General features: G+C 42.3%; 65 protein-coding genes, 1 other RNA gene and 2 pseudogenes. 41 read left to right on the plus strand and 27 right to left on the minus strand.

The genetic code is table 11. The features are described from left to right. Window positions 1-336: 336 nt before the first annotated feature. From argC to argH, 5 genes are all read left to right on the plus strand, one after another. A complete protein-coding gene (argC, locus tag BCU91_RS02250) occupies window positions 337-1,317 on the plus strand; it encodes an N-acetyl-gamma-glutamyl-phosphate reductase (protein ID WP_102519748.1) in 981 nt (326 codons plus the stop codon). A gap of 14 nt (window positions 1,318-1,331) precedes the next feature. Next, window positions 1,332-2,114: an acetylglutamate kinase gene (gene argB, locus BCU91_RS02255; protein WP_102440346.1), complete on the plus strand. Its 783-nt coding sequence runs from the start codon at window positions 1,332-1,334 to the stop codon at window positions 2,112-2,114. An 11-nt stretch (window positions 2,115-2,125) separates the two neighbouring features. Next, the gene (locus tag BCU91_RS02260) at window positions 2,126-3,031 is read left to right on the plus strand and encodes an ornithine carbamoyltransferase (protein ID WP_102530808.1); all 906 of its coding nucleotides are present in this window, start codon (window positions 2,126-2,128) and stop codon (window positions 3,029-3,031) included. Window positions 3,032-3,097: 66 nt separating this feature from the next. Then, window positions 3,098-4,318: an argininosuccinate synthase gene (locus tag BCU91_RS02265; protein ID WP_102530809.1), complete on the plus strand. Its 1,221-nt coding sequence runs from the start codon at window positions 3,098-3,100 to the stop codon at window positions 4,316-4,318. Window positions 4,319-4,393: 75 nt separating this feature from the next. Then, the gene (gene argH, locus BCU91_RS02270) at window positions 4,394-5,764 is read left to right on the plus strand and encodes an argininosuccinate lyase (protein ID WP_102440344.1); all 1,371 of its coding nucleotides are present in this window, start codon (window positions 4,394-4,396) and stop codon (window positions 5,762-5,764) included. Window positions 5,765-5,899: 135 nt separating this feature from the next. Here argH and BCU91_RS02275 read toward each other — a convergent pair whose 3' ends face one another. Beyond that, window positions 5,900-8,521, minus strand: a complete 2,622-nt coding sequence (locus BCU91_RS02275; RefSeq protein WP_198590418.1) for a PBP1A family penicillin-binding protein — start codon at window positions 8,519-8,521, stop codon at window positions 5,900-5,902. A 188-nt stretch (window positions 8,522-8,709) separates the two neighbouring features. Between BCU91_RS02275 and BCU91_RS02280 the strand changes: the two genes are divergently transcribed. From BCU91_RS02280 to BCU91_RS02320, 9 genes are all read left to right on the plus strand, one after another. After that, window positions 8,710-9,789 carry a pilus assembly protein PilM gene (locus BCU91_RS02280; RefSeq protein ID WP_102440342.1) on the plus strand — a complete coding sequence of 360 codons (1,080 nt, stop codon included), beginning with the start codon at window positions 8,710-8,712 and terminating at the stop codon, window positions 9,787-9,789. Next, window positions 9,777-10,355: a PilN domain-containing protein gene (locus BCU91_RS02285; protein WP_102440341.1), complete on the plus strand. Its 579-nt coding sequence runs from the start codon at window positions 9,777-9,779 to the stop codon at window positions 10,353-10,355. The genes BCU91_RS02280 and BCU91_RS02285 overlap by 13 nt, the downstream gene beginning before the upstream one ends. After that, window positions 10,352-10,966, plus strand: coding sequence for a type 4a pilus biogenesis protein PilO (locus BCU91_RS02290; RefSeq protein WP_076541990.1), 615 nt, complete (start codon window positions 10,352-10,354; stop codon window positions 10,964-10,966). The genes BCU91_RS02285 and BCU91_RS02290 overlap by 4 nt, the downstream gene beginning before the upstream one ends. After that, complete coding sequence (locus BCU91_RS02295) at window positions 10,966-11,481, plus strand: pilus assembly protein PilP (RefSeq protein ID WP_102440340.1); 516 nt, start codon at window positions 10,966-10,968, stop codon at window positions 11,479-11,481. The genes BCU91_RS02290 and BCU91_RS02295 overlap by 1 nt, the downstream gene beginning before the upstream one ends. 19 nt (window positions 11,482-11,500) lie before the next feature. Then, the gene (locus BCU91_RS02300; RefSeq protein WP_102440339.1) at window positions 11,501-13,549 is read left to right on the plus strand and encodes a type IV pilus secretin PilQ family protein; all 2,049 of its coding nucleotides are present in this window, start codon (window positions 11,501-11,503) and stop codon (window positions 13,547-13,549) included. A gap of 296 nt (window positions 13,550-13,845) precedes the next feature. Then, complete coding sequence (aroK, locus tag BCU91_RS02305; RefSeq protein ID WP_076541984.1) at window positions 13,846-14,361, plus strand: shikimate kinase AroK; 516 nt, start codon at window positions 13,846-13,848, stop codon at window positions 14,359-14,361. Window positions 14,362-14,369: 8 nt separating this feature from the next. Further along, complete coding sequence (aroB, locus tag BCU91_RS02310; protein WP_102440338.1) at window positions 14,370-15,446, plus strand: 3-dehydroquinate synthase; 1,077 nt, start codon at window positions 14,370-14,372, stop codon at window positions 15,444-15,446. Window positions 15,447-15,470: 24 nt separating this feature from the next. Next, complete coding sequence (locus BCU91_RS02315; protein WP_102530811.1) at window positions 15,471-16,964, plus strand: ATP-binding protein; 1,494 nt, start codon at window positions 15,471-15,473, stop codon at window positions 16,962-16,964. 86 nt (window positions 16,965-17,050) lie between these two features. Next, window positions 17,051-17,890, plus strand: a complete 840-nt coding sequence (locus BCU91_RS02320) for a Dam family site-specific DNA-(adenine-N6)-methyltransferase (protein ID WP_102530812.1) — start codon at window positions 17,051-17,053, stop codon at window positions 17,888-17,890. A 39-nt stretch (window positions 17,891-17,929) separates the two neighbouring features. Here the strand turns inward: BCU91_RS02320 and BCU91_RS02325 are convergent, their stop codons facing one another. Next, a complete protein-coding gene (locus BCU91_RS02325) occupies window positions 17,930-18,112 on the minus strand; it encodes a DUF2970 domain-containing protein (protein WP_076541979.1) in 183 nt (60 codons plus the stop codon). After that, window positions 18,112-18,480, minus strand: a complete 369-nt coding sequence (locus BCU91_RS02330) for a hypothetical protein (protein ID WP_102440336.1) — start codon at window positions 18,478-18,480, stop codon at window positions 18,112-18,114. The genes BCU91_RS02325 and BCU91_RS02330 overlap by 1 nt, the downstream gene beginning before the upstream one ends. A gap of 300 nt (window positions 18,481-18,780) precedes the next feature. Here BCU91_RS02330 and rpe point away from each other — a divergent pair, with 300 nt between their 5' ends. The 4 genes and pseudogenes from rpe to BCU91_RS20485 form a co-directional block, all read left to right on the plus strand. Further along, entirely contained in the window at window positions 18,781-19,455 is a 675-nt protein-coding gene (rpe, locus tag BCU91_RS02335; protein WP_102440335.1) for a ribulose-phosphate 3-epimerase, read from the plus strand. A gap of 2 nt (window positions 19,456-19,457) precedes the next feature. Next, window positions 19,458-20,180: a phosphoglycolate phosphatase gene (locus tag BCU91_RS02340; RefSeq protein ID WP_102440334.1), complete on the plus strand. Its 723-nt coding sequence runs from the start codon at window positions 19,458-19,460 to the stop codon at window positions 20,178-20,180. A 4-nt stretch (window positions 20,181-20,184) separates the two neighbouring features. Next, the gene (gene trpS / locus BCU91_RS02345; protein ID WP_102530813.1) at window positions 20,185-21,186 is read left to right on the plus strand and encodes a tryptophan--tRNA ligase; all 1,002 of its coding nucleotides are present in this window, start codon (window positions 20,185-20,187) and stop codon (window positions 21,184-21,186) included. A gap of 75 nt (window positions 21,187-21,261) precedes the next feature. Next, window positions 21,262-21,459: pseudogene (locus BCU91_RS20485) on the plus strand (EamA/RhaT family transporter); the annotation flags it as partial. A gap of 83 nt (window positions 21,460-21,542) precedes the next feature. Here BCU91_RS20485 and BCU91_RS02355 read toward each other — a convergent pair. The 4 genes from BCU91_RS02355 to BCU91_RS02370 form a co-directional block, all read right to left on the minus strand. After that, entirely contained in the window at window positions 21,543-22,118 is a 576-nt protein-coding gene (locus tag BCU91_RS02355) for a BON domain-containing protein (protein WP_102440332.1), read from the minus strand. After that, entirely contained in the window at window positions 22,115-22,708 is a 594-nt protein-coding gene (locus BCU91_RS02360; protein ID WP_076541969.1) for a phosphoheptose isomerase, read from the minus strand. The genes BCU91_RS02355 and BCU91_RS02360 overlap by 4 nt, the downstream gene beginning before the upstream one ends. Before the next feature lie 81 nt (window positions 22,709-22,789). Further along, on the minus strand, window positions 22,790-23,116 hold the full coding sequence (locus BCU91_RS02365) for a YraN family protein (protein ID WP_102440355.1): 327 nt from the start codon (window positions 23,114-23,116) through the stop codon (window positions 22,790-22,792). An 11-nt stretch (window positions 23,117-23,127) separates the two neighbouring features. Next, the gene (locus tag BCU91_RS02370) at window positions 23,128-24,951 is read right to left on the minus strand and encodes a penicillin-binding protein activator (protein WP_102530814.1); all 1,824 of its coding nucleotides are present in this window, start codon (window positions 24,949-24,951) and stop codon (window positions 23,128-23,130) included. Window positions 24,952-25,040: 89 nt separating this feature from the next. On the opposite strand from BCU91_RS02370, the gene rsmI reads away from it, so the two are divergent. Further along, complete coding sequence (gene rsmI, locus BCU91_RS02375) at window positions 25,041-25,883, plus strand: 16S rRNA (cytidine(1402)-2'-O)-methyltransferase (RefSeq protein ID WP_102440330.1); 843 nt, start codon at window positions 25,041-25,043, stop codon at window positions 25,881-25,883. Between the two features lie 113 nt (window positions 25,884-25,996). Continuing rightward, an RNA gene (gene rnpB, locus BCU91_RS02380) (RNase P RNA component class A) lies at window positions 25,997-26,340 on the plus strand. A gap of 417 nt (window positions 26,341-26,757) precedes the next feature. On the opposite strand, the gene BCU91_RS02385 is transcribed toward rnpB, so the two are convergent. The 3 genes from BCU91_RS02385 to BCU91_RS02395 all read right to left on the minus strand — a co-directional run bounded on the left by BCU91_RS02385 (window position 26,758) and on the right by BCU91_RS02395 (window position 31,092). Next, a complete protein-coding gene (locus BCU91_RS02385; protein WP_102530815.1) occupies window positions 26,758-27,981 on the minus strand; it encodes a glycosyltransferase family 4 protein in 1,224 nt (407 codons plus the stop codon). Between the two features lie 443 nt (window positions 27,982-28,424). After that, the gene (locus BCU91_RS02390; protein WP_102530816.1) at window positions 28,425-29,696 is read right to left on the minus strand and encodes a YeeE/YedE family protein; all 1,272 of its coding nucleotides are present in this window, start codon (window positions 29,694-29,696) and stop codon (window positions 28,425-28,427) included. Window positions 29,697-30,159: 463 nt separating this feature from the next. Continuing rightward, entirely contained in the window at window positions 30,160-31,092 is a 933-nt protein-coding gene (locus BCU91_RS02395; RefSeq protein ID WP_102530817.1) for a LysR family transcriptional regulator, read from the minus strand. Window positions 31,093-31,180: 88 nt separating this feature from the next. On the opposite strand from BCU91_RS02395, the gene BCU91_RS02400 reads away from it, so the two are divergent. The 9 genes from BCU91_RS02400 (at window position 31,181) to BCU91_RS02440 (ending at window position 45,809) form a co-directional block, all read left to right on the plus strand. Next, window positions 31,181-31,987 carry a class II aldolase/adducin family protein gene (locus BCU91_RS02400; protein ID WP_102530818.1) on the plus strand — a complete coding sequence of 269 codons (807 nt, stop codon included), beginning with the start codon at window positions 31,181-31,183 and terminating at the stop codon, window positions 31,985-31,987. A 96-nt stretch (window positions 31,988-32,083) separates the two neighbouring features. Continuing rightward, the gene (locus BCU91_RS02405; protein ID WP_102440326.1) at window positions 32,084-32,974 is read left to right on the plus strand and encodes a bile acid:sodium symporter family protein; all 891 of its coding nucleotides are present in this window, start codon (window positions 32,084-32,086) and stop codon (window positions 32,972-32,974) included. Window positions 32,975-33,261: 287 nt separating this feature from the next. After that, a complete protein-coding gene (locus BCU91_RS02410; protein ID WP_102530819.1) occupies window positions 33,262-36,342 on the plus strand; it encodes a chemotaxis protein CheB in 3,081 nt (1,026 codons plus the stop codon). 50 nt (window positions 36,343-36,392) lie between these two features. Beyond that, entirely contained in the window at window positions 36,393-38,657 is a 2,265-nt protein-coding gene (locus tag BCU91_RS02415) for a GGDEF and EAL domain-containing protein (protein ID WP_102530820.1), read from the plus strand. 279 nt (window positions 38,658-38,936) lie between these two features. Beyond that, the gene (locus tag BCU91_RS02420; RefSeq protein WP_102530842.1) at window positions 38,937-39,668 is read left to right on the plus strand and encodes a histidine phosphatase family protein; all 732 of its coding nucleotides are present in this window, start codon (window positions 38,937-38,939) and stop codon (window positions 39,666-39,668) included. An 89-nt stretch (window positions 39,669-39,757) separates the two neighbouring features. Then, a complete protein-coding gene (locus BCU91_RS02425) occupies window positions 39,758-40,504 on the plus strand; it encodes an SDR family oxidoreductase (RefSeq protein WP_102530821.1) in 747 nt (248 codons plus the stop codon). A 257-nt stretch (window positions 40,505-40,761) separates the two neighbouring features. Then, window positions 40,762-41,937, plus strand: a complete 1,176-nt coding sequence (locus BCU91_RS02430) for a BamA/TamA family outer membrane protein (RefSeq protein ID WP_102440321.1) — start codon at window positions 40,762-40,764, stop codon at window positions 41,935-41,937. A 1,188-nt stretch (window positions 41,938-43,125) separates the two neighbouring features. Continuing rightward, window positions 43,126-45,258 (plus strand): bifunctional 2',3'-cyclic-nucleotide 2'-phosphodiesterase/3'-nucleotidase, encoded by a 2,133-nt coding sequence (locus BCU91_RS02435; protein WP_102530822.1) that lies wholly within the window; start codon window positions 43,126-43,128, stop codon window positions 45,256-45,258. A 251-nt stretch (window positions 45,259-45,509) separates the two neighbouring features. After that, window positions 45,510-45,809 (plus strand): DUF3144 domain-containing protein, encoded by a 300-nt coding sequence (locus BCU91_RS02440; RefSeq protein ID WP_102530823.1) that lies wholly within the window; start codon window positions 45,510-45,512, stop codon window positions 45,807-45,809. Window positions 45,810-46,122: 313 nt separating this feature from the next. On the opposite strand, the gene BCU91_RS02445 is transcribed toward BCU91_RS02440, so the two are convergent. The 5 genes from BCU91_RS02445 to BCU91_RS02465 all read right to left on the minus strand — a co-directional run bounded on the left by BCU91_RS02445 (window position 46,123) and on the right by BCU91_RS02465 (window position 52,017). Further along, window positions 46,123-47,301, minus strand: a complete 1,179-nt coding sequence (locus tag BCU91_RS02445; protein WP_102530824.1) for a winged helix-turn-helix domain-containing protein — start codon at window positions 47,299-47,301, stop codon at window positions 46,123-46,125. Between the two features lie 142 nt (window positions 47,302-47,443). After that, window positions 47,444-49,678 carry an OmcA/MtrC family decaheme c-type cytochrome gene (locus BCU91_RS02450; protein WP_241904020.1) on the minus strand — a complete coding sequence of 745 codons (2,235 nt, stop codon included), beginning with the start codon at window positions 49,676-49,678 and terminating at the stop codon, window positions 47,444-47,446. A 378-nt stretch (window positions 49,679-50,056) separates the two neighbouring features. Beyond that, window positions 50,057-50,713, minus strand: coding sequence for a hypothetical protein (locus tag BCU91_RS02455; RefSeq protein WP_198590419.1), 657 nt, complete (start codon window positions 50,711-50,713; stop codon window positions 50,057-50,059). Window positions 50,714-50,761: 48 nt separating this feature from the next. Further along, window positions 50,762-51,457: a HupE/UreJ family protein gene (locus BCU91_RS02460; RefSeq protein ID WP_102530825.1), complete on the minus strand. Its 696-nt coding sequence runs from the start codon at window positions 51,455-51,457 to the stop codon at window positions 50,762-50,764. A 161-nt stretch (window positions 51,458-51,618) separates the two neighbouring features. Then, window positions 51,619-52,017 (minus strand): hypothetical protein, encoded by a 399-nt coding sequence (locus tag BCU91_RS02465; RefSeq protein WP_102519723.1) that lies wholly within the window; start codon window positions 52,015-52,017, stop codon window positions 51,619-51,621. A gap of 242 nt (window positions 52,018-52,259) precedes the next feature. On the opposite strand from BCU91_RS02465, the gene BCU91_RS02470 reads away from it, so the two are divergent. Both BCU91_RS02470 and BCU91_RS02475 read left to right on the plus strand, forming a co-directional pair. Continuing rightward, on the plus strand, window positions 52,260-52,856 hold the full coding sequence (locus tag BCU91_RS02470; protein WP_102440316.1) for a TetR/AcrR family transcriptional regulator: 597 nt from the start codon (window positions 52,260-52,262) through the stop codon (window positions 52,854-52,856). Window positions 52,857-52,953: 97 nt separating this feature from the next. Further along, the gene (locus tag BCU91_RS02475; protein ID WP_102530826.1) at window positions 52,954-53,643 is read left to right on the plus strand and encodes a haloacid dehalogenase type II; all 690 of its coding nucleotides are present in this window, start codon (window positions 52,954-52,956) and stop codon (window positions 53,641-53,643) included. A 173-nt stretch (window positions 53,644-53,816) separates the two neighbouring features. Here the strand turns inward: BCU91_RS02475 and BCU91_RS02480 are convergent, their stop codons facing one another. Together BCU91_RS02480 and BCU91_RS02485 are read right to left on the minus strand one after the other, a co-directional pair. Beyond that, window positions 53,817-54,473, minus strand: a complete 657-nt coding sequence (locus BCU91_RS02480) for a DsbA family oxidoreductase (protein ID WP_102530827.1) — start codon at window positions 54,471-54,473, stop codon at window positions 53,817-53,819. 184 nt (window positions 54,474-54,657) lie between these two features. Next, complete coding sequence (locus BCU91_RS02485) at window positions 54,658-55,206, minus strand: carboxymuconolactone decarboxylase family protein (RefSeq protein ID WP_102519720.1); 549 nt, start codon at window positions 55,204-55,206, stop codon at window positions 54,658-54,660. Window positions 55,207-55,665: 459 nt separating this feature from the next. Between BCU91_RS02485 and BCU91_RS02490 the strand changes: the two genes are divergently transcribed. Together BCU91_RS02490 and BCU91_RS02495 are read left to right on the plus strand one after the other, a co-directional pair. Further along, on the plus strand, window positions 55,666-56,616 hold the full coding sequence (locus tag BCU91_RS02490) for a LysR family transcriptional regulator (RefSeq protein ID WP_102530828.1): 951 nt from the start codon (window positions 55,666-55,668) through the stop codon (window positions 56,614-56,616). Window positions 56,617-56,728: 112 nt separating this feature from the next. Beyond that, window positions 56,729-57,154 (plus strand): DUF6491 family protein, encoded by a 426-nt coding sequence (locus tag BCU91_RS02495; RefSeq protein ID WP_102440311.1) that lies wholly within the window; start codon window positions 56,729-56,731, stop codon window positions 57,152-57,154. A 48-nt stretch (window positions 57,155-57,202) separates the two neighbouring features. Here the strand turns inward: BCU91_RS02495 and BCU91_RS02500 are convergent, their stop codons facing one another. The 4 genes from BCU91_RS02500 to BCU91_RS02515 all read right to left on the minus strand — a co-directional run bounded on the left by BCU91_RS02500 (window position 57,203) and on the right by BCU91_RS02515 (window position 63,626). Continuing rightward, window positions 57,203-58,753 (minus strand): ShlB/FhaC/HecB family hemolysin secretion/activation protein, encoded by a 1,551-nt coding sequence (locus BCU91_RS02500; RefSeq protein ID WP_102440352.1) that lies wholly within the window; start codon window positions 58,751-58,753, stop codon window positions 57,203-57,205. Window positions 58,754-59,150: 397 nt separating this feature from the next. After that, a complete protein-coding gene (locus BCU91_RS02505; RefSeq protein WP_102440310.1) occupies window positions 59,151-60,371 on the minus strand; it encodes a threonine/serine exporter family protein in 1,221 nt (406 codons plus the stop codon). A gap of 336 nt (window positions 60,372-60,707) precedes the next feature. Beyond that, window positions 60,708-62,042, minus strand: a complete 1,335-nt coding sequence (locus BCU91_RS02510; RefSeq protein WP_102530829.1) for an MFS transporter — start codon at window positions 62,040-62,042, stop codon at window positions 60,708-60,710. A 36-nt stretch (window positions 62,043-62,078) separates the two neighbouring features. Further along, the gene (locus BCU91_RS02515) at window positions 62,079-63,626 is read right to left on the minus strand and encodes a M81 family metallopeptidase (RefSeq protein ID WP_102475797.1); all 1,548 of its coding nucleotides are present in this window, start codon (window positions 63,624-63,626) and stop codon (window positions 62,079-62,081) included. Window positions 63,627-63,956: 330 nt separating this feature from the next. Between BCU91_RS02515 and BCU91_RS02520 the strand changes: the two genes are divergently transcribed. After that, a complete protein-coding gene (locus BCU91_RS02520) occupies window positions 63,957-66,137 on the plus strand; it encodes a TonB-dependent receptor (RefSeq protein ID WP_102530830.1) in 2,181 nt (726 codons plus the stop codon). 194 nt (window positions 66,138-66,331) lie between these two features. Here the strand turns inward: BCU91_RS02520 and BCU91_RS02525 are convergent, their stop codons facing one another. Next, a complete protein-coding gene (locus BCU91_RS02525; RefSeq protein WP_102530831.1) occupies window positions 66,332-67,051 on the minus strand; it encodes a Crp/Fnr family transcriptional regulator in 720 nt (239 codons plus the stop codon). A 308-nt stretch (window positions 67,052-67,359) separates the two neighbouring features. Between BCU91_RS02525 and BCU91_RS02530 the strand changes: the two genes are divergently transcribed. Together BCU91_RS02530 and BCU91_RS02535 are read left to right on the plus strand one after the other, a co-directional pair. Then, complete coding sequence (locus BCU91_RS02530) at window positions 67,360-67,731, plus strand: RidA family protein (RefSeq protein ID WP_102475793.1); 372 nt, start codon at window positions 67,360-67,362, stop codon at window positions 67,729-67,731. A 35-nt stretch (window positions 67,732-67,766) separates the two neighbouring features. Continuing rightward, window positions 67,767-69,023, plus strand: a complete 1,257-nt coding sequence (locus BCU91_RS02535) for a D-amino acid dehydrogenase (RefSeq protein ID WP_102530832.1) — start codon at window positions 67,767-67,769, stop codon at window positions 69,021-69,023. A 71-nt stretch (window positions 69,024-69,094) separates the two neighbouring features. Here BCU91_RS02535 and BCU91_RS02540 read toward each other — a convergent pair whose 3' ends face one another. Together BCU91_RS02540 and BCU91_RS02545 are read right to left on the minus strand one after the other, a co-directional pair. After that, complete coding sequence (locus BCU91_RS02540; RefSeq protein ID WP_102440302.1) at window positions 69,095-70,474, minus strand: FAD-binding oxidoreductase; 1,380 nt, start codon at window positions 70,472-70,474, stop codon at window positions 69,095-69,097. A gap of 22 nt (window positions 70,475-70,496) precedes the next feature. Further along, the gene (locus tag BCU91_RS02545) at window positions 70,497-73,985 is read right to left on the minus strand and encodes an indolepyruvate ferredoxin oxidoreductase family protein (RefSeq protein ID WP_102530833.1); all 3,489 of its coding nucleotides are present in this window, start codon (window positions 73,983-73,985) and stop codon (window positions 70,497-70,499) included. Between the two features lie 219 nt (window positions 73,986-74,204). On the opposite strand from BCU91_RS02545, the gene BCU91_RS02550 reads away from it, so the two are divergent. From BCU91_RS02550 to BCU91_RS02565, 4 genes are all read left to right on the plus strand, one after another. Next, a complete protein-coding gene (locus BCU91_RS02550) occupies window positions 74,205-74,600 on the plus strand; it encodes an MAPEG family protein (protein ID WP_102440300.1) in 396 nt (131 codons plus the stop codon). Between the two features lie 177 nt (window positions 74,601-74,777). Beyond that, complete coding sequence (locus BCU91_RS02555) at window positions 74,778-77,126, plus strand: YgiQ family radical SAM protein (RefSeq protein WP_102440299.1); 2,349 nt, start codon at window positions 74,778-74,780, stop codon at window positions 77,124-77,126. Between the two features lie 229 nt (window positions 77,127-77,355). After that, window positions 77,356-77,910: a hypothetical protein gene (locus BCU91_RS02560; RefSeq protein ID WP_241901006.1), complete on the plus strand. Its 555-nt coding sequence runs from the start codon at window positions 77,356-77,358 to the stop codon at window positions 77,908-77,910. Between the two features lie 392 nt (window positions 77,911-78,302). Then, a complete protein-coding gene (locus BCU91_RS02565; protein ID WP_102530834.1) occupies window positions 78,303-78,509 on the plus strand; it encodes a hypothetical protein in 207 nt (68 codons plus the stop codon). Window positions 78,510-80,057: 1,548 nt separating this feature from the next. Here the strand turns inward: BCU91_RS02565 and BCU91_RS02580 are convergent. From BCU91_RS02580 to BCU91_RS02590, 3 genes are all read right to left on the minus strand, one after another. Further along, the gene (locus tag BCU91_RS02580) at window positions 80,058-80,630 is read right to left on the minus strand and encodes a lipid-binding SYLF domain-containing protein (protein ID WP_102475788.1); all 573 of its coding nucleotides are present in this window, start codon (window positions 80,628-80,630) and stop codon (window positions 80,058-80,060) included. A 263-nt stretch (window positions 80,631-80,893) separates the two neighbouring features. Continuing rightward, window positions 80,894-81,739 (minus strand): hypothetical protein, encoded by an 846-nt coding sequence (locus BCU91_RS02585; RefSeq protein ID WP_133126568.1) that lies wholly within the window; start codon window positions 81,737-81,739, stop codon window positions 80,894-80,896. 114 nt (window positions 81,740-81,853) lie between these two features. Continuing rightward, on the minus strand, window positions 81,854-82,270 hold the full coding sequence (locus BCU91_RS02590) for a nitrous oxide-stimulated promoter family protein (RefSeq protein WP_102440295.1): 417 nt from the start codon (window positions 82,268-82,270) through the stop codon (window positions 81,854-81,856). 315 nt (window positions 82,271-82,585) lie between these two features. Here BCU91_RS02590 and BCU91_RS20330 point away from each other — a divergent pair. Beyond that, window positions 82,586-82,928: pseudogene (locus tag BCU91_RS20330) on the plus strand (hypothetical protein); the annotation flags it as partial.

Genomic DNA, 82,928 nt, shown 5'->3' on the forward strand with positions numbered 1-82,928 from the left:
TACTTCTAAGGCACTGATTGAAGGTAGTGCAATCAACTGTTTAAAAGCATCTTTTAATTCTGGTAGTGAGTTCATAAGGGCCTTTTATAAATATTTAATTAAATAATCATTCATAATTATTGCATAAGTAATGTTTTGTGTTAGTCTAGCAAACAGCTAAGGAATTCACCATAACTTGATAAATATTTAAGAACTATAGATATGTATGTAATTGCGATTCAATTCACTGTAACAGATCCCAAAGTAAACTATTCTCGACGATAGTTTTAATCTCGAGCACCCTGCTCATATTTCAAATAAAAATTAATAGTTTACTGACTTAAAGATGACAACATAATGAAAAAAATCGCAATAATTGGTGCTAGTGGTTATACCGGAGCACAAATCACCGCTCTTATTGATGCGCAAGCGTCACTATCGATCCAAGGCTTATATGTTTCTGAAAACAGCCTAGATAAAGGCCGGTTATTAGCAGATCTATACCCGAGTTATCAACACATTCAAATTCCTCTGTCACCGTTATCGGCTGATGCTAAACAAGCCATCGTTGATCAAGCTGACGCTGTTGTATTAGCAACAGAGCATTCAGTTAGTTTGGAATTGGCCGCATTCTTTTATAACCAAGGTTTAGCTGTATTTGATTTAAGTGGCGCATATCGGTTTGCTGATACCGCTCAATATCCTAAATGGTATGGTTTTGAACATACTCAAGCAGCAGTGCTTGCTGATGCGGTTTACGGCCTAGCAGAATGGAACGCGCAAGCCATTGCTAATAGCAAAATGATTGCTGTGCCAGGTTGCTATCCAACTGCATCACTCACAGCGCTAAAACCATTAAAACCATTGTTAACTGATGCTTACCCTGTAATTAACGCAGTCAGTGGTGTGACCGGTGCAGGCAGAAAAGCCCAATTGCATACCAGTTTTTGTGAAGTCAGCTTAACCCCCTATGGTGTATTAGGGCATAGACATCAACCAGAAATCGCCACCCAGCTGGGTCAAGAAGTTATCTTTACCCCGCATTTAGGTAATTTTAAGCGTGGAATTTTAGCCACCATTACTGTGCAACTTAAAGCGGGTACTACAGAAGCTGACATTGCTAAAGCTTATGGCGTATATGATGACTCGCCACTGGTGAGCGTAAAGCATAACCAATTTCCTAAAGTCGATGATGTGGTGCTAACACCCAATTGTATCGTGGGCTGGAAGTTTGACCCGCAAAGCAATTACCTAGTGGTCGCTAGCGCCATTGATAATTTAATGAAAGGCGCTGCAAGCCAAGGTCTGCAGTGCATTAATATTCACTTCGGTCTATAACAGGAGCCTTGATTATGTCTAATACCAACCCTGTTATCGTACTTAAAGTGGGTGGCGCGCTGTTGCAATCAGAGCCTGGCATGGCAGAGTTGATGTCAGTAGTTGCTGAAATGATGCAGCAAGGGCAGAAAGTGATTTTTGTTCACGGCGGTGGTTGCTTGGTCGATGAACAGCTCGAAGCTAATGGCAAGCAAACGATTAAGCTTGAGGGGCTGCGTGTTACCCCTGCTGATCAGATCCCGATTGTTGTTGGCGCTTTGGCAGGCACATCGAATAAAATTTTACAGGCCGCGGCAATTAAAGCTGGCATCGTCAGTGTGGGCATGAGCTTGGCTGATGGCAATATCGTCAATGCCAAAATTAAACATGAAAAGTTAGGTTTGGTGGGGGAAGTATCACCGAATGATCCGAGTTATTTAACTTATTTATTGTCGCAAAACTGGTTACCTATTTGCAGTTCAATCGCGATTTCACCAGCGGGCGATATGCTGAATGTCAATGCCGATCAAGCCGCTACCGCATTAGCTAAACTCGTTGCCGGTCAGCTGGTGTTATTGTCAGACGTACCCGGTGTACTTGATGCTAAAGGTGAGTTAATTGCCCAATTAGATCAACAACAAATTAGCTCGCTTGTGGAGCAAGGTGTGATTGAAAAAGGCATGAAAGTAAAAGTTGAAGCGGCATTAGAGGTCGCTCAATGGATGGGCAAAGCCGTACAGGTCGCCTCATGGAAACAACCCCAACAATTAATAGCATTAACTAACGGACAATCCGTTGGCACTCAAATTCAGCCTTAGGAGCAAAGCTAATGGAACACTTATTATCACTTAAAGACTTGTCGCAAACCCAGCTATTAGACTTACTGGCTTTGGCGAAAAAAATTAAAGCAAACCCAGCTGATTATAATCAAGCGCTGGCAGGCAAAAGTGTGGTGATGTTATTTGAAAAGCCATCACTGCGTACTCGAGTAAGTTTTGATATCGGTATTAACAAGCTAGGTGGTCATTCAGTTTATCTTGATCAACAAAATGGTGCATTAGGCAAACGTGAGCCAGTATCTGATTTTGCGACTAACATTTCGTGCTGGGCAGATGCGATTGTAGCAAGAACTTTTTCGCATACAACTATTGCAGGTCTTGCTGAACATGCGTCAGTTCCGGTGATTAATGCGCTATGTAATTTGTACCACCCTTGCCAAGGCTTAGCAGACTTTTTGACCTTATCAGAGAATTTTGATGATGTAAGTAAAGTGAAATTAGCTTACCTAGGTGATGGTAACAATGTGACACACTCTTTGATGTATGGCGCTGCTATCTTAGGTGCGACCATGACTGTAGTTTGCCCGCCAGGCCACTTCCCTGACGGCAATATTGTCTGTGAAGTACAAGCTTTGGCTGCCAAGCATGGTGGCAAGCTTATCTTGACCTCGGATGTGAGTGAAATGGGCCCGCAAGATGCCATATACACAGATACGTGGATCTCAATGGGCGACAATACTTCAATGGCAGAAATTGAAGCGAAATTTAAGCCTTATCAAGTTAATAGTGAATTAATGAATAAGGTAGGTGCCAATTACTTTATGCATTGTTTGCCAGCTTACCGTGAAGTTGAAGCAACAGCAGAAGTAGTGGATGGTGAAGGTTCACTTATCCTCCAGCAAGCAGAAAACAGAATGCATGCACAAAACGCCGTATTGGTTACTTTGTTAGGTTAATAAATCATATTTTCATCAGCTGGCGTTAGCGAGCTTTTATAAAACAAATTTACGTTAGGAATTACCATGTCAATTGCAGCACAACCAAATATTAAAAAAGTCGTATTAGCTTACTCGGGTGGATTAGACACCTCAGCGATTATCCCATGGCTAAAAGAAACCTATGATAATTGTGAAATTGTCGCCTTTTGTGCTGATGTTGGTCAAGGTGCAGAAGAACTTGAAGGTTTATATGAAAAAGCCATCGCATCAGGTGCTTCAGAGTGTTATATCGTCGATTTAAAAGAAGAGCTGGTGGCTGATTATATTTATCCGACTATTGCCACAGGTGCTATCTATGAAGGTACGTACTTACTGGGTACCTCAATGGCGCGTCCAATTATTGCTAAGGCGCAAGTAGAAGTCGCCCGTAAAGTTGGCGCTGATGCGGTATGTCATGGTTGTACCGGTAAAGGTAATGACCAAGTACGTTTCGAGGGTTGTTTTGCCGCACTTGCACCAGAGTTAACCGTTATTGCGCCTTGGCGTGAATGGTCAATGGTCAGCCGTGAAGATTTGCTTGATTACCTTGCTGAAAGAAACATCGAAACTACAGCATCAGCGACTAAGATTTATAGCCGTGATGCCAACGCATGGCATATCTCTCACGAAGGCGGTGAGTTAGAAGATCCGTGGAATGAGCCAAGCAAAGAAGTATGGACCATGACAGTGGCACCAGAAGATGCCCCAAATACCCCTGAGTATGTTGGGCTAACCATCGGCAATGGTCGTGTTACTCATGTTGATGATGTTGCGCTATCTCCATATGACGCACTAATGAAGCTAAATGAATTAGCTGCAGCACACGGTGTTGGTCGTATCGACATTACCGAAAACCGTTTAGTGGGCATGAAGTCTCGTGGCTGTTATGAAACCCCTGGTGGAACAGTGATGTTTGCAGGCCTACGCGCAATCGAAGAGCTAGTGCTCGATAAAACAAGCCGTGAGTGGCGTGAGCAAGTCGGCGCACAAATGGCTCATCTTGTATATGATGGACGTTGGTTTACGCCATTGTGTAATTCATTGATTGCCGCGTCAGAATCTTTAGCTGAATTAGTTAACGGCGAAGTGGTCGTCAAACTTTATAAAGGCCAAGCAAGTGTGGTGAAAAAGCGCTCTCCAAACAGCTTATATTCAGAAGAGTTCGCGACCTTTGGTGACGACAATGTTTATGACCAAAAAGATGCAGCAGGCTTTATCCGCCTTTACTCTTTATCAAGCCGTATTAGAGCATTAAATACCAAGTAATTTCCTGTTATTTAAGATTGATACGGGGCTCATATAGCCCCGTTTTTATAGAATAAGTTAAAAGAGGGTATCGACATGGCGTTATGGGGCGGAAGATTCAGTCAAGAAAGCAGTGCATTATTTAAATTATTTAATGACTCATTACCAGTAGATTATCGTTTAATTGAAGAAGATATTATTGGCTCAATTGCATGGGCTTCAGCAATCACTTCAGTGGGCATTTTAACCCAAGCAGAATGTGAGCAATTGCATGGTGCGCTAAATGAGCTACTTAGCGAAGTTGCTGACAAACCAGAATTGATTATTGCTTCTGGCGCAGAAGATATTCACAGTTTTGTGGAGCAGTCTTTAATTGCCAAAGTAGGCGACCTAGGTAAAAAGCTGCATACAGGGCGTTCGCGTAATGACCAAGTAGCCACAGATTTAAAACTATGGTGTAAAAAAGAAGGTCAGCACTCACTTACATTACTGAAAAAGCTCTCTGCTGAACTTGTTAAGCTTGCTGAGCGTGAAATTGATGCTGTGATGCCTGGCTATACCCATCTGCAAAGAGCTCAGCCAGTCTTATTTGGCCATTGGTGTTTAGCTTACGTAGAAATGTTTGAACGTGACATTAGCCGTTTAGAAGATGCACTAAAGCGTGCTGATACTTGTCCATTAGGCACTGGCGCCCTTGCGGGAACAGCTTATCCAATGGACAGGCATCAAATTGCACAATCATTAGGCTTTGCTGCGCCAACCTTAAATAGCTTAGATTCAGTGTCAGATCGTGATCATGTTGTTGAGTTATGTAGCGACGCTTCAATAAGCATGATGCATTTAAGCCGTATGGCTGAAGATTTAATTTTCTTTAACAGTGGTGAAGCAGGTTTTATTGAGCTTGATGACGAAGTGACATCTGGTTCATCTTTAATGCCACAAAAGAAAAACCCTGACGCCTTAGAGTTAATTCGAGGCAAAACGGGCCGTGTCTATGGCAGCTTAATGGGTATTCTTACTACCATGAAAGCATTGCCACTGGCTTATAACAAAGATATGCAAGAAGACAAAGAAGGCTTATTTGATGTCATGGATAGCTGGTCTATTTGTCTTGAAATGGCAGCATTAGTATTAAGTGGCTTGCAAGTTAACCGTGAAAGAACTTTAGTAGCAGCTCAGCAAGGTTATGCTAATTCTACCGAGCTTGCAGATTATCTGGTCGCTAAAGGTATGCCATTTAGAGAAGCGCACCATGTTGTTGGTGAGGTGGTCGTGGCTGCCATTGCCAAACAAACTCCATTAGAAGATTTTGTTATTTCAGAGCTACAGCAATTTAGTCCAATTATCAGTGATGATGTTTATGAGTGCTTAACGATTGAGTCATGCTTAGCAAAACGTGAAGCTTTAGGCGGTACCTCGTTAGCGCAAGTAAAATATGCATTAGCGCAGAAACAAGCTAATAGCTAAACAATATGTAAGCCTTATTAGTTTATATTTGTTTCTTTTAGGCTTAAATGAAAAGTCCGCAGTGATTAATCATTGCGGACTTTTTAATGCATTAACACCAGACTAATTTTTAAAAATAACTGCTGGTGGATTTATTTACTGAAATAAATCATCTGCCGGATTCTCTATAAACAGATCATCTTCGATAACTTCTTCTGTGGCATATTCAGTCGGCTCAGTGCCTTCGATAAAATATTCAAATGAAGTGGTGTAATCTGTTTTACGGGTTAATTTGCCACTAGCTAAGTCAATACGCGCCGAAATAATCCCTTTAGGTGGAATGCTCGCAACTTCTTCGGTACCAGTGAGCGCTTGGTTCATAAAATCATTCCAACCAGGCCCTGCTGTTTTTGCCCCAGCTTCAGCCCCTGATATTTGATTTTCAGGACCATCGGCAACCCAGCTGGTTCTGCCTAGTTTACGGCTGTGATCGTCAAAACCAACCCAGAATGTCGAGGTGAGAGTGGGGTTAAAGCCACTAAACCAAGTATCGCGGGATTCATTGGTGGTACCGGTTTTACCTGCAATGTCACGACGCTTTATCAAGCGTGATGCTCGCCAAGCGGTACCATTCCAGCCTGTGCCTTTACTCCAATTGCCGCCACCCCAGATTACACTTTTGAGGGCTTCAGTAATTAAGAAGGCGGTTTGCTCAGAAATGATCCTAGGAGCGTAGCGCGCGTTTTCATCTCCACAAGCAGCAATACCAGTATCACTAATATTAGAACTAGTCTCAGCACTAGCAAGTGTATTGTCTAAGCTGTTTTCAGTTTCAACTGGCGCTTGCTGTGAGCTAACAAACTCATTAGCCATTGCTGCAAAAGGGTCATCAATGCTGTTGGTTGTCTTATTAGTCGCATCATCAACCTCATTGACATCTGGGGTGCAGGCCAGTGCAGGCGACGCTTTTTCAATGACATTGTCATATGAGTCAGTAACCTTACTAATATAATAAGGTTCAACTAAATAGCCGCCATTAGTAAAGACATTAAAGGCGGTGGCGACTTGCAGTGGTGTTACTGAAGGGGACCCTAAAGCGACAGATTCATTTCGTGGTAAATCAGCAGGGTCAAATCCAAAGTCAACTAAGGTATCTATGGTGTTATCTAAGCCAATATGACGCATGGTACGAACGGACATTACGTTGATAGACTGAGCTAAGCCAATGCGTAAACGTGTTGGACCGCCATAAATGTCAGGTGAATTTTTTGGTCGCCATGCCGTACCTTGACGAGTATCAGGCTTATTAATCGGCGCATTATTGATTAATGTTGCAAGGGTGTAGTCTTTTTCAAGCGCGGCAGCATAAATAAACGGTTTGATATTAGAGCCTAATTGACGCTTGGCCTGGGTAACACGGTTATACTGGCTTTGACTAAAGCTAAAACCGCCCACCAAAGTGCGAATAGCGCCATCGCTTGGTTCTAATGAAACCGTTGCACTTGAAACCTGTGGAATTTGAGATAATTGCCAAAACTCGCCATTATCTCTAATCCATACCTTTTCACCGACAGTTAAAATATCCGCTGCTGTTTTAGGTGGCTTACCTTGACGGCGATCGTTAATAAATTTGCGAGCCCATTTCAGGCCATTCCACTGGATGACAACTTCTTCACCTTTAGTATTCAGTAAAGTTGCTTGTTGCTCACTAACCGACATGACAGCTGCTGGAATAATACCTTGTACTGCAGAGGTCGTTTTAAGGTTTTCTATAATGTCGCTGGTGGCCAGAGGTGTATCTGTCCACAAGGTGCTAATTGCTCCACGGTAGCCATGACGCTGATCATAAGCAAACACATTATCGCGTAGGGCGCTTTGAGCTTTTAATTGCAGATCTGAAGAAATGGTAGTGTAAACGTTATAACCATTAGTATAGGCGTCTTCTTCACCATACTTATTTACCATATAATCACGTGCCATTTCAGAAACGTAAGGTGCATATAGATCTATTTCTGCGCCATGATATTTCGCGGTTATAGGGGCATTTATGGCTTCTTGGTATTGTGTCTCGGTGATATTGCGTTTTTCCAACATGCGGCCTAAAACCCAGTTACGGCGTGTCATGGCTCGATTCGGATTACGAATTGGATTAGCTGCAGAAGGCGCTTGGGGTAAGCCGGCAATCATGGCCATTTCTGGCAGAGAAAGTTGGGCTAAATCTTTGCCATAATACACTTGAGCTGCAGCGCCGACACCATAGGCACGGTTACCTAAAAATGAGCGGTTTAAATATAATGTGAGGATTTCTTCTTTAGATAATGCTTTTTCAATTTTTAGCGCAAGAAAAATTTCTTTCGTTTTACGAATATAGGTTTTTTCACGGGATAAGAAAAAGCCTCGAGCCACTTGCTGAGTAATGGTGCTGGCGCCTTGGCTTTTTTTGCCTGTAGTAACCAAAATAACGGCTGCGCGAATAATACCAATAGGATCGATACCCTGGTGTTCAAAGAAACGTGCATCCTCGGTATCTAATACCGCATTAATTAATTGCTGAGGCACATCTTCATATTCAACCGGTACTCGTCGTTTTTCACCAAATTGAGAAATTAATAAACCATCTTGACTATAAATTCTTAAAGGTGTCTGTAGTTTGACCGTTTTAAGCGAGTTTACATCCGGTAATTCTGGTAAAACGTAGAAATAAGCAGCGACAATGGTGCCGACGCCCAATAAAGTTAAGCTAAAAATAGCAATAAGTATTCGTTTAAACCACTTCACCAAAATAATCCAAAGTTCGACAATATGGCTTCTAGTATATAAGCGGGAGGGTTTTTGGTGAAGTAAAAACATGAAAACAAAAAAAAACTAGTTGTAAAATGTAGAAACATTTTATACAAATACTTATAACGAGTTGATTTTGTGCTAATCTATTTTAAAATATAAAATAATAAATGCGATGATGGAATATGCTTTCTAAATTTTGGAAGCGTCAAGCTCCGCAAATGGTGGGGATCGATATTGGATCCCATGAAATAAAGGCCATATTGCTGGGTAAGACTGCTGATGGATATAAAATTCAAAATTATATATCAGCTCCTTTACGAAAAGGAGCTGTAGTTGATCATGAAATTCGTGATTCTGAAGCTGTTATTGAATCATTAAGGCACATAAAGCGTGGACTACCGAAAGGTATTAAATCTGCCGCAGTGTCTGTTTCTGGTTCTGCTGTGATGACAAAAGTGATTTACATGGACGCTTCATTAAATGAAGAAGAAATGGAAGCGCAAATTGAAATTGAAGCAGATAATCTTATCCCTTATTCACTTGATGAAGTGAGTATCGACTTTGAAACTCTTAATCCCAACACTACCGACCCAACAAAGGTAGATGTGTTATTAAGTGCTTGCCGTACTGACAACATTGATTCAAGAATGGATTCACTTGATGCAATTGAGCTTGATACCAAAGTGGTTGACGTTGAAGCTTATGCTTTAGGGCGTTCAGCAGAACTTATTCTGGCTCAACTTCCTGAAGGGGCCAATGAAAAATCTGTTGTGCTAGTGGATGTTGGCGCCAATATGACGACATTTGCGGTTGTAGAAAATGGCGAAACGACATTTATTCGTGAGCAAGCATTTGGCGGTGAGTTATTTACCCAATCAATTCTATCGTTTTACGGTATGTCTTACGATGAAGCTGAAAATGCTAAAGTCACAGGTGATTTACCACGCAATTATATGTTTGAGGTGTTATCTCCATTTCAAACCCAATTATTACAACAAATAAAACGTACCTTACAAATTTACTGCACTGCCAACGGCAAAGATAAAGTTGACTATATTGTCTTAAGTGGTGGCACTGCAAAACTTGAAGGTATGACAACGTTATTGGCTAATGACTTAGGGGTGCATTCAATTGTTGCTAACCCTTTTCAAGGTTGTTTACATGCTGATGATGATATTAAAAACCAAATAGAACCTAGTATCAGTAAATATATGGTTGCATGTGGTTTAGCGCTTAGGAGTTACGCTCAATGGCGAACATAAACTTACTACCTTGGCGTGAAGAGGCCAGAGAAAAACACAAACGAGACTTTATTGGCATATTAGCGTTAGTGTTTTTAATGACCTGTTTAATTGTATTTCTGGCATTGAGTTTTATTGAAGTCGTTATCGACGATCAACGTGCTAGAAATTCATACTTACAGTCTGAAATATCATTATTAGACTCGCAAATTGCCGAAATTAGAAAAATTAAAGCGCGTAAAGATGATATTGAACGTCGCACTAAAATTATTCTAGACCTGCAGCAATCTCGTAATTTGCCAACACATGTATTAGATGAACTAGTTAGAATTGTGCCGCCAGGAATTTATCTTTCCAGTATTGAAAAGAAAGGTAGCTTGTTGTGGATTGAAGGTCGCAGTGAATCTAATAATAACGTCGCGAATATGATGAGAAAAGTTAAAACATCTCAATACCTCAATGATCCAAGCATGCAGTCAATTGTTAGTCATAATGAAAACTTACGACAATTGCAAAAGTTTAGATTAAGAGTGACTATTTTTGATGACCAAATCAGTACTGGCTCAAGCCAAGGAGGTCAGCAATGAATCTTGACTTAGAGCAGTTTAATGATATTGATTTTGAAAATATTGGCGCTTGGCCTGCATTAGTTAAAATTGTATTTGCTGCTTTTTTATCTATCTGTGTACTTGGCGCCAGTTATTATTTATTTATTTCCGATGCGATAGATGTCCTTAATGCTGAAGAAAGAAAAGAAATAACCCTAAAAGAAGACTTTCAAACTAAATATCGTTTGGCGGCAAACTTAAAACTGTATCGTGAGCAACTTGTGGTAATGGAAGCTCAGTTTGCAGAACTTTTAAAAATGTTACCATCTGAAAATGAAATGCCAGGTTTACTGGATGACACCACATTCGTAGCAACAGATGCTGGACTGCGAATTAATAGCTTAGATTGGGATACTGAAATTGAGCGTGATTTCTACTTAGAATTCCCGATAAAAATGTCAGTTGTAGGTGATTATCATAAATTAGGCAGCATGGTAAGCGGTGTCGCAAAATTGCCGCGGATTGTCAGCTTGCATGACTTTGTCATTAAGCGTGATGATTCAGGTAGTCTATCGATGGATATTTTAGCTAAAACCTATCGATTTAAAGAAGGTGCGAAAGTACCTGCGAATAAGAAGGGGAAGAAATAATGAAACTCTTACCCTTATTACTCATCATGCTATTGCTAACAGGTTGTATTGGTGACAGAAGTGATTTGGAGTTGTTTGTAACAACGACTAAATCCCAGCATGTTGCTCGCATTCCTCCGTTAAAAGAAACACCTAAGTTTGAGCATTTTGCCTATCAAGCAGAGCTTATGCGAAGTCCTTTTGTTCCACCTTCTCGAGAGCTCACAGAGGAAGTGATTGACACAAGTAGAGATTGTTTACAGCCAGATTTGAAACGTCGTAAAGGGCGCTTAGAAACGTATGCTATAGATAATTTAAAAATGCGCGGTACGTTAAGTGAAGATGGCACAGTTTGGGCCTTAGTTGAATCATCAGATACCAATGTTTATCGCTTAGGTGTCGGTGAGTATCTTGGACTTTACCATGGCAAAATAGCTGAAGTCACACCGCAATACATTGAAATTATAGAATTAATTCCTGATGGTTCAGGTTGCTGGGCTGAAAGAGCAAGCAACTTAGAACTTTCTGGCAAATAATGCGAAGGATGAGGGAATAATGAAATCTTCTGCCTCGATGCAAAAATCGACCACAAAAATATCACTGTTCAGAACCGTACTCGGTGCTGTGTTGTTGCTTGGTGCATTACCAAGCGCGTTAGCTGCGAATAAATTAGTGGATGTAAAGTATCATTCTATTGTTGATCACCAATTAGAATTAGAATTGGTGTTCGAATCTGACATTGTTCAGCCTGAAGTTGATTTGAAGGCGTCACCTGCTCAAATTCTATTAAGTTTTGACGATAGTATTTCAAGCCTCGATAAAGACGATATTACTATCGATAGAGTTGGGGTTGAGAGTTTAAAAACCTCTCAACAAAATGGCGCACTGAACATCGTTGTAGATTTAGCTGAGGTAAAACCTTATCAAGGCAAAGTGGTAGGTAATACTTACCGTTTAACGGTTAACGATACTGTATCTGGGCCTGATAGCGCTGATAACCCATTTGTAAATGGCATTGATACTATTGATTTTCGCCGCAATAAAAATGGTGGTGGCGATTTATTAATTCATTTAGATAATCGCTCTGTTGCTGCCAACGTAGCTCAGGTTGGCTCTAAATTAGAAGTGAAATTGTATAACACAGATATTAAAAGCGAGCTTTTATATGTGATGGATGTACAAGACTTTAATACACCAGTCACGAGCTTTGAGACCTTTAAAGAAGACTTAACTGCCCGTTTGATGGTCGATGTTGATGGCAACTATGATTACACATACAAGCAAGACGGTAATGTGTTCAAAGTGAGTATTAATAAAGTAGAACGTGCCATCGTTGCTAAGGATGACAAAAAATATAATGGCCGTTCTTTGTCGCTTAACTTCCAGAATATTTCTGTAAGAACAGTACTGCAAATTATTGCTGATTATAATGATTTCAATTTGGTCACCAGTGATACCGTAGAAGGCAATATCACTCTACGTTTAGATGATGTGCCTTGGGATCAAGCGCTAGATTTAATTCTCCAAACCAAAGGGTTGGATAAGCGTATTGAAGGCAATATCTTAATGGTTGCCCCAAGTGAAGAGCTGGCTATTCGAGAAAGGCAAGATTTGGCTAACAAGCAAGAAGTCAAAGAGTTAGCGCCGCTTTATTCTGAATATATTCAGGTAAACTATGCAAAAGCGGTCGATATTGCCGAGTTGATGAAAAGTGCTGATTCAAGCTTATTGTCAAATCGCGGTAGCGTTGCGGTTGATGAACGTACCAATACTTTATTAGTCAAAGATACCGCAGATACTTTAGAAACTATTCATCGTTTAGTTGAAGTACTGGATATCCCGATTAAGCAGGTATTAATTGAAGCCAGAATGGTGACGGTTAAGGATAACGTCTCTGAAGATTTAGGCATTCGTTGGGGAATTACTGATCAACAAGGTGAAAGGGGTACCTCTGGGTCACTAGAAGGCGCTAATGATATTGTTGCTGGGGTTATTCCTGCACTAAGTGACCGCTTAAATGTGAACTTGCCCTCTTCGGCCTCTAATGCTGCCAGTATTGCATTTAGTGTGGCGAAAATGGCTGATGGAACCGTACTTGATTTAGAGCTAAGCGCGTTAGAGCAAGAAAATAAAGGCGAAATTATTGCGAGTCCACGTATTACCACTTCAAACCAAAAAGCGGCCTATATCGAACAAGGTGTAGAGATCCCTTATGTGGAGTCTGCCTCAAGTGGTGCCACAACTGTGTCATTTAAAAAAGCAGTGTTGTCATTACGAGTAACCCCGCAAATTACCCCAGATGACCGTGTCATTCTTGATTTAGAAATTACTCAAGATACCCGTGGTGAAGTTGTTTCAACTGGTACGGGTGAAGCGGTTTCTATTGATACTCAGCGAATTGGTACTCAGGTGCTTGTTGATAATGGTGAAACCATTGTATTAGGCGGTATTTACCAGCAGAACTTAATCAGTCGAGTTAGTAAGGTGCCAGTATTAGGTGACATTCCTCTGGTTGGTTTCTTATTCAGAAACACATCAGATACAAATGAACGTCAAGAGTTATTGATATTCGTGACACCGAAAATCGTGACTGAAAAACTGTAAAGATAAAAAATATTAATGCCAGCTTAATTGCTGGCATTTTTTTGCCTTAAAATAATTAATTGCTTGATTATATTAAGGTCATTAAACATACCATCATTTTTTAAACTCGCTGAATCTAGGGTTAAATTATTTATTTTTAATAAACTCACTATAAATCGCTCACATCACTTGCAACAACTGGTGCATAACTGAGATAATCCTCCGTCAAGTCTCATTAGAGCAAGGTTAAATAATAGGTCGGCTTGAGTTTAAGTCGATAAGGCATACTTTTCATATAAGATTCAGACGTATATACAATGGCTGAAAAACGCAATATTTTTCTGGTAGGCCCTATGGGCGCAGGTAAAAGCACAATTGGTCGTCACTTAGCCCAACTGCTGCATTTAGATTTCCACGACTCAGATCACGAGATTGAGCAACGCACAGGTGCAGATATTGCATGGGTGTTTGACGTTGAAGGCGAAGAAGGTTTTCGTCGACGTGAAGCTCAAGTCATCGCCGACCTTTCGGAAAAGCAGGGCATTGTCCTAGCTACTGGCGGCGGATCTGTACAAAGCAAAGACATTCGTAATCATCTGTCGGCTCGCGGTATCGTTGTATACCTTGAGACAACAATTGATAAGCAAGTGGCTCGTACTCAACGTGATAAACGTCGACCTTTACTTCAGGTAGATGATCCACGTGAAGTGCTTGAAGATCTTGCTGACGTTCGTAATCCTTTGTATGAAGAGATTGCAGACGTAATAGTTAAGACTGATGAACAAAGCGCGAAGATTGTCGCAAATCAAATTATTGAGCAACTCGGTTTTTAGGTAGGTTTATGCAACAAGTTCAGGTTGAATTAGGTGTAAGAAGTTATCCCATTTATATTGGCCAGAATTTATTGCAACAAAACGCTTATCTCACCGATTACCTTTCCGGTAAAAAAGCACTTATTGTCACTAACGACACCATTGCTCCGCTGTACTTGAAACAAGCGCAGCAAGCTATGGCATCTTGTAGTGATATAGGTGTGGTTGTATTGCCGGATGGTGAACAATATAAAGATTTAACTCACTTAAATTTAATTTTTTCTGCACTGTTAGAAAATAATTATGCCCGTGATTGTGTAATTGTAGCACTAGGTGGCGGTGTCGTTGGTGACATGGCCGGCTTTGCTGCATCTTGCTATCAGCGGGGAGTTGAGTTTATTCAAATTCCAACCACCTTATTATCTCAAGTGGACTCTTCTGTTGGTGGTAAAACCGCAGTAAATCATCCGCTTGGTAAAAATATGATTGGGGCTTTTTATCAGCCACAACTGGTATTAATTGACACCGATTGTTTATCGACATTACCTGCAAAAGAGTTTGCTGCAGGAATGGCAGAAGTCATTAAATATGGCGTTATCTGGGATAGCGATTTTTTTAGCTGGTTAGAGCAAAATGTTGCTCCATTAAAAGCATTAAATACCGAAGCATTAAGCTACGCGATTGCTAAATGCTGCCAGATAAAAGCTGATGTCGTTACCCAAGATGAAACAGAGCGTGGTGTACGGGCACTGCTAAATTTAGGCCATACATTTGGTCATGCTATCGAAGCTGAAATGGGCTACGGTGTATGGTTACATGGTGAAGCTGTTGCTACCGGAACCATTATGGCGGCGGTAACATCGCAAAAGTTAGGTCTAATCGAGCAAAAAGATGTCGATAGAATTATTCGTTTGATGTTGGCGTTTGATTTACCGATAAGCTCTCCTGATTCAATGAACTTTGCTGACTTTATTAAGCATATGCAGCGAGATAAAAAAGTTCTCGCGGGTCAAATTCGATTGGTTTTACCCACCTCAATAGGCTCTGCTGATGTATTCTCTGATGTTGAAGAGTCTTTATTAGCTGACGTCATTAGCCAAGTTTAAGCTTTTTTGTCTAATGGTGGAGCTGTGGACATTCAACAAACGCTTTTATTACCTTCCCAAGAAGCTTTAGTTCAGCGGCTACAACATATTGCCAGCTATAGTGAGCAGCTAGTATTAGTCTGCGGCGCTAAAGGTTCAGGTAAAACCACCTTAGTTACAGCATTGGCGAGCGAGCTTGATAACTATAACTCTGCGTTGGTTATCTGCCCAATGCACGCTGATAGCGCTGAAATTCGGCGTAAAATACTGATCCAACTGATTTCATCACCAATTTTTGATGATACCTTACCGCTATCAGATACCTTAATTCGCATCCAATCTAGCTTAACAAAACCGCTGCATATCATTATTGATGATGCACATTTGCTGCCTAAAGAATTATGGGCAGAATGTATAGTGCTGACTCAAATCCGTTGTGCGGATAAACCGGTATCACTGACTTTTACGGTCACCACTGAATCATTTGCAGAGTTTAATGAATTAACTAAAACCATGAAGGATTTATTGCTTCATGTCGAGGTAGAGCCATTATCCTTAGCTGAACGTGAAGGCCTATATCGCACTTTATTAGTTAGAAGCAATAAAACGCCATTTATACCTCGCGAAATCATTCAATCACAAATTGAAAAACAAATGGGTACTCCTACCGAAGTGATTGAGTTACTTAAGCTTGCGCTTGAGGATAAGGTTGAAGAGCCAAAACGCTGGCCAAAATATTTTCCCTTAGGGGTGATCAGCTTGCTGCTGTGCTTAACCTTAGCGATTGTCGTTTTTTTTTATAATGAACCCGCAGCAGAATCTATTGAAGCAAACCAAGTTAACTTTATGGCTTACCAAGCGCCAGAATCTCCAGCGCAATGGGCAAACCATCATTATGGCCAAAGCTTATTATTGCCTTGGCTTCAATTACATTTGCCATCTCAGCAATCTTTAATAGCGGCTAATGAGCCAAGCGATCTTGTTTTACAGCTGCTTACTGAGCAGCAAATATTAACCAGCACTACAAAAAGTGGCGCAGTTGAAATCGAAGCAGCAAACACTCAACAGGATTACCAGAGCGTTCATACTGTGGCTGTTGAATTAGTGGCTGGTGAATTAATAGCAGCTGAGTTAGTGGTAAATGAAGATATTGATACCGCTGAAGTTGATGAGACATTGGTCATTATTGAAACAGATAAGCTACAGCTTACTGACAACAGTGCAGCGCTGAGCAATACTGACGATATTGCCACAGCCAATGAAGCGTTAGCCGAGCTGCAATATCGAGCGGGTTACACATTACAACTGGCGAGCGTTATCGAACCCAAATCACTTAACAGTATCTTGTTAAAATTAGATAATGAAACAGCTGTAATTCGTGCTAATTATAATAAACGTCATGTTGTCTTATTTGGGCAGTTTAATAACGCCAGCCAAGCACAAGATAAAGCGCTTAAATTACAAACCGAACTCGGTTTAAGTGCCCCTTGGGTTCGAAAATTCAGCGATCTTCAAGGTTATCAACTTAGTTCAAATTAATTAGTTAAAGCCCTTAAATCAGCAATGATTATTCTCAATAAAAAGAGTACAATCATCTGCTTTAATTTTGCTAGTAAATGGTATTCATGACTAAAAAGCATAGAGCCTTTCTTAAATGGGCGGGTGGAAAATTTAAACTCGTTGATGAGCTAGCAAAACATTTACCTCAAGGTGAAAGGCTAGTTGAGCCTTTTGTCGGTGCAGGATCAGTGTTTCTCAATACTGACTACGACTCATATCTGCTATGCGATATTAATCATGATCTAATTAATCTCTATAATATTGTTAAAAGTCAGCCTGAGAAATACATTGCAGCAGCAAAGGCCATGTTTGTTCCAGAGATGAACGTGAAAGAGCAGTATTACCGAGTGCGTGAAGAGTTTAACCAAACTCAAGATCCGTTTTTACGCTCCGTTTATTTCTTATATATGAATCGTCATGGTTTTAATGGTTTATGCCGTTATAACCGTAAAGGCGGCTTTAATGTCCCGTTTGGTTCTTACAAAAAACCTTATTTTCCTGAAAAAGAACTGCGTTATTTTTCTGAAAAAGCTCAAAAAGCGATTTTTGAGTGTGTGGGTTACGAGCAAGCATTTGATATGTCAAAAGCAGGTGATGTCATTTATTGTGATCCTCCTTATGCTCCGCTATCAACTACAGCAAGTTTTACGACCTATGCCGGCCCAGGTTTTAGTCTTGACGACCAAGCGCTATTAGCGAGAAAGTCTCGCCACACTGCACTTGCGCGTGATATCCCGGTACTGATCAGTAATCATGATATTCCACTGACTCGAGAGCTATATCGCGGCGCAAAAATGGCCTCGATAGACGTACAGCGCAATATTAGTCAAAAGGGTAATTCACGTAAGAAAGTAGCTGAAGTGATGGCGTTATATGATCATCATTATCAAGAAGTTATTGATTAAATCTTGAGTTAAGCAAAGGCTTAGCTGATAAATAGTGGCTTAGCTCAGTACCTGCTTAACAATCAATATTAGCGATAAAACCATCAGCACTGCCAGTGCAATGCCCATAAAGATGAAGGGTAAGGGTGATCGACTTTGCTTAAAATCACGTTGGCGATTATCTTCCGTTTGCACCCCAAAAAATGCGGCGATAGTACTGGTAAATACCTGCCAAATAGACATTAAAGTGCGTTAGGGTTATTCGTTGGCATATCACTTATTGGTCTATTGTGGTCATTACTATGCAGTAACTCCAATAAATCTAAAAAGTGAAACTGACTTGAGCGGCTATTGCCTGTTACCCAACTTCCCCAACTGACATTATCTGAATCAACTGCACAGCGGTTAGTCGGATGGCTACTGGGTAAACTCGCGTTATAGGCAACATTGTCAGAGCAATCACATTGCTGAGCTTGCAAGGCGGGCTCGCTTTCTGACATGAAAAAGTAGGCAACAAGCATTAATGCGCTAGTCGAAAATAAGCTAACAGCAGGTTTTAATGTTACTTTACCTGTTTGCTTAGTACTCATTTTTAGCTGACGGCACATCATAAGGGCTATCCTTGTCTTATACTTTCAGAAATTATTCAAAAGGGATTAATCATCTATCTACATTGGCACATACGCTGCCTAGCAGAAGATTGTTCACAATACACAGTGACATGTGTCGCATTATAGCAAGTTTGTTTAGATATTGAACAGTCATCATGTGTGATCTAGATCAACTTAATATCGACATAGCACTAAAATTTACATTTCTTGCTGTTGAAAAAGTTTTATTAGCGATTGAGACTAGAGCGATTTCTCTGCAAAGGGTAAAATACTGTCACTTATAACCGCCTCGAGAAGACTATGCGTCCATTTTTGATTGCCCCATCTATTTTATCTGCCGATTTCGCCCGTTTAGGTGATGATGTTAAAGCCGTTTTAGATGCCGGTGCTGACGTTGTTCATTTCGATGTTATGGATAATCATTATGTGCCTAATTTAACCATTGGCCCTATGGTATGCAAAGCGTTGCGGGACTACGGCATTACTGCTGATATTGATGTACATTTAATGGTTAAGCCTGTTGATAGTCTAATTCCTGATTTTGCTAAAGCAGGCGCATCAATTATAACTTTCCACCCAGAAGCCACAGAACATCTTGATCGCAGCCTACAGCTGATTAAAGAATCAGGCTGTAAGGCAGGCTTAGTGTTTAATCCTGGTACACCATTACATTACCTTGACCATGTGATGGACAAATTGGATGTGATTTTATTAATGTCAGTAAACCCAGGTTTTGGTGGCCAGTCATTTATCCCATCGACACTGGCTAAGCTTAAGCAAGTGCGTGACATTATTGATGCCAGCGGTTATGACATCCGTTTAGAAGTCGACGGTGGGGTAAAAGTAGATAATATTGCTGAAATCGCCGCTGCAGGCGCCGATATGTTTGTCGCAGGCTCTGCTATTTTCAATCAACCTGATTACAAAGTAGTTGTTGATCAAATGCGTGATGAACTAGCAAAAGTTGAAGGCTAATTATGACAGTATTTTCTAATATTAAAGCCATCGCTTTTGATTTAGATGGAACACTTATTGATAGCGTTCCTGATTTAGCTGCGGCAACTAATGCAACACTAACAGAGTTATCATTACCTAACGCACAAGAAGCGCAAGTTAGAAGCTGGGTTGGCAATGGTGCCAATATGTTAATGCGCCGCGCTTTAATGTTTGCTCAACCACAAGTGACTGATACGCAGGCTATTGACGCTCAATTAGAGCAAGTTATGCCAAGGTTTATGCACCACTATGGGCTTCATTTAGAAAAACACAGTAGCTTGTACCCTAACGTGTTAAGCACCTTGAAGCAGATAAAAGCTGCTGGCTATAACATGGCAATTGTGACTAACAAACCGTACAAATTTACCACACCGTTACTTGAGTCTTTTGGTATAAGTGCGTTTTTTGATCTTGTACTTGGTGGCGACTCGTTAGAAAAAATGAAACCCGACCCATTGCCATTAACGCATATTTTGCAGCAATGGCAACTTGAGCCAGCACAACTGCTTATGGTAGGTGACTCAAAGAATGACATACTCGCTGCGAAATCTGCCGGTCTAAGCTCAATTGGCTTGACCTATGGCTACAACTACGGTGAAGATATCGCCCTGAGCAGCCCAACGGCAGTATGTGAACAATTTAATGAAATTTTAGCGCTACTGAATTTATCCGCTGAAATGAATGCAACATCAATGGAGCAATAAACGAATGACTGCAAAACCTATCGTGTTTAGTGGTGCTCAACCATCAGGTGAGCTGAGTATTGGTAACTACATGGGCGCACTTCGTCAATGGGTTAACATGCAAGATAGCCACGACTGTATTTATTGCGTAGTTGATTTACATGCAATTACTGTAAGACAAGACCCTGCGAAACTACGTGAAGCCTGTTTAGATACCTTAGCTATTTACCTTGCATGCGGTATCGACCCTGAAAAAAGCACGGTATTTTTACAATCTCAAGTTCCGCAGCATACACAGCTGAGCTGGGCGTTAAACTGTTACACCCAAATGGGTGAGCTAAGCCGTATGACCCAGTTTAAAGATAAGTCGCAAAAGCATGCAAACAACATCAATGTTGGCTTGTTTGATTACCCTGTATTAATGGCTGCAGATATCTTGCTATATCAAGCTAACGAAGTACCTGTTGGTCAAGATCAAAAGCAGCACTTAGAGCTAACCCGTGATATCGCGACGCGCTTTAATAATGCCTATGGTGATACGTTTGTCGTGCCAGAGCCGTTTATTCCGCCAACGGGCGCAAAAGTCATGTCACTGCAAGAGCCGACTAAGAAAATGTCTAAGTCGGATGAAAACCGTAACAACGTTATTGGTTTACTTGATGATCCTAAAGCGATTATGAAGAAAGTGAAAAAAGCCATGACCGATAGCCAAGAGCCACCAGTGGTGCGTTTTGACGTTGAAGAAAAACCAGGCGTTTCAAACTTATTAAGCCTGATGTCAGGTTGTAATGGTCAGTCAATCGAGTCAATTGAAAAAGACTTTGAAGGCAAAATGTACGGTCACTTAAAAGTCGCTACCGGTGAAGCAGTTGTCGCTATGCTTGAGCCGCTGCAAGAGCGCTACCGTGAGATTAGAGCCGATGAAGATTATCTTAATGCCGTATTTAAAACCGGTGCTGAAAAGGCACAAGCTCGTGCAGAAGTGACGATCAAAAAGGTCTACGAGAAAATCGGTATGATTGTGTAGTATCTGTTTTTTTAAGACAAAAAAAGCCAGCATCAAGCTGGCTTTTTGTGAGCTGCCAATAAAGGCTAATGGTTTGAAATCGCCGTGGCTGAATACTCAGGATTACTATTTTGTGTCATGTTTGGATGGGTATGGTTTGGGGAATGGTTAGATGGGCTCGGTTGGCTGGGAGCTGGGTTGATTGTGCTGCCGACAACACTCGTTTCAATATGTGGAAAAGTCTTGATAGCCAAGCGTAAAGTATTGGCTAATAGGTTGGTCGAAACGCAATAATAGAAGGTTACTCATTAGCAACAGCCAATAAAAATAGTCTATACAAACTCTTTTTATTGGCAGTCTAATGATGAGTTATTGAGCTAGTCATCTTTATCGACGTACTCAAATACTTTGATTACCTTACGTACACCAGAAGTATTGCGGGCGATATCAACCGCAATATCCGCTTGTTCGCGATCGATTAACCCCAGTAAAAATACCTCGCCGTTTTCCGTGATCACTTTAACTCGGGTCACATCCAAAGACTTCTCATTTAGCATCCGCGTTTTAACCTTGGTTGTTACCCAAGTGTCGTTGCTGCGAGTGGTAAATGAGGTAGGGTTACCAATGCGAATTTGATTATGTAATTTGCCGCCAATTTCCAGCTCTTGTACCGTTTTAATGGCTTTATCCCGCAACATTGAGTTAGGAGATTGACCAATCATCAATACATTACTGTTTAACACCACACCGGTAATATTGGTCTGGTTATGAATATCTTCATGCTTAGACAGTGCGCTGGTAATTTCAAAGTCGGCATTGGTATCACTGATTTGTGTCGACATACTACGCTCATCATTGACCATTTTGGCCCCGCCAACAGCACCAACCATCACCACGCCAGCGCAGCCTTGAAGAAGGAAAAGTATTGCTATGACAAGAGCCGTTTTTATCATGCTTGCTCGTCCTGTGGGAACAGAGTGCGGTCAATATTGTCACATAAGCAGTGAATTGCTAATAAGTGAACTTCTTGAATACGCGCAGTGACATTGGATGGAACTCGTACTTCAACATCGCCAGCGCTCATCAAGCCCGCCATAGCGCCGCCGTCTTTACCGGTTAATGCCACAATAGTCATGTCACGGCTTAATGCAGCTTCCATGGCTTTAATGATGTTACCTGAGTTACCGCTGGTCGAAATTGCTAATAAAATATCACCTGGTTGACCCAGTGCCATGATTTGCTTTGAGTAAATTTCGTCATAGCTGTAATCGTTAGCAATAGCTGTAATGGTTGAAGTGTCACAACTTAACGCGATAGCAGGTAGCGGTGGACGCTCAATTTCATAGCGGTTTAATAACTCAGCTGAGAAATGCTGCGCGTCACCTGCACTGCCACCATTACCACAGGCTAGGATCTTGTTACCACTTAAAAGACATTGCACCATCATTTCAGCCGCTTTCTCAATCGACTCTGGTAATGCTTCAGCAGCATCAATCTTGGTTTGAATTGACTCTGTAAAGCTATCTTTAATACGTTCTAACATGGGTTAAATCCTTACAAGGTAAAGTGTTGCTAGCATGCTTTATTTCTTCAATTGAGCAGCATTATAGCTAAAAATGGCTGTTTAAAAACACCCCTGAAGCCATTGAATGTCGGTTGTGTTAATGGCAACCATATCAAAACGGCATGGGGCATTGATTTTATGGGTTTGTATATACTGTTGGGCTGCTTTTCTGATGCGAGAAATCTGTGCTGCAGACAGGGCGGTGAGTGCGCCGCCAAATTGGGTTGATGAGCGAAATTTTACTTCAACAAAGACCCAAGTTTGTTGGTCGCGCATGATTAAATCAATTTCACCAAAGCGGTAACGCTGATTTTGAGCCACAAACTTAAGGCCTTGCTGTTCAAGGTAAGTGCGCGCGGTTAATTCAGCCTGTTGGCCTTGACCCACAGTTGACGACATCATAATGGGCGCAGCTGGCCTCGTTGGTATTTACCCCAACTGAGTTTACGCTCAATGACGCCATTTTCATCCACCGATAATGCGCCACTACGGCCATTGAACTGGTAGCCAGGAAAGGCGCGCATTTGCGCTAAACGATTGACTAAATCAAGGGCGTCATAACCCATGATGTATAAACGCTTCTGGCTGTTATTCCAATTGCTCCAGAGTTTTTTGACCATGGTGGTTTCAGTATTCGTGCCCATTAACCAAGGGATATCACTGATCATCAGGTTGTTAAGCTCTTGAGCCGATTGAGTCGAGCTGCCACTTAAACGGCTGCGGCTGGTGGTATACAGGGCAACCGGATCGGCAAACACACTAAAATTGACGTCTAAAAAGGGCTTTAATAGCACTAAATCTTTTGCGGCTGAGATCATGTAAATAGCATCAATATCACGACGTGAGCGAAAATCAGCTTCAATATTGTTGCCAATCAGCTCTTTTATTCTAGCAATTCGCGCTTGGCTGTCTTTAACACCTAAGGCTTCTTGTACTGTTAGCTTCATCTGATCGCCGCGATCATAAAAGTGGACTTCAGCATTGTCTTCAGTGAGCTCAAGCCACTTTTTATTAAAGCTTTCTGCCATACGTTTACCCGTTGAGTCATTACTGACTAACAATAACGGTAGCGTGATGCCATCTTCATACAGTTTTTGCGCGGCATCACTGGCTTCTTGTGCTGGCGATAACGAAAAGTAAAACTGATCATTTTTTGGGGTAAAGCTGTCGGTTTGATTTAAATACAGCTGCGGCACAGTGAGTAAGCCTTGCTCATTGAGGGCTTGCAGCTCTTCAACTGCTGAAGGCAATAGCGGCCCAATCACAAATTCAGCACCTGCAGCAATAGCAGCTTGATAGGCCTGCTCAACCCCAAGGTTGGTGTCAAAAAAATTAAGCTCCACATTGTCTTCAATTGCGGCCATATAGCTGGCTAACAGACCTTGTCTAATAGGCTCAGCAACATCAGCGCGGCTGCCCGTAAGCGGTAATAGCACCGCAATATTTTGCGGTTTAAACGGCTTGGCATTTAAGGCTTGCTCTAAATCAGAAGGTAGCTTGCTCGCACCTGGGTGATTAGGATTGGTTTGTTGCCATTCGCCTAAGTAGCGAACTAGCTGTGATGGGTCAACCGCATAATGTTTGGCAATATAGGCTAACTGTAACCAGCCTGAAAAAGTGGGATTGCTGTTGTCACTCATAAAGCTTTTAATGGTTTCTTCATGCAGTGGCTGTAGCGTACGCCAAATAGTGTCATTCACTTCAAAGGCTTGCTGCTGCGGAAGATATAAACTGAGTAAACTTAATTGTCTAAGCTCATCAATAGGCTGCTTAGTTTGATTAAATAAGCGGGCTTTATATTGATGATAAGTGACTCTTTGCCACTGGGGTAATTTCCATTGGCTAGGATAGCGTAAAATTGCTAATGCATCGGCATCTGAGCTGGTGTTTTCAGCCACCCGCGCAGAAAGGTAAATATACTCAGCCTGAATGCTTGAATCACTTTGCAAATCAGCTTTCATCGAGGTCAAAAGCTTGTTTGCGGCAACAAAATTGCCATCATTGATATAAGCATGTGCGGCAAGTAGCAAATAGCGGTCGCGAATTTGCGGCTGTTTAGCATTGCCTGCTGCAGATAAATAAACATTAGCCGTTTGTTCAACGGATGCCATTGAGCTATCAATAGCCTGTTTATTTTCAGTAGGTTGAGTCGCACAACCAAATAACACGGCTGATAAAATGGCGGCGAAAACAAATTTAGTTGTATTCAGTCTTTTTAACACAGGGCTTCACTCTGGTAAGATGCTGACTCTAGTTTAACCTGCTCTTTCACTTGGCGAAAGTCTTGATGATAGTCAATACAGAGGTAGTTATGGACCTATCGGTCGCACTTTATATCGTTCCCACTCCTATAGGCAATTTAGGAGACATCAGCAGCCGTGCAATCGAGGTGCTTAATAACGTTAAACTTATTGCCTGTGAAGACACGCGTCATAGTGGTAAATTGCTCAGTCATTTTGGCATTGAAACCCGTAAGACGGCGTTGCATGATCATAATGAACGTGACAGAGCCCAGTGGATTATTCAAAAGCTGAGTAATGGTGAAGCTGTGGCACTTATTTCTGATGCGGGCACGCCGCTCATTTCAGATCCTGGCTACCACTTGGTCAAACAGGTGCGTGAAGCAGGTTACAATGTTATTCCGTTGCCGGGCCCTTGCGCAGCAATTACCGCCTTAAGTGCATCAGGATTACCTTCAGATCGTTTTTCATTTGAAGGCTTTTTACCTTCAAAAGAAAAAGGCCGTTTAGACAAATTATCAGCACTTAAAGAAGACTCAAGAACCTTAATCTTCTATGAATCACCACATCGCATAGTGCACAGTTTAGAGTCAATTGTGGCGGCATTAGGCGAAGACCGTGAAATTGTCATGGCCCGTGAAGTGACTAAAACCTTTGAGACCTTTTTATCTGGCGCAGCAGGCGCTGTACTGCAGCAAGTTAAAGATGACTTAAATCAGCAAAAAGGCGAAATCGTATTAATGATCCATGGTCACCGCAGTGACAGTGATTCAGAAATACCCACAGTGGTGATCAATACTTTAAAATTGCTATGTAAAGAACTGCCACTTAAAAAAGCCTCGGCATTGGCTGGCGAAATCTACGGCCTTAAAAAGAATGCGCTTTACAAATACGGTTTAGAAATCGGTCTATAGAGAATAGGTTGAGCTGAGTAGTTAGCTCAACCTGTTTACCTCAGCTTCATATGGTTTGCCATAAAGCCATATTTTAGTTGGTGTGTTGCAGTGGCTTAGGCTATAATCCGCGCCGAGTTGGCCAGACAGTTGCTGCGTTCGCAAGAACGGGGAGGAAAGTCCGGGCTTCAAAGAGCAGGATACCAGGTAACGCCTGGGCGGTGTAAACCGACGACAAGTGCAGCAGAGAGGAGACCGCCAACTTCGGTTGGTAAGGGTGAAAGGGTGCGGTAAGAGCGCACCGTGCGGCTAGTAATAGTTCGTAGCAAGGTAAACTCTATCCGAAGCAAGACCAAATAGGGTCCCGTATGGCGCTGCTCGCGTTGGGACCGGGTAGGTCGCTTGAGCCTGTGAGCGATTGCAGGCCTAGATGAATAACTGTCCAAGACAGGACCCGGCTTATCGGCCAGCTCAACCATTCTATTAGAAGGCCTCACAGCAATGTGAGGCCTTTTATGTTTCTGCCTGTGCGACAAACTGTGCGACTGATTCATTAAGCCACAATAACAAAGTGGGTCACAACCTGTGACACACAAGATCCCCTATAGCTTCCAGCTGACAGATCAATAGAGCAACAAAGAAGACTCTGATTACCAGTGAATAATACTCCTAACTGCTTTCACTGGTCGCTAGGGCGCAGACCCGGTGACCATCCTAGATTGACAGATCTAGGGCTGTAGAGGGTTAAGGCTATAGAGATTTAGACCTTTAGGGGTTTGTTCTTTCGAAACTGTCGATTTAAAACTGAAAGTGAACTCTGCAGAATAGCCTGCAGAGCCCAGTGTATTTCAAGAGCGCATTTTAAGAGTGCATTTCAAGAGTGTTAGCACTGATATCATTTAGCATTTTTAGCCGCTATCCATTGGGACATATATTTTGTGCTCGCCATGGTGTGGTGCTTTATCATGGCGCCGGTGAAATTATTGAGTCTATGCTGGTCAATATTTTTAAGCGTTTGAGTTAACTTTTTCATCCATTTTCGTCCCAGAGTTTGGCTATCATATCGCGCCGATAACAGGCTGGTGGCGTGGCTTTGCGCTTCAAGCCAACGTGATTCATCACGATACAAATCCACCGCTGCCTGGGCAAAGGCTGCCATATCGTCATTGATGACTCCCGGCCATGGTTCATCTTGTACCATGCCTTCACTGCCAACCGATGTGGTGACACTTGGGGTTTGCATGATCATGGCATCAAGTAATTTGCCTTTAATCCCGGCGCCAAATCGTATTGGCGCTAAGCAAACTCTGGATTGCTCCATGACGGCATAGGCATCTTCAGCCCACCCCTTGATTAACAAGCCCGTTTTGGGGTTATTCAGCGCCGTGGCTTTTGGTGGTGGATAAGACCCATAAATATGCAGCTCTGCCTGTGGCAGTTGCTTGCGAATTAACGGCCAGATTTTTTGCAGGTATAACACCGCATCCCAGTTTGGCGCATGGCGGAAGTTGCCTATGGTCATAAAGTGCTGGCGGTCAGCGAAGGCTTTTGTTTGTGTGGGGCACTTATCAAGGTCGACCATAAACGGCAAATGGTGCAGTAAGCTTGAATCGATTTTAAACTGGCTTTGTAATAGCGCCATCTCAAAACTAGAGATGATGAGTGAAATATCACAGCGAAGAATAGCAGCAATTTCGCGCTTAGCGATGTCACTGAACAGATCAGCTTGTGTGAGTGTGCGCTCACTTTTAACTGCTTGATGACGGGCATTACGCAAACATTGCAGGTCTTCAGTATCGAGAATTTTCAGTGCGTCAGGACAGTTTTTATCGACGCGCCAGCCAAACTGCTCCTCCATCATAAAGCGGTCAAACATGACGATATCAGGCTGATATTGTGAGATATAGACATCGAAACTGTCACAATTAAGGGCGATATTCTTGCTGGAGATCCCTTCAAGACTCAAATCAATCATATGATCCGATGGCTGAGCTGGAGTAGCGAACTCAACAGTCCAACCTTGCTGCTTGTAAAGCCTCAATAATGACATCATGTGTGTGCCCGCCGCCGATGAATTCGGCTCTGGCCATACATAGCCAATGACTAATACTTTTTTCATTATTGCTCACATAATCGCGATTTTAAGGGGAGGGTATTGTATACCAGCTAAAGGTTCAAGCTTGTCGGTTAACAAGTTGGTCAAATATCGATAGTGGGCTCATTGGGCTGGTTTGGTATTTGGTTGGTTTATTGAGTATCAAAGCGTCATTGGTGTTTATTGCTTGCGGCAGGTACTGTAAATAGACTTACCAATGTCACGGTCACAGGGATGTGAATGAGTGATCTAATGTGCAGATACCTTTGCTCGTCGCCACAAGTACATCTGACTGCCAAAAAAGTGTAGGGAATATTTGTGGGCCTACCACCAGCGTCCTCAACCGCATCGACACCTGATAATTTGTTTATCGGCTAACTCTCGTAAAAATAGTAAAAAGCCCGCTTATCGAAACATAAGCGGGCTTGTTGCTTTTTAGCGTATCAAATCTGTTTTTTTATTCTATTTTATTTCATTACCGCTTGTTGGAAACGGTTGCCTATAATGGCGCCGATGACAAGTACCAGTAAATACACCCAGCCAGATAATGAGAAATTAGCAATGGGGGTGAACAAGGCGCCGACATTACAGCCGTTAGCAAAGCGTGTACCAAAGCCCATTAACAGTCCACCTAAAGCAAACAATGCCAGCTGTTTTGTTGAGTGGTTTATGGCAAATGAGAATTTAAATTTACCCATAAATAACACCGCGATGAGCGTGCCTAAGAAAATCGCCAAGTTTTGTACTGATACCCCGTGTTCAAAAAAAGGCGTACTGAACATGGCTTCTGGTCGTTGGCTTATTTCGGTAATGGTGTTCATTTCAACCCCAAACAACATCAAACCTTTAGCAAACCAAATACCAAAGGGGGTCGATGCGCCCCAGCCTGAGCCAGTACTTGCCATCATGATGCCAAAAATAACGGCAATAACTAATGCTGTGGTGCGCATTTGCCACAGGCTGGCAAGCCAGTTTTGATATGTTTTACGGCTAAATAACGTGAACTGTGTGTCTGCATCACGGTTAACGCTTTGGGATTGAAGCTGTTGACGCTCAATTTCACCGGCGACACCTAAGTATGAGCCTTTACGGCGGCGATAGTTTTCATATTTTTTGGCAATAATCACCACGGTTAACGCTAAAACTATGGTCACTAAAATTGATATGAAGTAACCATTTAGCGGCGTGCCAGCAAACAAGTCGGGTAAAAATACCCCTTTACCTTGATAGCTTGCTGATGAAAACCAGCTATCCGTTATCCAGCTTTGGCTGCTTTGTAATGGAAAGCCAAAAAAGACTCCCGCGCCAAAAAACACTAAGGTAATTGCCGCTCTTGGCACATCACTGACAAACTCCACCATCATCCCCGTTGCGCAGCAGCTGGATAAGCTCATCCCTGCACCAAACATGATGCCGCCAATCAATAGCCCTGCATTAATGGGGTTAATCCATAAATCATAGTGCTGGCTATCAGCGTTAAGCAATAAACCGGCATTGATGATGGCAGTGATCACAAACATGAACATCAGGGTTTGCAATAATTGAGTAGAGCCGCGGCGGTAAGCGCGGTTAATACTGCCTGCAAAACCGATGGCGCCTTTGGCTAACGCAAAGCCTAAACTAAGGCCTAATAACAAGCGTAAAAACAGCCCGTCATTGGCTAATTGAGTCGCACCAACCACTAAGGTTAATAGCAAAATGGCAACGGCCATCACCGCTTGATTTTTATTTATTTCCACTAGACCAACCCACTACATTTGATAACAAATTCAAAACAGAAATTAAACAAATGACATTATTTTCAAGTGTTTAAGTGCATCTGCTATTTTTAGGGCGATTATGGTGAACCCGCTTGTTGCTGTCTATCGTCAACCGTTGTTTTAAATAGACTGCTTTGTCATAACTCATGCAATAAAGTGAATTATGATGATAATTATTTAATGTCTAAACCATGAAAGAGCTCAATTATCGATTCATTTATTAGCATATGGATCAAAATAACATGGCCGTTATGTTGGTTGGCTTTTCATTGGCTTGTTATTGGTTATGACTCAATATTTGAGGCGTTAGTCATTGGCTGTAATAGAGTATTGAGTGTCTAGACGATAATAAAATAGGCGCTATAGTGATTGTAAGTCAGCGTGTTATTACATCACAAAGCCCCCTTTTGGAGAATAAGGAGTGCGTGAGTTACGGGTTCTTTTATGGCTGCTTGTGCTCAACTCTTAAGTCTAACTCTTCCTTTGCGATTTTTAACAGTTTATCTCGCATCCAACCATTAAATGGGTCTTGCTCCGCTTGTTTATGCCAATACATATAGACAGGTAAATCGGGTACTTCAAAGGGCAGCTCTACCACACTCACGGGCATTTTATCTTTGAGTAGACTGGCGTAAGCATTTGGCATAGTCAGTAACATATCGCTGCGACTGATCACGCTGGTGGCGGCAAAATAATGCTCACATCGCAAGGCTATTTTTCTCGCAAGCCCGTGCATCGCTAACGCCATATCCACGAGGTCAACTTTGGAATCTTTTAAGGTGACCAAGGCGTGGGGGAAATTAACATAGTTGGCTAAGGTTAAGTCTTGCAATATCGGATGACCTTGGCGGCATATTAACGAAAACCGCTCATTACACACTAGTGTGTGGCGAATATCGTCATGGGTTGGCATTAATACATCAATGACAATATCTAAGTCTTGATGCATTAACGCGGGCTCCATTTCAACCTGTGTAACTTGACGGCTATTTACTGTGATATTAGGGGTATTTGTCAGTAAGTCAGTGACCAATACTGGGAAAAATATCGATTCTAAAATATCGCGAAAACCAAACTTAATCTCCCGCTGATGTTGACTGACATCAAAGGCTGTATTGTCTGACAGTGTTTGCTCTAACACTGCTAATCCGTCAATCACTTGGGGAATAATGTTCTGGCAAACGGATGAAGGCACCATTTTTCTGCCGTGGCGGATAAACAATGGGTCGTTAAATTTGTCTCGTAATCGTGCTAGTGCGTGGCTAACAGCTGGCTGGGTAAGATGCAGTTTAGTCGCAGCGGCGGTAATACTGCCTTCTTGATAGACAGCTTTGAGCACTAAGAACAAATTTAAATCAATCTTACTATGCATCATATTAATATTTCGCCATAAATTTATATCACTTTTATTTATCTTACGACTATTTACATTAGATTAACATGAGTTAAAAAAGGAACAGTTAATGAATAGTCATATGATGGAACAAGCGAAGCGCATGACCATAGGTAGTGAGAAATATAAGCTGCCAATGCCAGCGACATTTAGCGATCCACTACAGCAACGTGAATATGAAAAGCAGCGCTTAGCGGCAGGTTTTAGGGCGTTTGCCCTTAAAGGATTTGATGAAGGATTAGCAGGGCATATTACCTTGCGTGACTGCATTGAACCGGAGACTTTTTGGGTCAATCCTGTTGGGATGTATTTCGGCCACATTACAGTCTCTGACTTAGTTAGGGTTGATCACCAGGGTAATATTATTGAGGGGAACTCTGCCATTAATAATGCCGCTTTTGCCATTCATTCTAGGATCCATCATGCCAGACCGGATGTGAATGCCATTGCTCATGCGCATACCACTTATGGTCGCGCTTTTTCTGCCTCGGGTGAGTTATTAGCGCCAATTTCCCAAGATGCTTGTATGTTTTATCAAAATCACAGTGTGTTTAATGCGTTCACAGGAGTTGTCGCTGAATTAAGTGAAGGCGATATGATTGCTGAATCATTAGCTGATAATACCGCAGTTATTTTACAAAACCATGGGCTGTTAACCGTGGCTAAATCAGTAGATGCTGCGGTGGCTAACTTTGTGATGATGGACAGTTGTTGCCATAGTCAATTATTGGCACAAGCAGCGGGCAATATGCAGCTTATTAGCGATGAAATTGCCACTAAAACCCGTCAGTTTAATGGTTCTGACTTGGTGACATGGGGTAACTTTCAGCCCTTGTTCCAACAAGTGCTTGCTCAAGATAGTCGTTTTCTTGATTAAAGCGAGAGCAAACAGTGATTATAGGCGTCAGCAAAAAGTGCCAGTAGAAAGTACCTGCAGGGATAAATAACATCAATGGACATCAGGGGGGGATGTATGGAAGCGTCAATTTTTACTGAGGTGTTATTACCGCTGGCATTGGCCTTTATTATGCTTGGTATGGGGTTGAGTTTAACTCAGCAAGATTTTACGCGCTTATGGCGCACACCTAAACCCATTATAGTGGGTTTGCTTGGGCAAGTGATTCTGCTGCCTTTGTTGGCGCTAGGTATTTGTATCGCGTTAGACCTTAATGCTGCATTGGCGGTAGGTTTGATGATCCTTGCAGCTTGTCCCGGCGGCACTATGTCTAATGTCTTTAGTCATTTAGCTAAAGCAAATCTAGCACTATCAGTCAGTTTAACGGCGTTATCCACATTAATTTGTGTGTTTACCACGCCGTTTATTATTGGTTACTCGGTGCTGTTATTTGTAGGTGATCAAGCGACAGAGTTTTCAATTTTGGCAGCGGCCTTAGGGCTGGTGCTGATTACTTTACTGCCTGTATTGATAGGCATAGTGATTCGGCACCATTACGCATCTTGGGCACAAAAAGTGGCAGTGTATTTTAGGCGGTTTTCACTGTTTTTTATGCTCACTATGATTATTGCCCTGATAATCAAAGAGCGTGAGTTGTTACTCGAATCATTTGAACAAGTCTTTCTGGCGAGTATTTCACTGAATATATTATCGGTAATGATGGGGCTATTACTGGCTAGGTTGTGCTCATTATCCATTATTGATGGACTAACGTTAGGCATTGAAGTTGGTATGCAAAATGCGGCTTTGGCAATATTAATTGCGATCAGTTTTTTGCATGAACCTGAGTATGCTATTGCCGCAGGGGTATATGGTTTAACTATGTACATTGGCCCTAGTTTATTAGTGTATTGGGTTAAGCACTTTCGCGGCCGAAAAACACAGGTGCAGCAACCTGCTAATCGTTAATGATGAAGGCTATTGTTATCATGACTTTCAAACATTAACAATGGGTGGCACTTTATTTAATAATAACTAATGCGATAAGGTGAATATTAATGGCCACTATACAATAGCTAAATCATCCGTTATAGAGGTGCTTAGTGCTAACCTCTATGATTGAATCGTCTGTAATTACGACCAATATATGTATTAAAGCCCTTATTAATCAGTAATGAGGCTAAGTTTATTGAGTTTCTTGCTCATGGGGCGCATTATCTAAACTCGACTTCTTTAACATAAAATCACTTCAAATAATGAAAAAGCCCAATGCTGCTACCGCGCCGACTCCGCTGACAACTGATGTAAAAACGTCGGCGACAAAGGCTGACTTTCCTATTATTGGTATTGGTGCTTCTGCTGGCGGCCTTGAGGCCATTGAGCAGTTTTTAAGCCAGGCTAAAGCTGATTGCGGTATGGCTTTTGTGGTGGTGCAGCATCTAGACCCTCACCATAAAGGCATTATGTGTGAGCTGTTGCAGCGTGTAACCCCGCTTAAGGTGCTACAAATTAGCGATCGCATGATGGTTAAGCCCAATCATGTATATGTTATCCCGCCCGCTTATGACCTAACTCTTTTAAATGGGACATTACTGCTATTTCCTCGTGTTGAGCCCCATGGGTTACATTTACCGATAGATTATTTTCTTAAGTCTTTAGCGGCTGATAAACAGGCTCAAAGCATTGCGGTGATTCTGTCGGGAATGGGCTCAGACGGCACGCTTGGGTTACGGGCTATCAAAGAAAAATTTGGTGCAGTGTTTGTACAGCGCCCTGATACGGCCAAATTTGCCAGTATGCCTAAAAGTGCCATTGATACCGGACTAGTTGATGCTGTAGCACCCGCAGATGTGTTAATGGATAATGTGGTTAATTACCTCAACCACATGCCTATTCAGGTTGAAAATACTGAACAAGATCACCACGACATTAAAAAAGTCATCGCCTTGCTGCGATCCCATACAGGGCATGATTTTTCCCGTTACAAAAAAAGCACCATTTATAGACGTATTGAGCGGCGCATGGCTTTGCATAAGCTCACCTGCATTGCTGACTATGCTCAGTATTTACGCAGTAATGCCCAAGAAAATGAACTGCTTTTTAACGAGTTACTCATTGGTGTGACACACTTTTTCCGTGACAGTCAGGTTTGGCTGCAGCTTCAGGATGAGGTTATTCCAGCATTGCTGGCTAAACACCCAGAAGGCGGCACCTTGCGAGCTTGGGTACCTGCTTGCTCTAGCGGTGAAGAGGCTTATACATTGGCAATCGTGTTTCAAGAAGCCTTAAAGCAAGGGAGTTATCCCCAGCATTTTGAGTTGCAGATATTTGCCACCGATCTTGATAATGACGCGGTTAAAAAAGCCCGAGCTGGGATCTACCCGGCGAGTATTGCAGATGATATTGCTCAAACGCGATTAGATCATTATTTTGTGGCCAATAAGGCAGGTTACCGCATCGGTAAAGAAATACGGGAAATGGTTATTTTTGCCCAGCAAAATCTGGTCACCGATCCACCATTTACTAAGCTTGATTTAATCAGTTGTCGAAACTTGTTTATCTATTTAGAAGCGGATTTACAGCAAAAGCTGATCCCCTTATTTCATTACAGCTTAAATCCTGGTGGGGTGCTGGTGTTAGGCACCTCTGAAACCATAGGTAAAGACGACGTCCTGTTTAGTGCTGTGCATGAAAAACTGCGTATTTATCAGCGATGCGAGACAATTGAACCGATTAATTTAATGAGCTTTCCAAGCAGAACCTCAGGTGGCTATTCACCTGAGCAAATGTTTGAAAAACTGGTGCCCGCTAAAACCCAAGGAGTTGATGATTTGAACTTAGAAGACTTGACCCAATCGCTGTTGCAAGAGCACTTTGTGCCAGCGGCGTTGCTGACCACAGAGCAAGCGGATATCGTCTATATCAATGGTAAAACTGGCAATTATTTAGAGCCCGCAGCCGGTAAAGTAAATCACAATCTATTTGCAATGGCTCGTGAAGGTTTAACTGCGCCCATAAGTGAAGTGTTTAATCGGGCTGTGCGCCAAAAGAAGAAGGCTGAACTAAGAAATATTAGTGTGGGGACTAATGGCAATACAGTGCAAGTGGATGTGAGTGTGCAACCATTGCTGCAACCTGCAAGTCTGTGTGGCATGGTATTGGTGCTGTTTAGTGAATCATCAATGCAGACTTCGGCTTTAAGCACGCACAGTAGCGCTGATGGCGTTGATAGCGCTACTGATACTGATGAAATAGTTGCCTTAAACCAAGTCCTGCAACAGGCTCGGGATGATTTAAGGATCACCACCAATGAGATGCAGTTTGCACAAGAAAACCTCAAGTCGACTAATGAAGAATTACAAAGCACCAATGAAGAGCTGCAAAGTACTAACGAGGAGCTGACCACCTCTAAAGAAGAAATGCAGTCGATGAATGAGGAATTACAAACCGTCAATCATGAGCTAAACACTAAAGTTAATGAGTTGTCAGAAGCCAGTGATGACATGAAAAACCTGCTTAATAGCACCAATATTGCCACCTTGTTTTTAGATAGCGATCTTAAGGTGCGCCGTTATACCACTGAAACACGCAGTATTTTCAAACTCATTGCCAGTGATGTTGGTCGTCCGATCACTGATTTAGTTAGCTCGTTAATTTATCCCGCCTTGGCTGATGATGCCTGCGAAGTGCTGCGGAGCCTGATATTTCAGCAAACAGAGGTGCAAACCCATGATGGTCGCTGGTATATCGTGCGCATCATGCCTTATCGCACCCAAGAAAACCTCATCGATGGCGTAGTGATCACCTTTAGTGACAATACTGAAAACAGAATGGCGAGTATTGCCATGACGCAATCGGAATCGCGATTCCGATTATTATTTGAAAATTCCTCCCATGCAGTTGCCTATAAAAGAATCATTTTGAACAATGACAAAGCGGTAGACTTCAACTATCTTGAAGTAAACAACGCTTATGTTGGCATAACCGAACTACATGACGTAATTGGAAAAAATGGCAGTGAAGTCATTCCAAATATCCTCCAATCGAATAGTGACTTTATGGCTGCTTGTGGTCGCGTCGCTATGTCTGGCAAGCCAGAAAAAATTGAGTATTACGTAAAAGAAACTAAGCAATGGTTTGAATGTTCAATGTACTCACAACAACAAGGTCTGTTTGTTTGTGTGACTAAAAACATTACCGATAAAAAGCACAACTTAAAAACCTTAAATAATGTAAGGGAAATACTTAAGCGGGGGAATAACTCCTCTGAAGCAGAGCTTAGGAATTTATTGGTGGATGTACAAAATAATCTGGAGAAACTTTGCAAGATGGAATAGCAAAGTGATATCCAAAGGCAAAGGAAGATAGCCATGACCAAGTGCACGCAATGAACAAGGGTATAAAGCCAACTATTCAAAGCCTGAATTCATTGCGTAAGGATTCTATGCAGTGTCAGCATAAACATGATTGCAATGATTGCAATGAGTGCAATGAGCGCTGCTCACTAGCGGATGAGGTTGCAGCTGATCGATTACTACATGAGTTACAGGTGCATCAAATCGAATTAGAGATGCAGCAAAAAGAGCTAATAGTGGCCAGAGATATCGCCGAATCAGCCGCTGCAAACTATAAAGCATTATATGATTTAGCCCCAGTAGGTTATGTTTCGCTTAATCGCACTGGGCATATCACTCAGGCTAATTTTACCGCTGCAAGTATGTTAGGTATGCCCCGTAAAAATATACTGGGTAAACGCCTTGGAGCATACTTAACTGAAGACTCCCTACTGCAATATAACGCTCACCTTGGCAATACTTTTCAAGGCGTTGACTCTCCAGACAGTGAGATAAAACTTAACATCGATAATAAGCTAAGCACGGTACAGTTAAAGCTTACTATTAACGAAGATGGCCTTGAATGCCTTAGCGCACTGACAGATATTACCGCCACTAAAAAATCTGAAATAAAATTAAAACTTGCCGCCAGTGTTTTTAGTCATGCTCACGAAGGCATCATGATCACCGATTTAAAGGGCAATATCCTTGAAGTTAATGACACTTTCACTCAGATAACGGGCTTTAGCCGTCAAGAGGCCATTGGTAAAAACCCACGAATTTTCAGATCGGGTCGACAGTCTGCAGACTTTTACGACGGTATGTGGAGCACGCTGAAACAGCATAACTATTGGTGTGATGAAATATGGAATAAACGCAAAAACGGCGAAATTTATCCGCAAATGCAATCAATCAGTGCGGTGCGTGATGTGTATGGTAAGGTCATGCACTATGTCTCAATGTTTACTGACATAACCGATAAAAAAGCGCACCAGCAGCAACTAGAGCATACCGCCCATCACGATATGTTAACTGGTTTACCCAATAGAGCATTACTGGCCAATAAGTTAGCGCAGGCACTAAAACAGAGCCAGCGACGCGGTAAAAAGCTGGCACTGGCTTATCTTGATTTAGACGGCTTTAAAGCCATTAACGATACCCACGGCCATAGCACTGGCGATCAATTCTTAGTTTTAATTTCACAGGCGCTAAAAAGTGCGCTGCGTGCAGGAGACTTTTTAGCGCGTATTGGCGGTGATGAGTTTGTTGCAGTGCTGAGCGACCTAGAACAGGCCAGTGATTGTGAACCAGTATTACAGCGGATGCTGGTGGCTGCATCGCAAAGTATTATTTGCAATGAAGAAATACTGCAAGCTTCAACCAGTATTGGGGTAACACTGTACCCGCAAAATGGCACCGATCCAGACTTATTGCTAAGACAAGCTGATCATGCGCTGTATCAAGCGAAAGACGCAGGCAAAAGCTGTTATTTATTTTTTGATAAGGACTCTGCTGAAGCCTCGAAAACGAAACGAAAGAGCCTTGAGTGTATTATTCAGGCTTACGAAAACCAAGAGTTTGTTCTTTATTTTCAGCCTAAAGTAAATATGGATACTGGGAAAGTAGTGGGGGTTGAAGCATTGCTGCGCTGGCAGCATCCGCAACAAGGATTATTGCTGCCAGAAGTCTTTTTACCCATGATTGAAGACCACTTAATTAGCATTAAAATAGGTGAGTGGGTGCTTGATACCGTGCTTAAGCAGCTGAATTTGTGGCAAGAACAAGGCTTAACGATTCCCGTTAGTGTCAACATTGGTGCTAGCCAATTGCAAAGTAGTGACTTTGTCGCCAACTTAGCAGCAGCTTTAACCACTTACCCTAATATTTCTCCCGAGCTATTGGAAATGGAAATATTAGAAACCAGCGCCTTAGAAGATATGGACAAAGTCAGTCAGCGAATGAACGCCTGTTTACAAATGGGCGTTAAGTTTGCCTTAGATGATTTTGGTACTGGTTACTCATCACTTACCTACCTTAAAAGCTTGCCTGCTACGAAATTAAAAATTGATCAGAGCTTTATTCGGGATATGTTAACAGATACGTCTGATCTGGCCATTTTGAAGGCTATTATCGGTTTAGCTGATATTTTTGACCTTGGGGTCATAGCTGAAGGGGTAGAAAACAAGGCACAAGCTGACAAGCTGTTATCACTTCACTGCACTATAGCTCAAGGTTATGGTATTTCTAGACCTATGCCAGCAGCACAGGTGCCTAAGTGGGTGCAAGCTTGGCACTGCAATCCAACTTGGACTGCGTAATTCTTAATGCGAATAAAAGCGCTCTAATTCACTATCACTTACCCTCATAACTCAATTCTTTGCTTCCTAATCAAGTAACTAAAAAGGCTTCTTTTGTATCATGATTAAAGACTGTCGAATCCCCTTTAAAAATAGGCTATGTTAATGAAATAAACAGGTCGCTCTTACGGGCTTTAAATGCTGTTGAGCATGATTTAGCATTTGGATGTAAAAACGGTTTATGGGCATTATATAAGGCGCTTAACGCAGCAAATTCAGCATTTAGTGATGGGACTTACCATGAGTAAAATTTTTCTAATTCGTCACGGCCAAGCCAGTTCTCATGCCGATGATTATGATCAGTTATCTGATTTAGGCATTGAGCAGGCTAAGCTGGTGGGGCGATATATAGCCAATAAAACCATTACGCCAGATCTCGTGATAACAGGCTCAATGTTACGCCATCAGCAAACCGCGCAGCATAGCCTAGATACCTTTGGTTTGGCCGATGATGCACTGATAAGTTTAAGTGAGCAAGATGCTGGCTGGAATGAATATGACCATCAAAATATTCTCGGTGCGTATCATCCTGAGTTTACCAGCCCCAGTAAAATGCGCGCATTTTTAGCTCAAGAGCCCGATCCTCTCGCGGCTTTTCAGCAGCACTTTTTCGGCGCTATGGAGCAGTGGACACAGGCATCTGCAACGGCTAAGTTAAATGAAAACAACCTATATACAGAATCTTGGAGTGATTTTCAGCAACGGGTCATAGGTGTTTTTGAGCGCTTAACCAGCGAGCATCACGGTAAAACCATTTTGGTCTATTCATCGGGCGGACCAATTAGCGTGATTGCCAGTTTATTATTGGGATTGCCGCTAACACAGTTTGTCGATATTAATTGGTCATTAGTCAATGGCGGCGTGACCAAAGTGGTGGCCAGAGGTCAGGACAAGCAGTGGTCATTGTCGTCATTAAATGAGCACGATATATTCGAGCAACAAGGGGATAAAAGGATAATTACTTACACCTAAGTGCTTATTTTTGCTGTAACAGCGCCTAAAATGGGCTTAAATAGCCCATGTAAATAATAAAAATAACTCATCATAAAATGGATAATAAGATGCGAAAAAATATTTTGATCACCGGGGCAAGTTCGGGTTTAGGTCGAGGAATGGCCATTGAATTTGCAAAACAGGGATCTAACTTAGCACTGTGTGCGCGCCGAGTGGATAGATTGGTTGAGCTCAAGGCTGAGCTAGAACAAATTAACCCGCAAATTAACGTGCTGATAAAAGCCTTAGACGTGAATGATCATGAGGCTGTTTTTAGCGTTTTTGATCAATTTAACGCTGAAATGGGGCCGTTAGACCGCATTATTATTAATGCGGGCATGGGTAAAGGTGCTTCTATTGGTACTGGGTATTTTCATGCCAATAAGCAAACCGCAGAAACCAATTTTATTGCCGCACTTGCACAAGCTGAGGCGGCAATGGCTATCTTTAGGGCTCAAAATTCAGGGCATTTAGTCACCATATCATCAGTCAGTGCAGTACGTGGTTTTAGACGGGCAATGACAGTTTACGCAGCCACTAAAGCAGCGCTAACATCTCTTAGTGAAGGCATACGTATTGATGTAATGAATACGCCGATAAAAGTAAGCTGTATTCACCCTGGTTTTATTCAAAGTGAGATCAATGAAGGGGTTGAAAAAATCCCCTTTATTGTCGATACCGAAACCGGTTGTAAGGCGTTAGTAAAAGCGATTAATAAAGAAAAAGCCAACGCTTTTGTGCCAGGTTGGCCATGGGCAATATTGCATTGGGCATTACGGATTGCACCTGTGAGTGTTATCAGAAAAATGAGTTAAATCATTTGCTTAAATTAGAATTAGAATTGGCCTATTTATCCTGTGATAGATAGGCTTTTTTGTATTCACACTGCACTGAACCTTAGTTGTGATGGGATTGAATGGTTCGATCCTTCAACAGTGAGTCGAAAAACTGCTTTAATTAAGTCATAATTTTTATCGTTAATGCTGCTGAGTTTTATTGTGCTAACCCATATTGGTATTTTTGGGGACGGCCGATTCAGTACTGGTACTCTTTTTACTTGGTTAGGTACTTCATGTTTAAAAAAATCTCATTATGCATTTTAGCTATGGCTTCTTGGCAAGCATCTGCTGAGCAGTCTTATTTTTTTGACCAGCAAGATGGCCAATTTGATCTTGGCTATCACCTCGCTGAAAATGCCTATGGTTTTTTACCGGTTCCTATTTTAATTACTGAGCCTGCAGTTGGTGCTGGTGGTGGTTTGATGGGCTTGTTTTTGCACGAAACCGATGAAGAAAAAGAACTACGTAAACAAAAAGCCCTTGAGTCTATTGATGGCGGCGCCCAGTTAATTCCTGCAGCAATGACCTTGGTGGGCGGCGGCGCGACAGCCAATGGTACTTGGTTTGCTTTTGCGGGGCACCGTCATTCTTGGTTAAACGATAGTATTCGTTATACCGGCGGCGCAGGTGCTGCTAAGGCGAATTTAGATATTTATACTAATTTAGGTGGCTTACTACCTGAAGGGAAAAACCTCAAATTTGATACCACTACCGAAGCTTACTTTGCGATGCAAAAACTGCAGTTTAGAGTGGCTGATACGCCATTATTGTTGGGCTTAAAACAGCTATGGTCAGTGTCCAGTGTCTCATCATCAAACGCTGTAGTTGATTGGTTTTTGCAAACCGCACTGGGCGATAAACATACCACCTCAGGTCTTGGTTTGGTGGCCGAGTATGACACTAGAGATAATATGTTTTTCCCGAAAAAGGGTTACATTTTATCGGCTGAATACATGTTATATGATGAGGCGTTAGGTTCTGACAGTCATTACGGTACCTTAGATACCAGTGGCGAGTTTTATTTCCCTATTGCTAAAAAGTGGACCTTTGCGGTCGCTGCTAGTTATCAGGAATTGTATGAGAAAGACACCAGCCTTTCACCTACCACTAAGCCTTATGTTGATCTTCGTGGTGTATCAGCATTTCGATATCAAGGTGATCAAGTCGGCACCTTACAAGCGCAGTTGATGTATCACATAGATCACCGCTGGACGGTATCGACCTTTTACGGTTACGGCCAAACAGAGACAGAGACGGAATCAATACAAGACAGCAGCGACTCCGTTAATGCTTATGGTGTTGGCTTTCGCTATCAAATTGCCAGACGTTACGGCATTCATATGGGAGTGGATGTCGCCGCCAGTGAAGAGGAGCGGGCATTGTATTTTAACCTAGGCTCGGGCTTTTAATCGTCAATCAGACACTTAAGCACATATTAATTGGCAATCAGTTTATATGTGCTCTTACCTTTATAAGTACTATTGAATTCAGTAGTAGTCAATATCATCTACCAGGGACTTAGTTATAATTCTTACACTTTTAATTAAGCACTTTTCGATAATAAAATTATATTTAACTGATAATTGATTACACTGTTTAAATTGGGTAGTCTCTATGTCTGTATTTTACAAATAGTGTTGCTATTTTATCTTTGCTTATGTCTTTATTAACAATCTAATCATTTTGTAACTGCTGTGGGTTATTAATAATTAGGGTTTGAATAATTTAAGAAACTATTTTTATTAATTGCCATTTAATTTGTTGGTAATTTAAAGTGTCGCGGCGAGGCTTAAGATGTTTATTTGTTGTTGCTCAGGTGTTTGTTTGCGGCTTGATTGGTGTTTATTTTGTGAGAAACACTTGTTGCAGCCAGGTTTTTAATTTAAATTTTCAAAACTAATTTTATATTTATAATGTTATCAGTAGCAGTAGGCGAGTAGTACTGAATTGTTTTCTATTTTGGTCAGATTTGAAATTTATTGATCATTTCAAGAACAAGTGTCATTTCAATTGACTGGGACATAAGCTCTACCAATCATCACAATCATAAAAGCTAAGGTTTTGTAATTAAACATGGTGCCAAAGGCTAGAGTAAAATAGAGGTCTGAAATTTTGGTTTTATCTTATCTGTCTGTACTTTAATTATTTTATGTTTTTGATTGTGGCAGTGTCTTGCTGTCGAAACAATTCAGAGTGTTGTTTTTTATTCATATCTTGAGGGATATTTTTTATCCTAAGAGATACTTGTTGAATATATGTGCTGTTTTTATATTAACTGAAATATTTATGAGGGGTAAGTTAAGACTTAAGGTTTTTAGCCGTGAGTCTTAAGCTTTTTTTTCAAACTATATCTGTAATTTTTATTTTTACGTTTGTTGCTTGTTTTCTGCGTTGTTATTTTTTTTGACTTTAAATTCAAAGCTGTTTTTTTGTTTTTATTGTTGTTTGAAATAAAATCTTCACTTTACTTATTTGTATGTTTTATTTACTCCCGCCTTTACTGATGCTGAAATATTGCTTGAGATTAATTGACCAATCTTAATCTGTGGCAATAATTCGGCATACAGACATAAATAAAATAATTATCTGGAATAAATATGAAATTGAATGCTAAGAAACTTCTGCTTGCGACCAGTGTTGCAGCAGTACTTACAGGTTGTAATAGCTCATCAGACGATAAATCAATTAGCATGGAAGTCCGTTTGATGGAAACGACTGATATCCATACTAACGTTATGCCATACAATTACTTCGCGAGTGCAGAACACAACGAAAACAACCTGCCAGAATGGGGCTTAGCACGTACTTCCTTAGTCATTGCTGAAACGCGCGATGAAGTAACAAACAGCATGTTATTTGATAATGGCGATTTGATCCAAGGTAGCCCAATGGGCGACTACATGGCAGCGCTAGGTGCTGAGCATCTTAAAAATGAAAAGCATCCGGTTTACAAAGCGATGAACTATTTAGAATATGATGCGGCAAATTTAGGTAACCATGAGTTCAATTATGGCCTTGAATACCTAGATGAAGCGCTTAAAGGTTCAGATTTCCCTTACGTGAGTTCAAATGTGTGGAAGGCTGATAGCGAGCTTGAAAAAGTCAGCAATGCAGCAGATGAATGTGAAGTACGCATTACTGAAGATTTTTATGACACCGCTGAAAATATGTATAACCCATATGTCATTTTAGACCGTGAGTTTATTGCTGAAAATGGTGAATCATACAATGTTAGAGTCGGTGTAATTGGCTTTACACCGCCAGATATTATGGGCTGGGATGCTTCACACCTAGTGTGTAATGTTGTGGTTTCTGATATCAAGAAAACCGCCGAACATTATGTCCCTATCATGAAGGCTGAAGGCGCAGACGTTATTGTTGCTATCCCGCATTCAGGCCTCAATGACAATAATGATGAGTTTGCTGAAAACGCAACCTTACACCTTGCTTATGTAGACGGTGTTGATGCCATTATGTTTGGTCACGACCACCGTGAATTCCCGAATGCAAATAATGAATACGGCGAAATTCCAGGGGTTGATCCTGAGCTTGGTTTAATTAATGGTATTCCAGCCATCATGCCAGGTTTCTGGGGTGCTAAGTTGGGTGTTATTGACCTAAAACTTAAATCTAGCGATGACGGCGAGACATGGACTGTTGACCATTCTCACTCTACAACCGAGCTGCGCTCATTGGTGCCAAATGAGTCTGATGTCATCATCGAAGACTTAGTGGTTACTGAGCACGAAGGCACAGTTAAATACATGTCAAAAACGATTGCTGAAATCGATGTGAACATGAACAGCTTTTTCCCGCAAGTGGTACCAGATTTATCCATGCAAGTGGTTAACCAAGCACAGCTTCATCAACTGAATAAATGGAAAGCGGAAGGTGAGTTTGCTGATGCATCTGCAGACGCCATCTTCATGTCTGTGTCTGCACCATTTAAATCTGGTCGTAATGGCGGAGCTGATTACACCAACATTCAAACCGGTGAACTAACTAACGCTTCAGTTGCTGATATCTATGTATTTGATAACAATACCCCAGCGGTCTTAAAAATGACCGGTGCGGATATGAAAAACTGGATTGAGTGGGTTAACTCTAATGCTTACCGCAGCCTACCATTGGCAGAGGGTGAGACTTTCCTAGTTGAAGGCTTCCCTGGTTATAACTTCGATGCGTTCTATGCTGGCTTTAATGAATCTGGCGAAGGCATGCTTAAGTACACAATCAACGTTGAAAACCAATCAAAGTACACCAACATTAATGGTTTCAGCTACACAGAAACTGACAATGAGCAGTTGACTAGCCTGACCTATAACGGTACTGACATTGCTGATGACGCAGAAATCTATGTGATTACTAATAGCTACCGTGCATCAAATTCAGATATGCCAGGTGTTGATAACGCTGAGCTTGTTAAAGATGAAGCGGCATTTAACAACCGTGAATTGGTGCAGTCCTATTTGGCTGATCGTTTAGCAGAGCAAGAAGGTGATAGTAAATTAGCGTTCCCAAATGCTGAAGTGTTTGAGCTTATTGCGCCAAATACTACTAGCGTGTCATTTGCTTCTGCAAAGCTTGAAGAAGGCTTCCGTTGTGCGACCAATGAAATTACTGGTCTTTCAACTGAGCAGGAAGATGGGACTAAAGAAGGTACTGAAGGTTTCACTATTTACAACTTTAACTTCGATTACAGCGGTGAATTTAACTGTAAAGCGAAGTAAGTTTACAGTGCAATGAAATTTAGCTGCGGCTTATATTTCATATAACACTAAAATCCTACTTAGTAATAAGTAGGATTTTTCATGTGTTAAATTTGGTGAGTTATCGACAAATTGATGCTGCTCACAGTTACGGAGCATCATTATTGCAGAGTGTGAACCACCTTAAGGTTTACCAGCGTAAAAGCACGTAGGTTATTACCATTGCTATTTTACTTTGCCGCTACAGGCAACTTTCAGTACAAGGATCTATCATGTTTGATTCAAAACCAGATAAAGCTTTTTTCGATCGCGCTAGTCAGTTTATTAATGTTGCTAATGAGTTTAATCAAAATCCCAAGGTAAAAACGGGTGAGGTAAGCGCTTCATTCATGTATTCCTTAACCCGCTACAATGCTTGGTTTACTTCTACTGGTTTTGATAATGCCGAAGAGATGCAGCAGAAAAAAGCTGACATGGTGGCCTATTACACTGAAGAGTACCGCAAGCTGCTTGAAGGCAACATGGAAGATTACATCCAAAACTTTGACCATTACCGTAAAACGCAAAAGTAAATTTTTTGCTAAACGTGGCTCAAATATAGCTAACTAAAAATCCACTATCAGAGTATCGTTAAGATAATCGACAGTGGATTTTTTATCGTTAATTATCTTGGTGTTGACGATTAAGCCCTATCAAGTGTCTCATTTTATACTCCGAGTAATGTTAATTACCCCGGCAACAACGGCATCGCAGTTTTGTTTCTAATAGAAACGGGCAAGACAAGATGACCAAGTTCCTATATCGCGTTGTGCTTAGCCGTACTGAGTACTCTGCAACCTGCAATCATCAACACTCAACAATGTGAAATGGGCTCATCAATAGGTGCTATAGCGCTAATTGTTGCCGATGCAGCCATGCTACCGGATTGCCTAACAGTGGTAACTGCCATACACCATAATGCTCATCATCTTGTAGGCGGTAGTAGCGAATATCATTATCGAAAAATAGGCTGCGGCGCAACGAGCTGTAAAAAGTGAACAGTTCGCCTTGTTTTCCTAAATGTTGATCTGGAGTGAGGTGTTGATGGTCAACGGTCATGAAAAATACACTTATGTTGTGACCTTCTTGCTCTATTTGTTGCTCATTAAATTGATAACGAGCTTGAAACTGTATCGATGCCCCATCGCAATTTAACAGGCTAATACAGGCATCAACCGTCATAATACCTGCTTTGTCTTCGTTGTAGAGCAAGGCCATCCTAAAATCGACTCTTACGATGTCACCAGATTCAGTCGGATAATAAATATAATTATTATAATGTTGCTCGGTTAATTCAGTTGTTTGTACAGCCGCTTTGGGTAAGGTTAATTGATTTCTGGACGGCGTGGTGGTGAGCTGTATCTTTTGCGTCAGCTGCTGTAGTTGTACTGCAGATATTAAGGCGTTATGGCTAACGGTATTGAGCAAGCCCGTTTGAGCGCAATCACCTTCTGGGCACATTGCTAAACTGTAGTAATGATTGTGTTGTCCTAGCCATTGGGGCTGGGATGGATTAATTATGGGCAGCGGCAATGAATCACAGTGATCTTCTGAGGTCGCCTCAATTACTGCTGTTAATGGATGTTGTTGGCATAACGTAAAAGGCAGGTTTACTGAAGACGGTTGCCATTGTCTATACCCTATAACGGCGATAATGATACTCAAAAATATCAATATAACCATAGCTTTGATGGTTAGGGTTGTACGGGGATTTTTGTTTTGCTTTGTGGCCTGTGGCGCGTTTAATGCGTAACCATGACGCGGAATGGTTTTAAGCTCTATTGACTCATCGCTGGCAAGCTTTCGTCTTAAGGTACTGATGCATTGATTGAGAGATGCATCAGTCGCATTGCGGTTAGGCCAACCAGCTGATTGTAAATCGGTTTTAGTGGCGACACCTTCAGCCAGTATTAAATGTTTTAATACTGCATTTTCTGAAAACGATAATGAGTGCTGCTCACCTGTTCTAGCATCCGTCAGGGTTTGTTTGTCAGAATCGAATAGCAAGTTGGCCAGCAACAACATGAAAATTCCTGAGTGGTTAAGAAGAGATATAATATAGCGGAATGTGGTTGATGTTGATGTGAAAGTGGTCAAATAATTTGACCTTCCTCAAATAAAAAGGGGCATAAATGCCCCTTTGAGAGAGTGATGATGAATTTGGGGATTAATTCAATTTATGCTGTTGTTTGAGTTTGTCTAATTTATGGCAAGTCACACAGGATTCTGTTTCCAACTCATCCTTAGGGACACCAAAACGACCGCCATTTTGCTCCATATGCGCACGCACATGAGGCTTAATTACCATGGTATCGCTGTCTTCGTCATACCGCTTGGCATGGCATGAATAACAAGTTGCCGACACTGGGCTCACATAAGCATCGACGTTAACATCAGTGGCCGGATATGCTCTGCTATCAGGATCATAAGTCAGATCCAATGCTAAGGGTTTGCCTTCTTCAGTTAAACGCTCTGCACCAAAAGTGTCACCTTCATGACAACGGTAACAGTTGGCTTGGTTAGCGGGGTAATTTACTGAGCGGATCCAATTCGGTTGTTTCTGAGTTGCCCGCTGATTGTTATGTAATGAATGCATCCAGATTTTATGATCTGGGTGACTCACAACGAGTTGCTCAACAAAGTCTTTGTCACCTTGCACAGTATGACGTTCGCGAATGGCTTGGGTCGGCGGAGTATTGGGGTTATGACATGCGACACACGCATCAACGATATCAGCAGTTGAGGTGCCGTAGCCTTTACCACGAGGCTTCGTAGGCTTAAATGCAATAGCTTCTTCACCGTCATTACCGGAGAAACAGGTCGTATTCGCCAGCTCAAGGTTTGATTCAGTATTGCGAGAGTGACAACTGCGGCAATTTAGCTCGGTAGTATCCGTTTCTTCGTTGTAACCATGACAAGAACCGCAATTTTTGTTTGACACAATCGGGCGACGTTTAATTTCATCACGCAGACCATTGGCATCAAAGAACCAACGTTTGTTATAGGTAGCATTGCTCTTAACGCCTTCGGCACCACAGGTCGCTGCTTGACCTAAATCATCCGTACAGAAAAAGACTCGATTCGAGATAAAGCCATAATTGTCTGAGGTGTCACCTGCAAAGGTATCATTCATCTCAATTGGCCCGACACGGTAAACAAGGTTGCCATCAACTAATGCATGCACAGGCGTTAAGGGACGTAATCGGCTTTGCTCTGACGTCATTCGTTTGGTGGTTTTACCGTAAACAGTATAGCCGCGGCCTTGTCCCATGTGACCAGCAAGCCCTATACCGTCTTGTTGCCCTTGGGTGAAATTAACATCAATGCCCCAGTTTACGTACAACTCAAGCCCGGATAAATAATCCCAATCTTTTGCTTCTGTGCTAGTAAAAGGCAGCGCTTGGCCTTGTTGATCTTCAAGTCCAACCACGATTTCTGCAAATGATTCACCTTCAACATCAACAATCTTCGCATCGCTAATGTTGACATTCATTAGGCTGCGGCCAGCGATACCGGCATCGGCTTTGCCTCGGTGTTTATCATAGACATGCTCGGCACTATGGCAGCTTGAGCACTGGCTGTTATCACTCATACCGCTATGATCGATGTTGGCTTCTTCTAAGTCATGACAACTAGAGCAATTTTCACGAGTTGGCATAGTTTGCCAGTTTAGCGCTTCAGTGTGTTCGGTTGTTTCTTCATTGTTGTGACAAGCTAAACAGTTACCAACGGTCTCAGAGCTAACACCAATATGAACTTTATGGGCAAGGATAGGCCATGTTTTATCATCATCGACTCCGCCTGCTGAGTGGCAAGTGGCACAGTTTTCTAGGCTATCACCGCCATGTTTAATGCTGGCAATGTCTTCATGACAGCTTAAACATGTTTGACTATCGACAATATTACGGGTGAACGATAGCTCAGAACCATCGACCATGTAATCAGTGTTTTGATATGTGGTCGGCACTAACTCAGTGCCATTTACGCGGAGGATAACGCGTTGGGGTAAACTTGCATCATAGCCATTTGGAAAGTAACTGCTATCGGCTAGGTTGGTACCCATTGTGTATTGGTATTGGCCGTTAGCAAAGTCGGTTAGCTCTCCTGGGCACTCTTCATTGCAGGTTTCGTTGAACAGGTATTGCCAAGCAGAGCTATCACCATTAATTGGTGCGAGTAACTGAGCGGCTTCAACTCTAATGCTGTTAATTTTTGTGACTGGCGTCCCTTGTTCATTTTCAGCAGAGAATTTAAGGGTAATATTACCTTCAGAGACAGAAATATCTTCAATATCGAGGGATAAAACCTTCGCTGAAGGGCTGCTAGGTGGTGGTGAAATACCGTCTTCACCATCACGCCCATCGTTACCACACCCTGCCATAACAAGAGCGGCTAGTGACATGCTATATGCCCATATGTGCTTTTTATTGTTCATCATGATCATCTTAATTTTAGGATTATTAGTATTGCTTCTGCCGAGGACATTAGCTAAAGATGCGCAGATTTGATGAGTGAACTGTTTTAAAAATAGAGTTTTTTAGAGGGTTTGGCCTGATTTTAGATATTTTTAGCTTTTTTAACTGAAGCTGCTGGTAGTTTGGCTTTGAAAGTGGGGCATTCTAATAAATAAAATCCACTATCAGAGTATCGTTAAGATAATCGACAGTGGATTTTTCTGATTCAGTTTTTTGATTTAGTTTGATGACTCATCACCACTAACCACTAACCACTAACCACTAACCATTAACCACTAACCACTAACCACTAACCATTAAGCCAATCAGCCTTTAATGTTATAGGCCCCAGTCGTGTTGAGTACCACGGTAATGGCAGCATCGCTGGTGTTTTTCCAATACCAGCCATGGGCACCTGCAAAAGGGGTGGTTAATGAGCCTGTCACTTTATCTGCAGTACTGATGTTGTAGCTTTCATAGTAGCCAGTGGTATCGCCTTGGGGCTCACCGTGAAAGTCAAAAAACAACGGCGCTTCATCAAGGGTGTGCCATTGATAGGTTAAATGAGTAAATTGATTGAGCAGTAATTTATATTCCAAGCCTTTGCCTGCAGGAATAACCACATTGACGCTATCCGATCTTACCGCTGCCGTTTTTCGGGCTTGTTTAATGTCTGCAACTAAGGGCGCGGTGACAATGACTAACGCTGCACTCTCTATATCATCTATACCCTCTACACTTTCTGTATTTTCAACAGTCCCTATTTCAGCTGCTTGAGCTATTTTGGTTAACCCTAAGGCTTTGCCAATACCCGTCGGGTCGATATTGTATTCAGCAGGTAATATGGCTGTGAGCAGTACAATCGCGGCAATAACACCTGCAGCGATACTGGCTTTAATAAGCGTTGCTGTGGAGTGTACAGGAATAGCTATGGAGTGCACCGGAATAGCTATTGGCTGCAACTGTTGTTCATTCTTGTTCATGTTTGTTCCTTAAAAAATGCGGTAAATGATGATGCATATTCCGGCTGATTAATTGATAAAATAGCCAGTTAATTGAAAGCCCACTAACATTAAGCCGCTGCTCATTAGCAAGGTATTGGCGGCGGTAGAAAACTGCAGGTAGCTTCTATGACGTCGCCATAAACTCATCAAAATAAGCACTAAGCCCAACGCCAGAAACTGTCCGATTTCAACACCGACATTAAAGGCGATGATGTTGGCAACAAGTCCATCGCTGGGCAGCTGAAACTCTTGAATCTTGGTGGCTAAACCAAAGCCGTGAAACAGTCCAAAAATCATCACTGCAACCTTGGTATTGGGTTGAAACCCGAATAGGCGTTTAAAGCCGCCGAGATTATCAAAGCCTTTGTACACAATTGAAAATCCAATAATGGCATCGATAAGATAAGCATTAATCTGCACATCATTTAGCACCCCAAATAGCAGGGTTACACTGTGGCCGAGGGTGAATAAACTGACGTAAATCAGCACATCTTTAGTGCGAAACAGAAAGAAAATTACCCCGACGAGAAACAGTAAATGGTCGTATCCAGTGACCATGTGTTTAGCGCCAATGTAAATGAAAGGGAAGATGGATACGCCCTGATTTAAGGTCAGAAATTGCCGAGTGTCTTCATCAACACCATGGGCGAATAAAGAAAATGAAGCGAAAAGCCCCATGAATATCACGGCCATTTTCATGGCTGTGGCCAGTGGTTGGCTCATTGTTGTAACTCCAATAAGTCACGCACAAACGCGCGTTATAAATATCACTTTACGACTGAGCTTAATCATTGAGGCAGGGCTGAAATAATTCAGTTTGGCCTTGATGACTGCGCAGTCAGTTAAATCACTCTTTTTACGAATATGATTATAAAGTCGCTGACTTATTGATGTGGTGGAGGTATAGGGGGAGCAAATTGGTAACTTTGATAATCTATTGGATTATCTGAAAGGGTATTGGTATGGGCAAATTCAGCGACAAATATGGATTCGAATGGTGGATGAGCCGCAGAGAGTGACTGATTAGCATGTTCATGATCAGCAGCGGACTTATCAGGGTTATTCGCTGCTAATATTTCTGCCTGTGATTCAGTGGCATTAAAGGTTTTTTTAAGTGTATTTTCAGCCTCTTGGTAAGGATGAGAGTGCTGTGATAAATCTGCATGGTGATGGGCAAGCACGATACCTGATGGATGTTCTCCGTGAGGGTATTGCACTGAGAATGCCGTACTAATAGTAAATAACTGACACAGCAATACCACTAACACTATTGATAGTGTCATAGGGGATAATGGCCTAGATGAAGATTGCAGTTTGGCCTGATCGTTATTGAAGTTCAGTTGTTTAAGCCTTGGCACCAAGTTGCGTCATTTATTCAGCTGATTTATTCAGCTGATTAAATCAGATAACCTCTAAAACTGCCAGTACAGTGATTATTGGCACGCTTAAGTAGGGCAAACTAGACTTGAACAGTCGTTCATTGTAAAGTTGAGCAATCGTTCAATATAGATCTGAGACTAAGATTATGACTAAAGCAGCCAAATTTAATCGTGAGGAAACGATTCAAAAAGCGGCCAACCTATATTGGCAAAAAGGTTTTCACGCGACTTCAATGCGTAACCTGCAAGAAGTAATCGATTTACGCCCTGGTAGTATTTATGCCAGCTTTGGCAGCAAAGAAGGCTTGTTTAAAGAGGCCTTACAATACTATGCGCAAACGGGTGTTGAGATGTTAGCCCAGTGCCGTATTGATGCTGGCTCGCCCCTTAGGGCGTTAAAACTGTTTATTGAGCGCTCAGTGTTAGCCAACAAATCAACCGTGCCAAGTGGTATGTGTATGCTGGTTAAAACTGTGGCAGAATTAACCACAGACAATGCCGATTTATTAGCTGAAGCTAAAAGTGCCTTAGGGATGGTTGAGGCTGAATTTGCCGCACTACTCACTGAAGCGCAGCAGTTAGGTGAGTTAGATACGACTCAAGACCCACAGGCGTTAGCACGTTTTATTCAAGTGCAGATAATTGGTATTCGTACTTATGCCCATGCCAATCAAGATGACGATACCATTCAAACTCTCATTGATGGTGTATTTGAAAGTTCGCAATTAATGCCTGGCCATTAAAAAGCGTTTGATTGTTGCAATGGCAATGCAGCGGCTAGGGACAAAGAGCACTAAAGTAAAACCTCTAAATAAATGATTTTATTTTTAAGGGATGAATATGGCTATTACACTGGCTTTTGATGTTTATGGCACGCTAATTAACACCCATGGGCTGTTGGCACAATTGCAAACGCTGGTGGGTGATAAAGCCTTTGGGTTCTCAACTACTTGGCGCGAGAAACAATTAGAGTATTCGTTTCGCAGAGGCTTGATGAACAATTATGTTCCTTTTAGTGAGTGTACCCGCCAAGCGCTAGATTATACCTGCCTGTATTATCAAATATCTTTATCTTCAAGCCAAAAACAAGCCTTACTAGAACGCTATAAAACCTTGCCAGCATTTGCAGAAGTAAAGCAAGGCTTGCTGGCATTTAAAGCCCAAGGTTATCGGTTATTTGCCTTTTCAAATGGTACTGCCAAAGCGGTTGAGCAATTATTGCAAACAGCAGGCCTTATTGAGTTATTTGAAGCGATAGTGAGCGCCGATGAGATCAATACCTTTAAGCCTAATCCGGCTATTTATCAGCATTTTTTGCAAGTGTCAGGCTCAGTCGCCAGTCAAACTTGGTTAATCTCCAGTAATTCTTTTGATGTGACGGGGGCTATATCGGCAGGGCTTAAAGCAGCTTGGGTTAAGCGATCACCAACGGCGATATTTGACCCTTGGGAGATTCAGCCCAATGTGATCGCCACTGATTTACTAGCATTAGATAATATGATGAGCCAATTTGCGATTAAAGAGACTTAACGCCGCAGTGATAACATTTACCAAAGCTTATTTAGCAGTGAAGTTAATGAGCCGTGCTCTAAAAGCTTAAAGCAGAACGGGATAAATCCCATCAACAGCGGGTTCATAAACTAAAAAACGGATGATATTTATCATCCGTTTTTTATGTCATCGGCTTTAAAAAAGTCTCACCATTAGTTACTTTCTAACTCTGCCAATAGTTGCGTCAGTACCTGTTTATATGACTCAACCGGATGAGCGCCGTTTAAGGCACTAGTGCGGTTAAATATAACCGTCGGTACCGAAGATATTCCTGCAGCGGTCCATTGGTTTTTCTCAGCGCTGATATGCTCTCTGATGTCGGGGTTGTCTAATAATGCCATAGCCTCATCGACGTTAAGCCCAATAGCAGCCAGTTCATTGGCCAATACTGCTCTATCTGAGACATCTTTATGCTCAGTAAAGTAAGCGCTAAACAAACGTAATTTCAATTCAGTTTGTTTATCAAAACCTTTGGCGTAATCCAGCAATATATGAGCATCAAAGGTATTAACGATATGCATGTCGTCGCCAAAGTTAAACTCAAAATCGAATTCGGCGCCGCGCTGGGCAATATTTTCTCTGGCTTTGGCGCTATCTTCAGCACTTGAACCATATTTACGCGCCACATGTGCACGTAATTCTTCACCTTCTGCAGGCATATCAGGATTGAGCTCAAAAGGTTGCCACTCAAGTTCAACTTTGTCTTCTATCCCCAGCTCTTTAATGGCTTGCTGCAAACTCTTGTAACCGACCACACACCATGGACAAACTACATCTGAAACGATATCGAGTTTAATTTTATCTGACATATTACACCTGCCTTGCTATGTGATTTTGGACTTATGCTTTTCTTGGGTTTGAACTTAGGTCTGAATTTAGGTTCGAATTTAGAATTGTACTTGGATTTAGCTTTGAAAATGATTAAAGCTGATAATTATCAGCTTTAATGTTAACCGTAAATGTCTTACTTATTGGTGGGCGCTGAATTAGCGGCTACTTTTCCCAAGCAAATTGTTGAAAAGGCTTATCCACCGGAGTATGAGCAACATGGTTTACGTAGTTGCTAATGACTTTTTGTGACAGACCTAAAATGATTTCCAGTAACTGTTGCTGGCCATAACCTGCCGCAAAGAAGGCTTCCATTTCAGCATCAGATAACAAGCCACGGTTACGCACCATCAACAATGTGGTGTCATGTAGTGCTTGTAATTTAGCGGTTGGCATTGCGGTGCGATTTCTCAGTGCTTCAGTTAATGCGCCATCCACTTTCATCATATGGGCGATGCCAGTATGGGCTGGTACACAGTATGTACAACCATGTTCAACATTAATGGTTTGCCACACTACCGTTAATTCTTCGGCATTGAAAGATGAGCTTTCAAATAGGTTATGCAGTGTTTGATAGGCCTCAAAGGTATTCGGCGATTCAGCAAGCACTCCATGAAGATTGGGCACCATGCCAAAGCTTTTTAAAGACTGTTCTAACATCGTTTTACTTGCTTGTGGTGCAGACTCGATAGTGTGAATAGTAAATTTGCTCATGATGATGCTCCGAATTTGAATCTTCTTATAAATAATTTAGTTCAAGTCAGTTAGCTCTAGTAAAAAATAGGGGGTAACTTCATTGTGTGAAATAAATATAGACTTAATTGAACGATCGTTCAAGAATTATTTTGAACGATTGTTCAAAATAAAAAGTGTTTTGCGATTAATGCATTGAAAAAGCGTAGATTTAAGTTTAATTTCTCGACGTAATTGTTGAGTGATAGCCATTTTTTTCTCAGGGCAAAGATAAGCATAAGGGCTTGAGGGAAGTTATTGATACTGAGCAATCGTAAACTTGAAGCTTATATCAACTATTAGGCGGCGACTTTGATTGGATTCAGTTTGGCAGCAAGCTATGATTAGTTTAATCAAAGTTAGCTGAGTACGCTTATTCGAGCTTATTCAAGCTTATTCAAGCTTATTTGAAGTTGCTTGAAGCTTCCAAGGACATGATAAATGCAATCGATTACTAAACAGCTGAGTCTTTTTCTTGATGTGGTGCAGCAGGGTTCGTTTACTAAAGCGGCGGCATTGCACGATATGGATAACTCGTTACTGTCAAAGCAAATCAAAAAGTTGGAAGCCGAATTAGGGGTGCAATTACTTAATCGCTCAACGCGCTCGTTTTCATTAACCTCAGCAGGGGAAGAGATCCTCGAACAAACCCAGACTTTATTAGATACCCTAAATCAAATCCAAAATATTGCAGATTCATATCAGTCTGAGCCGAAAGGGATTATTAGAATTACCTCGTCTATCTTCTTTGGTCAGGAGTATCTGCAACCTGTCATCAGCCAATTTATGAAGCAATACCCCAATGTTAAAGTTACCCTGTCATTGGATGATAAACGCGCCGATATCATTTCTGATCATTTTGATGTGGCTTTTAGGATTGGCAAGCTCACAGAGTCGAATTTGATTGCAAAAAAAATTGCCAAGACCCACTTTGCCATCTTGGCATCAGAAGCATTTTTGGCAGAGCATGGTCACCCGCAAACCCCAGAAGAGTTAATTCAATTGCCTGCGGTTATTTATAGCAATGGTAGTGTCATCTTAGATCAGATGCGCTTATCCCAGCAGCCCCATGGCGAACAGTTTAAAAACTATAAAATGCAGGGGAATTATAAAGTCAGCGATGTCAGAACCATTATTGAAGCGGTGAAGGATGGCATAGGTTACACTCATATTGATTTATTTAATTTAAATCAGTCGATTACTGAGCTTAAATTAGTGCCATTATTAACCCGCTATTCACTTTCCACTATGGATACTGGCATATATGCTGTCTATCCGCATCGTAAGCAAACCCTGCTAGTGAGTGAGTTTATTAAAGCGGTGCAGCAATATATTGGCACGCCACCTAAGTGGGTTGAACACGTACCGAATTATAAAAACTTGTATAAATAAACTGAAACTAATTTTAGTGATGGTTATTCATTGTAAGTGAAAAATGTGGTGTAAGCAGTTGTTTATGAAGGTGTTTGTTTTCAGTTGCAATGAATTAAAAGGAGGGTATACCATGTCTGTAAACAAGTTGATGAGCTTAGGATTCATGCTATTACTTACTGGCTGCGCCGCAACGCAAGCCAGTAAGCAAAAAGCGGCCATGTATCAGTTTGATGAGTTACAGCAGGTTAACTCGATTAGTCATTTTCGACTTGATAGTTGGCGCAGTATCGATAGCCGTAGTTTATTTATTGACGTGCGCCCAAGGCAAAGTTATTTACTGGTGCTTGATGGCATTGATAATAATTTGCAGTTTGCACAAGCCTTATTGGTCTCATCGAAACTGGGGACAGTTGAAGCGGGTTTTGATACGGTATCGACCGCGGCAGAGCCGCAATTCACCACCCGAATAAAAAGCATCTATCGCATTGATGATAAACAGCAAGAACAGCAAGTGAAACAAAAAATAGCAGGCTTTTCAGCGGTTAAAAAGCCTTAGTGGTTAGAGAGTAAAATTAAGCTTGCAGCAGTAACGACAAGTGTCAGTTTAAAAACGATTTTTCACTTGAAAGCGCCACTCCCAATCATCGACATATTCGCCGCTGGTAAAGGGCACCGCGAAATCAATATGGCCGACACTACCGTAGCTGGATTTTGATGAATACACTCTGGCACCAATGCCAATGCTGCCAATGGGGGCGTTGACTTCATTATTGTCATCAGGCCCGCCAAACGCCTGTCCAATATCCACAAAGGTGGCCCAGCCAAGTTCAGCAAGTTGATATAAATTGATGTTGGGATAATAGCGGACTTCTCCTGTGAGCAACCATTGATTATCACCATATTGATAGTCGTTAGGATAACCTCTTACCCCTGTATCATCGCCTAGGGCAAAGGGGTCATCGAGGTAATTATTTTGCGAGCTGGCTAAGCGGGTTTTAGCGTAGGCGGTCCATTTAGGGTTAATGTGGTGGAAGTATTCACCTTGGATGCTGATATTATAGTAATCGGCTTGGCTGGTGTTAAAGCTGGCTTCACCAGTAAGATTAAATAAGAATAAATTATCTTGTTGTTGATAGCCTCGACTGCTACTGACCGTTAGGTGATAGCCTACAGAAGACTCTTCGGCGACATCGCGAGTCTCAATGCCTAATTGCACAAAGTGGCGCCAGCCTAAGTTAAAGTCCTCATGATTATTAATCAGATGGATATTAGTAAACACCTTATAATCATCTTGTAAGTATTCATAACTTGCCCAAGGGTATAAAAAGTCTCTGTCTTCAGGCAAGGCTTGATTTGGGAAGGTCTCACTGGGCTCAAATTGGTGTTTATCTTGGGTAAAACCTAAGCTAATTCGCGATAAATCCGCCTCTGTTTTATCAATAAGCCAGCCATAGCCGATAGCGGCATAATCGACATTATGCTCAAACTCATTAACGTCTTGGCCATTTTGTCTTAAGGTATCAATACGTTGATCGGTTAAGTATTCTGCGAAATACCTATCGGGGGTATCTAGTGAGTAAAACGGCTTATTAAAATACAGTTGGGTTGCTTGACCGTCACTATTATCATACCAATTGGCAGCAATTGTGGCGTGTTTGATGAATTTTAGTGGTGCTGAAATGCCAAACTTATAACCGGTTCGATCAGCATTTGATTGATATTTAAAGCGGGTTTTAATGCCGCGTCCCATCAAGTTATCTTCTTTTATCCCGACAGAAAACTTAGTTTCACCACCGCTAGAGCTTAAGCTGAAGGTGGGCAAGAGTGACCAATTATCCCAGGTTTCCACCACCACAGTATCTTGCTCATTCTCGGCGCTAGGATCTTTTTCTGCGAGATAAATTTTGGCTTCTCGCAGGTAAGGCTCGGCTCGCAGTAAGCGCTGGGATTCTGCAAAGGTTTTTTGATTTACCTCATCGCCTTCAGTGAACGTAAGCTTATCGAGGATCGTTGCTTCAGTGGTGTTGATATGCAGCCAGTTGGCCCAGTGGTGAATAAAGAAGGCATCAGGGTCTGATTCATCAAAAATAGCATTGCTCTGCACGATAATGTTATCGACAGTAAAGGGGGTTGACTGGTTTTTGCTGTTTGTCATTACCAATGCCGAGGCTGAATGCTGCAGGTTGTTAATTTGCTCAGCATGTGCCGCGGCGATAGAGATAATCAAGGTAATAACAAGGATAATGGCTAAAGCGCAATTAGCGCGAATTATCACAATATTATTAGTTTTTATTATGGTACCTACTCAATTATTTATAGAAGGGATAGCTAATTAAGCTATTGAGTAAATAGCATTTAAAATTTCAACAGCTGAAATTAAATGCCTTATCTTAGTATGGCGGGTATTTTGAATTTCGCTGCTTTTTTGCGTAAAAATCAACAAGGGAGCGATGTGCTCCCTTGTTGGTGTTGCCGAGGGCCTTTTTTAGAGGGCCATTTTAAAAGGGCGGTTATATAAGAGGCTATTATATAAGAAGCTATTATTTAAGAAGCTATAAACTTCGCTTTGGCGGTACGATGACGTTAGCGAATATAAGCCCAGCAATCAGTGACATAAAAATCAAGAACACTTGTGAGCCAATATGGGCCTGATTGAGCATGGTTTCACCTGAAATCATTGCGTTTAAGCCGATATAGGTTTTACTGCCAGGCACCAAAATAACAATGCCTTGAAGTAGGGCAATGGATACCGGCGCTTTCATCCAACGGGCAAATAAGTTGGAGTAAATGCCCACCGCCAGTGCGCCGACAAATATGCCAATAGACTCGCCTAAATATAAGCCGCCAATCATGGCTGAAAAATACGCCACGATACCGGCAAAAATGCCCCAAGGTGAATCCTTAAGGCGGGCTTTAAAGATTATCACTAACGCCATTGATAGTAATGGCACCGCCGCCCACGAGGCATAAATTGGTAGCGCGTAAGGCTCAATATGCACTGATTCGCCAAACATGACTTTACCCAGTGTCATGCCTAATACGGCGCCAAAATACAGCTTAAACAGCAGCATCATCGCATCCATAATTCTGGCTGTGCCTGAGATGAGATCCCGCGCGGCTAACTCCGCAAGCCCCAGTGTTAATGCTAAACCGGGAATAAAAATAATAATCCCAGAGAGGATCACCACAGGAATATTAATACTGGGGTCTAATATGGCAATACCGCAGGCAAGAATCGCACATATCACCGCCGCAAGGGGCTCAAGCATTTCTGCCATTCGTGACGAGCGCTCAGCCCAAAAAACCATGCCATAAACCAGTAGCCCTAGCATGGCTGACCAGAACACATCATTCCAACTGGTGTCCATCAGCATCGCAAAAGCGCCGGCGCTGACGCCAAAAGACAGCAAGGTTAATTTATGGCCGTAAGGGTTAGGCTTGTTGGCAATTTCTTCTAGGCGATTAAGGGCTTCGGTTAAGGTGCGCTGACCTGTGGTTAGCTCTTCAACTAAATCAAACGTGCGGGCAAGGGAGCCTAAATCTAACTCCCCTGGTTTGACCCGCGCCACATGATTATATTCTTGCTCAGTATCATGCTGTAACACGAAGGTCATTGAAGTGGGCGAGATCAAAAAATAGCCTTCAATCCCCAAGGTAGTAGAGACCGTTTGTAAATGGGACTCAAGGCGATATGCCGGGGTGCCAAATTTGTGCAACGCCTTACCTAATCTTATGATAAATCGGCGTTTTTCAATGAAGTTGTCATCGTTCATTTTGCATGGTCACTCTAGGGTAAAAGGGAGTCGTTATTTGGCGCGCATAGTAACCGAAATGTGCTTTACTGAATACCTACATTTGGCTATTTTTACGATTTTATCAGTCGGTTAAAAAGCATTGGCATAATTTAGTTTATACATACTGTAGACCAGAAATGTTTAAGCTGAGGTATTAACGCTCAAAGCGCAGGTCAAAGGGGGGATTAAAGGCAGAGGTTAGCGACGAGCCATGTTGATTTTTTGGCTGTAAAACCAGCAAGCAGACAGGTATCTATGATGGCAATGTTATAGCTAACGGCCTAGGTATTACCTAAGCCGTTGATGACAGGTTAATTAAAGCGACTGACTGTCTTTAACGATAGTGCTAGATGCTTTAAATAAATGACTCGCACCCCATGCCAAAATAATCATTGAGATACTGAGGGAATAGCGCAGTGATTGCTCGCCAAACTGTGGTACTAAAGCGTCACTGACCATGCCAACAACTAATGGTCCAAAGCCTTGACCTAAAATTGCCATACACAGCATGGTTAGTGCCACGGCCATGGCTTTCATTTTAGGCCCTGCAACGGTTTGCACTGCGGCAAATGATGGCCCAGTCCCAGTTGATAAGGTAAATACCCCTAAAAATAATAGCCCCAGTGCCAGCGTTGAGTTAGCAACTAAAAAGCTGCCGATAAAGATTGGAATGACAATCACAAAGCAACATGCGGCCCATTTGACTTCCCAGCGCTGATCTTTAGCAATAATCTTAGGGGCTAAAAACGCCCCTGCCAAGGTACCAAACAAGGTACCAAAGCCCATTACCGAACCATAAAGAACACCGACTTCTTCAAGGCTCATGTGATGGGTTCGGATTAAAAATGACGGTAGCCACTGCACAATGCCATAATTACCAAACGCGCCCATAGATAGCCCTAACATCAGGTTTCGATAGGTTCTTTGTGTTAGCAGATGTTTGATGGTCGCAATAAGGTTGAGCTTATCATTATCAGCATTGATGAGCGGATTGCTGACACTATCTAGGCCTCTGTTATCTTTTACTGTCAGCCAAACCACCAAGCCCACGATTAAACCGGGCAGGCCCATAAAAATAAAGGTCATTTGCCAACCCACACTGTTGGCCAGTAAGCCGCCTAAAATTAATCCCGCTAAAATACCAACGGTGCCGCCAGCTTGGAAAATACCAATCGCAAAGGCTTTTTGTTTACCGGGAAATAAGTCCCCCAGCATGGCGTGACTGGCAGGAATACAGCCTGCCTCACCCACTCCGACGCCAATTCTGGCTAATAGTAGTTGAATGAAGTTAACTGACATACCGCAAGCTGCAGTCATGGCACTCCACAGCGCCACACTAACAGAGATGATCAATGGACGATTATATTTATCTGCCAGTCTGGCAATGGGAATACCAAACACAGCATAGAAAAAGGCGAACGCAAAGCCGGTTAACAAACCTAGTTGCGTATCAGAAAGGCTTAAGTCGTGCTTTATTGGTTCGATTAACACCGACAATACGAAGCGGTCCATATAAGCCAAGGCGCACACTAGCGCCAGCATAAACAGCACATAATAGCGATTGGTCGCCTTGCTATCTTCGGCAGTTGTGGGCCGGTTTTCGGCATTTAATGCGCCATCGTCGCTGATGACATTGCTGGAACTTTTCATAAATGATCCTTGTTATTATCGTTATCGGCGAAGCGTTTATGCGCTAATGGGAAAGCTGGCATCATTATCAATGGGATATATAGGGTGCGTGAGCTTGGTATGCGCAAATTCGCCCACTCTGGCGGTGGTGAGCCCTGGTGAGTCAGCCATCAGTAAGTGATCACTTACTTTTTGGTAGAAGGCGCGCCAATGTGCTGATGATTTAACGCAAACCACATCGTACTCATAAATATCAATTCCGTGGGCACGCCCCGATACATCGTCAAAAGCTTGGCCTAAACCGGTTTGCACAATCACATCCACTTGGCCAACGGTGAGTCTCACTGAAGGGCCTAAATCGAAGCTCACACCATTTAACATAGGGCCACGAATGGTTTCTATGCCATCAGAAATCGACTTTACATAAGCTGTGCACGCAATAGGATTGCCACTGCGAAGTGGATCTAACTTGCCACCTAAATTGACACTAATCGTTGCGCCAACACCCGCCTCAATCGCTTGCTTTACCACTTGGGGATCGCGAATATTAAAAAAGGCCACTTTACCCAAGTCGGTGGTGAGGATTTTACTCAGCAAATGGGTTGTGTCACCGGTACAGCCGCCACCGGGATTGTCACCGATATCTGCAATCACAATCGGTTTATTATCATTTTCCCAAAAAGCGGCGGGGGCTTGATAGCGGCCTTTAGTGGCAAGAATATCGGTTGCGATGGCAATGGTTTGATCGACATTAGGTGGCAGATTAAGGCTGAGTTGTCTGTTGTCCCAAATCCATTGGGCAAATTCAGTGGCAATTTGCTCAGCTAACACAATATCGTTGTCAGTGGTCACTAATACATACATGCCGCAATATTCAGTGTCTTGATAGGGAAAACCGTGCATTACCGAGCAATTGAGTATTTGAGGATTTTCTTCATAGGCAAGGCACTTATCGCGGATTAAGGTGCCAAAGGTACCTGCCTCCATGGTGGTTGAAGGCGGCAATAAAATCGGAATTTTCTGGTAATTCATGGTGGGCGTCAGTTGATTTAAAAAGGCGCTAACCCCAGTGAGTAGTGCTTCTTTGGCGCAAGGATTAAAATCTACGTGGGCATATTCTTTACAGGTGGTGTAATAGTCATATTCACGAGCAATGAGATCTGTCACTTTGCCATGTAAATCAGTTGAGGCAACGATTTTGGTGTCAACCCCAACGACCTCGCGGATGGACTTAGCCAGATCGCCTTCTAAATCTGAGGTGCTTTGGACGATACCTGCGCCATGAACCATCAAATAAAATACATCGACTGGCTCATTGGCTAATGTTGATAACAGCTGCTGCTTGACGGCGGCATAAGCATCGTCGGTAACTGTGCCGAATGTGGTGTTAACGTGCATGAATACTGTTGGGACGATTTCCCAGTCATTTTCGAGACAGGCATCAATAGCGCCGCCCATGGCAGTACCCGCAAGCTTTAATAGCGCTTCACCTTCATACACCACTAAATCTTTAAGGGTTGTCGGCCCAGTTAACTCTGTGGCATAGGTGTTTGTTTCATGAAATAGCCCACCGATCCCCACGCGAATTTTATTTGAATCTTTCATGCCACCACCAACTTGTAATCAAAACGTTAACGTTAAGATAGGGGCTTAAGCAATCACCACACTGTCATATTGATTACATTTGCTGAACATTATGCGCCGAAACAGCTGTTGTCAGTCCAGTGACAAAGACGCTGCTGGCAAATGTTAAGATGAAATCTTTTTGTTTGTTGCGTGAAAGTTACCACTTTGTAATCTAGGTGACAGATTGCCTCTAATCAGTTTGTTACCCCTAGATAAAGGCAAAGTTGTTGAGTTGCGCAGTTTGGGAGCGTGCTGTTTTTTGCTTATAAAAATAATCCAATAAACAAAAATAAATAAACAGGTGCGACGATGAAGAGAACACAATTAGGTATCGCAATTAGTGTGGTTTTGCTGGGGCTTAGTGCTCCAAGCTATGCACAAGAAAATGACCCTACGCAACAAGACAACGCCACAGGTATTGAAGTCATTCAGGTGACATCACAAAAACGCGCCCAATCAATTAATGAAGTCCCTATTGCCATCAGTGCCATGAACGAGACCGATATTGAAAGGCTAGGCGCGCAAGATGTGCGAGACATGCAATTTAGTGTGCCGAACATGATTGTCACTGGGTACATAGAGTCGTCACCATCTTTTGGTATTCGCGGTATTAGTGATCGCTCACGTAACCCAGGTTACGATAACCGCGTTGGGGTATATATTGATGGCGTTTGGGTTGGGCGCTCATCAGCTGCTAACCAATCCGCGTTAGATGTTGAACGTGTTGAAGTATTGCGCGGCCCTCAGGGAACCCTATTTGGTAAAAATACCGTTGCTGGTGCGATTAATATTATTACTAAGCGACCACATTCAGATGAGCTGAGCGGGCGTTTAGGTGTGGATATTGGCAATTTTGGCCTGCAAAGCTATAACGGCAGTATTAATGTTCCATTTTCTGAAGATTTTTCAGGGCGCTTGTCAGTGACGAAAACCGATCGTGATGGTTTTGTTGAAAACAGCGATCCGCTGGGGGTGATCCTCCCAGCAGATAAATTTGTTGATGAATTCAATAATAAAGATGAGCTGGCAACCCGAGCGCAATTTTATTGGCATGCGGGTGAGAATACCAACGTGTCGTTAAGCTTTGATTATGTTGAAAATAAAGCCAACGTATTACTGGGTGAAAAAGTCGATGATCCACTCGCACCGGATGTCAATGTGGTGTCATTAGATTCAACCCAAAGGTTAGATAGCACCATTAAAGGCAGCGGGCTGACCATTGATCATACCTTTGCCAATGATTTCCAATTAACATCGGTTACAGGCCTACGTAGCTCAGAATGGAACTTAAGTGATGTGGATGAAGACTATTCGCCACTGCCCTATGCCTTTACTGAATTTCAAACAGAAGACTCAACTCACTTCTCTCAAGAGTTAAGACTCGCTTCTCCTGCCTATGAAAGCTTTGATTACATTGTTGGCGCTTACTACCTAACCCAAAGTATTGAGGGTGACTCAGATGTCCAAGCCTTTGCACCTGCACTTAACCCAGCTGCGCCACCAGTGTATGTTGGTGCTAGCCGTGTAGCTGATGTTGATGCCGATTCATATGCGCTATTTGCCCACGGTAATTATCGATTTACTGATCAGTGGAGTATCACCGCAGGTCTTCGTTACACCTATGAAGAGAAAGCTATTGATTACACCATTGTTGATACTTCAGGCTTGTTTACTAATTTATCAGCCAAAGAGTCACGTGACGCATCAGATGTATCACCTACGGTGAGCTTAAATTGGATCCCTGTTGAAGATTTACTGCTATTTGCCCGCTATTCTCGCGGCTTTAAAAGCGGTGGTTATAATGCCGACTTAATCAATGATGCCGAAGCGTTACCTTTTGAAGATGAGTCGGTTGATTCTTATGAAATTGGCTTTAAGTCGCCATTTTTAGATAACACCTTAAATCTAAATGCCAATGTGTTTATCTCACAACATGATGATTACCAAGTGCAAAGCTTTACTCAACTGCCATCAGGTGGCACGGCCATTACTATTACCAATGCCGCAGAAGTTGAAAGTAAAGGCTTTGAACTTGAGCTGCAATGGCAACCTATCGACAGTCTACAGTTGTGGGCAAACTATGGTTACACTGATGCTGAATTTAAAGCTTTTCCAGAGCCAGCAGGCCCTGGTACTGACTTCTCGGGTAATCAATTAGCTGAAGCGCCTAAATATACCTATGGCATTGGCGCTGAGTATCGTTATTCACTGAACTATGGCGATTTTGTGGTTCAGGCTGATTACTTCAAACGGGATAAGTTTTACTCAAACCCAGATAATGCCGTCAGTAACTTAAACCAAGAGCGCGGTGAAAGCGCTGCAAGAATTGGCTTTGAAGCTGAGTCAGGCGCATGGAATGTGTTCTTATGGGGTAAAAATCTGGCAGATGATGTGTCGCAAATTCATAACTCGACCTCATTTTTGGGCATAGGACGTGCTCAGTACAGCCAGCCAAGAACCTATGGCGTTAAAGGACAATATAAGTTTTAGCCTTGCAGGTGTAACCTTGGTCTAGCTAACGCTTAACCTTGGTTTTGACGATAAATAAAAAGCGCAAATTATTTTATAATCTGCGCTTTTTTGATGCTATTTAACTTAATGTTTAAAGTGAGCTATTAACTTCAACTCGTCACTGCAGTCATTAACTCATCCCATAACTTGCGGGCAATTAAGCCTATTTACGCCTATGACGCGATGGCTTTAACAGCCACTTGAGAGGTGATCATTTTATCCACCCCAGATATTTTGACTAACGGCTTAGAATCTAAAATACGGATTTTTCCATAGTGATATTCAATAAATCCGGCATCTGACCAATCTTTCAGTAACTTGTTAATGGCCTGACGGGTCGCACCTACTGAAGAGGCTAACATCTCTTGGGTAAATTCAAGCTCTTGGCAAGCAGAGTTAGGAACATTAGTGGCTGAAAAGGCCAGTAAAAATAATATTTGATTGGCTAAGCGGCGCTCTAAATTAAAAAATAACCCATACTCATACATGTTAAACACCTCTCGAATACGATAGGCCACATGCTCACACAGTGTTTTATAAATAATGGGATATTTTTCAGTTAATTGCTCGAAGTCCTTCGATAAAATTTTACCGACTTTGACCTCACCAATGGCGATAACATCTTGCGGGCGTACATCATTATCAATAGCGGATAAAAAACCGATGCAGTCACCCTCACCATAAATCACATAAGTGGCTTCTTTACCATTGTCTGCAATAACTCTTAGACGGACCGTACCACTGAGTATTTGATATTGATCCGCGCCAGCACCTGATTCACCTTTTCTGTAAATGTGCTCTCCATCACTAAAGTGTTTTATTTTAAATGTAGCGGTTACTTCGTCTTGAATGTGTTGCGGCAATAACGCAATCCAATTAGCTGTATTCGACATACTAGAGCTCACTTTGGTTATTATTTTTAGTATTTATGCTGAAATTGACGGCCATATTTTATTGTTATATTGGCCTTTTTCTTGTAAAAAATTTAGCCATCACCGTAAAGGCTGCTGATTATTTCTACCATGGCTGGCGCTGACAGCATAGTAATAAATGGTGCTAATTTGTTACCTGCAGACTTAGCGGGATCTTTTTTATTAACAAGAGTTACTAAAGTGTCATCTTGATTGCAGTATTGGCTAAATAACTAAACCTATAATGATTTTTAATCATCATGACATCATTGATATAAGGTTGAATTTAAATGGCTAAACAAGTATTAGGTAACAATGCCTTAGGCTTACCTTTCTCTCCTGCGGTTGCTGCGGGTGGGTTTATTTTTTTATCTGGGCAGATGGCGTTTGATCAGAACAATCAATTAGTGGATGGTGATATCACCGTGCAGACCAAGCAAGTGCTAACCAACATCAAAAACTTATTGGCAGAGCAAGATTTAACGCTGGACGCCATTGTAAAAAATACCATTTGGTTAACCCACGTTGAAGATTTTGCCGCCTTTAATCAGGCCTATGCTGAATTTTTCCCTAATAATCCTCCTGCTAGAGCGACTGTGAGATCTGATTTATTGATCCCGGGTGCGCGCATTGAAATTGAAGCGTTAGCGATAAAAGATTAGCCACCAATTAGCGCTGTAATGCTTGAGGGGAAAACATGAATATCATTATTATTGGTAGTGGACTGTTGGGCTTGAGCACCGCTTATCAGCTACATGCTCAAGGGCATCAAGTCACAGTGATTGATCGACGTGAAAGTGCAGGGCTTGAAACCAGTTTTGCCAACGGCGGCTTACTGACCCCCAGTTTGTCAGACCCTTGGAATGCACCAGGTGTGTTCTTTAATATGCTAAAAATGATTGGCAAAGAAGACTCGCCATTACTACTCAGACCTAAAGCATTACCCTCGCTGGCATTGTGGGGGCTCTCCTTTCTAAAAAACTCTCGCCGTAAAACCTACGAGCAAAGTATTTTTCGTAACACCCGCATGGCGAAATACACCCTAGATGTGCTTGATGATATGACCCAAGCAATCGGTTTGTCTGATCTGGGTGGTGGCAGTGGCACCATTAAGGTCTGTCGTCAGCAACAGGAGCTGGATGAAGTGCTGGCCATGGCCGAGTTTCTTCAGCCTGAAGCGGTTAAGTTTACTATGCTCAGCCGTGATGACACCTTTAAACTTGAGCCTGCATTGGCCCCGCTAAAAGGTAAGGTTGCGGGGAGTATTTATTTTCCTGAAGATCGCTTTGGCGATGCCCATCAATACTGTGTTGAGCTAACAACTTACCTTGAAAAAGTAGGGGTGCAGTTTTTATATAACACCACAGTAAGCGATATTATTAAGCACCAGGGCAAAATCACCCACATTAACACTAGCCAAGGCCAGTTAGATGCCGATGCATTTGTATTGGCAGCAGGCAGTTACACGCCGTTATTGGCGAATAAAGTGGGCGTTAATATTCCGGTTCGCCCCTGTAAAGGTTATTCATTAACCCTAACGCTTGATGGCTGGGAGGGCGGGCCTAGCATGCCTGTGATAGACCATTCGCTGCACGCTGGGGTGGTGCCGCTAGGGAATCGAATTCGGGTGGCGGGTACGGCAGAGTTTAACGGTTATGATACCCAGTTAAATCCTGGGCGGTTGCAGAATCTTTATGATTTATTGCAGGCGATTTACCCTGAGTCTAGCGCTTTTGTGAACCCAGAAACCACCAAAAGTTGGACGGGTTTACGACCGGTGTCAGCATCGGGTGTACCGCTAATTGGCCGCTCAAAAATTGATAATTTATATATTAATACTGGCCATGGGCATTTAGGCTGGACGATGGCGGCAGGCTCTGGCAAGGCGCTTGCAGACCTTATTAGTGGCGAGCGCCCTGAAATATCTCTCGCTGATTACGCAGTTAATTGCTGAGTTAATTGCTGAGTTAATTGGACAGGGTAGCAAACCTGAATGGCTTGCTACGCTGACATTTATTACCACCTCTAAGGGAAAACCTTGCCGCGGTTGAGAAGATTTTTAGGGTCAAAAGCGAGCTTCAAGCGTTTCATTAAGGCTATTTCGTTGTCAGTGCGGGAGCAATGTAAGTATTTAAGCTTATCTAAACCAATGCCATGCTCAGCAGAAATCGAGCCAGCGTAAGGTTTTAGCTGCTGATAAACAATGCTTTGCACTTGATGCTTAGTCTGCTCATCATAGCTACCTACACAAATGCCTAAATGTAAATTACCATCACCTAAGTGACCAAATACAATGAATTTTGCATGGGGCCACTGCGTCATAATTTGGCTTTCAACTTGCTGAATATATTGCTCCATGTTGGCAATAGGCAGGCTAATATCAAAGGCAAACAGTGGGTTTAACTCGCTGATGACAGTGTCAATATCATCCCTCATGGCCCATAACTGTTCACGCTGACTTTCTGACTTAGCAATTGCGGCGTCCACTAAAATATCTTGCTCTAACGCAGCCATTAGCGCTTCTTCAAATTGCACGGCGTCGCGCTCGGCGTTATGGCCTGTGGCTTCAATTAACACGTAATATGGATAGCCACTGTCGATAACCGTATTGTGCTTGTCTGAGTCGGTCATTAATTGATAAAAATTGCCCCACATCACTTCAAATGCCGATAGCTGACCATTTAAGTGACTGTTGAGTAATTTCAGTAGCTTGGCAACAGCATCAAACTGGGTTGCGGCGACAATGGCAGTATTGCGACTGCTGGGCAAAGGGTGCAGGCGTAACACGGCTTTAGTGACGATACCTAAGGTGCCTTCGGTGCCGATAAATAGCTGTTTAAGATCATAACCGGCGTTATTTTTTAGCATACTGTTTAATGACGAAATAACCGTGCCATCCACTAAAACCGCTTCTAAGCCCAAGACTTGTTCACGCATCATGCCATATTTAAGCACGCTATTACCGCCAGCATTGGTGGCAATATTTCCGCCAATAGTGGCGCTGCCTCTGGCGCCTAAATCCAGAGCAAATAACCAATCTTGTGCGGCGGCTTTTTCTTGCACCATTTGTAGCGGCACGCCCGCTTGCACTGTCATAGTGCCTGCTTGATTATCGATGGACTCAATCTGAGTCATGCGCTCTAACGAAATCGCAATATCGTCAGCTGTTGCATAGGTACCATTGACCAATCCGGTTAACCCGCCCCAAGGGATGGTGGTTTGATCCTGCTGGTGGCAAAGGCTCATCACCTTAGATAGCTCTTCGGTTGAAGCAGGGCGCACAATGGCCAGTGCTTGGCATTGTCCTTTGCCATAAGAGTAAGCGGGCCTGTTGGCAACATCATCCCCAAGGATAATGCCTTTATCACCTACGATAGCGGTTATCTTTTTTATAATATCTATCATATTCATTCTCTGTGACGGTTTGTTAGCTAACTTCTTTAAATTGAATGGCTGATTTATCTGGGCCATGGGTAAATTGATGTAATAGCTTTTCTTTGGCCATGAGTGTGGCGCTAATATTGTTTTCTTTAATATGGCCAAAGCCTTTAATCATTTGCGGTAGCTGAGCGATTTCAATGGCGAGTGGTAAATTATCATGATTCAGGTTTTCGATGATATGCTTTATATCTGCTTGATAATCTTTAATTAACTGCCTTTCCATCTTTCTTTCATTGGTATAGCTAAACATATCTAGTTTAGAGCCGCGCAAAAACTTAAATTTAGCCAACACTTTAAACGCCGTTAAGATCCATGGGCCAAATTCACGCTTAATCGGTAAACCAGTATCAGGGTGTTTTTTGCTAAACAAAGGCGGTGCGAGAGAGAATTTAACCTTAAAGTCGCCGTCAAAATCGTTATGTAAATTTTGCATTAGCGTCGCTGAGCTGTGCAGACGCGCCACTTCATATTCGTCTTTGTAGCTCATTAATTTACTCAGATTAGTGGCTACCGCTAAGGTAAAGCGGTCAGAATTTTCAGCCACAGCTTTTTCTGCTTGGCTGACTTGCTCAATAAACTCACGGTATTGTTCGGCATAGGCATTACTTTGATAATGACTGAGATGCTCAGCCCCATCTTCAATGGCGCTAAAGGCGGTGGTCGCAATATTTTGCTGGCTGTCAGTGGTCAGTAATTGCGAGAAAAATTCAGGATTAAAACACAATAATCGGCCTAAATTTAACGCGTTGAGATTAAAGTCAACACTCACACCATTAAGGCGTAAAGCGTGTTCAACTGAGGCAACTGAAAGCGGTAACGCCCCTTTTTGCAGGGCAAAGCCCACCACAAATAAATTAGCGCCTATGGTATCTCCCATGAGTTTTTTGGCGATGTTAGAAGCATCGATAAAATCGACATTATCGCGGCCTAATAATTGGGTTAACGATTGTTGCTCTTTAAACTCAGTGGGGATCGCTTGTGGGTTTAATTGAAATATTGCTGGTGGCGCAATGGCAGCATTACCAATTAGGCGAGTATGTTGATCATTAATGATTTTAATGATGTGCGGATCTAGGGTCGCCAGTAAATCGAATGCTAAAATTAAATCGGCGCTGCCAGTATCAATTTTAGGGCTAAATAATCGCTCAGGTGAGTTGGCAAATTTAAGATGGTTGTAAACCGCGCCATTTTTTTGCGACAAGCCGGTCATGTCGTAAATTGAGCAGGCTTTATTATCAATATGAGCTGCCATGCCTAATATCGCCCCGACAGTGATCACCCCTGAACCGCCAATCCCTGCAATCATGACATTGTAGTTATCATCAATGTTACACGCGGTAGGCGCGGGAATCGTGGCAAACACATCTGCTGAAATCGCGGTGGCAGCGGCCTTTTTCGGGGTGCCACCAATGACGGTAACAAACGAAGGACAAAAGCCTTTATTACAGCTGTAATCTTTATTACAACTGGATTGATCTATTTGACGCTTGATGCCTTTCGAGGTCACTTTAGGTTGCAAGCTCACGCAGGTTGACTGAACTGAGCAATCGCCGCAGCCTTCACACACGTCAGCATTAATGTATAAGCGTTTAGTTGGATCAGCAATTAAGCCACGTTTACGGCGGCGACGCTTTTCTGCTGCACAAGTTTGCTCGTAAATTAATACGGTGCAACCTGCTATTTTGCTGAGCATGGTTTGCACCATGTCTAAGCGGTCACGATGATAAATCTCAACGTTTTTGGCGATGTCTGGGTTATTGGCGTATGCCTGTGGCGAGTCAGTGACAATCACACATTTACTAATGCCTTCATGGGTCACTTGTTGGCTAATTTCAGCGACGGAGATTGGCCCATCCACTGGCTGGCCGCCAGTCATGGCAACCGCATCGTTATATAAAATTTTATAGGTGATATTGACCTTGGCCGCGATGGCTCCGCGGATTGCCATTAAGCCAGAGTGATAATAGGTGCCATCGCCTAGGTTTTGAAACACGTGGTTGGTGTTAGTGTATTTGGCTAAGCCCACCCACTGCATGCCTTCACCGCCCATATGGCAAGGGATCATGGTGTCTTTGCGATAAAATGCTGCCATGGCGTGACAGCCAATACCAGCCATAGCGATACTGTTTTCAGGTACTTTTGTGGAGGTGTTATGGGGGCAACCAGAGCAAAAGTAAGGGGTTCTAGGTAAGCTGGTGGCGCAACTTTTAGGGTCAAGCTTTGAGCGTAAACGCACAATTGCGGCGTCAACCTTGGGGTGAGTTTGACCATTAATGCGCAGGCGCTCAGCGATGATAAAGGCCAGTGTGAGTGGCTCTAACTGCACATCGGCACTGACGAGCGCGAGGCCATTTTCATCCTGTTTACCAATAACCCGTGTGGCACCTTGTTTGCCAAACAGGATTGATTTTATTTGCTCTTCAATAAAGGCGCGCTTTTCTTCAATAACCAGTAATTCAGGTTGCTGCTGGGCAAAGTCGGTTAATTTGCTGGGCTCGATGGGCCAGATACAACCTAATTTGAATACCGATAACCCCAGTGTTTGCGCAAGATCATTGTCGATCTCTAATAATGCCAGGGCCGACATTACATCGTTATAGGCTTTACCGGCAGTGACAATACCCAGACTTCTTTGTGAGGCGTTGTCATTTTTGGCTACGCGAACCTGATCAAGATTATTGGCTTTAATAAAGCGATGCACCAAGGGCAAGCGGTGAGTAATGACATTGGTTTCATTGGTTTGCGGCGGGATAAAGCCACTGGTTTTGAGATTGATGCTGTCTGTGGGGGTGTCATCTCGACTAGGACGTTTGATATCTATATTGTCGAGATTAATATCAATGGTAGCGGTTTGTTCCACTGATTCATTCACACATTTAAAGCCTACCCATAAGCCGCTATAACGAGACAGCGCCCAACCTAAAATACCATAATCGATAAATTCGCTGACATCGGCAGGGTAAAGTGAGGGAATAAGATTTGCCGCTAACGCTTGTTCACTTTGATGTGAAATAGTCGATGATTTACCAGGATGGTCATCACCGTAAACCACCAACACGCCGCCATGTTCATGGGTGCCAGCATAGTTTGCATGTTTAAATGGATCGCCACTTCTATCAACACCGGGCCCTTTGCCATACCACATGGCAAATACGCCATCGACATTAGGCTCGGGTATGGTGTCGAGTAACTGGGTGCCCCAAATCGCCGTTGCAGCTAGGTCTTCATTGACCCCAGGTTGGAAGGTGATGTTATGTTGATCTAAACGCTTTTTGGCTTTCCAGATATAACTATCTAATGCCCCTAGTGGCGAGCCTCGATAACCTGAAATATAACCCGCGGTATTCAAGCCTTGGTTTTTGTCTAATTGCGCTTGAATTAGCGGTAATCGAACTAAAGCTTGGTTGCCGTTTATAAAGATACGACCAGATGTATTGTTATATTTATCTTCTAAAGTGATGTCACTATGTTTCATCTGCTCTGTTCCTTCGAGTCATATTTGGTGTTATCAATCGATTTTTAGGTTAGAACATGTGAATTATGATGACTGCAATATAGGTGACATTTGTTAAATAAATTCAAAATTAGGCTTTTGTAAGCCTTGCCGCTGTGATGATAAAAATCGCTTTTTTCATTAAACAAAGCCGATATTTAGCATATAGTGAAGCCTTAACAGCATTTAAAAGGAGTTCAAATGATCGCCAGTGTATCGGGGTTATATATCGCTTTAACGGCCATAATGGCCATTTATTTTAGTTTACGAGTGGTAAAGCTTAGAAAAGGGCTGAAGATTGGTATTGGCAATGAGGGTAATCAAGAGTTAATTATTGCAGATCGCGTGCACGCTAACCTTGTGGAGAACGCGCCATTTGCGCTGCTATTAATCTTGGTGGCTGAAGTGAATGGGCTTTCAGCACCGTTTTTACATTTGTTTGGCAGTTTGTGGTTATTCGCGCGCTTGTTACATGCCATTGGCTTAACGCAGGGCAAAGGCGGTTATCATTTTGGCCGCTTTTGGGGAGTATTAATCACCTGGATAATTATTGTCAGCTTAGCCGTGGTTAATATCGGTTTATTTTTAGGCTTATGACTGAGTACTTGATAAGGTGGGAGTTTTACTATTCCCACTGTATTTATAAGGTTTTTTATTTTTAGTCATCAATAAAAAAATTTCACATCTGCTGCTTTTTTAGTCACACTTACTCATCGCCAACTGGTATACTCCGCGACCGTTTATCGACGTATCCATCAATTTTAGGTTACACACATGCAAGTTGAATCCACGTTATTTAATTATCCAAAGTTCTGGGCAGAGTGTTACGGCACAGCTCCCTTTCTTCCTATGTCTCGCAAAGAGATGGATCAACTTGGATGGGATAGCTGCGATATTATTATCGTCAGTGGCGATGCTTATGTGGACCACCCAAGTTTCGGCATGGCGGTTATTGGCCGTATGCTTGAAGCACAAGGGTTTCGAGTCGGTATTATTTGTCAGCCAGACTGGTCAAATAAAAATGACTTTATGAAGCTAGGTCGTCCGAACCTGTTTTTCGGTGTAACCGCCGGCAACATGGACTCGATGATCAACCGCTATACCGCAGATCGTCGCATTCGCAGTGATGATGCCTACACCCCAAACGATGAAGGCGGTAAACGCCCAGATCGCGCGGTAACCGTTTATACCCAGCGTTGTAAAGAAGCCTTCAAAGAAGTGCCCGTGGTGATCGGTGGTATCGAGGCCAGTTTACGCCGTATCGCTCATTATGATTACTGGTCTGATAAAGTGCGCCGCAGTGTGATATTTGATGCTAAAGCCGATATCTTAATTTACGGTAATGCCGAGCGCCCGCTGGTGGAAGTGGCACATCGCATCGCTAATGGCGAAAAAATGGCTGATTTGCACGATATTCGTGGCACCGCAGTTATTCGTCATGAACCTTTGCCCGGCTGGAAAGGCATGGATTCGCGCAAATTAGATCAACTACACAAGATTGATCCTATCCCCAATCCTTATGGTGCTGATGATGTCGGCTGTGAAAAATTATCCGGCCCAACCGATAAAAAGATTTTTGATAATGATGCCCCTAAAGCCATCAGCGTGCAGCCGCCAAGACCTAAGCCGTGGGAAAAAACCTATGTGCTACTGCCAGCTTATGAAAAAGTGGCTGACGATAAATTCTTGTATGCCCATGCTTCACGTATTTTGCATCAAGAGCAAAACCCGGGTTGTGCCCGCGCGTTATTTCAAGCTCAAGGAAATCGCTCTGTGTGGGTTAACCCGCCAGCGTGGCCATTAAATACTGATGAAATGGATGCGGTGTTTGATTTGCCGTATCAGCGCGTACCGCACCCAAGTTATGGTAAAGCGGTGATCCCTGCTTACGACATGATTAAAACCTCGATTAATATCATGCGAGGTTGTTTTGGTGGCTGTTCGTTCTGCTCGATTACCGAGCATGAAGGGCGCATTATTCAAAGTCGCTCGCAAGAATCTATCATCAAAGAAATTAAAGATATTCAAGACAAAGTGCCGGGCTTTACTGGGGTTATTTCAGATTTAGGTGGCCCAACCGCTAACATGTATCGCCTCGGCTGTACTAGCGTCAAAGCAGAAACCACTTGTCGACGTTTATCCTGCGTATATCCCTCAATTTGTGGCCATTTAGGTACCGATCATAAACACACCATTGATTTATATCGCGCCGCCCGTGACGTGCCGGGGATTAAAAAGGTTCTGATTGCATCAGGTGTGCGTTATGACTTAGCCACAGAAGATCCTCGCTACATTAAAGAGCTGGCTAAGCATCATGTGGGCGGCTATTTAAAAATCGCCCCAGAGCACACTGAAGATGGTCCACTAAGCAAAATGATGAAGCCGGGAATGGGCAGTTATCATAAGTTTAAAGAGCTATTTGATCATTACTCTAAAGAAGCGGGTAAGAAGCAGTATCTTATTCCTTACTTCATCTCAGCACATCCGGGGACCACCGATGAAGATATGCTGAATCTAGCCCTGTGGCTTAAATCAGAGAAGTTTAAGCTTGATCAAGTGCAAAATTTTTATCCATCGCCAATGGCCAATGCCACCACCATTTACCACACTGAGCTTAACTCATTGAAAAATGTGAAGCACACCAGTGAACAAGTGACCGTGCCTAAGAAAGGCCGTCAGCGCCGCTTACACAAAGCGCTGCTGCGTTATCATGATCCTGCAGGCTGGCCACTTATTCGTGAAGCCTTAGCTGCCATGGGTAAAGAGCATTTAATTGGTAATGGGGTGCAACATATTGTGCCACCAGAATCACGTAATGAGCGCCAAGGTTTTGGGGCTAAAAACCGTGGTGGCAAAAATGATGGTAGTAAGACGGCTTTCACCCGTTTTTCTGGTAATCAGTTTGCGGATAGAGACAGCGGTAAAAAACCGACCAAAGCCAACAAAGCCAAAGCGGCTGGCGAAAAGCAAGAAGGCGGCAAGTCATCTTCAGCTAAAAAACCAGCTAATGCCAATAGCGCTAACAAAGGCAAAGCTAAAACAGGCTGGTCACAGAAGAAGCAGCCATTTAGCAATAAGGCGAATGCAAAAAATAAATCTTCAAATAGTAAGGGCGCTAGATAAGCCGCTGAGCTAATTTGAAATTGTTAACTAGAAAACCGCCAATAGGCGGTTTTTTTATTTCAGGTTAAATTAAACAATCACTGTTAGTCTGCAAGCCTAGTTCATTTGCTTTAGGGTATCGCCCATGGTTTAAATGAATGATTAAAAACTAAAATAAATACCCCAAGGAATAATAATGAAAAAAATATTGGCCACTGCTGTATTGAGTTGTCTGATCCCCGCTACTGCTATGGCACATGGCAGTCATGATCATGATGAATCTACCACTTACGCTAGTGTACAAGACAGTTACTTTGATGCGCTTGCTGTGCATTGTGGTAAAGCGTATGCGGGTGAGGTGACTGCGGGCAACGAAGCTGATTCAGCTTTTAGCAATAAAGCATTAATCATGCACGTACGTGAATGCAGCGATACTGAGCTTAAAATTCCTTTTCATGTGGGTGACGATCACTCTCGTACTTGGGTTATCACCAAAACCACTTCAGGCTTGCGCTTAAAGCATGATCACCGTCATGAAGATGGCACTGAAGACAAAGTCACCATGTACGGTGGCGACACTGCTGACATGGGCACTGCAACTGAGCAATCATTTCCTGTCGATGCTGAATCAATTGCTAACTTTAATGAAAATGGCTTAACAGCGTCAGTGACTAACGTGTGGCATATGTACATTGAGCCAACAGTCTTCACTTATCGTTTAACCCGCGAAAATCGTGATTTTAGAGTGGATTTTGATTTAACCAAGCCAGTGGCGCTGCCGCCAACGCCTTGGGGTCATGAGTAATGTTGTTTTAAGTATGAGTCTGCATAAATGACATCATAGGCAGCTAAAACCCGCGAAAATCGTGACTTAATAGCCTATTTTTAGATACCTGCCGAATAGGCGGTAAAACCTCTTCTTACTTTGTGTAGGAAGAGGTTTTTTATTTAATACTAACTCGCATTTGCTAACAAAAAGCCGCAAAACTTGTTTTACTCTTTTGAAAAATCAACGTCGTGGTACTGAGTTCACACCAGATTTAGACCGTAAGTTACCTTTCTGTATTTCCAAACTCCGTTTGGATTAACATCGTGGGTTTTCTACCCACACCCGACCAAAAGGGGAAAAGCGCTTGTTCCCCTTTTGGATATCCCCCAGCGCCCCGACGAAAAATGCTGATAAGCGCATGATTTTCGATGGGGATTGATCCAGCTTTCAACTTTGTTTATGACCCAAAGCTTGTTTGCTATTTTAAAAAACAACGTCGTGGCGCTTCGCCCACACCAGACCAAAAGGGTATCAACAGCAATACCCTCTTGGAACACCCCGCTGCCCCAACGAAAAATGCTGAAAAACGCATGTTTTCAACGGGGATTGATCCAGCTTTTAACTTCGTTTGTTGATAACTTCGGTCTTATTCGAAAATGCTAACGCTTCCGATGGTGCATCCCTGCACCGCGAAAGCTAGCCTGACGTCCTGTCAGGCTCACGCTATTTTCTTCAACGTCCTCAATTCAAATTGAACATGTCAGCCTTTAAACCTCGTTACTGATAAAGCTAAATCGAAGAGAAAATAATCCCAGTGTAGATGCGTTCAAGACCTTCGAAAACATGGCGAAGTTTCACTGTGTGGAACGCTCTGAGCGAGAGGCATGGATGCCGAACTGGCCGTTTAACATGGATGTTATTTGTTTTCGCAGAGCCCACAGGGATGTGTTAACGGCGTGTCTTGGATGTATCTGCACATAAGGTCGCTCTTTCACATCCATGTGATCGCGACATTCCGTTCATCCTGAACATCCCAGCCGCAGGCAATGGATTAGGTTGAGGTGATGAACTTCAATGATTCAGCCAATAAAAACTAAGTAAAACTATGAATTAATGACATAAGTTACATTAAGGTATCACCACTTAAGGACAGAGTTGGGTAACCTCGAATACAATCATCGGGCACGCCATTTAGGGAAGAAAAAGCCATTCAATAATATGTGCCTTCAACCCTCCTAGAAAGTTTACAGATTGACTTGACCACATCAGAGCCAACTAATTCAGTCGGACTAACCAGCAGAAACAGGGTGAGGCAATAAAAGTAAAGGTGAACTGAGTTGATACCAATTAATTGAGGCAAACGGTCACAGCCATTAACTGAAATATCAGTATCAAACAGGTAAACAAAGCAGAGTAAAAGATGAAAAATTCCACCTTAAAAGGTGTAATCAGAACAAATGATTAGTCGAAATACTGTACAAAAAAACTACCGTCAAAAAGCAAATTCCTATAGCATAAACCATACCGATAAATAGGGATGTGGTATCGGCCAAGTCCAACAAGCGATTTATGCCCTGCAAACAGCGCAACGCATAAATACTAAAACGTTATATTTAAAATCAAATTTTGGAGATTAATTATGGAAAATATCACGGAAAAAAGGAGTTTATCTCAATGGTTTTTTGGCGAGTATTCTTGGACTCTTAAATTTAGTTGGGTGCTAGCAACATTAGTATGCGTATACCTAGGTGCTACCCGCGAAGAAAATATCTGGATTCTTCTTGTTGATGGGCATGTCAATTCAGCCCTTCTTCTCTATATACTTGGATACTTATCTGATTTTCGGTATAGGTTCATTAAAGAATCGAGAAATAATTAAATATAACAAGAATTTCAAACGGAAAAAAACAGTTGGCTGTTTTCATTCCTCAACATTTTAACCAACTATTTTTTACCTCTTAGCAAAGCGTTACTAAATCATTTTTGTCCAAATGTTGGTTAGTGACTGTGCATCGAACACTTGTAATAACATGCTTTAGGAGCAGGTTTATCAATGATAATTCGATTTGTCAGCTAATGATTGCAGTGAAAGTAACTGTTTATCAGATTATGCTTTAATCTTAGCGTGAAAAAGGCTGCAACTGCAGCCTTTTTATTGGGTGAGATTTTCTCGTTTACAAAAATTATTTAGCATCAAAACTAAATGATTGGCCTGCGATAGCCGCCTCATACATCAATCCGCCTTTCGCGGCAGTGAAAACCGCCATGCCATTCATATAAGCAGCATTAGCTGTTGTACGGTTGCCTGCATTGCCAGCCCCTGCTGAGTTACCTGTTGAGCCCACTTGTGCATTGGCGCCAACAGTAATGGCCACTGCAGATGCCTGGGCGCTAAACTCAAAGGTACCACTGGTAAAGTCGTTATAGGCTTCAGCATCTTTAAAGAAAATAATTTCGCTATAAGCTTGTCCACCTAATTGGAAGCCAATAGAAAGTTGTGACACGCTTGAATCACCACTATAAACACCACCTTTATATACCTTGCCTGAGCCGTAGGCCGCACCGATACCAAAGCCGCCTTTACCCACGGTTGGGTAAATCGCATAGCCGTAGGCACTATCAAAAAAACCTTGTACTTCGGGGGCCTTTTTAAAATCGGCAATGGCTTCGGCGTATTTGTCAGCGTGAGCTGAGCTGGAAAATGTCAGTCCGATAAGCACGAATGTGACCGCTAGCAATGACAATATATTTTTCATAAAAACTCCTGTGATAAGCAAACTTTAGTGATGATAGCTTTAGCATAGCAAACCCAAGCTGAACAAAGCTGTAATAAAAACGCCTAATATTGCTACTAGGTGCTTAAAACTAACATGAGTTCAGTTGGTGCTGAGTATTTAAATGAGTGGTGTTGTTATTTAAATCTAGCAGTGAGTAAATAACTCACTTAATATCCTCTTTAATTGAGCTTGTTTGTACAGGTGTTGGCTCAGGCTGTGGCCTTTATCTGGCGAAGTTAATTTCACTTAGTTTTTGGGACTGACTTGTTCTCTAAGCCCTGATCTGAGGCTTTGTCATCACTGATAACACTTCTTAAATAATCAAGTTCTTCATTATCCAGTAGCAGCTTGGCACTATGATGCTGGGGTGTTTTATTGACCTTGATACGTAAAAATACCAGTCGGGTCACTTGGTGTAGTCCGTATATGGCAAACCCATAAATGGTCGCTAATAGACATAATCTGACGATGCCAACAGCATAGCTAGAAATAGTGTCACCAAAATAGAAGGGTAATAACACCAATACCAATCGTAAAACCCAATTAAGTAAAATGCCGCCAGTAAGCAGTAATAACCACCTAAATCTAACATTTTTTAAGCTTTGATGTTTGTCGACTCTATGACGACTTAACGCGCTAATGATAAGGAAAAAATAGATCCCGCTTTGAATTAAAATAATGGCAGGCATGACTAGGGCTATTTTATTAATGGTGACTAATTCACTGATGTTGTTGACTTGAATATGGGATGCATCGGGAACCATACCAATATTGAACGATACAGTGACAACAATAACCGCCATGGAAATTAGCGTAGTAAGTATATGTTTGACGAAATTGAGGTCAGAGGTTTTAATTTGTAAACACGCTTTGCAATAGCTGTACAGTAAGGGCATCAGTAAGAAGTAAAATGGCACCATTAACGTCATCATAAAATGAATTTGAATTGGGGCATTTTCGCGGGTGATACTGGCTGAAAAAAAGAATAGCGAGATCAGAATAAATAAGGCGCCCAGTAAGCGATTACTATGGCTGGTGCTGCTGTCGTTATTAGCAAAAATATAGCGGACGTAAAAACCTACTCCCAAGCAATGTATGCCAGCGAGTAATGATAGCCAAATATACGCCTGTGAAAAAAACTGATTAATTACGATGGCCAATCCCTTTGTTTATCGTTAAGTCATATCTTAAATCACGCTTTATCAAGCAGCATTATTATGTTTTTTCTGTTTTCTCATATGACGGTTTGACGCCGCTTCGGGCGGTTTGCCAGGTGCGGGCTTTCTTTCTGCGAGCAAATGCGTTATCGCCATAATAGGATGGGGAAGCAGCATTCTTGGGCCAGAGTAAATCATGATTTCACGCACTTTTTGTTTCATGTGCGGTTTGTAGCAATGCACAGGACATTTGTTGCATGTCGGCTTTTGTTGACCATAAGGACAGCGATCTAAGCGTGTTTCTGCGTATTCAAGCAATTCAATGCAATCTGGGCACAAGCCTTGGCTATTTTCCGTTTGTAACGCAATTTGATGATGAGCCCGGCAATAAATTTTTGCCATAGCATTCATTGTGTTGAATTCATATAACAGCTTGCCTGATAGGATCGCGCTTATTGTCATGTGTTAATACCATAGTAAATCACTCGGGTATGGCTAGTTTACCTAATCACAGTCTGTTTATTCAATTCAATGCTTAATAAGCTTGAACTAGAGCACATAAAAACAAAAGCTAAAAATAATGTCAGCTTATTGTGTTAACGAGCATAAAAGCGACATAAACACTTGATTTTTGTCCTAAGAATAGCTTATTAATATTAGTTCAGCTTGTATGATTTTCAAGCAGAAAAATGAAGCTTCCTTCTTCGGATAGGCTAGGAATGGTAAACTCCAAAACTATTCAAATGCACACAGCATGACACAAATATGGTGTTATAAATGATTATTAAAATTATTGTCGTTGTTTTATTGGTTTGGCTGGGTATTTATCTTTATCGTCGAACCCAAACTGTTGCTAAGCAAGAGCTAGAGCAGAAAGAACCAACTCAGGCAGATCCGCAGCCAGAAGCTGAGATAACAGATATAGCCTCAGCCCCGTCTGAGATTGAGTCAGCACCGCAAGATAATACTGAACTTGAGACTGAATCAATAGCTCAAGAATTAGAACCAAGCCCTGTGCAAGATGAAGATACTGTAGTCACTGCCGTAGATGAAGTTGAAGCAACAGTTGAACAAATAGTCGAGACTGAGTCTTATGAGCTGCCAGAGCCAGAGCCAGAGC

Origin of the sequence: Shewanella sp. 10N.286.52.B9 (genome assembly GCF_002873635.1) — a bacterium.
Taxonomy (GTDB): domain Bacteria; phylum Pseudomonadota; class Gammaproteobacteria; order Enterobacterales; family Shewanellaceae; genus Shewanella.

Bases quoted from the DNA above. Each gene is read 5' to 3' on its own strand.
- argC (WP_102519748.1), top strand. From the start codon at position 337: ATGAAAAAAATCGCAATAATTGGTGCTAGTGGTTATACCGGAGCACAA.
- argB (WP_102440346.1), top strand. From the start codon at position 1,332: ATGTCTAATACCAACCCTGTTATCGTACTTAAAGTGGGTGGCGCGCTG.
- BCU91_RS02260 (WP_102530808.1), top strand. From the start codon at position 2,126: ATGGAACACTTATTATCACTTAAAGACTTGTCGCAAACCCAGCTATTA.
- BCU91_RS02265 (WP_102530809.1), top strand. From the start codon at position 3,098: ATGTCAATTGCAGCACAACCAAATATTAAAAAAGTCGTATTAGCTTAC.
- argH (WP_102440344.1), top strand. From the start codon at position 4,394: ATGGCGTTATGGGGCGGAAGATTCAGTCAAGAAAGCAGTGCATTATTT.
- BCU91_RS02280 (WP_102440342.1), top strand. From the start codon at position 8,710: ATGCTTTCTAAATTTTGGAAGCGTCAAGCTCCGCAAATGGTGGGGATC.
- BCU91_RS02285 (WP_102440341.1), top strand. From the start codon at position 9,777: ATGGCGAACATAAACTTACTACCTTGGCGTGAAGAGGCCAGAGAAAAA.
- BCU91_RS02290 (WP_076541990.1), top strand. From the start codon at position 10,352: ATGAATCTTGACTTAGAGCAGTTTAATGATATTGATTTTGAAAATATT.
- BCU91_RS02295 (WP_102440340.1), top strand. From the start codon at position 10,966: ATGAAACTCTTACCCTTATTACTCATCATGCTATTGCTAACAGGTTGT.
- BCU91_RS02300 (WP_102440339.1), top strand. From the start codon at position 11,501: ATGAAATCTTCTGCCTCGATGCAAAAATCGACCACAAAAATATCACTG.
- aroK (WP_076541984.1), top strand. From the start codon at position 13,846: ATGGCTGAAAAACGCAATATTTTTCTGGTAGGCCCTATGGGCGCAGGT.
- aroB (WP_102440338.1), top strand. From the start codon at position 14,370: ATGCAACAAGTTCAGGTTGAATTAGGTGTAAGAAGTTATCCCATTTAT.
- BCU91_RS02320 (WP_102530812.1), top strand. From the start codon at position 17,051: ATGACTAAAAAGCATAGAGCCTTTCTTAAATGGGCGGGTGGAAAATTT.
- BCU91_RS02325 (WP_076541979.1), bottom strand. From the start codon at position 18,112: ATGTCTATTTGGCAGGTATTTACCAGTACTATCGCCGCATTTTTTGGG.
- BCU91_RS02330 (WP_102440336.1), bottom strand. From the start codon at position 18,480: ATGATGTGCCGTCAGCTAAAAATGAGTACTAAGCAAACAGGTAAAGTA.
- rpe (WP_102440335.1), top strand. From the start codon at position 18,781: ATGCGTCCATTTTTGATTGCCCCATCTATTTTATCTGCCGATTTCGCC.
- BCU91_RS02340 (WP_102440334.1), top strand. From the start codon at position 19,458: ATGACAGTATTTTCTAATATTAAAGCCATCGCTTTTGATTTAGATGGA.
- trpS (WP_102530813.1), top strand. From the start codon at position 20,185: ATGACTGCAAAACCTATCGTGTTTAGTGGTGCTCAACCATCAGGTGAG.
- BCU91_RS02355 (WP_102440332.1), bottom strand. From the start codon at position 22,118: ATGATAAAAACGGCTCTTGTCATAGCAATACTTTTCCTTCTTCAAGGC.
- BCU91_RS02360 (WP_076541969.1), bottom strand. From the start codon at position 22,708: ATGTTAGAACGTATTAAAGATAGCTTTACAGAGTCAATTCAAACCAAG.
- rsmI (WP_102440330.1), top strand. From the start codon at position 25,041: ATGGACCTATCGGTCGCACTTTATATCGTTCCCACTCCTATAGGCAAT.
- BCU91_RS02385 (WP_102530815.1), bottom strand. From the start codon at position 27,981: ATGAAAAAAGTATTAGTCATTGGCTATGTATGGCCAGAGCCGAATTCA.
- BCU91_RS02395 (WP_102530817.1), bottom strand. From the start codon at position 31,092: ATGATGCATAGTAAGATTGATTTAAATTTGTTCTTAGTGCTCAAAGCT.
- BCU91_RS02400 (WP_102530818.1), top strand. From the start codon at position 31,181: ATGAATAGTCATATGATGGAACAAGCGAAGCGCATGACCATAGGTAGT.
- BCU91_RS02405 (WP_102440326.1), top strand. From the start codon at position 32,084: ATGGAAGCGTCAATTTTTACTGAGGTGTTATTACCGCTGGCATTGGCC.
- BCU91_RS02410 (WP_102530819.1), top strand. From the start codon at position 33,262: ATGAAAAAGCCCAATGCTGCTACCGCGCCGACTCCGCTGACAACTGAT.
- BCU91_RS02415 (WP_102530820.1), top strand. From the start codon at position 36,393: ATGAACAAGGGTATAAAGCCAACTATTCAAAGCCTGAATTCATTGCGT.
- BCU91_RS02420 (WP_102530842.1), top strand. From the start codon at position 38,937: ATGAGTAAAATTTTTCTAATTCGTCACGGCCAAGCCAGTTCTCATGCC.
- BCU91_RS02425 (WP_102530821.1), top strand. From the start codon at position 39,758: ATGCGAAAAAATATTTTGATCACCGGGGCAAGTTCGGGTTTAGGTCGA.
- BCU91_RS02430 (WP_102440321.1), top strand. From the start codon at position 40,762: ATGTTTAAAAAAATCTCATTATGCATTTTAGCTATGGCTTCTTGGCAA.
- BCU91_RS02435 (WP_102530822.1), top strand. From the start codon at position 43,126: ATGAAATTGAATGCTAAGAAACTTCTGCTTGCGACCAGTGTTGCAGCA.
- BCU91_RS02440 (WP_102530823.1), top strand. From the start codon at position 45,510: ATGTTTGATTCAAAACCAGATAAAGCTTTTTTCGATCGCGCTAGTCAG.
- BCU91_RS02445 (WP_102530824.1), bottom strand. From the start codon at position 47,301: ATGTTGTTGCTGGCCAACTTGCTATTCGATTCTGACAAACAAACCCTG.
- BCU91_RS02450 (WP_241904020.1), bottom strand. From the start codon at position 49,678: ATGTCACTAGCCGCTCTTGTTATGGCAGGGTGTGGTAACGATGGGCGT.
- BCU91_RS02455 (WP_198590419.1), bottom strand. From the start codon at position 50,713: ATGAACAAGAATGAACAACAGTTGCAGCCAATAGCTATTCCGGTGCAC.
- BCU91_RS02460 (WP_102530825.1), bottom strand. From the start codon at position 51,457: ATGAGCCAACCACTGGCCACAGCCATGAAAATGGCCGTGATATTCATG.
- BCU91_RS02465 (WP_102519723.1), bottom strand. From the start codon at position 52,017: ATGACACTATCAATAGTGTTAGTGGTATTGCTGTGTCAGTTATTTACT.
- BCU91_RS02470 (WP_102440316.1), top strand. From the start codon at position 52,260: ATGACTAAAGCAGCCAAATTTAATCGTGAGGAAACGATTCAAAAAGCG.
- BCU91_RS02475 (WP_102530826.1), top strand. From the start codon at position 52,954: ATGGCTATTACACTGGCTTTTGATGTTTATGGCACGCTAATTAACACC.
- BCU91_RS02480 (WP_102530827.1), bottom strand. From the start codon at position 54,473: ATGTCAGATAAAATTAAACTCGATATCGTTTCAGATGTAGTTTGTCCA.
- BCU91_RS02485 (WP_102519720.1), bottom strand. From the start codon at position 55,206: ATGAGCAAATTTACTATTCACACTATCGAGTCTGCACCACAAGCAAGT.
- BCU91_RS02490 (WP_102530828.1), top strand. From the start codon at position 55,666: ATGCAATCGATTACTAAACAGCTGAGTCTTTTTCTTGATGTGGTGCAG.
- BCU91_RS02495 (WP_102440311.1), top strand. From the start codon at position 56,729: ATGTCTGTAAACAAGTTGATGAGCTTAGGATTCATGCTATTACTTACT.
- BCU91_RS02500 (WP_102440352.1), bottom strand. From the start codon at position 58,753: ATGACAAACAGCAAAAACCAGTCAACCCCCTTTACTGTCGATAACATT.
- BCU91_RS02505 (WP_102440310.1), bottom strand. From the start codon at position 60,371: ATGAACGATGACAACTTCATTGAAAAACGCCGATTTATCATAAGATTA.
- BCU91_RS02510 (WP_102530829.1), bottom strand. From the start codon at position 62,042: ATGAAAAGTTCCAGCAATGTCATCAGCGACGATGGCGCATTAAATGCC.
- BCU91_RS02515 (WP_102475797.1), bottom strand. From the start codon at position 63,626: ATGAAAGATTCAAATAAAATTCGCGTGGGGATCGGTGGGCTATTTCAT.
- BCU91_RS02520 (WP_102530830.1), top strand. From the start codon at position 63,957: ATGAAGAGAACACAATTAGGTATCGCAATTAGTGTGGTTTTGCTGGGG.
- BCU91_RS02525 (WP_102530831.1), bottom strand. From the start codon at position 67,051: ATGTCGAATACAGCTAATTGGATTGCGTTATTGCCGCAACACATTCAA.
- BCU91_RS02530 (WP_102475793.1), top strand. From the start codon at position 67,360: ATGGCTAAACAAGTATTAGGTAACAATGCCTTAGGCTTACCTTTCTCT.
- BCU91_RS02535 (WP_102530832.1), top strand. From the start codon at position 67,767: ATGAATATCATTATTATTGGTAGTGGACTGTTGGGCTTGAGCACCGCT.
- BCU91_RS02540 (WP_102440302.1), bottom strand. From the start codon at position 70,474: ATGATAGATATTATAAAAAAGATAACCGCTATCGTAGGTGATAAAGGC.
- BCU91_RS02545 (WP_102530833.1), bottom strand. From the start codon at position 73,985: ATGAAACATAGTGACATCACTTTAGAAGATAAATATAACAATACATCT.
- BCU91_RS02550 (WP_102440300.1), top strand. From the start codon at position 74,205: ATGATCGCCAGTGTATCGGGGTTATATATCGCTTTAACGGCCATAATG.
- BCU91_RS02555 (WP_102440299.1), top strand. From the start codon at position 74,778: ATGCAAGTTGAATCCACGTTATTTAATTATCCAAAGTTCTGGGCAGAG.
- BCU91_RS02560 (WP_241901006.1), top strand. From the start codon at position 77,356: ATGGCACATGGCAGTCATGATCATGATGAATCTACCACTTACGCTAGT.
- BCU91_RS02565 (WP_102530834.1), top strand. From the start codon at position 78,303: ATGGGGATTGATCCAGCTTTCAACTTTGTTTATGACCCAAAGCTTGTT.
- BCU91_RS02580 (WP_102475788.1), bottom strand. From the start codon at position 80,630: ATGAAAAATATATTGTCATTGCTAGCGGTCACATTCGTGCTTATCGGA.
- BCU91_RS02590 (WP_102440295.1), bottom strand. From the start codon at position 82,270: ATGACAATAAGCGCGATCCTATCAGGCAAGCTGTTATATGAATTCAAC.